The 114,208-nt window shown below is 60.8% G+C and carries 107 protein-coding genes, 1 tRNA gene and 1 pseudogene (2 of these 109 only partly in view); 39 read left to right on the forward strand and 70 right to left on the reverse strand.

What is annotated here, in order from left to right; translation table 11 throughout:
• The 6 genes from moeB to AB7933_RS25105 all read left to right on the forward strand — a co-directional run.
• A protein-coding gene (gene moeB, locus AB7933_RS25080; RefSeq protein ID WP_024076881.1) for a molybdopterin-synthase adenylyltransferase MoeB crosses the window boundary here: on the forward strand, window positions 1–1,033 show its 3' portion. 830 nt of this gene lie to the left of the window's left edge; the window shows 1,033 of its 1,863 coding nt (coding positions 831–1,863); its start codon lies beyond the left edge, outside the window; its stop codon occupies window positions 1,031–1,033.
• A gap of 24 nt (window positions 1,034–1,057) precedes the next feature.
• Window positions 1,058–1,972 carry a PLP-dependent cysteine synthase family protein gene (locus AB7933_RS25085; protein ID WP_024076882.1) on the forward strand — a complete coding sequence of 305 codons (915 nt, stop codon included), beginning with the start codon at window positions 1,058–1,060 and terminating at the stop codon, window positions 1,970–1,972.
• Window positions 1,973–2,009: 37 nt separating this feature from the next.
• Window positions 2,010–3,002: a serine O-acetyltransferase gene (locus AB7933_RS25090; RefSeq protein WP_024076883.1), complete on the forward strand. Its 993-nt coding sequence runs from the start codon at window positions 2,010–2,012 to the stop codon at window positions 3,000–3,002.
• A gap of 2 nt (window positions 3,003–3,004) precedes the next feature.
• A complete protein-coding gene (locus AB7933_RS25095; RefSeq protein WP_041160998.1) occupies window positions 3,005–3,733 on the forward strand; it encodes an alanyl-tRNA editing protein in 729 nt (242 codons plus the stop codon).
• A gap of 226 nt (window positions 3,734–3,959) precedes the next feature.
• Window positions 3,960–5,705 carry an ABC transporter permease gene (locus AB7933_RS25100; protein WP_024076885.1) on the forward strand — a complete coding sequence of 582 codons (1,746 nt, stop codon included), beginning with the start codon at window positions 3,960–3,962 and terminating at the stop codon, window positions 5,703–5,705.
• A 14-nt stretch (window positions 5,706–5,719) separates the two neighbouring features.
• A complete protein-coding gene (locus AB7933_RS25105) occupies window positions 5,720–7,042 on the forward strand; it encodes an AAA-associated domain-containing protein (protein ID WP_041161281.1) in 1,323 nt (440 codons plus the stop codon).
• A gap of 165 nt (window positions 7,043–7,207) precedes the next feature.
• On the opposite strand, the gene prpD is transcribed toward AB7933_RS25105, so the two are convergent.
• From prpD to AB7933_RS25135, 6 genes are all read right to left on the reverse strand, one after another.
• Window positions 7,208–8,692, reverse strand: coding sequence for a 2-methylcitrate dehydratase (gene prpD / locus AB7933_RS25110; protein WP_024076887.1), 1,485 nt, complete (start codon window positions 8,690–8,692; stop codon window positions 7,208–7,210).
• Between the two features lie 140 nt (window positions 8,693–8,832).
• A complete protein-coding gene (gene prpF, locus AB7933_RS25115) occupies window positions 8,833–10,023 on the reverse strand; it encodes a 2-methylaconitate cis-trans isomerase PrpF (protein WP_024076888.1) in 1,191 nt (396 codons plus the stop codon).
• Between the two features lie 11 nt (window positions 10,024–10,034).
• On the reverse strand, window positions 10,035–12,629 hold the full coding sequence (gene acnD / locus AB7933_RS25120; RefSeq protein WP_024076889.1) for a Fe/S-dependent 2-methylisocitrate dehydratase AcnD: 2,595 nt from the start codon (window positions 12,627–12,629) through the stop codon (window positions 10,035–10,037).
• 169 nt (window positions 12,630–12,798) lie between these two features.
• Window positions 12,799–13,926: a bifunctional 2-methylcitrate synthase/citrate synthase gene (prpC, locus tag AB7933_RS25125; protein WP_024076890.1), complete on the reverse strand. Its 1,128-nt coding sequence runs from the start codon at window positions 13,924–13,926 to the stop codon at window positions 12,799–12,801.
• A 52-nt stretch (window positions 13,927–13,978) separates the two neighbouring features.
• On the reverse strand, window positions 13,979–14,872 hold the full coding sequence (prpB, locus tag AB7933_RS25130) for a methylisocitrate lyase (RefSeq protein ID WP_024076891.1): 894 nt from the start codon (window positions 14,870–14,872) through the stop codon (window positions 13,979–13,981).
• Complete coding sequence (locus AB7933_RS25135) at window positions 14,869–15,591, reverse strand: GntR family transcriptional regulator (protein ID WP_024076892.1); 723 nt, start codon at window positions 15,589–15,591, stop codon at window positions 14,869–14,871. The genes prpB and AB7933_RS25135 overlap by 4 nt, the downstream gene beginning before the upstream one ends.
• A gap of 272 nt (window positions 15,592–15,863) precedes the next feature.
• Between AB7933_RS25135 and AB7933_RS25140 the strand changes: the two genes are divergently transcribed.
• The 6 genes from AB7933_RS25140 to AB7933_RS25165 all read left to right on the forward strand — a co-directional run bounded on the left by AB7933_RS25140 (window position 15,864) and on the right by AB7933_RS25165 (window position 21,265).
• On the forward strand, window positions 15,864–16,409 hold the full coding sequence (locus AB7933_RS25140) for an ATP-dependent zinc protease (protein WP_024076893.1): 546 nt from the start codon (window positions 15,864–15,866) through the stop codon (window positions 16,407–16,409).
• Between the two features lie 5 nt (window positions 16,410–16,414).
• Complete coding sequence (locus tag AB7933_RS25145) at window positions 16,415–17,947, forward strand: inactive transglutaminase family protein (protein WP_024076894.1); 1,533 nt, start codon at window positions 16,415–16,417, stop codon at window positions 17,945–17,947.
• Entirely contained in the window at window positions 17,947–18,933 is a 987-nt protein-coding gene (locus AB7933_RS25150; RefSeq protein WP_024076895.1) for an alpha-L-glutamate ligase-like protein, read from the forward strand. The genes AB7933_RS25145 and AB7933_RS25150 overlap by 1 nt, the downstream gene beginning before the upstream one ends.
• Window positions 18,934–19,033: 100 nt before the next feature.
• Complete coding sequence (gene pabB, locus AB7933_RS25155) at window positions 19,034–20,377, forward strand: aminodeoxychorismate synthase component I (RefSeq protein ID WP_024076896.1); 1,344 nt, start codon at window positions 19,034–19,036, stop codon at window positions 20,375–20,377.
• A gap of 229 nt (window positions 20,378–20,606) precedes the next feature.
• Window positions 20,607–20,909: a type II toxin-antitoxin system HigB family toxin gene (locus AB7933_RS25160; protein ID WP_024076897.1), complete on the forward strand. Its 303-nt coding sequence runs from the start codon at window positions 20,607–20,609 to the stop codon at window positions 20,907–20,909.
• A complete protein-coding gene (locus tag AB7933_RS25165) occupies window positions 20,909–21,265 on the forward strand; it encodes a helix-turn-helix domain-containing protein (protein WP_041161282.1) in 357 nt (118 codons plus the stop codon). The genes AB7933_RS25160 and AB7933_RS25165 overlap by 1 nt, the downstream gene beginning before the upstream one ends.
• A gap of 50 nt (window positions 21,266–21,315) precedes the next feature.
• Here AB7933_RS25165 and thrH read toward each other — a convergent pair whose 3' ends face one another.
• Window positions 21,316–21,933, reverse strand: a complete 618-nt coding sequence (gene thrH, locus AB7933_RS25170; protein ID WP_024076899.1) for a bifunctional phosphoserine phosphatase/homoserine phosphotransferase ThrH — start codon at window positions 21,931–21,933, stop codon at window positions 21,316–21,318.
• A 152-nt stretch (window positions 21,934–22,085) separates the two neighbouring features.
• Between thrH and AB7933_RS25175 the strand changes: the two genes are divergently transcribed.
• The 3 genes from AB7933_RS25175 (at window position 22,086) to AB7933_RS25185 (ending at window position 25,562) form a co-directional block, all read left to right on the forward strand.
• On the forward strand, window positions 22,086–22,820 hold the full coding sequence (locus tag AB7933_RS25175) for a phosphoadenylyl-sulfate reductase (RefSeq protein ID WP_024076900.1): 735 nt from the start codon (window positions 22,086–22,088) through the stop codon (window positions 22,818–22,820).
• A 470-nt stretch (window positions 22,821–23,290) separates the two neighbouring features.
• Entirely contained in the window at window positions 23,291–24,820 is a 1,530-nt protein-coding gene (locus AB7933_RS25180; RefSeq protein ID WP_024076901.1) for an NCS1 family nucleobase:cation symporter-1, read from the forward strand.
• Between the two features lie 13 nt (window positions 24,821–24,833).
• Window positions 24,834–25,562, forward strand: a complete 729-nt coding sequence (locus AB7933_RS25185) for an aspartate/glutamate racemase family protein (protein WP_024076902.1) — start codon at window positions 24,834–24,836, stop codon at window positions 25,560–25,562.
• 31 nt (window positions 25,563–25,593) lie between these two features.
• Here AB7933_RS25185 and AB7933_RS25190 read toward each other — a convergent pair whose 3' ends face one another.
• Entirely contained in the window at window positions 25,594–26,517 is a 924-nt protein-coding gene (locus AB7933_RS25190; RefSeq protein WP_024076903.1) for a LysR family transcriptional regulator, read from the reverse strand.
• A gap of 125 nt (window positions 26,518–26,642) precedes the next feature.
• On the opposite strand from AB7933_RS25190, the gene AB7933_RS25195 reads away from it, so the two are divergent.
• On the forward strand, window positions 26,643–27,389 hold the full coding sequence (locus AB7933_RS25195) for a 3-oxoacyl-ACP reductase family protein (RefSeq protein WP_024076904.1): 747 nt from the start codon (window positions 26,643–26,645) through the stop codon (window positions 27,387–27,389).
• Between the two features lie 365 nt (window positions 27,390–27,754).
• Here AB7933_RS25195 and AB7933_RS25200 read toward each other — a convergent pair whose 3' ends face one another.
• Window positions 27,755–28,441, reverse strand: coding sequence for an HAD-IA family hydrolase (locus AB7933_RS25200; protein WP_024076905.1), 687 nt, complete (start codon window positions 28,439–28,441; stop codon window positions 27,755–27,757).
• Between the two features lie 108 nt (window positions 28,442–28,549).
• Here AB7933_RS25200 and AB7933_RS25205 point away from each other — a divergent pair, with 108 nt between their 5' ends.
• Window positions 28,550–28,906 (forward strand): DUF2784 domain-containing protein, encoded by a 357-nt coding sequence (locus AB7933_RS25205; RefSeq protein WP_024076906.1) that lies wholly within the window; start codon window positions 28,550–28,552, stop codon window positions 28,904–28,906.
• Here AB7933_RS25205 and AB7933_RS25210 read toward each other — a convergent pair.
• A complete protein-coding gene (locus AB7933_RS25210; RefSeq protein ID WP_024076907.1) occupies window positions 28,866–29,861 on the reverse strand; it encodes an NAD-dependent epimerase/dehydratase family protein in 996 nt (331 codons plus the stop codon). The two genes, AB7933_RS25205 and AB7933_RS25210, sit on opposite strands and share 41 nt — an antisense overlap.
• A gap of 93 nt (window positions 29,862–29,954) precedes the next feature.
• On the opposite strand from AB7933_RS25210, the gene AB7933_RS25215 reads away from it, so the two are divergent.
• From AB7933_RS25215 to AB7933_RS25245, 7 genes and pseudogenes are all read left to right on the forward strand, one after another.
• Window positions 29,955–30,839, forward strand: coding sequence for a LysR family transcriptional regulator (locus AB7933_RS25215; RefSeq protein ID WP_024076908.1), 885 nt, complete (start codon window positions 29,955–29,957; stop codon window positions 30,837–30,839).
• Between the two features lie 54 nt (window positions 30,840–30,893).
• Window positions 30,894–31,472 carry a DUF4337 domain-containing protein gene (locus AB7933_RS25220; RefSeq protein ID WP_024076909.1) on the forward strand — a complete coding sequence of 193 codons (579 nt, stop codon included), beginning with the start codon at window positions 30,894–30,896 and terminating at the stop codon, window positions 31,470–31,472.
• A 417-nt stretch (window positions 31,473–31,889) separates the two neighbouring features.
• Window positions 31,890–32,549 (forward strand): M24 family metallopeptidase, encoded by a 660-nt coding sequence (locus tag AB7933_RS25225; RefSeq protein ID WP_024076910.1) that lies wholly within the window; start codon window positions 31,890–31,892, stop codon window positions 32,547–32,549.
• A gap of 17 nt (window positions 32,550–32,566) precedes the next feature.
• On the forward strand, window positions 32,567–32,920 hold the full coding sequence (locus AB7933_RS25230; protein WP_024076911.1) for a gamma-glutamylcyclotransferase family protein: 354 nt from the start codon (window positions 32,567–32,569) through the stop codon (window positions 32,918–32,920).
• Between the two features lie 91 nt (window positions 32,921–33,011).
• Complete coding sequence (locus tag AB7933_RS25235; RefSeq protein WP_024076912.1) at window positions 33,012–33,347, forward strand: hypothetical protein; 336 nt, start codon at window positions 33,012–33,014, stop codon at window positions 33,345–33,347.
• A 77-nt stretch (window positions 33,348–33,424) separates the two neighbouring features.
• A complete protein-coding gene (locus tag AB7933_RS25240; protein ID WP_024076913.1) occupies window positions 33,425–34,465 on the forward strand; it encodes a DMT family transporter in 1,041 nt (346 codons plus the stop codon).
• 507 nt (window positions 34,466–34,972) lie between these two features.
• Window positions 34,973–35,969 (forward strand): annotated as a pseudogene (locus AB7933_RS25245) (tyrosine-type recombinase/integrase).
• Window positions 35,970–36,095: 126 nt separating this feature from the next.
• On the opposite strand, the gene AB7933_RS25250 reads toward AB7933_RS25245, so the two are convergent.
• Window positions 36,096–37,421: a Wzz/FepE/Etk N-terminal domain-containing protein gene (locus AB7933_RS25250; RefSeq protein WP_024076914.1), complete on the reverse strand. Its 1,326-nt coding sequence runs from the start codon at window positions 37,419–37,421 to the stop codon at window positions 36,096–36,098.
• Window positions 37,422–37,707: 286 nt separating this feature from the next.
• Window positions 37,708–37,797, reverse strand: a tRNA-Ser gene (locus AB7933_RS25255).
• Between the two features lie 319 nt (window positions 37,798–38,116).
• On the opposite strand from AB7933_RS25255, the gene AB7933_RS25260 reads away from it, so the two are divergent.
• The 3 genes from AB7933_RS25260 (at window position 38,117) to AB7933_RS25270 (ending at window position 40,783) form a co-directional block, all read left to right on the forward strand.
• The gene (locus AB7933_RS25260; RefSeq protein WP_024076915.1) at window positions 38,117–38,809 is read left to right on the forward strand and encodes a crotonase/enoyl-CoA hydratase family protein; all 693 of its coding nucleotides are present in this window, start codon (window positions 38,117–38,119) and stop codon (window positions 38,807–38,809) included.
• A 213-nt stretch (window positions 38,810–39,022) separates the two neighbouring features.
• On the forward strand, window positions 39,023–39,769 hold the full coding sequence (locus tag AB7933_RS25265; RefSeq protein ID WP_024076916.1) for a lysophospholipid acyltransferase family protein: 747 nt from the start codon (window positions 39,023–39,025) through the stop codon (window positions 39,767–39,769).
• 42 nt (window positions 39,770–39,811) lie between these two features.
• Window positions 39,812–40,783 (forward strand): magnesium and cobalt transport protein CorA, encoded by a 972-nt coding sequence (locus AB7933_RS25270; protein ID WP_041161284.1) that lies wholly within the window; start codon window positions 39,812–39,814, stop codon window positions 40,781–40,783.
• Here AB7933_RS25270 and AB7933_RS25275 read toward each other — a convergent pair.
• The 3 genes from AB7933_RS25275 to AB7933_RS25285 all read right to left on the reverse strand — a co-directional run bounded on the left by AB7933_RS25275 (window position 40,761) and on the right by AB7933_RS25285 (window position 45,061).
• Window positions 40,761–41,504 carry an amidotransferase gene (locus AB7933_RS25275; protein WP_024076918.1) on the reverse strand — a complete coding sequence of 248 codons (744 nt, stop codon included), beginning with the start codon at window positions 41,502–41,504 and terminating at the stop codon, window positions 40,761–40,763. The two genes, AB7933_RS25270 and AB7933_RS25275, sit on opposite strands and share 23 nt — an antisense overlap.
• A 188-nt stretch (window positions 41,505–41,692) precedes the next feature.
• Complete coding sequence (locus AB7933_RS25280) at window positions 41,693–43,840, reverse strand: 3-hydroxyacyl-CoA dehydrogenase NAD-binding domain-containing protein (RefSeq protein WP_024076919.1); 2,148 nt, start codon at window positions 43,838–43,840, stop codon at window positions 41,693–41,695.
• A 15-nt stretch (window positions 43,841–43,855) separates the two neighbouring features.
• Complete coding sequence (locus tag AB7933_RS25285) at window positions 43,856–45,061, reverse strand: acetyl-CoA C-acetyltransferase (protein WP_024076920.1); 1,206 nt, start codon at window positions 45,059–45,061, stop codon at window positions 43,856–43,858.
• A 637-nt stretch (window positions 45,062–45,698) separates the two neighbouring features.
• On the opposite strand from AB7933_RS25285, the gene AB7933_RS25290 reads away from it, so the two are divergent.
• Window positions 45,699–46,505: a c-type cytochrome gene (locus tag AB7933_RS25290; protein ID WP_024076922.1), complete on the forward strand. Its 807-nt coding sequence runs from the start codon at window positions 45,699–45,701 to the stop codon at window positions 46,503–46,505.
• 269 nt (window positions 46,506–46,774) lie between these two features.
• Here the strand turns inward: AB7933_RS25290 and AB7933_RS25295 are convergent, their stop codons facing one another.
• The 15 genes from AB7933_RS25295 to AB7933_RS25365 all read right to left on the reverse strand — a co-directional run bounded on the left by AB7933_RS25295 (window position 46,775) and on the right by AB7933_RS25365 (window position 58,500).
• Window positions 46,775–47,578 carry a transglutaminase family protein gene (locus tag AB7933_RS25295; RefSeq protein WP_024076923.1) on the reverse strand — a complete coding sequence of 268 codons (804 nt, stop codon included), beginning with the start codon at window positions 47,576–47,578 and terminating at the stop codon, window positions 46,775–46,777.
• Entirely contained in the window at window positions 47,575–48,525 is a 951-nt protein-coding gene (locus AB7933_RS25300) for an alpha-E domain-containing protein (protein WP_010563770.1), read from the reverse strand. Before AB7933_RS25300 ends, AB7933_RS25295 begins: the two co-directional genes overlap by 4 nt.
• 4 nt (window positions 48,526–48,529) lie before the next feature.
• Window positions 48,530–49,939 (reverse strand): circularly permuted type 2 ATP-grasp protein, encoded by a 1,410-nt coding sequence (locus tag AB7933_RS25305; RefSeq protein ID WP_024076924.1) that lies wholly within the window; start codon window positions 49,937–49,939, stop codon window positions 48,530–48,532.
• A gap of 70 nt (window positions 49,940–50,009) precedes the next feature.
• Window positions 50,010–50,345, reverse strand: a complete 336-nt coding sequence (locus AB7933_RS25310; protein WP_144113513.1) for a hypothetical protein — start codon at window positions 50,343–50,345, stop codon at window positions 50,010–50,012.
• A 24-nt stretch (window positions 50,346–50,369) separates the two neighbouring features.
• Window positions 50,370–50,711: a ribonuclease E inhibitor RraB gene (locus tag AB7933_RS25315; RefSeq protein WP_015885395.1), complete on the reverse strand. Its 342-nt coding sequence runs from the start codon at window positions 50,709–50,711 to the stop codon at window positions 50,370–50,372.
• 230 nt (window positions 50,712–50,941) lie between these two features.
• A complete protein-coding gene (locus AB7933_RS25320; RefSeq protein ID WP_041161285.1) occupies window positions 50,942–51,178 on the reverse strand; it encodes a hypothetical protein in 237 nt (78 codons plus the stop codon).
• A gap of 103 nt (window positions 51,179–51,281) precedes the next feature.
• Complete coding sequence (locus tag AB7933_RS25325) at window positions 51,282–51,887, reverse strand: START domain-containing protein (protein WP_024076926.1); 606 nt, start codon at window positions 51,885–51,887, stop codon at window positions 51,282–51,284.
• A gap of 41 nt (window positions 51,888–51,928) precedes the next feature.
• Window positions 51,929–52,183 (reverse strand): YkgJ family cysteine cluster protein, encoded by a 255-nt coding sequence (locus AB7933_RS25330; RefSeq protein WP_024076927.1) that lies wholly within the window; start codon window positions 52,181–52,183, stop codon window positions 51,929–51,931.
• A 161-nt stretch (window positions 52,184–52,344) separates the two neighbouring features.
• A complete protein-coding gene (locus AB7933_RS25335; RefSeq protein WP_024076928.1) occupies window positions 52,345–52,836 on the reverse strand; it encodes a hypothetical protein in 492 nt (163 codons plus the stop codon).
• A gap of 103 nt (window positions 52,837–52,939) precedes the next feature.
• Window positions 52,940–54,379, reverse strand: a complete 1,440-nt coding sequence (locus tag AB7933_RS25340; RefSeq protein ID WP_024076929.1) for a PLP-dependent aminotransferase family protein — start codon at window positions 54,377–54,379, stop codon at window positions 52,940–52,942.
• Between the two features lie 251 nt (window positions 54,380–54,630).
• Window positions 54,631–55,446, reverse strand: coding sequence for an OmpA family protein (locus AB7933_RS25345; RefSeq protein ID WP_024076930.1), 816 nt, complete (start codon window positions 55,444–55,446; stop codon window positions 54,631–54,633).
• Complete coding sequence (locus AB7933_RS25350; RefSeq protein WP_024076931.1) at window positions 55,443–55,805, reverse strand: DUF4398 domain-containing protein; 363 nt, start codon at window positions 55,803–55,805, stop codon at window positions 55,443–55,445. Before AB7933_RS25350 ends, AB7933_RS25345 begins: the two co-directional genes overlap by 4 nt.
• A 9-nt stretch (window positions 55,806–55,814) precedes the next feature.
• On the reverse strand, window positions 55,815–56,630 hold the full coding sequence (locus AB7933_RS25355; RefSeq protein WP_024076932.1) for a substrate-binding periplasmic protein: 816 nt from the start codon (window positions 56,628–56,630) through the stop codon (window positions 55,815–55,817).
• Window positions 56,631–56,818: 188 nt separating this feature from the next.
• Window positions 56,819–57,748, reverse strand: a complete 930-nt coding sequence (locus AB7933_RS25360; protein ID WP_024076933.1) for an electron transfer flavoprotein subunit alpha/FixB family protein — start codon at window positions 57,746–57,748, stop codon at window positions 56,819–56,821.
• 2 nt (window positions 57,749–57,750) lie between these two features.
• A complete protein-coding gene (locus AB7933_RS25365) occupies window positions 57,751–58,500 on the reverse strand; it encodes an electron transfer flavoprotein subunit beta/FixA family protein (protein WP_024076934.1) in 750 nt (249 codons plus the stop codon).
• Window positions 58,501–59,033: 533 nt separating this feature from the next.
• On the opposite strand from AB7933_RS25365, the gene AB7933_RS25370 reads away from it, so the two are divergent.
• On the forward strand, window positions 59,034–60,698 hold the full coding sequence (locus AB7933_RS25370; protein WP_024076935.1) for an electron transfer flavoprotein-ubiquinone oxidoreductase: 1,665 nt from the start codon (window positions 59,034–59,036) through the stop codon (window positions 60,696–60,698).
• A gap of 108 nt (window positions 60,699–60,806) precedes the next feature.
• Here the strand turns inward: AB7933_RS25370 and AB7933_RS25375 are convergent, their stop codons facing one another.
• Window positions 60,807–61,700: an AraC family transcriptional regulator gene (locus AB7933_RS25375; RefSeq protein ID WP_024076936.1), complete on the reverse strand. Its 894-nt coding sequence runs from the start codon at window positions 61,698–61,700 to the stop codon at window positions 60,807–60,809.
• A gap of 182 nt (window positions 61,701–61,882) precedes the next feature.
• On the opposite strand from AB7933_RS25375, the gene AB7933_RS25380 reads away from it, so the two are divergent.
• Window positions 61,883–62,935 (forward strand): NAD(P)-dependent alcohol dehydrogenase, encoded by a 1,053-nt coding sequence (locus AB7933_RS25380; protein ID WP_024076937.1) that lies wholly within the window; start codon window positions 61,883–61,885, stop codon window positions 62,933–62,935.
• Here AB7933_RS25380 and AB7933_RS25385 read toward each other — a convergent pair whose 3' ends face one another.
• From AB7933_RS25385 to AB7933_RS25410, 6 genes are all read right to left on the reverse strand, one after another.
• Complete coding sequence (locus AB7933_RS25385) at window positions 62,936–63,739, reverse strand: IclR family transcriptional regulator (protein ID WP_024076938.1); 804 nt, start codon at window positions 63,737–63,739, stop codon at window positions 62,936–62,938.
• A gap of 289 nt (window positions 63,740–64,028) precedes the next feature.
• Window positions 64,029–64,994, reverse strand: coding sequence for an L-arabinose ABC transporter permease AraH (gene araH / locus AB7933_RS25390; protein WP_024076939.1), 966 nt, complete (start codon window positions 64,992–64,994; stop codon window positions 64,029–64,031).
• A gap of 19 nt (window positions 64,995–65,013) precedes the next feature.
• On the reverse strand, window positions 65,014–66,513 hold the full coding sequence (gene araG / locus AB7933_RS25395; protein WP_024076940.1) for an L-arabinose ABC transporter ATP-binding protein AraG: 1,500 nt from the start codon (window positions 66,511–66,513) through the stop codon (window positions 65,014–65,016).
• Window positions 66,510–67,496, reverse strand: a complete 987-nt coding sequence (locus tag AB7933_RS25400; protein ID WP_024076941.1) for a substrate-binding domain-containing protein — start codon at window positions 67,494–67,496, stop codon at window positions 66,510–66,512. Before AB7933_RS25400 ends, araG begins: the two co-directional genes overlap by 4 nt.
• A 36-nt stretch (window positions 67,497–67,532) precedes the next feature.
• Complete coding sequence (locus AB7933_RS25405; protein ID WP_024076942.1) at window positions 67,533–68,354, reverse strand: SDR family oxidoreductase; 822 nt, start codon at window positions 68,352–68,354, stop codon at window positions 67,533–67,535.
• A gap of 148 nt (window positions 68,355–68,502) precedes the next feature.
• A complete protein-coding gene (locus AB7933_RS25410; protein ID WP_041161286.1) occupies window positions 68,503–68,982 on the reverse strand; it encodes a GNAT family N-acetyltransferase in 480 nt (159 codons plus the stop codon).
• A gap of 112 nt (window positions 68,983–69,094) precedes the next feature.
• On the opposite strand from AB7933_RS25410, the gene AB7933_RS25415 reads away from it, so the two are divergent.
• The 4 genes from AB7933_RS25415 (at window position 69,095) to AB7933_RS25430 (ending at window position 71,795) form a co-directional block, all read left to right on the forward strand.
• Window positions 69,095–69,739: an HD domain-containing protein gene (locus tag AB7933_RS25415; protein ID WP_024076944.1), complete on the forward strand. Its 645-nt coding sequence runs from the start codon at window positions 69,095–69,097 to the stop codon at window positions 69,737–69,739.
• 111 nt (window positions 69,740–69,850) lie between these two features.
• On the forward strand, window positions 69,851–71,047 hold the full coding sequence (locus AB7933_RS25420) for an MFS transporter (protein WP_024076945.1): 1,197 nt from the start codon (window positions 69,851–69,853) through the stop codon (window positions 71,045–71,047).
• A gap of 85 nt (window positions 71,048–71,132) precedes the next feature.
• Window positions 71,133–71,477 (forward strand): hypothetical protein, encoded by a 345-nt coding sequence (locus AB7933_RS25425; RefSeq protein ID WP_024076946.1) that lies wholly within the window; start codon window positions 71,133–71,135, stop codon window positions 71,475–71,477.
• A 51-nt stretch (window positions 71,478–71,528) separates the two neighbouring features.
• Window positions 71,529–71,795, forward strand: a complete 267-nt coding sequence (locus tag AB7933_RS25430; protein WP_024076947.1) for a hypothetical protein — start codon at window positions 71,529–71,531, stop codon at window positions 71,793–71,795.
• A 426-nt stretch (window positions 71,796–72,221) separates the two neighbouring features.
• Here the strand turns inward: AB7933_RS25430 and AB7933_RS25435 are convergent, their stop codons facing one another.
• The 20 genes from AB7933_RS25435 to AB7933_RS25530 all read right to left on the reverse strand — a co-directional run bounded on the left by AB7933_RS25435 (window position 72,222) and on the right by AB7933_RS25530 (window position 89,892).
• The gene (locus tag AB7933_RS25435) at window positions 72,222–73,139 is read right to left on the reverse strand and encodes a PfkB family carbohydrate kinase (protein WP_024076948.1); all 918 of its coding nucleotides are present in this window, start codon (window positions 73,137–73,139) and stop codon (window positions 72,222–72,224) included.
• Entirely contained in the window at window positions 73,132–74,598 is a 1,467-nt protein-coding gene (locus tag AB7933_RS25440; protein ID WP_024076949.1) for a purine-cytosine permease family protein, read from the reverse strand. Before AB7933_RS25440 ends, AB7933_RS25435 begins: the two co-directional genes overlap by 8 nt.
• A gap of 175 nt (window positions 74,599–74,773) precedes the next feature.
• Window positions 74,774–75,775, reverse strand: a complete 1,002-nt coding sequence (locus tag AB7933_RS25445; protein WP_024076950.1) for an ADP-ribosylglycohydrolase family protein — start codon at window positions 75,773–75,775, stop codon at window positions 74,774–74,776.
• Window positions 75,772–76,485, reverse strand: a complete 714-nt coding sequence (locus AB7933_RS25450; RefSeq protein ID WP_024076951.1) for a GntR family transcriptional regulator — start codon at window positions 76,483–76,485, stop codon at window positions 75,772–75,774. Before AB7933_RS25450 ends, AB7933_RS25445 begins: the two co-directional genes overlap by 4 nt.
• A 70-nt stretch (window positions 76,486–76,555) precedes the next feature.
• Window positions 76,556–77,116: a DUF1285 domain-containing protein gene (locus AB7933_RS25455; protein ID WP_024076952.1), complete on the reverse strand. Its 561-nt coding sequence runs from the start codon at window positions 77,114–77,116 to the stop codon at window positions 76,556–76,558.
• A 28-nt stretch (window positions 77,117–77,144) separates the two neighbouring features.
• Entirely contained in the window at window positions 77,145–77,750 is a 606-nt protein-coding gene (locus AB7933_RS25460; protein ID WP_024076953.1) for a DUF4823 domain-containing protein, read from the reverse strand.
• Window positions 77,751–77,868: 118 nt separating this feature from the next.
• The gene (locus AB7933_RS25465) at window positions 77,869–78,837 is read right to left on the reverse strand and encodes a GTP 3',8-cyclase MoaA (protein ID WP_024076954.1); all 969 of its coding nucleotides are present in this window, start codon (window positions 78,835–78,837) and stop codon (window positions 77,869–77,871) included.
• A 115-nt stretch (window positions 78,838–78,952) separates the two neighbouring features.
• The gene (locus AB7933_RS25470; RefSeq protein WP_024076955.1) at window positions 78,953–79,612 is read right to left on the reverse strand and encodes a TetR/AcrR family transcriptional regulator; all 660 of its coding nucleotides are present in this window, start codon (window positions 79,610–79,612) and stop codon (window positions 78,953–78,955) included.
• Window positions 79,613–80,063: 451 nt separating this feature from the next.
• Window positions 80,064–80,849, reverse strand: a complete 786-nt coding sequence (locus AB7933_RS25475) for a TatD family hydrolase (RefSeq protein WP_024076956.1) — start codon at window positions 80,847–80,849, stop codon at window positions 80,064–80,066.
• A gap of 63 nt (window positions 80,850–80,912) precedes the next feature.
• The gene (locus AB7933_RS25480; protein ID WP_024076957.1) at window positions 80,913–81,902 is read right to left on the reverse strand and encodes a DNA polymerase III subunit delta'; all 990 of its coding nucleotides are present in this window, start codon (window positions 81,900–81,902) and stop codon (window positions 80,913–80,915) included.
• The gene (gene tmk / locus AB7933_RS25485; RefSeq protein WP_024076958.1) at window positions 81,895–82,527 is read right to left on the reverse strand and encodes a dTMP kinase; all 633 of its coding nucleotides are present in this window, start codon (window positions 82,525–82,527) and stop codon (window positions 81,895–81,897) included. The genes AB7933_RS25480 and tmk overlap by 8 nt, the downstream gene beginning before the upstream one ends.
• 19 nt (window positions 82,528–82,546) lie before the next feature.
• On the reverse strand, window positions 82,547–83,680 hold the full coding sequence (mltG, locus tag AB7933_RS25490) for an endolytic transglycosylase MltG (protein WP_024076959.1): 1,134 nt from the start codon (window positions 83,678–83,680) through the stop codon (window positions 82,547–82,549).
• A gap of 1 nt (window position 83,681) precedes the next feature.
• Entirely contained in the window at window positions 83,682–84,497 is an 816-nt protein-coding gene (gene pabC, locus AB7933_RS25495) for an aminodeoxychorismate lyase (protein ID WP_024076960.1), read from the reverse strand.
• A complete protein-coding gene (gene fabF / locus AB7933_RS25500) occupies window positions 84,497–85,741 on the reverse strand; it encodes a beta-ketoacyl-ACP synthase II (protein WP_024076961.1) in 1,245 nt (414 codons plus the stop codon). Before fabF ends, pabC begins: the two co-directional genes overlap by 1 nt.
• Before the next feature lie 127 nt (window positions 85,742–85,868).
• Window positions 85,869–86,105 carry an acyl carrier protein gene (gene acpP, locus AB7933_RS25505; RefSeq protein ID WP_024076962.1) on the reverse strand — a complete coding sequence of 79 codons (237 nt, stop codon included), beginning with the start codon at window positions 86,103–86,105 and terminating at the stop codon, window positions 85,869–85,871.
• A 191-nt stretch (window positions 86,106–86,296) separates the two neighbouring features.
• Window positions 86,297–87,040 carry a 3-oxoacyl-ACP reductase FabG gene (fabG, locus tag AB7933_RS25510; protein ID WP_015885432.1) on the reverse strand — a complete coding sequence of 248 codons (744 nt, stop codon included), beginning with the start codon at window positions 87,038–87,040 and terminating at the stop codon, window positions 86,297–86,299.
• A 31-nt stretch (window positions 87,041–87,071) separates the two neighbouring features.
• Complete coding sequence (gene fabD, locus AB7933_RS25515) at window positions 87,072–88,010, reverse strand: ACP S-malonyltransferase (RefSeq protein WP_024076963.1); 939 nt, start codon at window positions 88,008–88,010, stop codon at window positions 87,072–87,074.
• Window positions 88,011–88,150: 140 nt separating this feature from the next.
• Window positions 88,151–89,161, reverse strand: coding sequence for a phosphate acyltransferase PlsX (gene plsX / locus AB7933_RS25520; RefSeq protein ID WP_024076964.1), 1,011 nt, complete (start codon window positions 89,159–89,161; stop codon window positions 88,151–88,153).
• Between the two features lie 4 nt (window positions 89,162–89,165).
• Complete coding sequence (gene rpmF, locus AB7933_RS25525; RefSeq protein WP_003179396.1) at window positions 89,166–89,348, reverse strand: 50S ribosomal protein L32; 183 nt, start codon at window positions 89,346–89,348, stop codon at window positions 89,166–89,168.
• A gap of 13 nt (window positions 89,349–89,361) precedes the next feature.
• Window positions 89,362–89,892, reverse strand: a complete 531-nt coding sequence (locus AB7933_RS25530) for a YceD family protein (RefSeq protein ID WP_010566563.1) — start codon at window positions 89,890–89,892, stop codon at window positions 89,362–89,364.
• A 105-nt stretch (window positions 89,893–89,997) separates the two neighbouring features.
• Here AB7933_RS25530 and AB7933_RS25535 point away from each other — a divergent pair, with 105 nt between their 5' ends.
• A complete protein-coding gene (locus tag AB7933_RS25535) occupies window positions 89,998–90,576 on the forward strand; it encodes a Maf family protein (RefSeq protein ID WP_024076965.1) in 579 nt (192 codons plus the stop codon).
• Between the two features lie 135 nt (window positions 90,577–90,711).
• On the opposite strand, the gene AB7933_RS25540 is transcribed toward AB7933_RS25535, so the two are convergent.
• From AB7933_RS25540 to rluC, 3 genes are read right to left on the reverse strand one after another with little or no spacing between them, the layout of a single operon-like run.
• Complete coding sequence (locus AB7933_RS25540; protein ID WP_024076966.1) at window positions 90,712–91,701, reverse strand: S49 family peptidase; 990 nt, start codon at window positions 91,699–91,701, stop codon at window positions 90,712–90,714.
• Window positions 91,702–91,722: 21 nt separating this feature from the next.
• Window positions 91,723–92,385, reverse strand: a complete 663-nt coding sequence (locus AB7933_RS25545) for an HAD-IA family hydrolase (RefSeq protein ID WP_024076967.1) — start codon at window positions 92,383–92,385, stop codon at window positions 91,723–91,725.
• Entirely contained in the window at window positions 92,372–93,331 is a 960-nt protein-coding gene (rluC, locus tag AB7933_RS25550; RefSeq protein WP_024076968.1) for a 23S rRNA pseudouridine(955/2504/2580) synthase RluC, read from the reverse strand. Before rluC ends, AB7933_RS25545 begins: the two co-directional genes overlap by 14 nt.
• Before the next feature lie 768 nt (window positions 93,332–94,099).
• Between rluC and rne the strand changes: the two genes are divergently transcribed.
• Window positions 94,100–97,315, forward strand: coding sequence for a ribonuclease E (gene rne, locus AB7933_RS25555; RefSeq protein ID WP_024076969.1), 3,216 nt, complete (start codon window positions 94,100–94,102; stop codon window positions 97,313–97,315).
• A 93-nt stretch (window positions 97,316–97,408) separates the two neighbouring features.
• Here the strand turns inward: rne and AB7933_RS25560 are convergent, their stop codons facing one another.
• The 5 genes from AB7933_RS25560 to AB7933_RS25580 all read right to left on the reverse strand — a co-directional run bounded on the left by AB7933_RS25560 (window position 97,409) and on the right by AB7933_RS25580 (window position 103,392).
• Entirely contained in the window at window positions 97,409–97,990 is a 582-nt protein-coding gene (locus tag AB7933_RS25560; RefSeq protein ID WP_024076970.1) for a nucleotidyltransferase family protein, read from the reverse strand.
• A complete protein-coding gene (locus tag AB7933_RS25565; RefSeq protein WP_024076971.1) occupies window positions 97,990–98,976 on the reverse strand; it encodes an XdhC family protein in 987 nt (328 codons plus the stop codon). The genes AB7933_RS25560 and AB7933_RS25565 overlap by 1 nt, the downstream gene beginning before the upstream one ends.
• On the reverse strand, window positions 98,976–101,297 hold the full coding sequence (locus AB7933_RS25570) for a xanthine dehydrogenase family protein molybdopterin-binding subunit (RefSeq protein WP_024076972.1): 2,322 nt from the start codon (window positions 101,295–101,297) through the stop codon (window positions 98,976–98,978). Before AB7933_RS25570 ends, AB7933_RS25565 begins: the two co-directional genes overlap by 1 nt.
• Entirely contained in the window at window positions 101,294–101,764 is a 471-nt protein-coding gene (locus AB7933_RS25575; protein ID WP_024076973.1) for a (2Fe-2S)-binding protein, read from the reverse strand. The genes AB7933_RS25570 and AB7933_RS25575 overlap by 4 nt, the downstream gene beginning before the upstream one ends.
• Before the next feature lie 296 nt (window positions 101,765–102,060).
• A complete protein-coding gene (locus tag AB7933_RS25580; RefSeq protein WP_024076974.1) occupies window positions 102,061–103,392 on the reverse strand; it encodes a dicarboxylate/amino acid:cation symporter in 1,332 nt (443 codons plus the stop codon).
• A 339-nt stretch (window positions 103,393–103,731) separates the two neighbouring features.
• Between AB7933_RS25580 and AB7933_RS25585 the strand changes: the two genes are divergently transcribed.
• On the forward strand, window positions 103,732–104,730 hold the full coding sequence (locus AB7933_RS25585) for an AraC family transcriptional regulator (protein WP_024076975.1): 999 nt from the start codon (window positions 103,732–103,734) through the stop codon (window positions 104,728–104,730).
• A 295-nt stretch (window positions 104,731–105,025) separates the two neighbouring features.
• Here the strand turns inward: AB7933_RS25585 and AB7933_RS25590 are convergent, their stop codons facing one another.
• The 3 genes from AB7933_RS25590 to AB7933_RS25600 are packed head-to-tail and all read right to left on the reverse strand — an operon-like array spanning window position 105,026 to window position 107,373.
• Entirely contained in the window at window positions 105,026–106,372 is a 1,347-nt protein-coding gene (locus AB7933_RS25590) for an ATP-binding protein (RefSeq protein ID WP_024076976.1), read from the reverse strand.
• On the reverse strand, window positions 106,369–107,046 hold the full coding sequence (locus AB7933_RS25595; RefSeq protein ID WP_024076977.1) for a response regulator: 678 nt from the start codon (window positions 107,044–107,046) through the stop codon (window positions 106,369–106,371). The genes AB7933_RS25590 and AB7933_RS25595 overlap by 4 nt, the downstream gene beginning before the upstream one ends.
• A gap of 18 nt (window positions 107,047–107,064) precedes the next feature.
• The gene (locus AB7933_RS25600) at window positions 107,065–107,373 is read right to left on the reverse strand and encodes a hypothetical protein (protein WP_024076978.1); all 309 of its coding nucleotides are present in this window, start codon (window positions 107,371–107,373) and stop codon (window positions 107,065–107,067) included.
• A 137-nt stretch (window positions 107,374–107,510) separates the two neighbouring features.
• Between AB7933_RS25600 and AB7933_RS25605 the strand changes: the two genes are divergently transcribed.
• Window positions 107,511–108,227: a 4'-phosphopantetheinyl transferase family protein gene (locus tag AB7933_RS25605; protein WP_024076979.1), complete on the forward strand. Its 717-nt coding sequence runs from the start codon at window positions 107,511–107,513 to the stop codon at window positions 108,225–108,227.
• Between the two features lie 96 nt (window positions 108,228–108,323).
• Here AB7933_RS25605 and AB7933_RS25610 read toward each other — a convergent pair whose 3' ends face one another.
• Window positions 108,324–109,934, reverse strand: coding sequence for an ATP-binding protein (locus AB7933_RS25610; protein WP_024076980.1), 1,611 nt, complete (start codon window positions 109,932–109,934; stop codon window positions 108,324–108,326).
• The gene (locus AB7933_RS25615) at window positions 109,931–110,656 is read right to left on the reverse strand and encodes a response regulator (protein WP_024076981.1); all 726 of its coding nucleotides are present in this window, start codon (window positions 110,654–110,656) and stop codon (window positions 109,931–109,933) included. Before AB7933_RS25615 ends, AB7933_RS25610 begins: the two co-directional genes overlap by 4 nt.
• 782 nt (window positions 110,657–111,438) lie before the next feature.
• Here AB7933_RS25615 and AB7933_RS25620 point away from each other — a divergent pair.
• A protein-coding gene (locus AB7933_RS25620) for a ribonucleoside-diphosphate reductase subunit alpha (RefSeq protein WP_024076982.1) crosses the window boundary here: on the forward strand, window positions 111,439–114,208 show its 5' portion. 128 nt of this gene lie beyond the right edge of the window; the window shows 2,770 of its 2,898 coding nt (coding positions 1–2,770); its start codon is at window positions 111,439–111,441; its stop codon lies beyond the right edge, outside the window.

Below are 114,208 nucleotides of genomic sequence, written 5' to 3' on the forward strand. Positions count from 1 at the left end.
CGGCACCGGTGGCCTGGGCTCGCCCATCAGCCTGTACCTGGCGGCGGCCGGCGTCGGCACCCTGGGCCTGGTGGATTTCGATGTGGTGGAAAGCAGCAACCTGCAACGCCAGATCGTGCATGGCAACAGTACCCTCGGCATGCCCAAGGTCGAATCTGCCAAGCAGCGCTTGCAGGACCTCAACCGCCATATCCAGATCAACGCCCACGACACCGCGCTGAATGCCGATAACGCCCTGGAACTGGTGGGTGCCTACGACCTGGTCATTGATGGCACCGACAACTTCGACACCCGCTACCTGGTCAACGATGCCTGCGTGCAACTGGGCAAACCCTTGGTATACGGGGCGATCTACCGTTTCGACGGGCAGATCAGCGTGCTCAACTATAAAGGAGGCCCGTGCTACCGCTGCCTGTTCCCCAAGGCTCCGCCGGCGGAACTGGCGCCCAACTGCAGCGCCGGCGGGGTTATCGGCGTACTGCCGGGCGTGGTTGGGATGATCCAGGCCACCGAAGCCATCAAGCTCTTGATCGGCCTGGGCGAGCCCTTGTCTGGCCGCTTGATGCGCTTCGACGCGCTGGCGATGAAATTCAGCGAAATCCGTTTCAAGCGCCGCGCCGACTGCCCGTGCTGCTCTGACCTGCGCCACAGCGAAACCCAGGCACCGACCGTGTGCGCAGATGCCGTGCCCAGCCAACCGTCCCTGGCCGAAGAGCGCTACATCAAGCCGCGCGTACTCAAGCAGGTACTCGAACACCACAGCAGCGCCGACGTGCTGCTGGATGTGCGCGATGCCAGCGAACTCGAGGTGTGCAAATTACCGGGGGTGGTGCATATCCCCCTGGCCGAGCTGGATGGCCAACTCGGTCGCCTCAGCCGGAACAACACCCATTACCTGATCTGCTACGCCGGCACCCGCGCCGAACAAGCGGCCAGCACACTGCTGGCGGCCGGTTTTGCCAACACCAAAGTCCTGCAAGGTGGCATGAAGCACTGGGTTCGCGATGTCGAACCCGACATGCCTTTGTACTGACCGTCGATTTGGGATGATGAGCTGATGTTGCATAACTCCATACTCGACGCCATCGGCCATACGCCGATCGTGCGCCTGGCGCAGTTTTCCGAAGACCTCGGCATCGAGGTCTACGCCAAGCTGGAATCGCTCAACCCCGGCGGCAGCCACAAGGCGCGCATCGCCCTGGGCATGATCCTCGACGCCGAACGCCGGGGCGTGCTGATCCGCGACTCCGGGCAAACCATCATCGAACCCAGCGGTGGCAACACCGGCATCGGCCTGGTGATGGCGGGCAACGTGCTGGGCTACAAAGTAGTGCTGGTGATCCCGGATAACTACAGCCCCGAAAAACAGAAACTGCTACGCCTCTACGGCGCCAAGGTGGTGCTGTCGGACAGTCGCCTGGGCAACAATTCCCACGGTGAAAAGTGCATGGAACTGCAGCTGGAAAACCCCAGCTACGTGATGCTCAACCAGCAACGCAACGGCGCCAACCCGCAGACCCACCGCGACACCACCGCCCCGGAAATCCTGCGTGCCTTCGCTGACCGGCGTGTCGATTATTTTGTCAGCGGCATCGGTACCGGCGGCCATATCACCGGCATCGGTGAAACCCTCAAGGCCGCCTGGCCGGCCCTGCGCGTGATGGGCGTGGAGCCGGAGGAATGCGACCTGCTGAAAAACCAGCACGCGCCGCACCATATCCAGGGCCTGTCGATCGGGTTGATCCCGAGCATCCTCAACCTGGACGTGATCGACGGCATGCTCAAGGTCTCGCGCCAGGCATGCATCGACATGATGAAACGCATCATGCGCACCGACGCCATCAGCCTGGGCCTGTCCTCAGCCGCCAATATGGTGGCCATCGCCCAACTCGCCCCCGAACTACCGCCCGAAACGGTGGTGTTGACCATGGTCTACGACAATGCCGACAGCTACCTGCCCAGTTTCGAATAACCGGTTTTCCAACCATCCAGAATGCGGGGGTGCCTCCATGAGCGGCTTTATCGACATGCAACAGCTGCACGATGAGTTACTCACCCACCTCATCAAAACCCTCACGCCCACGCAGATGAAGCAGCTGGAACCGCACCTGGCACCGCTGATCCAGAACGCCGCACAGGCGGTAGCCGAGGACCTGATCGCCTATGCCTACCGCGACCCGGCGTCGCGCGGGCGGGGCGAACTGATCCTGGAGTCCTATGCCTCGTTCAAGGCCGTGCTGTTTTATCGGCTTGCCCACCTGGTATGGAATTTCCCCGACCGGACCAACGGCGTGTTTTCGCGCATTGCCCTCAAGCTCAGCAACCAGGGCAAGATCCTTTCCGGCGCGGAGATTCACCCGGCTGCGCGCATCGGCCGGCGCTTTGTGCTGGACCACGGCTACGGCACGGTGATCGGCGAAACCTGCGAAATCGGCAACGACTGCTACATCCTCTGCGGCGTGACCTTGGGCGCCCGCGGCATCGCCAACAACCCGGACGGCAAGCGCCACCCGCGCCTGGGCAACAACGTCGAAGTCGGCTCCGGCGCCCGCGTACTGGGTTATGTGACGATCGGCGACAACGTGTTTATCAGCCCCTCGTGCGTGATTACCCAGGACGTGCCCGCCGGTACCAAGGTCAAAGTGGTGAACCAGATCCAGTTGCAAAAAAACGATGAATCGGACCACAGCAACTACCTCGGTGCCTTCGCCCTCGATGAGCGCCTGCACGTGGTCGGTGAGATCAGTACCAGCCACAAGGTCACCGTACTCGACGCCGACTTCCACCCCCTGCAAGGGCTGATGCTCGAACCCACGGTGAAGGAACGCCATCACCTGCAATTTCGCCTGCATCGCGTCGAAACGGCCGACCACCTGCCGCGCCTGCCATTGAACCTCAAAGTCTGCGGCCCGGAATTCGAAATCACTTTGCTCTCCCCCCCTGGCTTGAGCGCAATGGTGCGCCACTTGCTGCAAGCCAGCCCACTGATCGTCGGAGGATGAACATGTCCGTGCACACCATGGAAACCCTGGCGCTGTTTGACAGCGCGCCCTACCAGAACGCATTCAACGCCCGGGTGATTGCCGTCAGCGAGCACGGCATCGCCCTGGAGCACACGCTGTTCTACCCAACCGGCGGCGGGCAACCGGGTGACACTGGCCACTTCACCCTGGCGGATGGCACGCGCGTCGACATCACCGGTACCGTGCGCGACGCCGAAGCGCGCTCGATCATCTGGCATCAGGTGGAAAATTGCCCCGAGCCATTGGTTGCCGGGGTGCAGGTGGAGGCCAACCTCGATTGGGAACGGCGCTACCAGCACATGAAGATGCACACCTGCCTGCACCTGCTGTGCTCGCTCATCGATGCCCCTGTGACCGGATGCAGCATCAGTGCCGACAAGGGCCGCCTGGATTTCGACCTGCCGGAAATGACGCTGGACAAGGACAGCATCACCCGCGACCTCAACGCGCTGATCGCCCAGGCCCATGAGGTCAAGACCCTCTCGATGCCCGCCACGGAGTACGCCACCCTGCTGCAGATCACCCGCACCCAGGCGGTCGCGCCGCCGGTGATCCAGGGCTCGGTACGCGTGATTGAAATTGGCGGGATCGATATCCAACCGTGCGGCGGCACCCATGTGGCCAACACCGAGGAAATCGGCCGGGTGTTCTGCGAAAAAATCGAGAAGAAGAGCAAACACAACCGCCGCGTGATCCTGCGGTTTGAATAACAGCTGAGCGGCTGGGGTGCTCGCGCCCCAGTCTCAGTTCGTACAGGAAACTGACAGCAAAATTGACGCGCTTGTAACATTCAGAAACGTACAATTCCTCCAGCATCTTCTTGATGCCCCTGACTCATGAACAGCACCCGTGCTGTTCGGTAGGTCATTCGTGCAGCGGCTACGCTCACTCCCATTACGCCCACTCTGAACCTGAACGCTGCAGGACTGACTGCCTATGAACAAAGTGTTCCGTCACTACATCCCGGCGTCCACGCTACGTCTGCTCCCCAATCGCTGGGACCTGGTCGCCCTGCCGTTGGTCATCGGCTTTTTACTGTTTTTTTCCATCACCGCCCGGGAAACCTGGGCCCCCATCGCCACCCTACAAAGCGAAGTCATTTCCCTCGACCCGGCCAACCTGCCGGAATACGCCATGCGCACCACGCTGCGCATGCTCGCGGCAATGGCGGCGGCGCTGGTGTTCACCCTGCTGTACGGCACCCTCGCGGCCAAAAGCCGACGTGCCGAAAAGCTGCTGGTGCCGGTGCTGGACATCCTGCAATCGGTGCCGGTGCTCGGCTATATCTCGTTTACGGTGACGTTCTTCCTGCTGCTGTTTCCCGGGCGCGTGCTCGGCGCGGAGTTCGCCGCGATCTTTGCGATCTTCACCAGCCAGGCCTGGAACATGACGTTCAGTTTCTATCAGTCCCTGCGCATGCTTCCTCATGACCTGGTCGAAGTGTCCACCAACCTGCGGCTGTCCGGCTGGCAGAAGTTCTGGAAACTCGACGTGCCTTTCGCCATGCCGGGGATGGTCTGGAACATGATGATGAGCATGTCAGGCGGCTGGTTCTTCGTGGTTGCCTCCGAGGCCATCACGATCGGCGACAAGACCATTACCCTGCCAGGCGTGGGGTCGTACCTGGCCCTGGCCATCGCCCAGAAAGACCTGCACGCCGTAGGCTATGTGATCCTGGCGATGATCGCGGTGATCCTGATCTACGACCAGTTCCTGTTTCGCCCGCTGGTGGCCTGGGCCGACAAGTTCCGGATGGAAACCACCGCCTCACAAGGCGTCGCCCCGCAATCCTGGGTGTTGAACCTGATCCAGCGCACACGCGTGGTCCAACGTATCCTGCGCCCGATAACCCGTACGATCAGCCGCCTGGGCAACAAACGCTTCGCCTTGCCGCGCGGCACGCTCAAGGCCATGCCCGCGGCCAGTGCCACGAGGTCCAAGGTGATCGACTGGGTATGGGGCTCATTGATCGCCCTGCTGACGGCCTACGCGCTGTACCACATCGTGCGCTATGTCGGCACCGAGGTGACCCTCGCCGAAGTCGGGCATGTGGTGGTACTGGGGCTGATTACCCTGCTGCGTGTCGTGGGGCTGATCCTGATCGCCTCGCTCATCTGGGTACCGCTGGGGGTGATGATCGGCCTACGACCAAAGCTGGCGGAAAAAATCCAGCCACTGGCGCAGTTCCTCGCGGCGTTCCCGGCCAACCTGCTGTTTCCGGTCTTTGTCATTGTGATCCTGCACTTCCACCTCAACCCGGACATCTGGCTGAGCCCACTGATCGTGCTCGGCACCCAGTGGTACATCCTGTTCAACGTGATCGCCGGCGCCAGTGCCTTTCCCAATGACTATAAGGAAGCCGCCGCCAACTTCCGCATTCGCGGCTGGCTGTGGTGGCGCAAGGTAATGTTGCCGGGCATCTTCCCGTACTACGTCACCGGCGCCATTACCGCCTCGGGCGGGGCATGGAACGCCAGCATCGTTTCCGAGTACGTATCCTGGGGCCAGGACAACGTGGTCGCCCATGGCCTGGGCGCCTATATCGCACAGACCACCGCGGCCGGCGACTTCCCGAAGATCGCCCTGGGCGTGGTGGTGATGTCGATCTTTGTGGTGGCTTTCAACCGCGCGGTCTGGCGACCGATGTACGCCATGGCTGAAAACAAACTCCGCTTGAACTGATGGGATTCGCTGTGATGACTACCCGCCCCGAACATGCTGCCGACACCCCGGAAATCTACTCGCTGAAAAACGTGAACCGGGTGTTCGGCAAAGGTAAGGATGAACTGCAAGTCCTCAGCGGTGTGGACCTGAGCCTGCACGAAGGCGAAATCGTCGGCATGCTCGGCCGCTCCGGCTCCGGTAAATCCACGCTGCTGCGCATCATCGCCGGGCTGATCCAGCCGTCATCGGGTGAAGTGCGCTACCACGGCGTACCGCTGACCGGCCCGGCCGAAGGCGTGGCCATGGTGTTCCAGACGTTTGCGCTGTTCCCCTGGCTGACCGTGCTGGAAAACGTGGAGGCCGGCCTGCAAGCCTTGCAAGTCGAACGCAAGGAAAGCCGCAGGCGCGCGCTGGCGGCGATTGACCTGATTGGCCTGGACGGTTTTGAAAACGCCTACCCACGCGAGTTGTCTGGCGGTATGCGCCAACGCGTGGGCTTCGCCCGTGGCCTGGTGGTCAACCCGACCTTGTTGCTGATGGACGAACCGTTCTCGGCGCTGGATGTGCTCACCGCCGAAACCCTGCGCAACGACCTGCTGGATTTGTGGAGCGGCAAACAACTGCCGATCAAGTCAATCCTGATCGTGACGCACAACATCGAAGAGGCGGTGCTGATGTGCGACCGCATCCTGGTGCTGTCGTCCAACCCCGGCCGCGTGGTCGCCGAGATCAAAGTGCCGTTCGCGCACCCGCGCAATCGGCTGGACCCCACCTTCCGCCAAATGGTCGACGACATCTACGCCCTGATGACCGACAGGCGCAGCGCCGATGCGAGCCGGGGCATACCCGAGCTGAAAATGGGTAGCCTGCTGCCGGAAGTGTCCACCAACCTGATGGCCGGCCTGATCGAAACCCTGGCCGCCGAACCCTACAACGGTCATGCCGGTTTGCCGACCGTCGCCGAACGGCGCTTGCTGGAAGTGGACGACCTGTTCCCGGTGGCGGAGATGCTTGAACATTTGGGTTTCGCCGAACTCAAGGGCGCCGACATCACGCTTACCGATGCTGGCAAGCTGTTCGCCAACTACGGCACCCAGGAACGCAAAACCCTGTTCGCCGAGCATTTGATTCAACACGTGCCGTTGGCCGCGCGCATTCACCAGGTGCTGCTGGAGCGCAGCGGGCATCGGGCGCCACGGGTGCGCTTCGAACAGGAGTTGGAAGACTCGATGACGGAAGCGTTCGTGGAGAAAACCCTGGAAAGCGTGGTGGCCTGGGGGCGGTATGCGGAGATTTTCTCCTATGACGACCATACCGAGACGTTCAGCCTGGATGATGTCGAAGGCAGTATGTAACTTTCAACTCCAGCACAATTCCAAATGTGGGAGGGGCGGTGCGACGATTCGACTTGCCCCCGATAGCAGTGTGTCAGCCAATACATCGGGGGCTGACATACCGCCATCGGGGGCAAGCCCCCTCCCACATTTGATCTCCTGTGTTAGTGGGATCTCCTGTGTTTTTTAGATCACGAACAGGTCCACGAACCGATTGACCGGTGTCGCTTCAAGCAACGCCTGGTCTTTGCACAATGCAAAAATCTCCGCGCTGCGCTGCGCGGTAAACCGCGTGGCCAGGTTGGCCTTGAACTTGTCTTCCAGCAACGGAATGCCGTCTGCGCGGCGACGGCGATGGCCAATCGGGTACTCCACCGCCACCTGCTCGGTGTGGGTGCCATCAGTGAAGAACACCTGCACCGCATTGGCAATGGAGCGCTTGTCGGCCTCCAGGTATTCGCGGCTGTAGCGCGGGTCTTCGACGATGACCATTTTGTCGCGCAGTTCGTCGATGATCGGGTGGGCTGCGTGGAACTCATCTTCGTACTGCTCGGCCACCAGGTTGCCGAACGCCAGGGGCACCGCGGTCATGTATTGCAGGCAATGGTCGCGGTCGGCGGCGTTGGCCAGTGGGCCGACCTTGGAGATGATGCGAATCGCCGACTCATGGGTGGTGATCACGATGCGCTCGATCTGATGCAGGCGATCCTTGACCTGCGGGTGCAAGGTCACCGCCGCTTCGCAGGCGGTTTGCGCATGGAACTCGGCAGGGAAGCTGATCTTGAACAGCACGTTTTCCATCACATAAGTGCCGTAGGGCTGCGACAGGCTGAAGACGCGCTTGTCTTCGGGCTTGAGCGCCAAGTCCTTGTTGGTGTGGCTGAACAACACGTCGTAGAACCCCCACTGCGGCGCGCTCAGCACCCCGGGAATGCCCATCTCACCGCGCATGGCGATGTCCGCCAGGCGTACACCACGACTCGACGCATCTCCCGCCGCCCAGGATTTACGCGAACCGGCGTTGGGCGCATGGCGGTAAGTGCGCAAGGCCTGGCCGTCGACGAAGGCGTGGGACAGCGCTGCCAGCAGTTGTTCACGGTTGGCCCCCATCAGCTTGGCGGTGACCGCCGTGGAGGCGACTTTCACCAGCAGCACATGGTCGAGGCCGACGCGGTTGAAGGAGTTTTCCAAGGCAATCACGCCCTGGATTTCGTGGGCCATGATCATTGCGTCCAGCACCGCGCGCAGGGTCAGCGGTGCCTCACCATTGGCCACGCGCTTTTGCGAAAGATGATCGGCCACGGCGAGGATGCCGCCGAGGTTATCCGAGGGGTGCCCCCATTCGGCGGCGAGCCAGGTGTCGTTGTAGTCGAGCCAGCGCACGAGGCAACCGATGTCCCAGGCGGCCTTGACCGGATCCAGGCGGAACGACGTGCCCGGTACCCGCGCGCCGAACGGCACCACCGTGCCTTCGACGATGGGCCCCAGGTGCTTGGTGCACTCCGGGAAACGCAAGGCCAGCAGACCGCAGCCGAGGGTGTCCATCAGGCAATTGCGCGCGGTGTCCAGGGCGGCCGGGGAGTCGATGCGGTAGTTGAGGACGTAGTCGGCAATGTCCTGCAAAACCTGGTCGTAATCGGGGCGGTTGTTCTGGTCGACGTTGGTGCTCATGGCAGTACTCCGAAAATGGGTTGGGGTCAGTCCTCGGGCTTACGGTTAGCGAAAGCAGGTCTTGGGTGCCTGCCTTTTGGAATAGAGATCCCCCTGTGGGAGGGGGCAAGCCCCCTCCCACATTGGAAGTGTGCAGGGTTTTAGAACGCGTCGCCTGGGATGCGCACGAAACCTTCCATCAGCACCCGGGCACTGCGGCTCATGATGGCTTTCTTCACCACCCATTCGCCGTTCACCTGGGTGGCTTCAGCGCCGACGCGCAACGTGCCGGACGGATGCCCGAAGCGCACGGCATTACGCTCGATGCCGCCCGCGGCGAGGTTGACCAAGGTCCCGGAAATCGCCGCTGCCGTGCCAATCGCCACCGCTGCGGTGCCCATCATGGCGTGGTGCAGCTTGCCCATGGACAGGGCGCGCACCAACAGGTCCACATCGCCGGCCTTGATCGCCTTGCCGCTGGACGCCACGTAATCGGCAGGCTTAGCCACAAACGCCACCTTCGGCGTGTGCTGGCGCTGGGCGGCTTCGTCCAGGTGCTTGATCAGGCCCATGCGCAACGCGCCGTAGGCGCGCACCGTCTCGAACATCGCCAGGGCCTTGGGGTCGCTGTTGATCGCGCCCTGCAGCTCGGTGCCGGTGTAGCCAAGGTCTTCGGCGTTGATGAAAATCGTCGGGATGCCCGCGTTGATCAGCGTCGCCTTGAAGGTGCCGACACCCGGCACCTCCAGCTCGTCGACCAGGTTGCCGGTGGGAAACATCGAACCGCCGCCGCCCTCTTCTTCCGCCGCCGGGTCCATGAACTCCAGCTGCACTTCGGCGGCCGGGAAGGTCACGCCATCGAGCTCGAAATCACCGGTCTCCTGCACCGCGCCGTCGGTGATCGGCACATGGGCAATGATGGTCTTGCCGATATTGGCCTGCCACACCCGCACCACGGCAATGCCGTTGTGCGGTATGCGCGCCGGGTCGACCAGCCCGGCGCTGATAGCGAACGAGCCCACCGCCGCCGACAGGTTGCCGCAGTTGCCGCTCCAGTCGACAAAGGGCTTGTCGATGGAGACCTGGCCAAACAGGTAGTCCACGTCGTGATCGGCACGGGTGCTCTTGGCGAGAATCACGGTCTTGCTGGTGCTCGACGTGGCACCGCCCATGCCATCGATCTGCTTGTCATAGGGGTCGGGGCTGCCGATCACCCGCAACAGCAAAGCATCGCGGGCGGCACCCGGCACCTGCGCCGATTCGGGCAGGTCCTGGAGCCTGAAAAACACGCCCTTGCTGGTACCGCCACGCATATAGGTGGCGGGGATCTTGATTTGCGCTACGTGTGCCATGGTTATCCTCTTCAGACGGTCGCCGCCGATTCCAGGAAGTCTTGGGCAAAACGTTGCAACACGCCGCCCGCCTCGTAGATCGACACTTCTTCGGCGGTGTCCAGGCGGCAGGTCACCGGCACTTCGACACGTTCGCCATTCTTGCGATTGATCACCAGGGTCAACTGCGCGCGCGGGGTGCGCTCGCCGACCACGTCATAGGTTTCGCTGCCGTCGATGTGCAGGGTGTGGCGGTCGGTGCCCGGCAGGAACTCCAGCGGCAACACGCCCATGCCCACCAGGTTGGTGCGGTGGATGCGCTCGAAGCCTTCGGCGGCAATCGCTTCCACGCCAGCCAGGCGTACGCCCTTGGCCGCCCAGTCGCGGGACGAGCCCTGGCCGTAGTCGGCGCCGGCAATGATGATCAGCGGCTGCTTGCGCTCCATGTAGGTTTCGATGGCTTCCCACATGCGCGTGACCTTGCCTTCCGGCTCGATGCGCGCCAGGGAACCCTGTTTGACCTTGCCGTTCTCGACGACCATCTCGTTGAACAGTTTCGGGTTGGCAAACGTGGCGCGCTGCGCGGTCAGGTGGTCGCCACGGTGGGTCGCGTAGGAGTTGAAGTCGACCTCCGGCAGGCCCATTTTCGCCAGGTATTCGCCTGCGGCGCTGTCGAGCATGATCGCGTTGGACGGCGACAGGTGGTCCGTGGTGATGTTGTCCGGCAGCACGGCCAGCGGGCGCATGCCCTTGAGTGGCCGCGCCCCGGCCAGTGCGCCTTCCCAGTACGGCGGACGGCGGATATAGGTGCTTTGCGGGCGCCAGTCATACAGCGGCGCGACTTTCGGGCCGGTGTCTTCGTGGATCGCGAACATCGGGATGTACACCGCGCGGAACTGCTCCGGCTTGACCGAGGCCTTGACCACTGCGTCGATCTCTTCGTCAGTCGGCCAGATGTCCTGCAGGCGGATTTCCTTACCATTGGCATCGAGGCCCAGCACGTCCTTCTCGATATCGAAACGGATGGTGCCGGCAATCGCATAGGCCACCACCAGCGGCGGCGAAGCCAGGAACGCTTGCTTGGCGTACGGGTGGATACGCCCGTCGAAGTTGCGGTTGCCCGAAAGCACGGCGGTGGCGTACAGGTCGCGGTCGATGATTTCCTGCTGGATCACCGGGTCCAGTGCGCCAGACATGCCGTTGCAGGTGGTGCAGGCAAAGGCCACCACGCCGAAACCGAGTTTTTCCAGCTCATGGCCCAGGCCCGCGTCTTCGAGGTACATGGCCACGGTTTTCGAACCCGGTGCCAGGGACGACTTGACCCACGGCTTGCGTTTCAGCCCCAGCTTGTTGGCGTTGCGCGCCAGGAGGCCGGCGGCGATCACGTTGCGCGGGTTGCTGGTGTTGGTGCAGCTGGTAATGGCAGCGATGATCACCGCGCCGTCAGGCATTTGCCCCGGAACTTCATCCCACTGGCCGGAAATGCCCTTGGCGGCCAGGTCACGCGTGGCGACACGGGCGTGGGGGTTGCTCGGGCCGGCCATGTTGCGCACGACGCTGGACAGGTCGAAGGTCAGGCCGCGCTCGTATTTCGCGCTCTTGAGGTCGTCCGCCCACAGGCCGGTATGACGCGCGTACTGCTCGACCAGGGTGACCTGTTCGTCTTCGCGGCCGGTGAGTTTCAGGTAGGCGATGGTCTGCTGGTCGATGTAGAACATCGCCGCTGTCGCACCGTATTCCGGGGCCATGTTGGAGATGGTCGCGCGGTCGCCCAACGTCAGTTTCGATGCGCCTTCGCCGAAGAACTCCAACCAGGCACCGACCACTTTCTGTTGGCGCAGGAACTCGGTCAGCGCCAGCACCATGTCGGTGGCGGTGATGCCGGGTTGCAGCTTGCCCGTCAGCTCCACGCCGACGCTTTCCGGCAGGCGCATCCACGAGGCGCGGCCAAGCATGACGCTTTCGGCTTCGAGGCCGCCGACGCCGATGGCGATCACGCCCAGCGCATCCACATGCGGGGTGTGACTGTCGGTACCGACACAGGTATCGGGGAAGGCCACACCGTCACGCACCTGGATCACCGGGGACATTTTCTCCAGGTTGATCTGGTGCATGATGCCGTTGCCCGGCGGGATCACGTCGACGTTCTTGAAGGCTTTTTTGGTCCACTCGATAAAGTGGAAACGGTCTTCGTTGCGACGGTCTTCGATGGCGCGGTTTTTCTCGAACGCGTCCGGGTCGAAACCACCGGCTTCAACGGCCAGGGAGTGGTCGACGATCAGTTGCGTCGGCACCACCGGGTTGACCTGGGCCGGGTCGCCGCCTTGCAGGGCGATGGCATCGCGCAGGCCGGCGAGGTCGACCAGGGCGGTCTGGCCAAGGATGTCGTGGCATACCACGCGTGCCGGGAACCATGGGAAGTCGAGGTCGCGCTTGCGCTCGATCAGTTGGCTCAGGGACGCGTTGAGGGTGGCAGGGTCGCAGCGGCGCACCAGGTTTTCCGCGAGCACGCGTGAGGTGTAGGGCAAGGTGGCGTAGGCGCCTGGGCGGATGGCATCGACCGCCGCGCGGGCGTCGAAATAATCCAGGCGGCTGCCGGGGAGCGGTTTGCGGAATTCAGTGTTCATCGTCAGGACTCGGTCACGGTATAGGTTGCTGCGGGAACCTGCCTCCTGTAGGAGCGAGCTTGCTCGCGAAGGTCGTCAACGATAATGCGGGCATACTGAATGATCGCGATGCCTTGACGTTTTTCGCGAGCAAGCTCGCTCCTACAGAGAGCAGGATTACACCTGCAATTCAGCGACGTTCGATTGGCACGAACTTGCGCTGTTCAACGCCGATGTACTCGGCGCTTGGACGGATGATGCGGTTGTTGGCGCGCTGTTCGAACACGTGGGCGGCCCAGCCGGTCAGGCGCGAGCACACGAAGATCGGCGTGAACAGCTTGGTCGGGATGCCCATGAAGTGGTACGCCGAGGCATGGTAGAAGTCGGCGTTGGGGAACAGTTTCTTTTGTTCCCACATGGTCTTGTCGATAGCTTCGGACACTGGGAACAACACCGTGTCGCCCACTTCGTCTGCGAGCTTTTTCGACCAGCCCTTGATCACTTCATTGCGCGGGTCGCTGTCTTTGTAGATCGCGTGGCCGAAGCCCATGATCTTGTCCTTGCGCGCCAGCATGCCGAGGGTGCCTTCGACTGCTTCCTCTGCCGAGCCGAAACGCTCGATCATTTCCATCGCCGCTTCGTTGGCGCCGCCGTGAAGCGGGCCGCGCAGCGAGCCAATCGCAGCGGTGACGCAGGAATACAGGTCGGACAGGGTCGACGCACACACCCGCGCGGTAAAGGTCGAGGCATTGAATTCGTGTTCGGCGTAGAGGATCAGCGACACGTTCATCACCTTGACGTGCAGCTCGCTCGGTTTTTTGCCATGCAGCAGGTGCAGGAAGTGGCCGCCGATGCTGGGCTCGTCGGTCACGCAGTCGATGCGCTTGCCGTCGTGGCTGAAGCGGTACCAGTAGCACATGATCGCCGGGAAGGCGGCGAGCAGGCGGTCGGTGACGTCGCGTTGCACGCTGAAGTCTTGCTCGGGCTCGATATTGCCGAGGAACGAGCAACCGGTGCGCATCACGTCCATCGGGTGGGCGTCGGCGGGGATGCGCTCCAGGACTTCCTTGAGCGCTTGCGGCAGGTCGCGCAGCTTGCTCAGCCTGGCGCTGTAGGCGGCCAGTTCGGTCTTGGTCGGCAGTTCGCCGTAGAGCAGCAGGTAGGCCACTTCTTCAAACTGCGCATCGGCCGCCAGTTCGCGCACGTCGTAGCCGCGATAGGTCAGGCCGGCACCGGCCTGCCCCACGGTGGACAACGCCGTCTGCCCGGCAACCTGGCCACGCAGGCCGGCGCCACTCAGTACTTTTGCTTCAGCCATGTCTGTTCTCCAATCTTGTATTTAATCTTGTATTTATAGAGAGGCGCGTTCGTTACTTCTTCGCGGCGAACAGCGCGTCGAGCTTCTGCTCGAAGGTGTGGTAGTCGATGCGATCGTAAAGCTCCATGCGGGTTTGCATGGTGTCGATCACGTTCTGTTGGGTGCCGTCGCGACGGATCGCGGTGTAGACGTTCTCGGCGGCCTTGTTCATGGCGCGGAAGGCCGAGAGCGGGTACAGCACGATGGAAACATCGGCAGATTTCAACTGTTCGACGGTGTACAGCGGCGTTGCGCCGAACTCGGTAATGTTAGCCAGGATCGGCGCTTTCACCCGGGATGCGAACAGCTTGTACATCTCCAGTTCAGTGATGGCTTCCGGGAACACCATGTCGGCGCCCGCCTCGATGCAGGCGGCGGCACGCTCCAGCGCCGACTCCAGGCCCTCGACCGCCAGGGCATCGGTACGCGCCATGATCACGAAGCTGTCATCGGTGCGCGCATCCACGGCGGCCTTGATGCGGTCGACCATTTCCTGCTGGGACACGATTTCTTTGTTCGGACGATGCCCGCAACGCTTGGCGCCGACCTGGTCCTCGATGTGGATGGCGGCAGCGCCGAACTTGATCATCGACTTGACGGTACGCGCCACGTTGAACGCCGAGGAGCCGAAGCCAGTGTCCACGTCCACCAGCAAGGGCAGGTCGCACACGTCGGTGATGCGGCGCACGTCGGTCAGCACGTCATCCAGGCCGGTAATGCCCAGGTCCGGTACGCCCAGGGAGCCGGCAGCCACCCCGCCACCCGACAGGTAGATCGCCTTGAAGCCCGCGCGCTTGGCCAGCAGCGCATGGTTGGCGTTGATTGCGCCGACCACTTGCAAGGGCTGTTCGCTGGCAACCGCGTCACGGAAACGCTGGCCTGGAGTGGTGTTGTTATTGGAACTCATGACTCACCTCGCTGAGTGGCTGTCTGGGGAGCGCCGTCGGGAAAATGACGGGCGATATTGCGTTTGGATGCACCGATATGGCGGCGCATCAACAGTTCGGCCAGTTCACCGTCGCGATCGGCAATCGCGTCAAGAATGCGGTGATGCTCGGCAAAAGCCTGGCGTGGACGATTGGGGGTGGCGGAGAACTGGATGCGGTACATGCGCACCAACTGGTACAGCTCGCCGCAGAGCATTTGGGTCAGGGTGCGGTTACCGGCACCTTGAATGATCCGGTAGTGAAAATCGAAGTCGCCTTCCTGCTGGTAGTAGCCCAGGCCGGCCTGGAACGCCTCGTCGCGTTCATGGGTGTGCAGCACCTGGCGCAGCTCTTCGATTTCCGCATCGGTCATGCGCTCGGCAGCCAGGCGGCAGGCCATGCCTTCGAGGGACTCGCGGATCTCATAGAGTTCGATCAGCTCGGCGTGGCTCAACGACACCACTCGCGCGCCCACATGGGGTACGCGCACCAGCAGGCGCTGGCCTTCCAGGCGGTGGATCGCCTCACGCAGCGGGCCGCGACTGATGCCGTAGGTGCGCGCCAGCTCTGGCTCGGAGATCTTGCTGCCGGGGGCGATCTCGCCCTTGACGATGGCGGCCTGGATACGGCGGAAGACGTTTTCCGACATCGTCTGGGATTCGTCCGAGGGCACCACCGGGGCTTCCGCTTGCTCGAGCATATTGTCGACACCTTTAAAAGCAATGTGGCAAAAACTAGCCAATCAGCCCCAGATAGTCAAAGAATAAATGCACATTGTCGACAATCGTCTAATAACCAGCCCCGCACGCGCTTGGGGCATGGCCGCCTGCCAGCGCTGGCGTCAGAAAAGCATCATGTTAGAATGCCCGCCGCTTTTGCCTGACATCACTGGATGAAACGGCGCACGAGGGAGCTTGCGCAGCAATGCCAGTCGCCTTGAATTGAACATCGCACTGCACCGCCTCAGGATCTATGAGACTCAAGCCCTTCCTTCTGATATGCCTATTGTTCGTACCGGGACTTATGCCGGGGCTAAGCGTTGCCGCCGAAAAGACCGTGTATGGCCTCAACGAATACGCCAAGCTCGCCGGTATCGACCTGGAAGTCGCGGCCAAGCTCGACACCGGCGCCAAGACCGCCTCGCTCAGCGCCCGCGATATCAAGCGTTTCAAGCGCAACGGTGAATCCTGGGTACGCTTCTACCTGGCGATCGACGCCGCCCATTCCCACCCCATCGAACGCCCCCTGGCCCGCGTCAGCAAGATCAAGCGTCGCGCCGGTGACTACGATCCCGATGAGGACAAGAACTACACCGCCCGTCCGGTGATTGCCCTGGATATCTGCATGGGCAGCGCTTTACGCAGCATCGAAGTGAACTTGACTGACCGCAGCGCCTTCCAATACCCACTGCTGATCGGCTCCGAAGCCTTGAAACGCTTTGATGCGCTGGTCGACCCCAGTCTTAAATACGCAGCAGGCAAACCCGCCTGCGCCGCCGACGCTCATACCGCCGAGTAAACCGAATGCGCTCTCTCACCCTGCACCTGAAAATCCTCATCACCCTCTTGGTGGTGCTCGGTATTTCGGTCACCGCCTACCAGATCTTCGTGCTGGGCATTCCTGTTACCGAGGACGCCACCGACGACTTGTGGAACATCGACGCCAAGGTCGAGTTCGTCGCCAACCCGAAAGACCCGGTGAAGATCCAGATGTTCGTGCCGCCCCTGAGCCGCGACTTCGTCAGCCTCAATGAGAGTTTCATCTCGAACAACTACGGGGTGAGCGTCAACCGCATCGATGGCAACCGCAAGGTCACCTGGTCGGCACGCCGCGCCAAGGGCAACCAGACCCTGTATTACCGCCTGGTGCTGACCAAGCGCTACAGCGGCGAGAAGGTCAAGATCAAGGGCCCGACCTTCCGCGACAGCATTGCCGTGGAAGGCCCGGAGAAAATCGCCGCCGAAGCCCTGCTGGCGCCGATCCGCCAGCACTCGGCCGACGTCGAGACCTTTATTACCGAAGCGATCAAGCGCACCAACAACCTCAACGACGACAACGTCAAGCTGCTGCTGGGCGGCGACCCGTCGACGCCGCACAAGGCCAAGATCGTCGAGCTGCTGCTGTCCATCGCCCACGTACCGGTGGAAAAGGTCCACACCATCCGCCTGGTCGCCGACCAGCCGCAAACCCCGGAACTGTGGCTGCGCAGCTTCAATGGCAATGACTGGCTGTACTTCAACCCGGAGACCGGCGAACAGGGCCTGCCCGCCGACCGCCTGCTGTGGTGGACCGGCGATGAAAACCTGATCACCGTCGATGGCGGCAAGAAAGCCGTGGTCACCTTCAGCCTGAACAACAGCGAAATGAACGCGATTCGCCTGGCCAAGCTGACCGACGAAAATACCGACGCCAACTTCCTCGAATACTCGCTGTATGGCCTGCCGCTGCAAACCCAGCAAACCTTCATGATCATGGTGATGATCCCGATCGGCGTGCTGGTGATCCTGATCCTGCGCAACCTGATCGGCCTGCAGACCCTGGGCACGTTCACCCCGGTGCTGATCGCGCTGGCGTTCCGCGAGACGCAGCTGGGCTTCGGGATTGTGCTGTTCACGATTATCACGGCATTGGGCTTGTCCCTGAGGTCGTACCTGGAACACTTGAAGCTGCAAATGCTGCCCAGGTTGTCGGTGGTGCTGACCTTCGTGGTGGTGCTGATCGCCGCCATCAGCCTGTTCAGCCATAAACTGGGCCTGGAGCGCGGTTTGTCGGTGGCGCTGTTCCCGATGGTGATCCTGACCATGACCATCGAACGCCTGTCGATCACCTGGGAAGAACGCGGCGCCAGCCATGCGATGAAAGTCGCGATCGGCACGCTGTTCGCCGCCTCCCTGGCACACATCATCATGAGCGTGCCGGAGCTGATTTACTTCGTATTCACCTTCCCGGCGATCCTGTTGATCCTGGTGGGCTTCATGCTGGCCATGGGTCGCTATCGCGGCTACCGCCTGACCGAACTGGTGCGGTTCAAGGCCTTCCTCAAGGCTGATTCGTAATGTTCGGCTTCTGGAAGACCTGGAAGGCCCTGGAAGCGCGAGGGATCATGGGCATCAACCGGCGTAACGCCGACTACGTGCTCAAGTACAACAAGCGCAGCCTGTACCCGATCGTGGATGACAAGATCATCACCAAGGAACGGGCCATGGCGGCCGGCATCCATGTGCCGGAAATGTACGGGGTGATTTCCACCGAGAAGGAAATCGACAAGCTCGACGCGATCATCGGTGGGCGCAGCGACTTCGTGATCAAGCCGGCCCAGGGCGCCGGCGGCGACGGCATCCTGGTCGTCGCCGACCGTTTTGAAGGGCGCTACCGCACAGTGTCCGGCAAGATCATCAGCCATGAGGAAATCGAGCACCAGATTTCCAGCATCCTCACCGGCCTGTACTCCTTGGGTGGCCATCGTGACCGCGCGCTGATCGAGTACCGCGTGGTCCCCGACCAGATTTTCAAGAGCATCAGCTACGAAGGCGTGCCGGATATCCGCATCATCGTCTTGATGGGCTACCCGGTGATGGCCATGTTGCGCTTGCCGACGCGTCAGTCCGGCGGCAAGGCCAACCTGCACCAGGGCGCGATTGGCGTGGGTGTCGACCTCGCCACCGGCCTGACCCTGCGCGGTACCTGGCTGAACAACATCATCACCAAACACCCCGACACCACCAACGCGGTGGACGGCGTGCAACTGCCCAACTGGGACGGCTTCATGAAGCTCGCGGCCGGCTGCTACGAGCTGTGCGGGCTGGGTTATATCGGCGTGGACATGGTGCTGGACCAGGAGAAAGGCCCGCTGATCCTCGAACTGAACGCACGGCCGGGGCTGAATATCCAGATCGCCAACGACTGCGGCCTGACCCTGCGCACCCATGCCGTGGAGGCGCGCCTGGAAGCGCTGAAAGCGGCCGGTGTGACGGAAACCCCGGAAGAGCGGGTGGCGTTCGTACAGGAAATGTTCGGGCATATTCCGCCCGTCGAAGGCTGACGCGGCCTTACATCTGTCTATCCCCGACATCCCCCCTAGGAGCAAATCCTACGGGGGACTACAATCCCCTCCCCCACGCCAACAGCTGATCCACCCCCGCATGTCGACCTGCTCCGTACACCCGCTGCCCTACCGGGCCAACCCCGCCGAGTATTTTGCGGCGATTCGCCATGCGCCAGGCGCAGTCCTGCTGGACAGCGGCAGGCCCGTGGCCGAGCGCGGGCGTTATGACCTGCTCAGCGCCTGGCCGCAAGTGACACTAACGGTATCGCCTGGTGAAAGCGGCGCAGACTTCCTGCAGCGCCTGCGGGAAAGCCTGACCCAGCTGGGTGAAGCGAGCATACCCGCTGGCTTGGAACTCCCGTTTGCTGGCGGCCTGATCGGCTACCTGAGCTACGACTTCGGCCGCCACCTGGAACAGATGCCGCACCTGGCCGCAGACGATTTGCACCTGCCGGATGCGCGTTTTGGCCTGTATGCCTGGGCGCTGATCAGTGATCACCAGGCGCGGACCAGCCAGTTGGTGTTTCACCCGGCGCTGGCAGTCAGCGAGCGGCAACGGTTGATCGCGGTGTTCAGTCATGGCGTTGTCGACGGAGCAGCCACGTTCAAGCTCCTGGGCCCCATGGCCCCTGACCTGACCGCCGAGGCATATCGCCAGGCGATCGTACGCATTCAGGATTACATCCAGGCCGGTGACTGCTACCAGGTCAACTTTGCCCAACGCTTTCGCGCACCGTGCCTCGGCGATCCGTGGGCGGCCTATTGCGCCCTGCGCGAAGCCTGCCCGACGCCGTTTTCCGGGTTCCAGAGCCTGCCGGATGATGGCGCGGTGCTGAGCCTGTCGCCGGAACGGTTCGTGCGTATCAGCCAGCGCCAGGTCGAAACCCGCCCGATCAAAGGCACTCGCCCTCGTGGCTTGACCCCCGAAGCAGACGCGGCGAATGCCGCCGAACTGCTGGCCAGCCCCAAGGACCGCGCCGAAAACCTGATGATCGTCGACCTGCTGCGCAACGACCTCGGCCGCACCTGCCGCACCGGATCGGTAAGCGTGCCGGAGCTGTTCAGCCTGGAAAGCTACCCCAACGTGCACCATCTGGTCAGTAGCGTCATCGGTGAATTGGCCGACGACAAAGATGCCTTGGACCTGATCGCCGGCAGCTTCCCCGGTGGCTCCATCACCGGCGCACCGAAGATCCGCGCGATGCAGATCATCGACGAACTGGAGCCGACGCGGCGCGGCTTGTATTGCGGTTCGCTGGTGTACCTGGATGTGCGCGGCGAAATGGACAGCTCCATCGCCATTCGCAGCTTGCTGGTCAAGGATGGTCAGGTGTGCTGCTGGGGCGGCGGCGGGATCGTCGCGGATTCGCAGTGGCAGGCGGAGTATCAGGAGTCGCTGACCAAGGTGCGGGTGTTGTTACAAACACTGGAAAGCCTGTAGCGCGCAGTTCCTTCCTGGCTCTCAGACGCAGAGCCGGGCAGTAGAAAAAACCTGAATCAGACCCGCAGTAGACGCAGTTGAACGTCGGAGGATAGCGTCCGGCGTCAACCGTCCACCCGCCGTCTGTGAAGGATCACATGAAGCGACTGCCTACCCTTCAGGAAATATTTCCGAGATTGCATCTCCTCTCAATCGCACCTACCATCTCCCAAATTGGGAGGTTGCAGCGATGCGGATAATCGCTCTATCGACCTTACGAATATTCTGGGAAAACCAACCCGCCTATATCGATGCAAAAGCGCCGCTTATTGAATTGTATCGGCATATGGAAAAGGCAATTTACCCGACGCCACAAGCACTCAAGGCAGAGCTCAGGACCGCGAGCATTCTCAAAGGTGGCAGGGTTGTATTCAACGTGGGCGGCAACAAATATCGAGTGATCATGGCGATCGATTACCAGCGACAGCTTGGGTTCATACGGTTCGTAGGAACTCATGCGCAATACGATCAGATCAATGCGGAGACCGTATGATGAACATCAAACCGATACATTCCCGAGAGGACCTGACCACTGCGCTTGCGCGCGTGGAGCAGATATGGGGAGCGCAACCAGGCTCGCCAGAGGGTGATGAGCTGGAAGTCCTCGCAATACTCATCGAAAAATACGAGACGCAGCACTATCCCATCCCCCCGTCGGACCCGGTGGAAGCGATTAAATTTCGCATGGAACAGCTAGGCATGACGGCCCGGGATCTTGAGCCTTTCATCGGGACGAGCGGACGTGTATCCGAAGTGCTGAATCACAAGCGCAAGCTGAGCTTGTCGATGATCAAGCGACTGCATGAAGGCTTGAGTATTCCTTATGAGCGATTGCTTGCAGAGGGCTGACAGGAACATAGGCAGTGGCTTTACCCGTCCCATCAGCCCGGCCGAAAAAATTAAAGGCTCAACAGCCGATTCGAAGCCTTGATGAACTCTTTCTTCAAATCTTCAAACGTATGCACCGCGGGGAATTGCGGGAATTCGCGGATCACATTCTCTGGCGCATGGAACAGAATCCCACGGTCGGCCTCACCCAGCATGCTGGTGTCGTTGTAGGAATCGCCGGCCGCGATCACGCGGTAGTACAGGCTCTTGAACGACAGTACCGACTGGCGCTTGGGGTCTTTCTGGCGCAGCTGGTAGCTGATCACACGGTCGCTGTCGTCGGTGATCAGGCGGTGGCACAGCAAGGTCGGAAAGCCCAACTGGCGCATCAACGGCTGGGAAAATTCGTAGAAGGTGTCGGACAGGATCACTACCTGGAAGCGCTCGCGCAGCCAGTTGACGAACTCGATGGCGCCTTCCAGCGGCTTGAGCGTGGCGATCACTTCCTGGATATCGGCCAGCTTGAGCCCGTGTTCATCGAGGATGCGCAGGCGTTGCTTCATCAGCACGTCGTAGTCGGGAATGTCCCGGGTGGTCGCCCGCAGGGATTCAATACCGGTTTTTTCAGCGAAGGCGATCCAGATTTCCGGAACCAGCACCCCTTCCAGGTCAAGACAGGCAATTTCCACAAGACACTCCTAGTTATATTGTTCAAGTCGAGCGAGCAAAAGGACTGCCGAACTCTAGCGATTCAAGCCCGCCGCCGCAACGCGGGACGGATTTTGATACCATCGCTCCCCTATAGAGCGCTCAGCGCCATTGACCTGTAGGAACCGTCCTGATGAACCAAGCCTTCGATGTCGTTGAACTCGCCGCGACTTATGCCAACAAGTCTGCCCAGGACATTCTCAAGCTGGCGTTCAGCCAGTTCGGTGATGACCTGTGGATTTCCTTCAGCGGTGCCGAGGATGTGGTGCTGGTGGACATGGCCTGGAAGCTGAACAAGAACGTCAAGGTGTTCAGCCTCGACACCGGCCGCCTGCACCCGGAGACCTACCGGTTTATCGAGCAGGTGCGCGAGTTCTACAAGATCGATATCGAACTGATCTCGCCGGACCAGAGCAAGCTGGAACCCTTCGTCAAAGAAAAAGGCCTGTTCAGCTTCTACAAGGACGGCCATGGCGAATGCTGCGGTGTCCGCAAGATCGAACCGCTACGCCGCAAACTCTCCGACGTGCGCGCCTGGGCCACCGGCCAGCGCCGCGACCAGAGCCCCGGCACCCGCAGCCAGGTGGCGGCGCTGGAAATCGACAGCGCCTTCTCCACCCCGGAACGCACCCTGTACAAGTTCAACCCGCTGGCGCAGATGACCAGCGAAGAGATCTGGGGGTACATCCGCATGCTGGAGCTGCCGTACAACAGCCTGCATGAGCGCGGGTTTATCAGCATCGGGTGTGAACCGTGCACCCGCCCTGTACTGCCGAACCAGCATGAGCGTGAAGGCCGCTGGTGGTGGGAGGAAGCCACGCAGAAGGAGTGCGGGCTGCACGCTGGGAATATCATCAGCAAGGCTTGAAGTTGATGCTGTAAAAAAATGCCCCCGATTGCGATGGATCAGTCAGCTCAATGGTTACTGACACTCCGCTATCGGGGGCAAGTCGAATCGTCGCACCGCCCCTCCCACATTTGGTTTGTGTTGAGCGTTAGAAATGTACACATACATGTAACCATTGGTGCCATTTATGTGTGCAATTTCTCTTCATGCGCACCATAACGTAACACCTCCCCCCTCCCCTCGGTTGGTCTGGCGAATCGCACGCTGACAACGCAAAAATAAATAGCTGTTCAATCGGTCAATTTATATTTCTTCAAATTCAGCCAGTTATTTAACTCACCTATAAAAACGAAATTAGCCAGGGCTTTCATAGATCCAAAACTGGCACGCATGTGGCTTAAGTGTAAATACGCTTTGTATACAATAAATACAAAACCTACATACACTTTGCAGTCTGCAGCTTCCCTGCAGATGTGCTGGAGCCTGCCGGAATGCGTACAAGTCTCTCGAACAACATCGCACTGGATCTGCCCTCCTCCGCCCTGAACCCCGAGGCTGCCGGCCCCGGCCCGCTGGTGCTCAGCCCGCGCCTGCACAACAAAGACCTGGCACCCACCAAGGTCGAAGGCCGACGCTGGGGGCGCTACAGCATCTTTGCGCTGTGGACCAACGACGTGCACAACATTGCCAACTATTCATTCGCCATCGGCTTATATGCGTTGGGCCTGGGTGGCTGGCAGATTTTGTTATCCCTGGGGATAGGCGCGGCGCTGGTGTACTTCTTCATGAACTTGTCGGGGTATATGGGCCAAAAGACCGGCGTGCCGTTTCCCGTGATCAGCCGCATCAGTTTCGGCATTCACGGGGCGCAGATTCCGGCGTTGATCCGGGCGGTGATCGCGATTGCCTGGTTTGGTATCCAGACCTACCTCGCATCGGTGGTTTTCCGCGTATTGCTGACGGCGATTCATCCGGGGTTCGGCGACTATGACCACAATTCGATCCTGGGTTTGTCGAGCCTGGGCTGGGTGTGCTTTGTGACCATCTGGTTCGTGCAACTGGTGATACTGGCCTACGGCATGGAAACGGTGCGTCGCTACGAAGGCTTCGCCGGGCCGGTCATTTTGCTGACCGTCGCGTCGCTGGCCGGGTGGATGTACTTCCAGGCCGACGGCCACATTGCATGGTCGATCCGCGAACCGCTGAGCGGCGGTGAGATGTGGCGCAATATCTTTGCCGGTGGTGCGCTGTGGCTGGCGATCTACGGCACGTTGATCCTCAACTTCTGCGACTTCGCGCGCTCGTCGCCGTGCCGCAAGACCATCCAGGTCGGCAACTTCTGGGGCCTGCCCGTGAATATCCTGGTGTTCGCCGCGATTACCGTGCTGCTCTGCGGCGGGCAGTTCCAGCTCAACGGCCAGGTGATCGAGAGCCCCACCGAAATCATCGCAGCCATCCCCAATACCTTCTTCCTGGTGCTGGGCTGCCTGGCGTTCCTGATCGTCACCGTGGCGGTGAACATCATGGCCAACTTCGTCGCGCCGGCTTTTGTGCTGAGCAACCTGGCGCCCAAGTACCTGAACTTCCGCCGCGCCGGTTTGATCAGCGCCGCCGTGGCGGTACTGATCCTGCCGTGGAATCTCTACAACAGCCCGTTGGTGATCGTGTATTTCCTTTCCGGCCTGGGCGCGCTGCTGGGGCCGTTGTACGGGGTGATCATGGTCGATTACTGGCTGATTCGGAAAAGCCAGGTGGACGTGCCGCAGCTGTATAGCGAAGACCCGAATGGCGTTTATTACTACAGCCGTGGCGTGAATATGCGCGCGGTAGCAGCGTTCATTCCTGCGGCGGTGATCGCCATCCTGCTGGCGCTGCTGCCGGGCTTTGCCAGCGTCTCGCCGTTTTCCTGGCTGTTTGGCGCCGGTATTGCAGGGTTGCTCTACCGGGTGATCGCCAAGCGCCAGCCGTTCTATGCCGATGTCAGCGGTGAAAGCATTGCAGTCGATAACGTCAGTCATTAAACAAGGACCTTCCATGCGCATCCTCGTGGTCAACGTCAACACCACCGAATCCATTACCGAAACCATCGCCCAACAAGCGCGGGCCGTGGCGTCGCCAGGCACCGAGATTGTCGGGCTCACCCCCTACTTCGGGGCTGAATCGGTGGAGGGCAATTTTGAAAGCTACCTGGCGGCCATCGCCGTCATGGACCGGGTGATGGCCTATGACCAGCCCTTCGATGCGGTGATCCAGGCCGGTTATGGCGAGCATGGCCGCGAAGGCTTGCAGGAGTTGCTCGACGTGCCGGTGGTGGACATCACCGAAGCGGCGGCCAGCACGGCGATGTTCCTCGGCCATGCCTACTCCGTGGTGACCACCCTGGACCGTACGGTGCCGCTGATCGAGGACCGCCTGAAGCTGGCCGGGCTGTACCAACGCTGCGCCTCGGTGCGCGCCAGTGGCATGGCGGTGCTGGAGCTGGAAGAAGACCCATTGGCCGCCATGGAAGCCATCGTGCGCCAGGCAGAGCTGGCGATCCGCGAGGACAAGGCCGAAGTGATCTGCCTGGGCTGCGGCGGCATGGCCGGGCTGGATGAGCAGATTCGCCAACGCACCGGGGTGCCGGTGGTGGACGGGGTAACGGCAGCGGTGACCATTGCCGAATCCCTGGTGCGGTTGGGGTTGTCGACATCGAAGATCAGGACTTACGCGACGCCACGGCCGAAGAAAGTCATTGGCTGGCCGACCCGGTTCGGCCACTGAAGATTAAAAGTGGGAGGGGCGCTGCTCCGTTTCAGATTGCGCTGAACTGCAGGCCCAGGCCCTGCCCCACAAACTGCTCGAGGATGAAATCCACAAACGCCCGGGTCTTGCCCGGCAGCAGTTTGTGTTCGGCGTAGTAGATGGAGATGTTGCCGTCATCGACGTACCAGTCGGGCAACACCCGCACCACCTCGCCACTGTGCAGAAACGGCACCGCCATCGGCATGCTTACCAGCGCGATACCCAGGCCTTGGGCGCTGGCACAGCAGGCGGCTTCGGAGTCACTCATGGTCATGCCGGGCTTGAGCTGCAGCGGGCGCTGTTCGCGGGCCAGGCTGGTCAGTTGCCAGGAGCGCACGCGGCCGGTTTGCGGTGAGCGGATGAGAATGCCGCTGCACCGCGACAAGTCTTCGGGCAGCAAAACCGCTGGGCGTTGCGCCAGGTAATCCGGCGATGCCACCAGCACCCGATGGGCGGGGGCCAACTTGCGCGCCACCACGCCCTGGGGCAGTTCAAAACCACCGCCGATGGCGGCATCGAAGCCCTGGCCGATCAGGTCGACCTGGCGGTTATCGAAATGCCAGTCCGGGCGGATATCCGGAAAGCGCTGCATAAACGCCCCCAGCAGCGGCACCACATAGCGGTTGCCAAATACGGTGCCCATGCTGACCTTGAGCGTGCCCACCGGCCGCCCTTCGGCGCTGGCCAGGTTGGCCACGGCGTTCTGGATGGTGGTGAGGCTGCCGCTGACCTCTTCGAGGAACAGCTTGCCGGCTTCGGTCAAGGCCAGGCGGCGGGTGCTGCGCTGGAACAGACGCACACCGAGGCGCACTTCCAGTTTGGCGACGCTTTTTCCTACCGCTGCCGGGGTCAGGCTCAAGTGCCGGGCCGCTTCGGCAAAGCTGCCGCCTTCGGCGCTGCGCACAAAGCATTCGATACTTCCAAAGCTCTCCATATCGCCCACTCTAAACTTTTGGTTTACACAGACTATAGCAATCACCGTCTACCGGCATGGACAGGCGAGGTCGATACTCGGTCCCATCAACAAGGCATACCGCCTTGGACCCTTTGGAGATCGACATGACCACCCACAACCTCAGCGGCAAAGTTGCCTTGATTCAAGGCGGTTCCCGTGGCATCGGCGCTGCCATCGTCAAGCGCCTGGCGGCGCAGGGCGCAGCCGTCGCGTTTACCTACGTCAGCTCGGCCGCCAAGGCTGAGGAACTGCAAAACGATGTGCTCAGCACAGGCGGCAAGGCCCTGGCGATCCACGCCGACAGTGCCGATGCGGCAGCGATTCGCAATGCCGTGAATGCCACCGTCAAAGCGTTTGGCCGCCTGGATATCCTGGTGAACAACGCTGGCGTACTGGCCATTGCACCGCTGGAAGACTTCAAGCTGGAAGACTTCGACCAGACGTTGGCGATCAACGTGCGCAGTGTGTTTATCGCGACCCAGGAAGCCGCCAAGCATATGGGCGAAGGTGGCCGGGTGATCAACATCGGCAGCACCAACGCCGAGCGCATGCCGTTTGGCGGGGGTGGGCCATACGCGATGAGCAAGGCCGCGCTGGTCGGTTTGACCAAAGGGTTGGCGCGAGACCTGGGGCCACGTGGGATCACCATCAATAATGTGCAACCGGGGCCGGTGGACACCGATATGAACCCGGCGAACAGCGAATTTGCCGAGAGCCTGATCGGGTTGATGGCAGTCGGGCGTTATGGGCATGTGGAAGAGATTGCCAGCTTTGTGGCGTATCTGGCCGGGCCTGAAGCCGGGTATATCACCGGTGCCAGCCTGACTATCGACGGTGGGTTCAGCGCCTGATTTTCTGAAGCCCTGCAAAACCAAATGAGGGAGAGGGAGCGACGATTCGACGTGTTCCCTCTTCTCAATAAAGTAACTTATTGATTTTTAAGTATTAAATCTTTCACTAAGCGACCGTTTTTTTGTGGTGAGCGGGCTTGTTGTGGCGAGCGGGCTTGCCCCGCGTTGGGCTGCGAAGCAGCCCCAAAACCTGGCGATTCAATATGCCTGGATAAACGCGGTAGCCTTATTGGGGCCGCTTCGCAGCCCAACGCGGGGCAAGCCCGCTCGCCACAACAAGCCCGTTCACCACAACAAGCCCGCTCGCCACAATAGCCCGCTCGCCACAGAGGCAGTGGGCCCTCCCACCGTTTGATCGTGGTGAATCAGGACATTGGCGGCAAGCCATAGGCCGCCAGGTCAAAGTCCGCGAGTTTGCGGATGATCTGGTCGGCGTGGTGGTACTTGCTGTCGGCCATGGCTTCATCAGGCACGGCGATGGCGGTCATGCGCGCGGCTTTTGCAGCGGTGACGCCGAACGGTGAGTCTTCGAACACCAGGCAGTCCTGTGGCGCGATACCCAGGCGGCGGGCGGCGGTGAGGAAGATGTCCGGCGCAGGTTTGGCGGCACCGACTTCCGGGTCGTCAGCGGTGACGATGGTGCCGAACAGGCTGAACCACTCGCGGTGCAGGGTGGTTTTATGGCCAAACGAATTGCGCGACGAACTGGTGCCCACGGCAATCGGAATATTGTGCGCCTTCAAGTGCCGCACCAACGCCTCGGCACCGGGCATGCCCAGGGCCCTGGGGAACCGCTCGCTCATCAGCGGTTCACGGATTTCGAGGAATTGCGCCGATGTGATCGGCAAGTCCAGCGCCTTGACCACGTAGTCGGCCAGGTCCTGGGCGCCTCGCCCGATGATGTGCTGCTTGATCCCCCAGTCATAGGTACGGCCGTAGCGTTCGGCGATGATCTGCGTCACTTCGGTGTAGATGCCTTCTGTATCCAGCAGCAAACCGTCCATATCGAAAATGACGGCCTTGATCGGAGCGGCGGTACGCGGTGCATTCATCACTACAGATCCTTGGGGGAAGGACTAAAAGGATTCAGCACAATAACGGCCCCCCTTGCCAGCAGGCAACCCTTTAGACTGTGGGGCCCTCCTTTTGAAGTGCCCGTGATGCTCTACCGTCTGGCCGCCGACAGCCTGGTGCTGTTCCATCTGTCCTTCATTGTGTTCGTGCTGTTCGGCGGGTTGCTCGCCCTCAAGTGGCGCGGGGTGCTGTGGCTGCATGGACCTGCGGTCGCCTGGGGCATTGCGGTGGAGGTGTTCCACCTGCCGTGTCCGCTGACCCGCTGGGAAAACCTGTTTCGCCACCTGGCCGGGCAAGACGGCTATGGCGGTGGCTTTATCGAGCATTACATCCTGACGCTGATCTACCCCGCCGGCCTGACGCCGAACATTCAACTGGTGTTGGGCGCCGTGGTGGTGCTGGTCAACCTTGCGGTGTATGTGCGCCTGACCAGGCGGGCGTAGGCAAGCAACCCAAGCCCTCCAATGTGGCCTCTACTGCCTGCTCCAGCGGGGTGTGGGGCTCGTGGCCGAGGGTCGCCAGCAAGCGCTGGTTATCCAGGCGCAACGGGGTGTGCCACAGGTAGCGCATCTCCTGCATCTCGCGCACGGTCACGACAAAGGGCATCGCCAACGTCAACAGCCACCAGGGGAACGCGCCGACCTGGGGTTGCTGGCCTGTCCGGCGCAACACCACGCGCTGGATCGCCTGGGTCATCTGCGTGCCATCCGTATCCACATGCCCGGCCATATGAAAACAGGCGAAGGCGTCGAGGGTCGCGCGGCGCTCGATCAACTCCAACACGGTACGCGCCACATCCGGCAGGTAGGCCCATTGATGAGCCACCCCAGGGGCACCGGGATAGCTGACGCGGCGTACGGGTTTGCCGGGTTTGACCAACCCTTGGGCAAACCAGTTATTGGCCAGCCGGGTACCGAAAAAGTCACCGGCGCGCACGATCAACACCCGGGCGCCCTGCTGGGACGCCTCCCGTAAACGTTGCTCAAGCTGGACCCGGATCGTGCCCTTGCGAGTCTGCGGGTGCTGGGGCGAGTCTTCGTGCAACACGGGAAACGCATCCGGCCCGAAGTTGTAGACCGTACCGGGCAGTACGATGGTGGCACCTTCGGCGATGGCGGCGGCGATGCTGTTGTCGATCATCGGCAGCACCTGCTCGGCCCAATGGCGGTAGCCCGGCGGGTTGACCCCGTGGACGATCACCGCGCAACCACGGGCGGCCGCGATCACCGCCGCGCGATCAAGGGCATCGCCCTTGAGCCAGGTAAGGGCGGGATTCTGGCGACGGGCCTTGTCGACATCCCGGGTCAACGCACACACCTCCCAGCCCGCCGCGCTCAACTGCCGCGCCACTTCGCCGCCAATGCCACCGGTGGCACCCAATACCAGAACCTTGCTCATCATCCTCTCCCACAGTGGTTGGTGAGGCCATTGTGTGCGCGGCCCTGCTATAGATAAATTGCCGAAGACCATCCAGTCGCTATACATTTATGCATGGCATCAAGCATTGGATGGGAGCTTTACCGGTCGTTCCTCGGGGTACTCAAGGAGGGGTCGCTGTCAGGGGCCGCGCGGCTGCTTGGCATTACACAGCCCACGGTCGGTCGGCACATCGCTGCGCTGGAAAGTGCCCTGGGCGTGGTGCTGTTCACCCGCTCCCCCACGGGCTTACTGCCCACCGCGGTAGCCCACACCTTGCGCGCCCATGCCGAAACCATGGAGCGCACCGCCGCCGCCCTTGAGCGCGCCGCGTCATCCCAGGGCGACGAAGTGCGCGGCGTGGTGCGCGTGTCGGCCAGCGAAGTGGTCGGCGTGGAAGTGCTGCCGTCGATCATCACGCACTTGCGCCGGCAGCACCCGCATCTCAAGGTCGAACTGGTACTGACCAACCGCCTCAGCGACCTGCTGCAACTGGAAGCCGACATCGCCGTGCGCATGGTGCGCCCAAGCCAGGAACAACTGCTGGCACAGCGCATCGGCCTGATCGAAGTCGGCCTGCACGCCCGCGACGATTACCTGCAACAACACGGCATACCACAGGTATTGAAAGACCTCACCGACCATTCGGTGATCGGCTACGACCAGGCCAACGCGTTTATCCGCAGCGTGGCCATCACCGGCTTCGAACGCAGCGACTTTGCCTTCAGCAGCGACAGCGACCTGGCCCAACTGGCCCTGATCCGCGCCGGCGCCGGTATCGGTGGATGCCAGGTGCAACTGGCCAAACGAGACCCGCGCTTGCGGCGCGTATTGCCGCAGGCCTTCGCGCTGAAACTCGACACCTGGGTGACCATGCATGAAGACCTGCGCAACAGCCCGCGCTGCCGGGTCACATTCGATGCCCTCGTGCAGGGTTTGCAGCGTTACGTACAGGATTGAGACAGCTTCACTGGTAAAGAATCAGACTCCCTCACTCCCTTCATAGACGCCCCCATGTCCGAAGCCTTCGAAGTCCCCAGCCCCCACGAAAAACACATCGAACACACCACTGAACATGCCCACGGACGCGGCGACAGTTTCGCCAGCCGCATCGCCGTGATGACCGCCCTGATGGCCACCTTGGGTGCCATGCTCAGCTACCAGGCCGGCTCCACCGAAAGCGAAGCGGCGATGGACAAGAACAACGCCGCCATCATCAAGACCGAAGCCGCCAACCAATGGAACTACTACCAGGCCAAATCCAGCCGGCAAAACCTGGCGGAACTGGCCACCCATATTCCTGGTGTGGACGCCGCGCACTACAAGGATGAGATCGAGCGCTACAGGAACCAGAAGGAAGAAGTGCGCAAGCAGGCCGAGAAACTCGAAGCGACCTCGAAAGCCTGGGATGAAAAATCCGAACAGGCACTGCACCAGCATCACCGCTGGGCCCAAGCGATGACCGCGATCCAGATCGCGATCTCGTTGGCGGCGATCACGTTGTTGACGAGGAAAGAGTGGTTGAAGCGGCTGTCATATACGGCAGCGGGTGTGGCGATGCTGCTGGGGAGCCTGGCCTGGTTGCATGTCTGAGGGGCATAAAAACCTTGCGAGTGCTGTCGCCCCCTGTGGCGAGCGGGCCTGTTGTGGCGAGCGGGCTTGCCCCGCGTTGGGCTGCGAAGCAGCCCCAATAAGGCCACCGCGTTTATCCAGGCATATTAAATCGCCAGGTTTTGGGGCCGCTTCGCAGCCCAACGCGGGCAAGCCCGCTCGCAACAACAGGCCCGCTCGCCACAGTAAGCCCGCTCACTACAACAGGCCCGCCACACAAATTCGGTCGTTTTATGCTTGAGAAGATTACGGCCTCGTTGACGCGTGGCTCATCAACCCCAGCAGGTGTTTTCGACAGAAAACGTCGTCGCACAGCCCCTTTGCGCTTTGGCTCTGCCTGCGAGTCGCTATATAGTTAAACGCATAACGCCTGATGCTATTCAACTCGAGGGAACACCGGTGTCCGCACACCCCAAAGAAGCCGTGGGCGCCGCCTACAGCATCGAATCCATGCGCTACGCCCAGGCCATGACCTGGCAAGCCATCGAACACCTCTCACAGCGCATCCGCCCTGGCATGCTCGAGTCCCAAGCGCGCGAACTGGGCAAGCAAGTGCTCGCCGACCTGAACATGCAACGCATCTGGCACCCGCTGCTGGTGCGCTTCGGCGCCAACACCCTCAAGACCTTCAAGCAACGCTCCGAAGGCGACCCGGTGCTGGGCGACAACGATATCTTCTTCATCGACATGGGCGCCGTGTGGCAAGGCCACGAAGGTGACGCCGGCGCGACATTCGCCACCGGCACCGACCCGGACATGATCGCCTGCGCCAGCGCCGCCAAGGAGCTGTTCGACCGCGTACAATCGCGCTGGAAAAACGACCAGGTGGTCGGCCTCGAACTCTACCGCTACGCCGAAGAACAAGCGCGCGCCATGGGCTGGCGGTTGAACCTGGACATCAAGGGCCACCGTGTCAGCGACTTTCCCCACGCCATTCATCGTGGCGGCGACCTGGGTGATTTCGAGCACTGTCCGAATGCCGGGTTGTGGATTCTCGAGATCCAGATCGCCCACCCGACCCAACCCTACGGCGCCTTCTACGAAGACCTGCTCGCCTGACCCTTCAAGGAACAGAAATGGAACGCTCAACCGAATTTCCCGTGCTGTTGTTTTCCTACGGCACCTTGCAGGACAAAGCCGTACAACTGGCTAACTTCGGCCGCGAACTGAGCGGCCATCACGACGCCATGCTGGGCTACTCGCAACGCTGGGTAGAAATCACCGACCCGCACGTCCTGGCCACCAGTGGCAAGACCCATCATCCGATCGTGGCGCCGACCCTCGAGCAAGGCGCCAGCGTCGACGGGATGGTGTTCCAGATCACCGAGCAGGAGCTGGCGGCGGCGGATGCTTACGAAGTGTCGGACTACAAGCGGGTATCGGTGGCGCTGGCCTCGGGCCTCACCGCGTGGGTGTATGTGCAAGCCTGACGCAGGCGCTTTTATTTCAATCTGTTACAGGAGCGATTAAAGTGTCGCCCCCGAGAATTGAATCTCGGGATTCAGCCCATGGAGTTACTCAGTGAAGTACGTCAGTAAAGTGGTTGCAGCAGCTGTTCTCGGTTTCGCCCTCGCAGGTTGCACCGGCACCGCCATCAAATCCCCGCAGTACGACAGCAATCAATACACCGTGCTGGGCCACAGCGAAGCCAGCGCCACCGGCATCATGCTGTTCGGCGTCATCCCGATCGGCCAGAACAGCCGTTTCGTGCGTGCACAGGATGCTGCCATCAAGGCAAAAGGCGGCGACGCGCTGATCAACACACAAGTACAGGAAAAATGGTTCTGGGCTTGGGTGCTGAGCGGTTACACCACCAACATTTCCGGTGATGTGATCAAGCTGAAAAAAGCGCAATAAACCTCACGTTGCTGTATTCGCCCGGGATTTAACCCGAGTGAGCGACGTATCATGGGCCAACCTTCCGAGGATGGCCCATGAACCTCAGTATCGTCTACGCACTCGCCGCCGCCGCGCTGTTCGGCGCCAGCACCCCGCTCGCCAAAAGCCTCGGCCTGGGCCTCTCGCCCATCTTGCTCGCCGGCCTGCTCTACCTCGGCAGCGGTATTGGCCTGAGTGCCGTACGCCTCATCCGTGATCGCGGCTGGAAACCCACCGGCCTGACCGCACCTGAATGGCCCTGGCTGCTCGGTGCCATCGCATTCGGCGGCATCCTCGGCCCCGTGGCCCTGATGTTCGGCCTTACCCGCACCACCGGCTCGACGGCCTCCCTGATGCTCAACCTAGAATCGGTACTGACCGCCGTCATCGCCTGGCTGGTATTCCGGGAAAACGCGGATCGACGCATCGTCCTCGGCATGCTCGCCATCGTGCTGGGCGGCGTCGTGCTGTCATGGCCCGAAGGCGGCGGCCCAAGCCACGACTGGACCGGCCCGCTGGCAGTAGCCGTGGCCTGCCTGTGCTGGGGGATCGATAACAACCTGACGCGCAAGGTGTCGGCGTCGGACGCACTGTTTATCGCCGGCGCCAAGGGGTTGATGGCGGGCCTGGTCAATTGCAGCCTGGCGCTTTATCTCGGCGCGCAGCTACCCAGTGCCGCGCAACTGGGGCCGATCCTGTTGGTCGGCTTCCTGGGCTACGGCATCAGCCTGGTCCTGTTTGTACTGGCACTGCGCGGGCTGGGCAGCGCGCGCACGGGGGCCTATTTCTCGACCGCGCCATTCCTGGGCGCCGCGATTGCGCTGCTGGCGTTGGGGGAGTCGGTGTCAGCGGCCTTCTGGATAGCGTCCGCGCTGATGGCCGTAGGGGTGTGGCTGCACCTGACGGAGCGGCACGCCCATGAGCATCAACATGAAGCGACTGAGCACGGGCATTGGCATGTGCACGATGAACATCACCAGCATGAGCATGGGTTTGAGTGGGATGCGAAGGTGCCACATAGTCATGTGCATATGCATGGTGCGATGAAGCATAGCCATGCACATTTTCCGGATGTGCATCATCGGCATAGGCATTGAAGAGGGGTTGGGGGGCGTGTGATCGGCGGTCTTTTAAATATGAGTCACGTACCTGTCCCAGCGCTGTCCCAGATGACTTTTTTCAGACGCAAAAAACCACAAAACCCCGACTTTCTATAGGAAAATCATGGGTTTGCGTTTACAGAATATGGCGATGAAGGAGAGATTCGAAAGTACCCGCTTGCAGTTTTCGAAACCAAGGCCCCGGTTTACAAGGGCTGCAGCCGGTGGGGCGCGCAGGATCAGTCTCATATCAGTCCCATGGGTTAAATGCACCAGGTTGCAGAAAATGGTCGGAACAGGCGTTTTGAGTGATTTATGTTGAGGCAGGGGAAAAAGGTAATTTTGGTAATGAGCCGTAAAAAATCGAATAAAGCTTAATAAAATCAGATAGTTGATGTAGTTTTATAGAGGTAATGATAAGGTAAGTAAGTGGTTAGAAAGTTACTTTCAGAGCTAGTAATGCCAGTGAGCCGCCAAACCCAGTAAAATCGGGGCTCGAACAAAATATTACCTCTGGTCGAAAACACCTTCGGTCATTATCTGGACCTTTGGTTGCGAATCAAGGCCAACAGCGTGGCGGCATCGAGCTACCGAGGCTATGCCAACAAGGCCGAAGTGCATGTGCGGCCGCGATGAGGCAAGGGCAAATCAACGCGATTGATTACATAGACCTGCAGGAATGGATTCAGGGCACCCTTTCCAAAACCCTCAAAAACAAGACCATCTACGACATTATCAGCAACGTGCGCCAGCTGTTGCGGCTCTACCGTACCCGCATGAAAGTCGCCCACGCCCCCACCGAAGGCTTGATGGTGCGACTGCCTGATCCCCAGGCGCCGGACCGGTTTACCCGGGCGGAAATCAAACAGATCCTGGAAACACCGATCACGCGCACCGATGAACTGCTGATGGTGCAATTCATGCTCTGGGCCGGCCCCCATGTGTCTGAAACTATTGCCTTGGCTTGGGAGGATGTCGACCTGGAACAAGGTACGGTGACCTTTCGCCGATCGAAGGTAAGCAGCGCCTATCGAGTCACCAAAACCCGGCGTTCGATGCGCAAAGTTCGTTTGTTGGCGCCCGCTTGGGATGCCTTACGGAAGCTCGATGCACTGACTCGAAAACGAAAAGCGGAAACCGTGGAGGTTGTTGAGAGGGACAACAAGACCGTACGCCGACACACATTGCATTTCGTGTTCTTGAATACCAAAAGCGGACTGCCGCACGCCAACGATTTTGTCGTGCGTGACCGGTTCTTCAAAGCTCACTTGCTCGCGGCAGGGGTGCTTTACCGCGGACCTGGCCAGGTCGGCACACATACGCCAGTCAGTTGCTGACCAACGGCGTGGCGTCGATCGACTGGATAGCCGAACAGATGGGACATACCAACGGAAACATGATTCGCCAACATTATGGGACGTGGATCAATGAAGATGAGCCGGATGTGGTGGGGATGCTGCAATTGGCTTTAAAACTCTCGCCGACCGCAGCTCTCCAGTGATCCAATAAAGCCTCTGCGCGAGCAACTCTGTTTTTCACGAAGAATTAACTAGCCCCTCAAATATCTTAAATGCAGAGGGGCCTTACTTAATTGATCAGAAATATGCGCACATTAAAATTAAAGCATTTACGAGCCTTGAATATTTCTTGGCAAATTTGATAGAGGCATCGGCAAGTCAGCCAAGGCAATTCTGCGATCCAGAATAAACTGACGAATTAAAGCTACAACCGAACCTAAAAACAGCCCGACCAATAAAGCAAACGCAAAAATTGTTAATTTGGAAACTCCCATAGGCCCAATCGGCTCTTGAGCTCGACGATCAATAGATACCAACTTCAGAGCACTCATATCAGTATTTATATTACGCAGTCGAGCTCTCTCAGCTCTCAAAGGCTCAATATTTTGTAAAAAAATGTCTTCATTTTTACGCTGATTGAGAACTTCAGCCTCACGATTAACCTCCAGCATCTTTAACTCTTTTCCAATTTCCGCAATACGCTCGCTTACGAAGTCGTTATCAGAACGTTGCCTTAACATAGCCCGCTCTGCTTCAAGCGCATCGGTACCCAAAAAATAAAGTGGCATGGTCTGATTATTTATTTCAGTACTTATAATTTGACGCCCCCCCCCTGTCGATGCGTTGGATATGGAGGATGGGGTCGACGGATACTTTATACCCATCGTTTTAGCAATTGAAATAGCTTCGGACAACTCAGCTATACGATTGGTCCGTATTACATCCAATTGCAGACGAAGTCCTGCTATCTCATCTTTTAGTTTGGCCCGCCTAACATTGTCATTTTCAAGTAACTGGGCAATTTTAGATTCTTTATCAGTCTCATAATTTGAGCGAGCCGCACTTAGTTTACCTTGTACCTCTGCGAGCCGATTTTTTACGATAACCTTTAAGTCAGCACCAATCTCCTGACGCTCCATTGCTAGAGCATAATCAACAAAACCGTTAAGTATAGCAACTCCATCTACGCCATCTAGATAACGCATATCCAGACCAATGTAACTGCTAATCTCTGTTTTTTTAGGATCGGGAAAAACCATACTTATAGAGTTAAGATTAAAAAACTCAAAGCCTTGTTCGAGAGTCTGACCTGGCTTATTAAAAGCTTCAAATAGCTCTGGATGAGACTTAAAGAAACCAAACCGAGCTTCGTAAGAGTCCAACCGAGCAGCAACCTTATTCAGAGCTTCAGTGGGAGGCAGTGTATATACTTGAGATCGATTGAGTGCATCTAAATCATTGATAGCCGTGGGTCGTAACAAGGAGCTAACCGTGTACTCTTTGGGCATTGATAAAGCAAAGACCAACCCTGTGATTCCAGCAAACACTGTGAATCCTAAGACCAAAAATCGTTGTTTCCATATGTTATGAAAAAGCGCGACTAAGTCTACTTCATCTGATGCCATTATTTGGCGGGTATCTGAGAGATTACTCAAACTCGATTCATCCTGAATATCGATACTACTGAGAGAGGGCTTGCGCTTCTTGTGTGAGACGAGATCAATACTAGCAACCTAGGAATGATGATCAGCCTCAGGTTAGCGTTAGCATCCTAATCTTAGGGGGCTACCCTTGCAACTGAGTCCCAAGGCCCGCCGCCAGCTTAGGACAAAAAAACAGCCATCTGTCCCAAATCTGTCCCATAAGGCCTTTTTTGAAAGGTCAAAAAGCACAAACCCCCAACTTTCTCTTGGAAAATCAGGGGTTTGTGTTTGTAGAATGTGGCGGTGAAGGAGAGATTCGAACTCTCGATACAATTTCTTGTATACACACTTTCCAGGCGTGCTCCTTAAGCCACTCGGACACTTCACCGTATCTCGTCAAACCAGTTCAGTCTGTCGAGGCGCGCTAATGTAGTCGAAAGCCTTTCTGATGGCAAAGGTTTTTTTCAGAATTTTCATGCGGTTAGGGGGTATGTCGGCGTGGGGGCGGCGCAGGAGGGTGATTGTGCCAATCTCAGGCACTGATCGCGAGGGTCTACCCTGGCTGCTGTGCCCTGCCCTAGGCCGTCTGCCGTCGGGTATACGGGAAAAGTCTGACTGGGTAGTCAGTCATGGTGCTTTACCAGGGCGGGCGTGGTGGGTAACGTCTGCTGCATACGTCTATAACAAATCCTACAAGGAACCGCGTCATGAGTGAGTTGATCTCCTACCACCTCGAAGACGGTATCGCCACACTGACCTTGAGCAACGGCAAGGTGAACGCCATTTCTCCAGCGGTGGTCAGCGCATTTAACGAAGCGCTGGATCAGGCAGAGAAAGACCGGGCGGTGGTGATCATCACCGGTACACCGGGGATTTTGTCGGGTGGCTACGATTTGAAGGTGATGACGGCCGGCCCTAAAGAGGCTATCAGCCTGGTGACGTCGGGCTCGACGCTGGCACGTCGCCTGTTGTCGCACCCGTTCCCGGTGATCGTCGCTTGCCCAGGCCATGCGGTGGCCAAGGGCGCGTTCCTGCTGTTGTCGGTGGATTATCGGATTGGTGTCGAGGGCCCGTTCAGTATCGGCCTGAATGAGGTGGCGATCGGCATGACCATGCACCATGCGGGTATCGAACTGGCGCGGGATCGTCTGCGTAAGTCGGCGTTTCATCGCTCGGTGATCAATGCCGAGATGTTTGACCCGCAGGGCGCGTTGCAGGCCGGCTTCCTCGATAAGGTGGTGGCGCCGGAGGAGTTGCACGCAGCGGCGCTGGAAGCCGCACGGCAGTTGAAGAAGCTCAATATGAACGCGCACAAGCACACCAAGTTGAAAGTGCGCAGTGGGCTGCTGGAAGCCTTGGACGATGCCATCATCCAGGATCAGGGTCATATCCTCAGCTAATCGCCTACACCTGCTGCACCAAAGCCCGACCTTGAGTCGGGCTTTTTCTTACAGGCATATCCGAATCATCCCTCACCGCTCTAGACAGGCTCTGTCAGCACTTGTTGAAACATGTACTTAAACATCGCCTATCTCCTTCCTATTTAGGCGCAATTGCCGAATTCAGTGCACATCCGTACACTGCGCCCACTTTTGTCTCGATGAGCCGTATCGATGCTTTTTCTGTTGCGTATGTTGTTGATGGGTCTGCACTTTATCGCCGCCGGTGGGCTGGGCGTGCTGGTGGGAATCTGCCGACCGTTCAACCCGGACAACAGCCGCCTGTGTGCCCGCCTGTATGCACTGCCGGCCATGTGGATCTTGCGCCTGAACGTGAAGGCCGACGTGGACTCGTTGCGCAACAAGCCCGGTACGTGCGTGATCATCGCCAACCACCAGTCCAACTATGACTTGTTTGTGCTCGGCACCGTGGTGCCGCACCGCACGGTGTGCATCGCCAAGAAAAGCCTGAAATGGGTGCCGTTGTTCGGCCAGTTGTTCTGGCTGGCGGGCAATGTGCTGATCGACCGGGGCAATGCATACAAGGCACGCCGGGCGATGCTGACCACCACCCATACCTTGCAGCACAAGGACACGTCGATCTGGGTATTCCCGGAAGGCACGCGTAACCTGGGCAGTGGCCTGATGCCGTTCAAGAAGGGCGCGTTTCATATGGCGGTGGCCGCGGGTGTGCCAATCGTGCAGGTGTGCGTGAGCAATTACGTCACCCATATGCGACTGAACCGCTGGAACAGCGGTGATGTACTCATACGCTCATTGCCGCCGATTCCTACCATCGGCCTGACTTCGGATGACATCCCGGCGTTGATGCAGGCGTGTCATGCGCAGATGGATGAGTGCATCAAGGCAATGGACCTGGAACTGCAAAGTGCCGCAACAATAGAACTCGCTTCAAGCTAAGCTGCCCAACACCTGTCCTCCTAATAAGAAGTGATCAGCATCATGGGTAGAGTTGTTGCGGCCGCTGTGTACAGCGCCGGAAAGAAAGTTACTGATATCACCCTTGACGAAGGCGCGGCCTGGGCCGCCAAACCCGGTCACTTTGTGTGGATCGGCCTGGAAGAACCCAACGCCCAGGAGCTGGCCAACCTGCAACGCCAGTTCAACCTGCATGAGCTGGCCATCGAAGACGCCCTGGAAAAACACAGCCGCCCGAAGCTGGAAACGTTTGGCGACGCGCTGTTTATCGTCACTTACTCACCGGTGCGCGAGAACGGCAAGCTGGTGTTTATCGAGACCCATATCTTCGCCGGCAACGGCTACATCATCACGGCGCGCAACGGCCATTCAGCGTCCTACGGTTTTGTGCGCCAACGCTGTGAGGCGCGGCCGTTATTGCTGGAGCATGGGGAGGATTTTGTCCTCTATGCCCTGCTGGATTTCGTCACCGAAAACTACCAGCCAGTGAGCGAGGCGATCCACGCCGAGATCGATGAGCTGGAGCGCAACGTGCTGTGCAGCTCGCTGAGTGAGCGCGATATCCAGAACCTTCACGGCCTGCGTCGTGATGTGTTGCGGCTCAAGCGCTATGTGGCGCCGATGGTGGAGATCAGCCAGGAATTGCAGAAGTTGAGCTTCCCGTTTATCGACAAGAACATGCGCCCGTATTTCCGTGACGTGCAGATCCACGTGACGCGGCAGATGGAAGACCTCACCACCCTGCGCGACATTGCCAGCCAGACCATCGAGATCGGGGTGTTGCTGGAAGCGTCGCGCCAGAGTGTGGTGCAACGCAAGTTCGCCGCGTGGGCAGCGATCCTGGCGTTCCCCACGGCGGTCGCGGGGATCTATGGGATGAACTTCCAGAACATGCCCGAGCTGCAGTGGCACTACGGCTATTTCGGGGTGTTGGGGTTCATCGCTTTAGGCTGTACCGGACTGTGGGCCAGCTTCAAGCGCTCGGGCTGGCTTTGACCTTGGCCTCGGGCTTGTGTGCCACAAAGCGCATCATCCATTCCGCCACGGTGACGCCGTGGTGGTCGCGTTCGAGGCTGGCCACGCCGTTGGTGTAGACCTTTTCGCCCAAGGTTGTCTGAAGTATCTCCAGCAGTTCGCGGGAATAGTCGTGGACAAATTCCGGGTGTCCCTGGAAGCACAGCACCTGGTCGCCGATGTGATACGCGGCGAACGGGCAAAAATCGCTGGAGGCAATGACCGTGGCATTTTCCGGCAAGGTGGTGACCTGATCCTGATGGCTGATCAATAGCGTTAGTTCAGGCACCTCCGGGCTCATCCAAGGGGCCTTGGCGTCGAGCTTGTAGTCGTGGATGCCCATGCCCCAGCCCTGGCCGGCGCGCTCGGTCTTGCCGCCCAACAGCAGCGCCAGCAATTGGTGACCGAAGCAGATGCCCAGCAACTTGTCGCCGCGCTGGTAGCGTTCGAGCAGGTAGGTCTTGAGGGTCTGGATCCAAGGGTCGGTACCGAAGGAGTCGGCTTTGCTACCGGTCACCAGGTAGGCGTCGAACACTTCGTCGTCCGAGGGGTATTCACCCTGCACCACGTTGTACACGACAAATTCGGCGGGAATCGGCTGCTTGGAGAACAGGCGCTTGAACATCTGCCCGTAACCTTGGTACTGATCGATCAAGCCTGGACGCAGGATATCGGTTTCCAGGATGCAGACGCGTAGCGACATAAAAAATACCTGACACGGCGATGGGAATATTGAACACCCCAAGAGCCTGCCTTGAAATACCCCTCCAAGGCAAGCCCCGCAGGATGCTCTTTGTGGGAGAGGGGCTGGCTCCCGGCAGCGGTGATCCAGCCACTGTATTCTGTGACTGATGCTCCGCTATCGGGGTGTAGCCCCCTCCCACAGGTTGATCACCGAAATACTTCACCCCGCGCCGCTTTCTCCAGCAGCAACGCCGGCGGCGTAAAGCGTTCACCATATTGCTCGGCCAGGTAGCGCGACCGCGCGATGAAGTCGTTCAAGCCGTACTGATTGATAAACTGCAACGCGCCCCCGCTCCACGCCGCAAAGCCAATCCCGAAGATTGACCCCACGTTGGCGTCCGCGGTGGACATCAACACGCCCTCCTCCACGCATCGCACGGTCTCGATGGCCTGGATAAACAGCAAACGGTCGCGCACATCCTGCGCTGGAATCTGCTGGTCGGCTCGCTCAAAGCGCGCCTTCAACTCAGGCCACAAATGCTTCTGCCCGCCCGCCGGGTACTCGTAGAAACCGCCCCCCGCCGCCTTGCCCCCGCGTTTGTACTCGTTGACCAGCAGATCAATCACCACCGTCGCCGGATGGGTCGGCACGGTTTTACCTTCGGCTTGCAGGTCTTTGGCGGTTTGCTGTCGGATATGGCTCATCAGGCTGAGGGATACCTCGTCGGACACCGCCAGTGGCCCCACCGGCATGCCCGCCTTGCGCGCTTCGGTCTCGATCATCGGCGCGGCCACGCCTTCGCCGAGCATGGCGATGCCTTCGTTGGTAAAGGTGCCGAACACCCGCGAGGTGAAGAAGCCGCGGCTGTCGTTGACCACAATCGGGGTTTTCTTGATTTGCAGGACGAAGTCGAAACCACGGGCCAGGGTTTCTTCCGAGGTATGGGCGCCCTTGATGATCTCCACCAACGGCATCTTGTCCACCGGGCTGAAGAAGTGCAGGCCGATAAACTTGCCTGGGTCGGGCACGGCCGTGGCCAGGCCGCTGATGGGCAAGGTCGAGGTGTTGGAAGCGATCACCGCGTCGCTGCCGACCACGCGGTGCGCAGCGGCGCTGACCTTGGCCTTGAGGTCGCGGTCTTCGAACACCGCTTCAATGATCAGGTCGCAACCGCCCAGGTCGGCGTCATCCTGGGTTGGATGAATGCGCGCCAAGATGCTTTCCCGCTGCCCGGCGGTCAATTGCCCACGGCTGACCTTCTTGTCCAACAACGCAGCCGTGTGCGCCTTGCCCTTTTCGGCGGCGGCCAGGCTGATGTCCTTGAGCACCACGTCAATGCCTGCGCTGGCGCTGACGTAGGCGATCCCCGCCCCCATCATGCCGGCGCCAAGCACGCCGACCTTGCGTGTCACATAGGTGGCAAACCCTTGGGGCCGCGAACGGCCGGCGTTGATTTCATTGAGCTGGAACCAGAAGGTGCCGATCATGTTCTTCGCCACTTGCCCGGTGACCAGCTCGGTGAAGTAGCGGGTTTCGATCAGGTGCGCGGTGTCGAAATCCACCTGGGCACCCTCCACGGCGGCACTGAGAATGTTCTCCGGAGCCGGGAAGCAGCCGTTGGTTTTGCTGCGCAGGATCGACGGTGCGATGGCGAGCATTTGCGCGACTTTCGGGTTCGACGGCGTACCACCAGGGATCTGGAAAGTCTTGGTGTCCCAAGGCTGTTTCGCCTCAGGGTTGGCGAGAATCCAGGCGCGGGACTTGGCCAGCAGCTCATCGAGATCCGCCGCCAGTTCATCGATCAAGCCGGCTTGCAGCGCCTGTTGCGGCCGCACTTTCTTGCCTTCGAGCAAATACGGCAGGGCCTTTTCCAACCCCAGCATGCGCACCATGCGCACCACCCCGCCGCCGCCCGGCAACAGGCCCAGGGTGACTTCCGGCAGCCCCAGTTGCACCGACGGGTTATCCAGCGCGACCCGATGATGGCAGGCCAGGCAGATCTCCCAGCCACCGCCAAGGGCCGCGCCGTTGATCGCGGCCACCACGGGTTTGCCGAGGGTTTCCAGACGGCGCAGTTGCGCCTTCAACACCAGCACGCTGTCGTAGAAATCCTTGGCGTGGGCCTTGTCGACCTTGATCAGTTCATTGAGGTCGCCACCGGCGAAGAATGTCTTCTTCGCCGACGTGACGATCACGCCGGCAAGCGTGTGCTTTTCCGCTTCCAGGCGCGCAACGGTGGCTGCCATGGCCTCACGGTACACGGCGTTCATGGTGTTGGCGCTCTGGCCGGGCATATCGAGGGTGAGCACCGCGATCTGGTCCTGGCCTTTTTCGTATCGGATAGCTTGGGTCATGACAATTCCTTGGGCTCAGAGGCGTTCGATAATGGTGGCGATGCCCATGCCACCGCCGACACACAGAGTGGCCAGGCCGTAACGCTGCTGGCGCACCTCCAGCTCGTCGAGCAGGGTGCCGAGGATCGCGCAGCCGGTGGCGCCCAGCGGGTGGCCCATGGCGATAGACCCGCCGTTGACATTGACCCGGGCGGCGTCGATGCGCATGTCCTTGATGAACTTGAGCACCACCGAAGCGAAGGCTTCATTGACCTCAAACAGGTCGATGTCCTCGACCCGCAAACCTGCCTTGGCCAAGGCCTTGCGCGTGGCCGGTGCAGGGCCGGTCAGCATGATCGTCGGGTCGGTGCTGGTGACCGCCGTCGCCACGATGCGCGCCCGCGGCCGCAGGCCCAGTTCACGGCCCTTGGCCTCGGAACCGATCAACATCAAGGCGGCGCCGTCGACAATGCCGGAGCTGTTGCCCGGGGTGTGCACATGGTGGATGCGCTCCACGTGGCTGTAGACCCGCAGTGCGGTGGCATCAAACCCCATCTGCCCGATCATTTCGAAACTGGGCTTGAGTTTGCCCAGCCCCTCGAGGGTGGAGTCGCCACGGATAAACTCGTCATGGTCCAGCAACACAATGCCGTTCTGGTCCTGCACCGCGATCAGCGATTTGTTGAAGGAACCGTCTGCGCGCGCCCTGGCCGCTTTCTGCTGGGAGTGCAGGGCGAAGGCGTCGACATCCTCACGGCTGAAACCTTCCAGGGTGGCGATCAAATCCGCGCCAATGCCTTGGGGCGTGAAGTGACAGTGCATATTGGTGTGCGGGTCGAGCACCCAGGCGCCGCCGTCACTGCCCATGGGCACGCGGGACATGGACTCGACGCCGCCGACCACCACCAGGTCTTCAAAGCCGGAACGCACTTTCATCGCGCCGAGGTTCACCGCCTCCAGGCCCGAGGCGCAGAAGCGGTTGATTTGCACGCCGGCGACGCTGATGTCCCAGTCGGCCACGAGCGCGGCGGTCTTGGCGATGTCGGCGCCCTGGTCGCCCACCGGGGTGACGCAACCGAGGACGATGTCATCGACCTGATGCGTGTCGAGGTCACTGCGCCGGGCCAGCGCCTTGAGTAACCCCGCCACCAGATTCACCGGCTTGACACTGTACAGGGCACCCTCGGCCTTGCCTTTGCCACGGGGCGTGCGTATCGCATCAAAGATCAAAGCTTGGGTCATGACGTCCTCGAACCATTGCGCTGTAGTGCCCTTACCTTAGGCCCGATTGACACGGTTTCAATGACGGATGCGCTCATAGGTTTTGACCCCCACGCTCGGACGAACGGTAGGGAGCTACAGGATTCGCCTGATTAATCGTTTTAGCGGTCTAGCCAAGGCATTGGCGCCAAGATGGCGATAGGCCTCATAGCGTTTTAATCAGTAACTGCGATTAGCTGATATGAAATGGATCTAAGCCATGCAGAACGAGGGCTCTAAGGTTCAATCAGTAAGACGTTGCTGCCGGGTTTTGCTGGAGCAACTGTAAGAAAAGCGACACGTCACGTTGCGATACTGACCTACACCGGCACGCATTTGACGCTCAGGAATAACAACAAAAGGCAGTCAGCCATGTTCAAGCACACGAAAGTACGTCAGGCGGGACTTATTCTGTTCGCCACCACACTGATTCTGATCCTGCCCAACCTCACCAAGGTTATTGGCTGACGAATCACATGCCCCATTCTGTACATCAGGATTGCAGTTTTTGGCAGCACCTGTCGGGACATTGCTTATAGCGGTCCTGCCAGGAGCTGCCGTTTTGCGTGCGCATTTGCGCTATCGTAGGTTCCATCCCCCTTTCGTCCGGACCTCTCTCTTGAAACCGTCGCTAGCCTTCCTCGCGCTGCTCCTGGCCCTGCCCGCCTCGGCCGCGCAACTGACCATTGAACTGGACCACGCCAGCAGGACCTGGCAGACCGCCGAGCTGCTCAAGCTTCCCGAGGCGCAGACGGTGCAGATCGTTGATGACGTGTCCTACAAACGCAACATGACCTATCGCGCAGTGCCGCTGGCGGCGCTCCTACCGGGCCTCAAGCCGGAAAACCATCTGCAAGCCGTGGCCCTTGATGGATTCGCCGCTGAACTGACGGCCGCGCCGTTGTTGCAAAAAAGCGGCGCCCGCGCCTGGCTCGCGGTGGAAGACCCCGCTCACCCATGGCCCGCGCTGGCCGACGGCAAACCCAGCGCCGGGCCGTTTTACCTGGTGTGGACCGACCCGCAGGCCGGGCCTATCAGCCCGGAACAGTGGCCGTTCCAGGTTTCCGCGATCAAGCAATTGAAGACCGTGGCCGAACGTTTTCCCGCGCTGTTACCCGACCCGAAACTGGCGGCCGATGACCCGGTGAACCAGGGCTTTGCGCTGTTCCAGAAAAACTGCCTGGCCTGTCACCGCCTCAATGGTGGCGGCGATGCGCAGGTAGGGCCGGACCTGAATATTCCCTACAACCCCACCGAGTATTTCAGCGGCGATTTCCTCAAGCGCTATATCCGCGACCCGCAGAGCCTGAGGCGCTGGCCGCAGGCAAAGATGCCAGCGTTCGCCGTCAGTGTGTTGCCGGATAACGAGCTGGCGTTGTTGGTGGGGTATTTGAAGCATATGGCCGGGCGCAAGCAACAACCCTGAATCTACCCAATCTCTGTAGCAGCGGATGTGCTGTGGCGAGCGGGCTTGTTGTGGCGAGCGGGTACTTTGTGGCGAGCGGGCTTGCCCCGCGTTGGGCTGCGCAGCAGCCCTAAAACCAGCCATCCCGGCCATATCTGATACACCGCATTCTGCTTTATTGGGGCTGCTTCGCAGCCCAACGCGGGGCAAGCCCGCTCGCCACAACAAGCCTGCTCGCCACAACAAGCCCGAAGCCCGCTCGCCAGAGGAGGTAGACCGGTGGAAGCGGACTACTGCTGCTGGACTGAGATCACCGGCGTCGGCGCCACGCTCACCTTGGCATGCATCTGCTCATGCCCACCGCCACGACGCATGCCGCGCACTGGGCAGGCGTCGAGGTAGTCCAGGCCCACGGCCAGTTTCAAATGCCGTTCGGGGCGGGCCAATTGGTTGGTCACGTCAAAGCTGTACCAGGCGTCATCCAGCCAGGCTTCGGCCCAGGCGTGGCTGGCCAGGTGGGTGCTGTCTTCGGTGTACAGATACCCCGACACATACCGCGCCGGAATCCCCAGGCTGCGTGCGCAGGCCAGGAACGCGTGGGTGTGGTCCTGGCACACGCCCGCCCGGCCCGCGAAGGCCTGGGCGGCGCTGGTGTCGACTTCGGTGGCGCCCGGCGTATAGACCATCGACTGGTTGAGCGCATGCATCAGGTCGATCAGCGCCGTACGGTCGCGACGCTGGTGGCAGTGCTGTTCGGCAAAGCGGCGCAGGGCGTCGTCGGGTTCGGTCAGGCGGGTACTGCGCAGGAACGGAAAGGCCGATTGGCTTTCGTGCTCGGCCTCGCGCAGTTCGTCGATATCCACCTGGCCACGGGCGCCAATGATGATGGCATCGTGGGGTTCGTCCAGGGTCAGCACATGCAGGATATTGCCGAACGGGTCGACCTGGGCACGCACCGGGCGTGGCAATTCCAATTGCCAGCTGAGTACGTGCTGGCGCTCGCTATCGTGGGGCGTAAGGCGCAGGTACTGGATGCTCGCGCGAACCTGGTCGTCATAGTGGTAAGTGGTTTCGTGACTGATGGAGAGTCTCATGCCGCCTCCAGGTAAGAACTGTAGATGGCGTCGCCCAACTGGCGAACCAAGGGGATAAAGTCGGTCAGCCAGGCGTGCAGGCCTTCCTCGAGGATTTCATCGATGGCGGTAAAGCGCAGGCGCGCGTCCATCTCCGCGGCCAACCGCTGGGCCGGGCGACCATTGAGGCCGGGCAGGCTGGCAAGGATCTGGTCGATCTCTTCGCTGCAGGCCCGCAGTGAACGCGGCACATCGGCGCGCAGCAGCAACAACTCCGCCACTTGGCGCGCGCCGGGGGCGTCCCGGTAGATCTCGGTATAGGCCTCGAACGACGACAATGCGCGCAGCAAGGCACTCCACTGGTAGTACGCGTGGGCCGTGCCATCGGTGACTGCTTCGGCCTGGTCGCCGGCCATTTCATAGCGCGCATCCAGCAGGCGCAGGGTGTTGTCGGCGCGTTCGATAAAGGTGCCCAACCGGATAAAGCGAAAAGCGTCGTTGCGCATGATGGTGCCGTAGGTCGCGCCCCGGAACAGATGGGAACGCTCCTTGACCCATTCACAAAACCGGCTCATGCCGTAGCGGCTCAAGCCCTGCTGGGCGATATCGCGAATATCCAGCCAGGTGGCGTTGATGTTTTCCCACATGTCGGCGGTAATACGCCCACGCACCGCATGGGCACTGGCCCGCGCGGCGCCCAGGCAGCTGTAGATGCTCGCCGGGTTGGCGGCGTCCAGGGCAAAGAAGTGCAACAGGCGCTCGGCGTGTAATTCGCCGTGGCGTTCGTGGTAATCGTCCAAGGTGCCGGTGATCAACAACGGCATGGCCAACTCATGCAAGCCGTCGCCGCGCCCGTCCTGGGGCATCAGCGACAACGAATAGCTGACATCGAGCATGCGCGCGAGGTTTTCCGCGCGTTCCAGGTAGCGCGACATCCAGTACAAATCCGAGGCAGTTCTACTCAACATGGCATCAGTCCTCAACCACCCAGGTGTCTTTGGTGCCGCCGCCCTGGGACGAATTGACCACCAGCGACCCTTCGCGCAGGGCCACGCGGGTCAGGCCACCGGGCACTACGCGGGTCTCCTTGCCGGAGAGCACGAAGGGGCGCAGGTCAATATGGCGCGGCGCAATGCCGTTTTCGACAAACGTCGGGCAGGTGGATAAACACAAGGTCGGTTGCGCGATATAGGCGTGGGGCTTGGCCTTGATGCGCGCGCGGAAGGCTTCGATTTCCGCCGCCGTGGACGCCGGACCGACAAGCATGCCGTAACCGCCGGAGCCTTGGGTTTCCTTGACCACCAGGTCCGGCAGGTTGGCCAGCACGTGGGACAGTTCGTCGGGCTTGCGGCATTGAAAGGTCGGAACGTTCTTCAGGATCGGTTCTTCATCCAGGTAAAAACGGATCATCTCGGTGACGAAGGGGTACACCGACTTGTCATCCGCTACCCCGGTGCCGATAGCATTCGCCAGCACCACATTGCCGGAACGATAGGCCGCCAGCAGGCCGGGCACACCGAGCATGGAGTCCGGGTTGAAAGCCAGCGGGTCGAGAAATGCATCATCGAGCCGTCGATAGATCACGTCTACCGCCTTGGGCCCGTCGGTGGTGCGCATGAACACGCGGTCATCGCGCACGAACAGGTCGGCGCCCTCCACCAGCTCCACCCCCATTTCCCGGGCTAAGAAAGCATGTTCGAAGAATGCGCTGTTGAAGCGCCCCGGCGTCAGTACCACCACACTGGGGTTATCCAGGGGGCTGGAGCTTTTCAGGGTGTCGAGCAGCAAGTTGGGGTAGTGATCGATTGGCGCAATGCGCTGGGCGGCGAACAGTTCAGGGAACAGGCGCATCATCATCTTGCGGTCTTCGAGCATGTAGCTGACACCGCTCGGTGTACGCAGGTTGTCTTCAAGCACGTAGTAGGTGCCGTCACCATCGCGTACGAGGTCGACCCCAGAGATGTGGGAATACAGATCGCGATGCAGGTCCAGGCCCTGCATGGCCAATTGGTATTGCTCGTTGGCCAGCACTTGTTCGGCGGGAATAATCCCGGCCTTGATGATGCGTTGATCGTGATACAGGTCGGCGAGAAACATGTTCAGCGCCTTGACCCGTTGAATACAGCCACGTTCGACAATCCGCCATTCACTGGCGGGAATACTGCGGGGAATGGTGTCGAAGGGGATCAGGCGCTCGGTCCCCTGCTCGTCCCCATAGAGGGTGAACGTGATCCCGGCGCGGTGAAACAGCAAATCGGCTTCGCGCCGGCGCTGCGCCAGCAGTTCAGCAGGGGTTTCAGCCAACCAACGGGCGAACTCGCGGTAGTGAGGGCGGACCTGCCCTGCCCCATCGTACATTTCGTCGTAATAAGTGCGGATCATGCCGAACTCCTTGTCACCCGGACGCAAGAACCATCGCAAGGCCCGTGCCAGCGGCATAAACACTTATAAATCAAGCCGTTGAATTAATAGAAGCGCCATGTCGCACCTTCCTGGTGCGCAGAACGCCCGGCGTCATGCCCATTGCTTCATCACAAGGCGGGCTTTGACTATCAACAGCATAGCCAGAGTTGATTTCACTGCCCGGCCAAGCCTGCGGATAATCGTCCCCATCGGCTGAACAGGATGCGTCCTGCCACGTCAGCGAACCGCTCTTCCCTTTAGGCCACCTTGCTCGGGTGGCTTTTTTTTGGTGCCCAAAAAACACGCGCAAGTTCCGAATAGTTTTATTGGCGCCCAAACAAAATCGGCCGACCCAAAAGGTCAGCCGATACACTTCGCTGCTCATAAAACCTGACTACATGATGGAAATTTACATGGGTAAGCCACGCACCTCCTGCTTGACCCCCCATCCCTCGATGATCCCGCCCAAGGGCTCGACCACCGCCTCAAAGTCCTGCTCGAAGTCTCCTATGCCGTCGTAGGTTGCAAACATGATCTTGCTCAGTTCCAAGTACCAGGCACCATCGTCGCGCGCGCTGACCTGGGCATTCAGCGATTCGCCACGAAATTCACCCGCAGCCCTGCGCGCCCTCTCCTCATCCGGGAAAATGGCGTAGAACTCGATGGGGTGGAACCGTGAAAAATCGAACCCGCCTTCTTTCATACGGCGCAGAACGTTGGTGCTGATGTCTTCTTGATAGGCTGTGCTCATGAAACGTCCTCCTCAGACCGATGGATAGACTTTCCGTGCTTCCCCAAGCCCGCGCCCTACTGGCGCGGGGCTACGGCAATCACATCACCTGGGGCAATGACATCACCGCTGGAAAACAAGCATGTAGCTGACAAGACCAGACCTTAGCGATTCATTCGCTGATCTCGCTTGCAGAGTAGCGCGAAGCTATCACCTCCACCAGAGGCGCTTGAAAGGCATACAGGAAATGTTCAGACAGCAGGAGAGATGTCGAGGATCTGGATACTGTTCTGGTCTTTGAGGATCTTGACCGTGGGCTCGGGTTTACGACCTTCCAGGTCATTGAGGTTCAATTCGGCAGCCACTGGCACCAGCTTGTTACGAATCATGTGCGCAGCGTCTTCGAGGCTGGGCTTCTGTTCGCAGGTGAACTGCTCCACGGACTGCACGCCGTGATCATCAACGAAAGTAATCTGCCACTTTTGCATCGGTGCCTCCTCGATAAAACCCATGTGTGGGCTTACCTCTATCTGGACCTTGAGGGCCTGGCAAACGTTCCACTCAAGGTCGGAGGCACCGGATCAACTGCGCTTACTGCTCAGCGCGTTCCTTGAGGGCTTTCAAGGTGTTGAACGGGGCGTCGACCACGAACTTGTTGGCCAGCCACGAAGGCACGCTGCCGCCTGGCTCGGTGTGCACCTGGTAGGTGACTTCGGTTTCATTGGCGTTTTTGGGCACCAGCTTCCAGTAACCCTCCACCTGGGCGACGCGTACGTAGCCCTTCACTTCCGGCTGGTAGGTCGGCACTTCCAGCAGCTTGCGAGTCACGCTACCGTCGGCGGCCGTGGAGGTGGTGATTTCCAGAATGGAATCGCGGTCGGTCACCGGGAACGGTGCCTTGAACTGGGTATAGGTCCAGCTCTTGTCGCCTTCCTTCTTGAGCAGTTTTTGCGATTTGCACTCATGAATCCATTTGCAGGCGCCAGCCACGTCTTCCTGCAATGCCACGATCTTGGCCACCGGCGCCTTGACTACGGTCACACCGCGATATGCCTTGTACTTGGAGCCGGCAATTTCGCTCAGCGACACCTTGATGCCGTCTTCGTCCTTGGCGACCTGCCAATCCTCAGCTTGAGCAGTAGCAGCAAACAACACCGTAAAACCGCACAACACAGCCATTCGTTTCAGCGAACCCATTGTTGTATTCCTTATTGTTGAAGTTCCGATAGTAAAGCCCATCAAGCCGCCGTCATCTGCTCCCACCAGCCGATCAACCGGATCGCATCGGCCTGGTCGGTGCCGCAGACCTCGATATCCGCCTTGAAATCACTGCACACCGCCGGCCGCTCCGGTCGGCCGAACAGCAGGCATAGCTGTTCGACCGACAGGTGCAGGCAGCGTTCGCCCGCGGGTTTGCCGTGGGGCATTCCTGGCAGCGGTGAACTGATGGAGGGGGCGATGCAACAGGCGCCACAGCCTTCACGGCATTTCATGACCAGCAGGTCCTCGACGACTCAATAGGGATGGCCGGGCTAGATTACGCCCTTAAACAGCCGTTTTAAAATGGTCTAACAGGGGTTTTTCGCAGAAAACAAAAGTGACCGACCAGTCTGCGACAGATGGTCGAGTGACGAAGTCACCTTTGACGGAAAGTCTACTGCTTGAACTCGAAATCCAGCGCGGCGCCTTCGACTTCGCGGCGCTCTTCGTTGCGCAGTTGCAGCCTCATCTCATTGCTGAGCAAGCGGCCGTTGATCTGGAACGCACTGTTATCGGATGGCTTTTCGCCAAACATCGGCGGCAGCAGAGGCACGTTCCTCGGCTGGGCCATGGTGCCAATGGGTTGCAAGTGCCTGACCATGTCCGAGGGTAAGGACAAGTCCAACTGTGCCGGTGGCAATTGGGTCTGAGCCACTTCGCGAGCCGACTTGGACTTGCTCGAGACCGGCGCACGTTTTTTCGTCGTGGCCGCTTTCTTCTTGGCCTGCGCGGTTTTTTTCGCAGGTGCCGGCTTTTTCGCAGGGGTCTTCTGCTCGGTGCTGACTGCGGGTGCGGCTCCCGGCACAGGGGTCGCCGCCAGTACAGTGCCGACGTTGCCAAGGCTTAAGAGGCTAATCACCAAAAAGGCACGAAAAATAGAGGTCATATCGCCAACAGCATTAACGGCAGAGGGCCATATGCTCGCTTGTTGTGCGCGGCATGACAAGCGCGGTGATCAGCCGGCGATCGGTACCGCCCCATTTGGGCGCCTAAAAACCGGCTGCGGTTTCCTGGCACAACTGGCTGGCCAACATCCCCAGGGTCATCAGTGCGCGCTCTGCCTCGCGGTTCCACGGCGTGCCGCAGTTCAAGCGAATACAGTGGTTGAACTGTTCGGTGTTACTGAAGATCAGCCCCGGGGCGATGCTGATGCCCTGTTGCAGGGCACGTACATGCAGTTCCTGGGTATTGACCCGCCCGGGCAAACTGACCCACAGGATAAAACCGCCGTTAGGCCGGGTCATCTGCGTGCCTTCGGGGAAATACTGCTGGACCGCCAGCTGGAAAGCGCTGAGGTTCTTGCGGTATTCCTGACGGATGTAGCGAAGGTGCCGGTCGTAGCCACCGTTCTCCAGGTACGCGGCGACGCCCATCTGGGTGACACTGCATGCCGAATGGGTGCTGAACATCTGCAGGCGCTGGATTTCCTGCTGGTATTTGCCGGCGATCATCCAACCGATGCGCACACCGGGGGACAAGGTCTTGGAAAAACTCGAGCAGTAGATCACCCGATCCAGACGGTCATAGGCTTTCAGGGCCTTGGTGCGACCCAGTTCGAACATCAGCTCGCCGTAGATATCGTCCTCGACGATCTGGATATCGAAATCCGAGGCCAGGCGCAGCAACTGTTTCTGTCGCTCCTCAGGCATGGTGCCGCCAAGGGGGTTGCTCAGGCGCGTGGTCAGCACCAGGGCCTTGATCGACCATTGGTTGGCTGCCAGTTGCAGGGCTTCCAGGCTCATGCCTGTGGCCGGGTCGCTGGGGATCTCGATAACCTTGAGGCCGAGCAGGTCGGCCAGTTGCAACAAACCGTAATAGGTCGGCGATTCGGCGGCGATCAGGTCGCCTGGACGGGTCAACACGCGCAACGACATCTGCAACGCGTCGACGCAACCGTGGGTGATCACCACTTCGGACGGGTCGACCACCACGCCGGCATCGCGCATGCGGATCGCCACCTGGCGACGCAACGGTTCGAAACCAGGGCTGAACATATAGCTGAACGCGCGTGGGCTCTGGAAGCGTGTGACCTTGGCCAACTGCTGGTGCAGCGCGCGCACTGGCAGGTAATCGACACTCGGCACGGCGGCGCCCAGCGGGAAGACGCCTTCGCGACGTGACTCCACCAACACCTGCTGGATGATGCTGCTACGGGTGACCAGCCCCGGGCGCTCGACCCGCGCGATATCCGGCGTAGGCGCCGTGAGCGCGGGCGTCTGGTGCACGTAATACCCGGACTGCGGGCGCGCGCGGATCAACCCCTGGTCTTCCAGGTTGGCGTAAGCCTGCAACACCGTGGCGTGGCTGACATTCAACTGGGAGCTCATCTTGCGCACCGAAGGCACGCGCTCGCCCGGCTGATAGACACCGCGCCGGATATCCTCAGCCAGTTGCTGGGCGATACGTTGGTAAAGCAACAGATTGGTCATGACGCAGCACTCGATTTCACGGGTATTTTATTTTTGTGTGAAACATACCGGCACAGTTTAGAAGTGTACGGGGACAGTTGCCACAATAGTCGAGCGCGGACCGCAGTGACAGCAAAAACTGTGAGGGTGTACCCCAAACAAATATGGGAGGGGGCTTACTCCCGATGACGGGGGTTCAGTCAACAGTTTCGCTGACTGACACGCCGTCATCGGGGCAAGCCCCCTCCCACATTTTTGAACGGCGCAACGCTTCAGCGAGCGGCGCCCAACTGGCCTTTGGCGTCGGAGAACACGATTTCCACCCGACGGTTCTGCGCGCGGCCTCGCTCGGAAGCGTTGGCTTCCACCGGGTACTGATCGCCGTAGCCTTCGACCTGGATGCGTTTTTCGTCGATGCCCAGGTCGACCAGCACGTCCGCCACCGATTGCGCGCGGTCGCGGGACAGTTTGAGGTTTTCCTGCTCGCCGCCCGTGCTGTCGGTGTAACCCTCGATGCGCACCACGCGCTTGGGGTTCAGTTGCAGGAACTGCACGATCTTCAACACCGTGCGGTTGGCCGAGTTTTTCAGCTCTGCTTCACCGGTGTCGAACAACACATCCCCCAGGGTCATCACCAGGCCCCGATCGGTCTGGGTGGTGGCCAGGCTGGCGATCTGTTCTTCGAGCCATTTGCCCTGTTGCTGCACGCTGATCAACTTGCTTTCACGCAGGGCCAGCTGCAAGCGCTGGCGTTCCAGTTCAAGCTTGGCGCCGCGCTCCTGGTTGAGCGCCTGCTCGGTGTGTTCGCGGGCGATCGCGCTATAGCGTTGGCTAAGATAAGCGTAATGCACCACGTCGGCACCGCTGCCCCAATAGCTGGACAGGCGATCGGCACGGGCGAGGGATTCACCGGCGCGGATCACGTCTTTGGGCGCAAAGCGCAGCACATTCGCGTCTTCCTTGACCTTCTGGAAATCGCTGCCCGCCTGTTGCAGGGCCAGTTCGCCATTCGGGTGGCTGGCACAGCCGCCCAGCGCCGCGCTGCCCAGCAGCAATACACAGCTCAAACCACGGATCATCGGGCTCATTGGGCTTCTCCCAACTGCAATTGCTTGCGCAAGCGGGTGATGCGGGTATTGAGCACGTTGAGTTGTTCCTGGCTCTTGCGGGTCAGCACGTGTGCTTCGGCGAGGCGCGCATCCAGCTCGGCCTGTTCGGCCTGCATGCGCGCGTCCTTGTAGGATTGGTCGGCCATATCGGCCTTGGCCTGGGCGAATTTGTCTTCGGCCAGTTTCAGTTCGGGCGATTCATCGGTGTTGGCACCCACGGCGTTGGCTTGTTCCAACGCTTGCTGGGTGAGGCGTATTTGTTCATTCGGCGCAGGATCGGCTGCACATCCCGCCAGAGCAACGACGGCGAGGGCCGCTAAAAGAGGTCGAAAAATCACTGGAAATCCCTACTGTGTTGGGGTGCCGACGGGTTGTTGCAATTGCGCTTTCCAGCGCTCGAGGTTGCGCTGTAGCGCAGCTTGCGTCACACCAGACCCGGACAATTCTGTCATCTTTTTAGCCAGCTGTCCGCGCAGCCACGGATCATTGCAGGCCGAGTTGTGGGAAATCGCCAGGTACAGACCGGGCTGGTCGACGGGAACGTCGCGAGCGACCAGGTCATTGCTCATGCCCAAGGTCTGGGCCATGGCCATGCCCGAGTAGCGTCCGGCCAACACATAGTCCACCTCCCCTAACAGCAGTTTCTGGAACGCCGGGGTCAACGTGGGCATGCGTTGCAGGCTCAGTTGCTGGCTGGCGAAGGTTTCAAAGTCGCGGCTCAATCGTGCCCGTTCCGACACTGCACCCTGGTGACCGTGCAGGTCGGCCGCGGTGGTATAGGCCAGCTTTGAGTCTTTGCGGGTCCAGACCAGGTAATCGGTCTGCACCAGCGCCGGGTGGATGTAATCGAGGTTGTTCAGCTCACCCAGGTTCAACGGGGCATCGGCAAGGAGGTCCATGCGCCCGCTGCGCACTTCATCCAGGGCCATGGAGCGCTTGCCGCCGTAGAGCAGGTCGATTTTCAGCCCGAGGTCCTTGGCCACCTGTTGCAGCACATCGGCGGTGGCACCTATCAGGTGCGTGGGGTCCTGGGGATCGCGCCAGAGCAAAGGCGGCGCATCCGGGCTGCCGGTGATCACCAGGCGCTCGCATTTACCGGCGGCAAGCGCCAGGCCTGGCAGCAGCGTGAAGCCCAGCAGTACGGCCCAGGGGCGCAGTTCCATGGCGAGGTTCTCCGTAGGATTATTGTAGGAGCGAGCTTGCTCGCGAAAAACGTTAGCGATGGCGCGCATCCTGGATGAACGCGGTGCTTGTGAGTTTTTCGCGAGCAAGCTCGCTCCTACCGTGTTTTGGGGTATTCAAAAAAAAGCCCGGTCCAAAGACCGGGCTCTTTATAAGTGAAGCGGCTGGATTAGACCAGCTTCTCCAACTCAGGTACGGCTTCGAACAAGTCCGCCACCAGGCCGTAATCGGCCACTTGGAAGATCGGTGCTTCTTCGTCCTTGTTGATCGCAACGATCACTTTGGAGTCTTTCATACCGGCCAAGTGCTGGATCGCGCCGGAGATACCGACGGCGATGTACAGCTGTGGCGCAACGATCTTGCCGGTCTGGCCGACCTGCATGTCGTTGGGTACGAAACCTGCGTCGACGGCTGCACGGGAAGCGCCGACCGCCGCGCCCAGCTTGTCGGCCAGGGCGTACAGGTGCTTGAAGTTGTCACCGTTCTGCATGCCACGCCCGCCCGATACGACGATCTTGGCAGCGGTCAGCTCAGGGCGATCCGACTTGGCCAGCTCTTCGCCAACAAAGCTGGAAGTGCCAGCGTCGTGGGCAGCGGCGACGGCTTCAACGGCAGCCGAACCACCTTCGGCAGCCACTGGGTCGAAGCCGGTGGCGCGCACGGTGATGACCTTGACCGAAGCGTTGGACTGTACGGTTGCGATGGCGTTACCGGCGTAGATCGGGCGCTTGAAGGTGTCGGCGCTTTCAACCGAGATGATCTCGGAGATCTGGTCAACGTCCAACTGCGCAGCAACGCGCGGCAGGATGTTTTTGCCGTTGGAGGTGGCGGCGGCCAGGATGTGGCTGTAGCCGGCACCCAGCTCTGCGACCAGAGGGGCAACGTTTTCAGGCAACTGGTGCGCGTAGGCGGCGTTGTCAGCCAGCAAGACTTTGCTCACGCCAGCGATTTTCGCAGCGGCTTCAGCCACGGCGCCAGCGCCAAGGCCTGCAACCAGCACGTGAATGTCGCCACCGATTTTTGCGGCAGCAGCCACGGTGTTCAGGGTGGCCGGAGCCAGCACCTTGTTGTCGTGTTCAGCGATTACCAAGATAGTCATTGTTAGATTACCTTCGCTTCGTTTTTCAGTTTCTCGACCAGTTCAGCCACCGACTTGACCTTGATACCCGCGCTGCGTGCAGCCGGCGCTTCGACTTTGACGGTCTTGTTGGTGGAGGCAGTGGAAACGCCCAAAGCATCCGGAGTCAGCACTTCGAGAGGCTTCTTCTTGGCTTTCATGATGTTCGGCAGGGACGCGTAGCGCGGCTCGTTCAAACGCAGGTCGGTGGTGACGATGGCCGGCAGTTTCAACGAAACTGTCTGCGCGCCGCCGTCGATTTCGCGGGTGACAGCCACGCTGTCGCCGCTCACTTCGACTTTGGAGGCGAAGGTGCCCTGGCCGTAACCGGTCAGCGCAGCCAGCATCTGGCCAGTCTGGTTGTTGTCGCTGTCGATGGCCTGTTTGCCAAGGATCACCAGTTGAGGCTGTTCCTTATCGACAACGGCCTTGAGCAACTTGGCCACGGCCAGGGAGGTCAGCTCTTCAGCGGACTCAACCAGGATGGCGCGGTCGGCACCCAGTGCCAGGGCGGTACGCAGCTGCTCTTGAGCAGTGGTCGGGCCGATGGAAACCACGACGATTTCAGTCGCAACGCCTTTCTCTTTCAGGCGTACAGCTTCTTCCACAGCGATTTCGCAGAAAGGGTTCATCGACATCTTGACGTTAGCGAGGTCGACGCCGGAATTGTCCGCCTTGACGCGAACTTTCACGTTGTAATCGACAACGCGTTTGACAGCTACAAGAACCTTCATGGATTCCTCGTTACTCTCCGGTGAAAAGAAAGTCGCCTAGGCGAACCTGGCGGTTGATGCTCATCGGCACACAAGGGCACCTCCAAAAACGTCGGCGAATGACACCGCGACAGGCCAGTGATGACCGTTCGTCAGTGGTGACTGGGAGGTCATTCTTTCTCGCGGCGTGTAAACTGCGCGCCATCTTTTGCACGCGCGTCACCCGTTTTGCCTTCGCCCTGCTTTTGGACGTGCTCTTGAAACCTACAGTCTGCCTACGCTAAGCGCAAAACCGACCGTATATTGACCGGAACACCTATTCTGGTCAATACGGCAAAATGGTCAGTCATAAGCCGCGTTGCTTTGATTTACCTAGCCTCCAAGCAATTCAAACAAACGTTTGTATTGGACGCTGGGAGTGGTGTAGATATAATGCGCCACCTAGAGAGAAAGGTGGGTCATACCCTGCTGTTTAAAGCAGCGATGACGGTTATGACACCTAACCTCCACCCATTAGAAAAAAAGCCTGTTGAGCCTTGAGTAGGAGATAGCCTGTGGAACGCGAATACATGGAATTCGACGTGGTCATCGTCGGCGCTGGCCCGGCGGGCCTGTCCGCCGCCTGCCGACTGAAGCAGAAGGCCGCCGAAGCCGGTAAGGAAATCAGCGTCTGCGTGGTCGAAAAAGGCTCCGAAGTCGGCGCTCATATCCTCTCCGGCGCCGTGTTCGAACCCCGCGCCCTGAACGAACTGTTCCCGGACTGGAAAGCACTCGGCGCCCCGCTCAACACCCCGGTGGTGCGCGATGACATCTATGTACTGCGCAGCGCCGACACCTCGACCAAGGTGCCTGACTTCTTTGTGCCCAAGACCATGCACAACGAAGGCAACTATATTATCTCCCTGGGCAACCTGTGCCGTTGGCTGGCCCAGCAGGCCGAGAACCTTGGCGTGGAAGTCTACCCAGGCTTCGCCGCCCAGGAAGCGCTGTTCGACGAAAACGGTGTGGTGCGCGGCATCATCACCGGCGACCTCGGCGTCGACCGCGAAGGCCATCCCAAAGAAGGCGTCTACACCCCAGGCATGGAACTGCGCGGCAAATACACGCTGTTCGCCGAAGGCTGCCGCGGCCATATCGGCAAGCAACTGATCCAGCGCTTCAAGCTGGACAGCGACGCCGACGCCCAGCACTACGGCATCGGCCTCAAGGAAATCTGGGAAATCGACCCGGCCAAACATCAGCCTGGCCTGGTGGTGCACACCGCCGGTTGGCCGCTGGACATCATGAGCAACGAGAACACCGGTGGCTCGTTCCTCTATCACCTGGAAAACAACCAGGTCGTTGTGGGCCTGATCGTCGATCTGTCCTACAGCAACACCTTCCTGTCGCCGTTCGATGAGTTCCAGCGCCTCAAGCACCACCCGGTGCTGGCCCAGTACCTCGAAGGCGGCAAGCGCATCAGCTACGGCGCCCGCGCCCTGGCCAAAGGCGGCATCAACTCGTTGCCAAAAATGGTGTTCAAGGGCGGCGCTCTCATCGGTTGCGACCTGGGTACCATGAACGTGGCCAAGATCAAGGGCAGCCACACCGCGATGAAGTCCGGCATGCTCGCTGCCGACGCCGTGGCCGAACGCCTGTTTGCCGAATCCGAAGGCGGCGACGAACTGACCAACTACGTCGACAGCTTCAAGGCCAGCTGGCTCTACGAAGAACTGTTCGCCAGCCGCAACTTCGGCCCGGCGATGCACAAGTTCGGCCCGATCATCGGCGCCGGCTTCAACTGGTTCGACCAGAACATCCTGGGTGGCAAGATGCCGTTCACCCTGCACGACACCAAGCCCGACTATGCGTGCCTCAAGCTGGCCAAGGACTGCCAGAAGATCGACTACCCCAAGCCCGACGGCAAGTTGAGCTTCGACAAGCTGAGCTCGGTGTTCATCTCCGGTACCAACCACGAAGAAGAACAGCCGTGCCACTTGAAGCTCAAAGACCCCAGCATCCCGCTCGGCACCAACCTGCCGCTCTACGATGAACCGGCGCAACGCTACTGCCCGGCTGGCGTGTATGAAGTCGTGACCAAGGAAGATGGCGAGAAGCGCTTCCAGATCAACGCCCAGAACTGCGTGCACTGCAAGACCTGTGACATCAAGGATCCTTCGCAGAACATCACCTGGGTCACGCCGGAAGGCTCGGGCGGGCCGACTTACCCGAATATGTAAGCCAAACGAGGCTCCCAAACGGGAGCCTTTTTTATGGAATCAAACTCGATCAACTGTAGGAGGGGTTGCCCCCTTCCCACAGTTGGATTGTGCTGTTGCCTGACATGACTATGCAGCCCGCTCTTCGCCGGGGTTGCGCTCGAAGTAGCGTTTGTACTCGCGGCTGAACTGCGACGTACTTTGATACCCCACGCTATGCGCCGCCTGCGCCACCCCCATGCCTTCCACCAGCAATAATTGCTGGGCCTTGAGCAAGCGCAAGCGCTTGAGGTACTGCACCGGCGACAACAGCGTGCAACGTTTGAAATGCTCATGAAACGTCGACGCGCTCATGTGCGCATACCCCGCCAGCGTCTCGATATTCAGTGGCTCGGCGAAATGGGCATGCAGGTGATTCAACGAGGTGGCGATTCGCGAAAATTGCCCCTGCTGTTCCACCAACGCGCGCAGCACATCGGCCTGTGGCCCGCGCAGTGCGGTGAACAATAATTCCCGCACCCGCGCGGGCCCCATGATCCGGCTCTCCAGCGGATCATGCAGGCACTGCAACAGCCGTTCGACGCAGCCGCGCATCGCATCGTCGAGCACCACCGAACTCATCGACTCCAAGGTCTGCGCCGTCGGCGGCGGACCGGCCTGCATGCCCATGGCCATCACCAACTCCCCCAGCACCACCCGGTCAATCCCCACCGTCACACCCAGCAACGGCGCACCGGGCGCCAGGGCGAAGGTCTCGCACTCGAACGGCACCGGCATCGCCTGGATCAGGTAATGCCCGGCGCCGTACTCCAGGGTGCGCGGGCCCAGGTAGGCGACCTTGCTGCCTTGGGCCACGAACATCAGGCTCGGCTCATAGATCTGCGGGCCACGTGCCACATCGCAACTGGCGCGCAGCACTTGCACACCAGGCAGGTGGGTCGGGGAAAAACCGTCGCAGGACGTCAGCCCCTCAATCAAGGAAACCAGCGTGGCATTGGCGTCGAGATGGCGGGTCAACAACATGGCAAAAAACTTCGCGAAAAAGGGATGGGAACATCATCGCAGGTCTGGCGACACATAGATCCAAACCCGGGGCACTCCCGGAGGAATAGGCATGAGACTCGGAGCAATCGCCATGGCCGCACCTGGGGGTGGCGCGGAGAATGGCCCGCCTCATCTGTCACTGCTTCTGCGAGGTTTTCTCCATGTATACCGCCATCGGTTATGCCGCCCAATCGGCCACCACTCCCCTCGCCCCCATGTCATTTGAACGCCGCAGCCCGCGCGCCGATGACGTGGCAATCGAGATTCTCTACTGTGGCGTATGCCATTCCGACATCCACCAGGCCCGCAACGAATGGGGCATTGCCGTCTACCCGCTGATGCCGGGCCATGAGATTGTCGGCAAAGTCACCGCCGTCGGCACCAGCGTCACCGCGCATAAAGTCGGCGACCTGGTCGGCGTCGGTTGCATGGTCGATTCGTGCCGCCACTGCGACGCGTGCCAGGCGGACCTGGAGCAATACTGCCTCGAAGGCCCGACCATGACCTATGCCACCCCGGATCGGGTCGATGGCAGCAACACCATGGGCGGCTACTCCGACAGCATCGTGGTCAGCGAACATTTCGTGGTGAAGATCCCGGCCAAGCTCGACCTGGCCAGCGCCGCACCGATTCTCTGTGCCGGTATCACCACCTATTCACCACTCAAGCACTACGGCGTGAAGGCCGGCGATAAAGTCGGCATCCTCGGCATGGGGGGGTTGGGCCACATGGGCATCAAGTTCGCCAAGGCCATGGGCGCTGAGGTGACCCTGTTCACCCGCTCCGCGAGCAAGGCCGAAGAAGGCCGTCGCCAGGGCGCCGACCATGTGATCGTGTCCACCGACGCCGCACAGATGAAAGCCGCCGCCGGGCACTTCGACTTCCTGCTGGACACCATTCCGGTGCAACACGACCTCAACCCCTACCTGGATGTACTGCGCTTTGACGGCGTGCACATCCTGGTCGGCTTGATCGAGCCGGTAGATCCGCCCGTCAACGCCGCCAAGCTGGTGCTGGGTCGTAAAGTCCTGGCCGGCTCGCTGATCGGTGGCATTGCCGAAACCCAGGAAGTCCTGGATTTCTGCGCTGAGCATGGCATTACCTGCGACATCGAAATGCTCGATATCCGTCAGATCAACGAGGCCTACACCCGCATGATCGCCGGTGACGTGAAGTACCGCTTTGTCATCGACATGGCGACCCTGAAAGCCTGATCAGGCTTTCGCGCCCAACTCCGCAGACAGCCGGGCTGCGACCTGTTTGATCACAGGGATCAGCTCGGCCATTTTCTCCAGTGGCATGTAGGGCACGGTACTGGCGATGCTGATGCCGGCGACGATACGCCGGCTGGCATCGCGCACCGGTGCCGCCACGCAACGGATCGACGGTTCGTTGTCTTCCAGATCGAACGCATACCCTCCCGCCACGTATTCACACATGCGCTGCTCGAACTGCGCCCAGGATTGCTCCGGGTGCTGCGGCCACTGCTGGCTCTTGCCGCCCTGCGGAAAACTGGCCTGGTACAGGCGCTGCCACTCCTCGGCGGTGTCATCCAGCAACATCGCCTTGCCGACCCCGGTCCGCGCCAACGGCATGCGATGACCCACCCGCGAGCGCATTTCCGGGCCGTAGCGGCCAGGGTTCTTGTGCAGGTAGAGCACGTCGTCGTCTTCACGGATGGCCAAGTGAATGGTGTCACCGGTGAGGGCCGACAGTTCGTCCAGGTAAGGCACGGCCAGGCTGACCAACGGCAACTCTTCGCGCGCCTGGAACCCCAGCTCGATCAGCTTCGGCCCCAGCAGGTAACCCACTTGCGGCACCACGCGCAGGTAACGCTCGTCCACCAGGCAACTGGCCAGGCGGTGCGTGGTGCTGCGGGTGGTGCCGATGCGCTTGGCGATCTCCTTGAGATCCCGCGCACCCGCGGCCACCGCTTGCACGACGCCCAGGCCACGCAGCAGGGTCTGGGTGCCGGTGGGGGCGGCGTCTTTGACGGGGGTGTGGGCGGTTTCCTGCATATCGGGCCTATTGGGAAGTACGAAAACGGCGCCATTATGGCAAATGCTGAACGCGAACACAGCGTCGATCCAAGTGTGGGAGGGGACTTGCCCGAATGCCGTTCAGCTAAGGCTTTTTTGTAGGAGCGAGCTTGCTCGCGAAGAACTCACAGGCGCCGCGTTGATTCAGGAAACACGCGTGATCGTTGACGTTTTTCGCGAGCAAGCTCGCTCCTACAGAAGGCGATGTACGCTTAACTGAACGGCATTCGGGCAAGCCCCCTCCCACAGGGGGCCTGAGGTATTCGGTCTAGCGCTGCTTCATGCGGTCGATGATGACCGCCAGCAACAGGATCGAACCGCGGATCACATACTGGTAGAAGGTATCGATATTCTTCAGGTTCATCGCATTCTCGATGATCGCCAGGATCAACACCCCGGCAATCACGTGGCGAATCATGCCGATGCCACCACTCAACGACACCCCACCCAGCACACACGCCGAAATCACCGTCAGCTCGAAGCCCTGGCCGATCATCGGCTGGCCCGAGGTCATGCGCGAGGCGAGGATCACCCCAGCCAACGCGCCGATCAAGCCGTGAACGGCAAAGATGATGATCTTGGTGCGGTCGACGTTGACCCCGGCGAGCAACGCCGCTTCCTGGTTACCGCCAATGGCCATGGTGTTGCGCCCATAGGTGGTGTAGTTGAGCAGCCAGCCGAAGAACACAAAGCACAGCACGGTGATAATGATCGGCACCGGCACGCCCAGCAATTGGCCGTTGCCGAACACGAAGAAGCGCTCGTCCATCACCCCCACGGCCTTGCCGTTCGAGAAGATATAGGCCAGGCCGCGCACGATCTGCATGGTCGCCAAGGTCGCGATCAATGCATTGATGCGCAACTTGGCGATCACGATGCCGTTGATCAGCCCCACCACCAGGCCCATGGCCAACGCCGCGGACACGCCGAGCACCACGCTGTCGGTGTCGCGGATCACGATCCCCGCCACCACGCCGGCGCAAGCGATCACCGAGCCCACCGATAAGTCGAAGTGCCCCGAGGCCAGGCAGAACAGCATGGTGCACGCCGCAATACCCACGGTGGAAATCGCCAGGCCCAGACCGCGCATATTCAGCGGCGAAAGGAAATTGTCGATGAACAGTGCGCTGAGCACAAAGATGCTCAGGGCTGCCAACAGCATGACCCAATCATCGAGAAACTTGCGCTGGTTGAAACCCGGCCAGAAGCCCTTTGCAGTTTTTACCTGAGACATACCCAAACCCTCTTATTCTTCAAGCCCGCGAACGCGGGAGAGCCAGTTGCAGCAGCCGTGCTTCATCCGCTTGATCGCGGGTCAATTCGCCAGTGAGGGCGCCTTCGCTCATCACCAGGATGCGGTCGGAGATGCCCATCACTTCCATCAGGTCGCTGGACACCACGATCACCGCAATACCGCTGGCCGCCAGGTTATGGATGATCTGGTAGATCTCCGACTTGGCGCCGATATCGATGCCTCGCGTCGGTTCGTCCAGCAGCAGGACCTTCATCGGCATCGACAGCCAGCGACCCAGAATGGCCTTTTGCTGATTGCCGCCCGAGAGGAACATGATTTTCTGCTCCGCGTTCGGCGTCTTGACCTTCATCGCCTTGATCTGGTGGTCGGCGTTGCCGGTTTCCCACTCGTCACGCAACAACCAGCCGAACGATGCGTGGGCACCACGGGCGCTGATGTTGATGTTCTCCGCGACGCTGGACAGCGGAATAATGCCTTCCTTCTTACGGTCTTCAGGGCACAGCAACACGCCGCCGGCGATGGCATCGCGCGGTGAACGCAGTTGCAGCGGTTCACCGCACAATTGCAACTGCCCGGCGCTGCTGCGTTCCAGCCCGCTGAGCAGGCGCAACAGCTCGGTCCGCCCGGCGCCGACCAGCCCGAACAGGCCGAGGATCTCGCCCTTGTGCGCCGCGAAACTCACCGGTTCGCGCAGGCCAGGGCCGAGCAGGCCGTCGACCTTCAGCGCCACATCACCGCGCTCACGCGGGCGATAGTCGTAGATGTCCTGGATATCGCGACCGACCATGCACGTCACCAGTTGGTCGTGGGTCAGCGCACTCATGTCGTCGAAGGTGCGCACGTAGCGGCCGTCCTTGAACACCGTCACCGCGTTGCAGATGCGGAATACCTCTTCCATGCGGTGGGACACATAGAGCACCACTTTGCCCTCGTCCCGTAGGCGTCCGATGATGGTCATCAAGCGGTCGATTTCCCGGGCGGACAAGCTGCTGGTGGGCTCGTCGAACGCAATCACATGGGCGCCGCGGGACAGGGCCTTGGCGATCTCCACCAGTTGGCGCTGGCCCAGGGACAGGCGCCCGAGCTTCTCCTCGGGGTCGATTTCATCGGCCAGGCCCTTGAGGCAGGCCAGGGCCTGCTTGCGCAGCAGGCTACGATTGACCACGCCGAAGCGCGACGGCAAATGCCCGAGGAACAGGTTTTCCGCGACAGTCATTTCCGGTACCAGGTGCAGTTCCTGGTGAATCACCGCGACGCCGCTGGCGATGCTGTCGGCGGCGCATTTGAAATCCATGGCCTGCTCGCCGATATGCACCGTGCCGCTGCTGGGAATATAGGCCCCCCCGAGGATTTTCAGCAGGGTCGACTTACCCGCACCGTTCTCCCCCATCAGCGCATGCACCTGGTGCGGACGCGCTTCAAAGCTAATCTGCGCCAGCGCCTTGACCCCGGGAAATTCCTTGCCGATGCCGTCGAACCGCAGAGCCGCCCCGTTCATTTCCACAACCCTATTTTGCTCAGTTCAGCCTTGAAGTTGGCGCGGGTGATCAGCGTCACGTTATCCAGGGCGGTAAACTTGGCCGGCTCAGTCCCTTTGGTTACCCACTCGAACATCGCCGTGGCCGTTTTATAGCCGGAGGCATCCGGGCTCAACAGCATCGAGCCGTAGAAACCGGTGTCGGATTTTTTCAGTTCTTCGATGGCGTCGGTGCCGTTGATGCCCACGCCGATCACGTTCGCCGCCTTGAAGCCGGCGCTTTCGGTGGCGCGCACGCCACCGAGCACGGTGCTGTCGTTCATACCGCCGATGATCAGGTTTTTCGCGCCACGGGGCAGTTTGACCAAGGCGGAGTTGGTGGAATCCATGCTACCGGGGACGTCGAGGGTTTTCTGTGCGCTGAACAGGATATGGTCGGCCGGCAACCCGGCGGCCTTGAGGCCCTCCACCGAACCGTCGGTGCGTTTCTTGCCGGTTTCCAACTCGTCAAAGGTGTTGATGACCGCGTAAGTGTCCTTCCAGTCCCAGTTGCGCTGCTTGGCTTGCGCAGCCATGGCTTCGCCCTGTTTCTGGCCGATCTTGTAGGCGTCCAGGCCGACGTAGGGCACGTCTTCCATGGGCTTGCCCTTGGCGTCGACAAAGCGGTCGTCCACCGCCAGCACTTTCAGGTTATTGAGCTTGGCCTTGGCCATGATTGCCGGGCCCAGGGACACATCCGGCGGGCAGATGACAAAGCCCTTGGCGCCATTGGCGGCCAGGGTGTCGATGGCCGAGAGGGTTTTCTCACCGTCCGGCACGGCGATCTTGATCACGGTAAAGCCCTGGTCCTTGCCGGCCTTTTCGGCAAAGGCCCATTCGGTCTGGAACCAGGGTTCCTCCGCCTGCTTGACCAGGAAGCCGATCTTCACTTCTTCGGCACAGGCCAATGCGCTGAAGCCGCTTAACGCAATAGCGGCGGCGAGAACGCGTATTCCTTTTTTCATGAATGGCACCTCTTGTTGTTATTGGGGCGGCGACGTCTAGTCGTGGTACATCACGGAGCGCCCGCCATCGATCATCAGGCAGGTGGCGTTGATAAAAGGCGCCTCGTCAGTGGCCAGGAACAGCGCGCTCATGGCCACCTCGATGGGCTGGCCGATACGCTTGGGCGGGTGCAGGTCGAACGCGCGCTGGCGCTCGGCATGCGGGTCGGGGAAGCCGTTCCAGTAGTCGACGTTGAGCTGGGTCTCGATATAGCCCGGCGCGATGGCATTCACGCGGATGCCCTTGGGCGCGTACTCGATACCGAGGGCGCGGGTCAGGCCGAGCAGGCCGTGCTTGGCGACGGGATAGGGAAAGCAGCCGGGAATGATGTGGCTGGAATGGGTGGAAGCGATGTTGATGATGTTGCCGAGGCCCTGCTCGATCATGTGCGGCAACACTGCGCGGCAGCCGTACCACGCGCCGTCGAGGTCGATGGCAAAGCAGCGGCGCCAGTCTTCGTCGGTCATTTCCAGAGGGTCGCGGAACACATTGACCCCGGCACAATTGACCAGCACATCCACGCGGCCAAAGCGCTCGATGGCCACATTGACCAACGCCTGCCACTGCTCCTTGGACGTGATGTCGACGGGCTGTGCATGGATTTCGGCGCCGCGTTCACGCCAATGGGCAGCGACAGCCTCGACCTTTGCGCCCTGGATATCCGCGATCACCAGGCGCGCCTGCTGGGCCTGGAAACAGGCAACGATCGCCTCGCCAATGCCTTGGGCGGCGCCAGTGACGATCACCACCTTGTTTTTCAGCCGATCGCCGTAAGTCGGCTCGGGTACGGCGGGGAGTGACAACGGTTGTGCCTGCATCGCTTCACCTGTTTTATTTTTGGTAGTGAGTGCTGATGCCGCCGACTATAAACCCGAAAGCCGAAATATCTCAATATATAAATTTACATCCCACATAGTGAGCATAGATATAAAAAAACCGGCCTTGCTGGCCGGTTTACGAGGGGTATCAGCCCTGGGCGAAATCCCTCAGGGCATCACCTTCCATCCGATAGCGCACCCACTCCTCCTGCGGCTGGGCCCCGATGGACTTATAGAAGGCAATCGCCGGCTCGTTCCAATCCAGCACGCTCCACTCAAAGCGCCCGCACCCGTTGTCGCAGGCGATCTTCGCCAGGTGGCGCAGCAACTTCTTGCCCGCCCCGCCGCCGCGCTGCTCCGGGTTGATGTAGAGGTCTTCGAGGTACAGGCAATTGCTGCCCAACCAGGTGGAATAGCTGAAAAAGAACACCGCGAATCCGATTGGCAAGCCGTCCCGCGAGCAGATCAGGCCATGGGCAGTAGCGCCCTCGCTGAACAGGCTGCGCTCGATATCCACCACACTGGCAATCACTTCATGCCGGGCCTTTTCATACTCGGCAAGCTCGGTGATAAACGTCAGGATCTGTGCAGCATCGCTGGGCACGGCGGGGCGAATCTCAATGGTCATGGGCGAACCTTGGGCAAATTCAAAGGCCACATACTAAGACGGTTTCATCACCGATTGCAGTGCAATTTCAATCGCGACTACCCTGTTGGCCCACCGCCTGATGAGAAGCCCCATGCCCTTCGCGCCCCTGCCCGACCTCGCCGCCACCTTACTGCCCCATGCCCTCGGGCCTTCGGAAGATGGCGCCCACGATCTGTCGCACCTGCAGCGCGTATGGCACAACGCACGCTTGATTCAGGCGCAGGAAGGCGGTGATCTGGAGGTGTTGCTGGCGGCGGTATTGCTGCACGACTGCGTGGCCGTCGAGAAAAACTCACCGTTGCGCTCGAAAGCCTCGCAGTTGGCCGCCGACAAGGCGGCGCAGACGTTGCAGTTGCTCGGCTGGCCCGCCTCCAGGGTCGACGCCGTGACCCACGCCATCGCCACCCATAGTTTTTCCGCTGGCTTGGAGCCTCGGACCCTGGAGGCCGAGATCACGCAGGACGCCGATCGCCTCGACTCCCTGGGCATGATCGGCGTAGCCCGCACGTTCTACACCGCCGGGCGCATGGGCAGCGGTTTGTATGACCCGGCCGACCCCACGGCACGCCACCGCGAGTACGACGACAAACGTTTTTGCCTGGATCATTTCCAGACCAAATTATTGTCGTTGGCCGACGGATTTCAAACGCCGACCGGCCAGCGCCTGGCACAGGCCCGCCACCATCGGCTCAAGGGATTCATGGAGACGTTTATCGAGGAGATCGGCGCACTGTAAACCGGCCTTACTCCGTTGCCGGCTAACGCAAGCACCACCAACCACAGAACAATCCGCCTGGGCGTGCGTGGTAAAAATCGGCCATAACTCCAACGACCCCAAGGCTTGCCCATGCACTCCACCTCACCGGTGGGCGGAAAATTGTTCGCCCTGTTTTGCCTTGCCAGCTTCCTATTGTCGCTGTCCTACGGTTCAACCTTTTTGCTGTCGTTGCTGATTCATTCGCGCGGTGGGAACGAGCACGACGCGGGCAGTGTGATTTCCACGGCGATGCTCAGCACGTTCGTGGCGGTGGTGCTCTCCGGGCACTTGGCCGATGCGTGGGGAGCGGCACGGGCCATCGCGGGGATGGGCGTGTTGCTGGTACTTGCCTGCCTGGGTTTTGCCCTGACGCCAGGGTTTGGCCAGGGCTTGATGCTGTTCGGGCTGGCCCTCGGATTGGGCTGGGGCGTCTTCTATACGCTGGGCCCGATCATCGTGACCTTGCTGGTAGAACCCAGCCAACGCGCCAAGTACTTTGCGCTGCTGTCGGGCAGCATGTTGAGTGGCATCGGCTCCGGCCCCTTGCTCGGACGCGCCACCGCGGCACTGGACCTGCCCCTGACGACCGCGTTCTATATTGCCGGGTTGGCCAGCCTCGCCGGGGTTCTTGTTTTCTGGCGATTGGGCGCCGCGCTCAAGCATCGGGAAAATGCCCCGGCTTCGCGGATTTCCCTGGCCGCCAGCCGCCGGGTGCTGTCTTCCAAGGCGGCGTTCGCGATCCTCATGGTCGGCCTGGGTGGCTGCGTATTTGGCGGGCTCTCATCGTTCCAGACCAGCTATGCCGCCGCGCATGGGTTGGACTACTCGCTGTTCTTCGCGGGGTTCCTGAGTGCAGCGATCACCAGCCGCCTGTTGATCGCCGGCTTCGTGGTCAAGCTGGATGCCTATCGGGCTGCCTGTGTGTTATCCGGGATCATGCTCGGTTCGATCGCGCTGTTCGCCTTTGGCGTGAGCGGCAACCTCAGCTATCTGCTGGCGGCGGCCACGCTGGGAGTGGGGTACGGCCTGACGTATTCCGTCATCAACGGGCTGGTCGCCCACGAAGCGCCGCCCGGTACAACGTCCCAGGCATTGCTGCTGTTCAGCCTGGCCTACTTTGTCGGCGTGTTTGGCTTTCCCTGGCTGGCGGGCAAGATCATCGTCGAATTCGGGCTGTCGACACTGATGCTGGGCGTACTGATCATCGCCGCGCTGAACTGGCTGATCACCGTTGCACGCTTGATCGAGCGCCGTCTCTCGGCACATAAAATCTTACAGGTGAGCTGATACCGTTCGTCGCCACCGAGGCACGAACCCACAAACTGGGCGGACCAATCAAGGGTAAGGACATCAATCATATGGAGACACCCTCATGAAGAATTCCACGTTTGCCGCCCTCGCCCTCACCGGCCTGCTGTCCGCCGCTTCGCTGAGTGCATTGGCCGCCACCTCGTCCACCGGCAAGACCGATCCTGTGGGCAGCCCGCCCAGCCCTGCCACCCAGGAATCCCAGGATTCGATGGGCACCGGCCTCGACACCAACGGGGGTGCAATCATCGACAACGGCGCCGACCCGCGCACCAAAGGCAACGACACCCAGCGCCAGGCCCCGGCCGCCGTCGGTAACGGCAAAATGGGCCCATCGGTCAATCAGCCGACGATCAACAAAGGCGACGACTCCAACATCCCAGGCGCCCCGAAACAGCCTGCGCCTTGATGCATCGGTAGCAAGACCAACACCCGATCATTTCCCAGTGAAGAGGTATGCATGAACGTCGATAAAAACCTTGAACAAGAAGTCCTCACCCGCCTGCTGCACGCCCACCCGAACGGGTTGGGCAAGGAGGTGCTGGATAATTACCGCGGTGAAAAAGTGGTCGCCAGTGTCTTGGCGCTCCTGCAAGACCGCGGCTTTATCAAGGATGGGCATGTGACCACCGATGCTGCCGGTGACTATGCGTTGAACCTGCCGATCAAGCTGACCGCGTCGGGCGTGGAAGAAGCGCGAAAGCTGGAAAGCCAAACCCGGCAGTAATGGCTTTTATCTGACCTGGCCCTGATCCAAGGGCCAGAAGGAATATCGCGATGCGTCGTGGAAGCAATGTTCACCGCTGAACAGAAGCGCTAAGCGGCGCATATCGAAGAATATCGGCCCGTCTGTGGCGAGCGGGCTTGCCCCGCGTTGGGCTGCGCAGCAGCCCCAGCAAATCCACCGCGATCCTACCCGCGGGATCTCGGTCGATGGGTTTAGGGGCCGCTTCGCGCCCCAACGCGGGGCAAGCCCGCTCGCCACAACAAGCCCGCTCGCCACAACAAGCTCGTTCGCCACAACAAGCCCGCTCACTACAACAAGCTCGTTCGCCACAAAAATCCGGGCGTTCAAGGGAAAGACTAATTCTTAAAAATCAATAAGTTACTTGATCATTGATCAGAGGGTGCTTGCCCATCTTTGAGTGCATGGTCATTCAGCGAGTAGCGCGTCAACCTCGGCAGTGCCTGGAGACGTCGCAGGTCCCCAGCGGGTAACCGCCAGTGCCGCCGCCGCGTTCGCGCGGCGTGCCGCCACTGCGGGCGCCAGGCCCATGGCCAGACCGGCCATGAACACGCCCGCGTGCGCATCCCCAGCGCCATTGCTGTCCACCGCCCGCACCTTGAAGCCCGGCACGTGCTCAACCTCACCCGCGCGCCCGACCCAGCAGCCATTCGGCCCGTCACGCACGACCAGCAACGTTTCGGCGGGCAGGTGCTGACTGAGCGCGGGCAACGCGGCGGTGATATCCGCCGCACCGGTAAACGCGAGCGCTTCGGGGCCATTGCTGGTCCAGATATCGATACGCGGCAACAATGCGCTCATCAAGGCCGAGCCCGGCGCCTTGACCAGAGGGCCCGGGTCGAACACCACCACGATTGCGCGTGGCAGTGCCAGCAGCCAGTCGATCAGCGGCTGTGCCTTGCCCTCAAGGAGCAGGCTGTAGCCACTGACATACACATAGTCGTCCGCCTGCGGCGTTACGGCGGCCAAGTCCTCGGCACTCAACTCGCCCTCAGCGCCGATATGGGAGATGAAGGTGCGTTCGGTGGTGGCTTCCGTGAGAGACACGCACAACCCGGTGTCTTTGCCACCGCTGGCCGCCAAGGCCATTTCAATACCTTCGGCCTGCATGGCGGCACGGGCCTGGTCGCCGAAGCGGCCGTTGCCATGACGCCCCAGGTACACCACCGGCAAGCCATTGCGTCGCGCCGCCGCCATCACATTGAACCCGCCGCCAGCCTCGAAGCTGGCCGAGTGCGCGAGCACGTCGCCACCGGTGGCCGGCAGTTTTTCCAGGGACATGACCAGGTCGACGATGACCTGGCCAGTGTGCAGCAATCTAGACATTGGGGCTCTCAACTAAAGCCGGACGACGGTCAGCCGCGCCGCCGAGTACCGCGTAAATGCCGCCGGCAACCAGGAAGGTGACGATCCAGCCCAGGCCGTTGTGGCCCAGCCAGGAGTCGGACAATGGCCCGGCGAACCAGATGTTTTGCGCAGTGGTACCGATCGTGGTGAAGCTGAAACCCAGCACGATCGCCACGGCCCAGGCGCCGAACGCCCGCCATTCCACGCCACCGCGATACCAGTAGGCGCTGCTTGGGCTCACGTCCAGCAAATCCTTGGGGCTGTAGTAGTGGCGATGGATCAGGTCGACCACAAAGATCCCGACCCAGGCGGTGATCGGCACCGCCAGCAACGAGATAAAGGTGATGAACGGACCGTAGAAGCTGTCGGCGATCAGCATGAAGTAAATGGAGCCGGCGAAGATCGCCACGATGTCGACGATCACCGCATGCACGCGCTTGACCTTCAGACCGAGGGTCAAGGTGGTGAGGCCGGCCGAATACACCGACAAGTTATTCGACAGCAGCAACCCGCCAAACGCGGTGATCAGGTACGGCACGGCCATCCAGGTCGGCAGCATGTCGCGGATCGCGATGATCGGGTCGGTGGCCGAGGCCAGGTCATGGTTGCCCACCGACAGCAGGCCGCCGAGGGTGATCAGCAGCACCAGCGGAATGCCGGCACCAAACGCTGCGGACGCCACCAGGCGCACGGCCTTGACGCTGCGGTGCTGGTAGCGCGACATATCGGCACCGGCGTTGGCCCAGCCGATACCGGTACCGGCAGCCATGGTGCCGATGCCGATCATCATCGCGCTCATCGGTGCCGGGGTAGCGTTGAACACCGCGCTCCAGTCGATGGTGGCGCAGAGGAAACCGCCGACCAGGATGTTCAAGGCACCGAATACATAGGTGGCCCACTTCTGGATCACCAGCAAGGTAGCGTGGCCCAGGCCGGAAACCGACAGGGTCAGCAACACGAAAATGGCGATGAAGATCAGGGTCAGCAGCGGCGCACTTTTCGCCTCCACCGGCGAGCCGAACAGGATCGAACACAACGAGAGCAGCACGAAGGCGGCGGTGGTGGTGTTGACCGTTTCCCAGCCCAGGCGTGACATCAGCGAGACCAGGGTCGGGCCGATATTGCCGCGTACGCCGAAGATCGCGCGGGACAGGGTCAGGCTGGGCGCACGCCCACGGCGGCCAGCGATGGAAATAATGCCCACCACCGCGAAGGAACCGGCTGCGCCAAGGATCGCAACGATGATCGCCTGCCAGATAGCCAGCCCACGAAACGCCACCAGGGTCGCGCCCAGCGGCAAGCCGAGAATGCTGATATTGGCGGCGAACCACACCCAGAACAGTTGCAGCGGATGACCGTTGCACTCGCCTTCAGGGACCGGTTCGATGCCGCGTGTTTCCAATTGCCCAGCGCTTTGGCTGGAAGAGATGCTGCTCATGAGGGGTGCTCCTGGTGCCTGTATTGTTGTGGTTGTGGCAGATGCTTAAGGTCGATCGACTCTCGGTCTTCCTGACTCGATGAGCTCACAGTGGGAGCGCGCTTTCTGTCAAAGCATCGGGGCGGATACACCGCTGACGCGAGCAGGCCCGCTCCCACCTGTTTGTTTGCGGCGCTTACCGAATGGTCAGCAGCCCCTGCACCAGCGCCTGTAGATCCAGGCCATTGACCCGCTTGACCTGTTCGATCATCGCTTCAGGCCAGCACTGCATGCCCAGGCACGCCCCCAACATGGCCCCGAGCATCGCGGCGATGGTGTCGGTATCGCCCCCCAGGCTGGCGGCCAGGCACAGGGCTTCAAATGCGTTCATTTCGCCCGACGCCACTTGCTGCGCGAGGGCGAACGACACCACCACCGACTCCTGGGACGCGACGGAGGTGCCGATCAATTCATAGAGCAGGTCGGCGAACAGCGCCTTGTCGCCACTGCCGACGCTCAAGGTCCGCGCCCAACTGATGCGCGTGGAAATACGCCCGCCCGCAATCCAGTGGCCATGGCTTTCGGCTTGCTGGGCGAGCTGGGTGCCGATGTTCAACGCTTCGCCCAGGTCCACACCGTTGATGCCCGCCGATACCACGGCGGCCACCGCCGCCGCACTGGAGATGCCCAGGGTGGTGTTGTGGGTAACCTGGCACGCCTGGATCACCGCCTGGAGAAACTGCGCCGGGTCGCGCACATCGGCGGCGATGCCCACCGGCGTGATGCGCATCGCCGCGCCATTGGTGGTGCCGTAGCGTCCGGCTTCTTCCGGGGTGTGCCCGGCGAGGATCATGTCGATGGCGCGCTTGGTCGAAGGCCCGAGCAAATCCTGGGAGCCCTTGGCACGCATCACCGCTTCCCAGTCGATCAGGCGCTGGGCGAGCACAGTGGAGTCGATCTTGCCGTGGCCTTCCACCAGCAACTCGCCGACCAGAATCGCCTGTTCGGTGTCATCGGTGATGGAGCCAGCGGGCATGTTCGGCGCGATGGGCTGGTTGGCGTCAGCATCTTCCAGGGCAGTGATCGCACCGAAGCGCGCCTTGACCTGTTCACGGCTCAAGGATTGGGTGGGCATGCCCAAGGCATCGCCCAGGGCCAGGCCATAGAAAGCGCCAAGAGCGCGAAGCATCGGGGTCATTTCGACGTTCCAAACTGCAGGTGCAGGCGAAAGTGCAGAGGGTCGAGCAAGCTTTCGACGTGCTCCATGAAGCGCTCGCGACGGTCGTAGGTGGTACGCGAAGCCTTGAGAAATACCGTGCCTGCCGGACGACCGAGCAATTCGGCGTCTTCCTCGCTCAGGGGCTCGGCGCCGATCCACTGGTCGCCCTCGGCGCCGACATAACCGTAGGCGGCCAGGGTGATGGTCAGGGAGTTGTCGATCAGGCCCACACGGGGCAGGCTTTCCAGGCCACCGGTCGCCGGCATCAACGAGCGTTCCAGGGACACGGCGGTGCCGTCGGTGGTGCGCCGACGGCGGTCGAGGGCAATAAATTGATCGTTGCCGAAACGGCTGAGCAGGTCCGCGCGGGTCACGGCTTCGAAGCGCAGGATATCGGTGGTCACCAGCGCGCCCGTGTCGGCCAGGGCCTGGGCCCAACCGCTGCGCTGGTCAAGCACCATGCCGTCAAAGGTGACGATGGAACCCACGCCACTCTGGGTGGCGATGTAATTACGGCGCTTGAGCTCGGCCAGGGCCTCACGCAAGGTGCCACGACTGACCGCAAACTCTTCGGCCAACTGGTGCTCGCCCGGTAGCAGGAAACCGTCGGCCATCACCCCACCCTCGATACGGCGGATGAGCTCGTCGACGACGCGTTTTTTCTTATCAAATCGAACATGTCTAATCATGTACAAATTGATAACCGAAAGCGCCCGATCACAGCAAGCGAATTATTTCAAAGGAATGAAAAAACCGCCCTCAGGGCTCCCGCCCGATACGGAAAAACTCCCCGCCGCTCCACACACCGAGCCAGTTCTGACCGTTGATCGGACGGCTCACGGCCAGCTCCACCAATTGGTAGAACACATTGCGGTGAATCAGCGCTTCGAGGTTGGTGCGCACACGCAGATAGGGGGACGGTTCTTGAGTGTCGGGGTCGATCACTACCCGCAGCGGGTGTTCGAGGCCAGCCTCGATTTGATCATCGACGTTGGTGGTAAAGCGCAACACCTGGCTTTCGCCCTGCCCTTCGACATCCAGGGTGACCGCGACAAAGGGCGCATCATCGACGCTGATGCCCACCTTTTCCACAGGGGTGACCAAGAAGTAATCGTCGCCATCACGGCGAAGGATGTTGGAGAACAACTTGACCATCGGCTTACGCCCGATGGGCGTGCCCTGGTAGAACCAGGTGCCATCACGGGCGATACGCATGTCGATATGGCCGCAGAAGTCCGGGTTCCACAGATGCACCGGCGCCGGCCCCTTGCCCTTGGGCAGTTGGGCCAACAGGTCATTGGCCTTGGCGGAATCGGTCATGGTGTTATCCCTCTTTTACGTGCTGGCCTTACTGGTCCCCCATGCCCAGCAGGCCTCGGGCGTACTGCGCCAGGGGCCGGGCAATCAGATCTTCGGGCTTGTTGTCGTGGAACGTCAGTAAACCGCCACGATTGCGAATACGTGCAGTATCAATCAAATACTGGGTGCTGGTCTCGATCAACATGATCTGGATCACACCGCTGTCCAGGCCGAGGCGGTCGAGGGCCTGCTGGTCGGTCCACTCATCGGCGTTGCCGATACGGTCATCCGCCGCGGCAAAACGGCAGTACAACAAGTAATGGGCACCGGCCGCACGGGCTTCGGCCATGGCCTGCTCAAGCCCTTCGGGCTGACGGGCGCGGCGCACCATGGGGAAGTATTCGACGAAGCCGTTGAAGGCTTCCTCGGCTACCACGTTCGGACGCGGATAGGCACTGCCCGGTGGCACGAAAGCGCCTTGGGCGATAAACACAAAGGAGTCCGGCTGGATGCGAACCGAGGCGGTACGGCGAGTATCGCTATGGTCGAGCAACCCGGCATCGCTCATCTGATAGCGGGTGCCTTCGGCCATATCGCTGACGGTCATGCAACCACTCAACGTCAACGACGCCAGCAACAAAACCAGACTACGCATCCTAATCCTCCAGAAGCCGGTGACGGAAAACCGGCGAATGGGCTCAAGATGCAGGTTCTGCGCCAGCTTGAGGGCAGCTCAAATCAAATGTGGGTGATGTGTCATCTTCGGGATAGCGTTAGCCGCCGATGATCTTCATGACCGTCGCGCCGCCGGAGAACGCGACTTCCTGTTTATCGCCCAGCGCCTTGACCAACAGGCCCTGCAAGGCCGGCAGCGCCTGGTGACGCGGCTTGTCCAGCAGGTCGCCGACGTAGTGCCGGTTGCTCGACGACAGGCAGCCATGCAGCCAACCGGTCGACGACAGCCGCAGCCGCGAGCAGGTGCGGCAGAACGGCACGCTTTCGTTGGCGATCACGCCAAAAAAGCCTTTGCCCGGCACTTCGTAGCGAACGGCCGTGGCGTCTACCGGTGCGTTGGCTTGCAGGTATTCATGGTGTTCGCCGATCAGGCCAAGCAGTTGCTGCAAGCTGACGAATTGCTGCAGAAACGCATTGGAGTCCTTGGCCAGGTGGCCCATGCGCATCAACTCGATAAAGCGCAATTCATAGCCACGCTCCAGGCAATAGTCGAGCAGGGGCATCACCTGGTCGAGGTTCTGCCCGCGCAACGGCACCATATTGACCTTGATCTTGATCCCGGCCGCGCGGGCCTGGTCCATGCCATCGAGCACGGTGGCCAGGTCACCGCCACGGGCGATGCTGCGGAAGGCGTCGGCGTCCAGGGTGTCGAGGGAAACGTTGATACGCCGGATACCGGCGTCCACCAGCAGCGGCAGTTTGCGCGCAAGTAACTGGCCATTGGTGGTCAGGCTGATATCACTGAGGCCCATCCCGCCCACGGCGCCCATGAAGGCTTCGAGTTTGGGGCTGACCAGCGGCTCGCCGCCGGTGATACGCAGGCGCTCGATACCCGCCGCTTCAATCAGATAGGCCACGCCACGGGCCATGGCCTCGGCCGAGAGTTCGTCCTGGGCAGCCACCAGCCGCTTGCCGTTTGGCACGCAGTAGGTACACGCGTAATTGCAGGCTGAGGTCAGGCTGATCCGCAAATTGCGAAAACGCCTGCCTTGACGATCAACGATCATGGATCACTCCGGCAGAGGATGATTCGGGGCGCGCTAAAAACTGACTGATAAATCAGCTTTTAGCAAGATCCTTGCCTGAGTATATTCCTGGGTTACTGCACCTGGCAGCAAATCATTACGTGGCAGGCGTTTCAGCGGGGGCGTGTGGCTGCTCGGTGCTGTGCTTGCGCTTGTTGCCCATGCGCACACCGATGTCCATCAGGAACTGGAAGAAACCTTCCTGATCTTCCAGCACATTGCTCCAGAACGGCGAGTGGTACAGCGCCACGGCGCCATGCACCAAGGCCCAGGCGGCACAGTAGTGGAAGTACGGCGGCACATCTTCAAGCTTGCCTTCACTGATGCGCCCCTTGATCAGCAGGGTCAGGCGTTCGAAGTTCGAGGCGCGGATCTTGTGCAGTTCCTCGACCATTTCCGGCACCTGGTGGCCCTTGACCACTTTTTCTTCCAGGCGGTCGAACAGGCGATAGCGCTGCGGGTCACGCATGCGGAATTCGAAATAGGCCCGGGACAGGGCCTCCTTGTCCTTGTCGACATCGGCCGAGTGCAGCAACTCGTTCAAGTCGCGCTCGTAGTCGAGCATCAGGCGCAGGTAGATTTCAGCCTTGGATTTGAAATGCTTGTAGATCGTGCCTTTGCCGATACCCACGGCATCCGCAATCATCTCGACGGTGACGCTGTCTTCACCTTGTTCGAGGAACAACTTGAGTGCAGTGTCGAGAATTTCCTGCTCACGGCGGCGAAACTCACGGACCTTACGGGGTTCTTTGTGCATGAGGAAGAGGTCTGCAGAGGTCGGTATTAGGGAGGGTTGCGCAGGGCCACGGATACGTGGCGATACGATTTACCCGATGCGAGGGATTATCCCGACTGAACGGTCGTTGGGCAACGTCTATGTGAACCCGTTGCGCACTTTACTTTCAGTCCGCCAACGATTTCATGCTTATCAGTCAGAAATAATACGCAACAACTACAGCTGGGCACCGGCTCAATGAGAACTCAAGCGAAGCGCACGTATTCCAAATCTGTTTAAGAAACGACCAGCCGCGACTGGACTGAATCGGATACTGATCAATACTTCAACTGTCGGCGCGACATCTCCCCCAAGTGAAGCGTCGACCTGGGTACCAACGGACCGCGTGCCCTTGTTTTACTCCTAATGGTCTTAGCCCGGATTCGCCCCCCCAGAACCCGGGTTTTTTTTGCCTGCGATTTGTCCGGCCCCGTTACCCGGCCACATGGGCCTGCGGGAACAGGCGCTTGAAGTTCGCAGTGGTCTGTTCGGCAAAGCGCTCATATGACTCACCGCGCAGCATCGCCAGGTAATCCGCCACATCCCGCACATACTCCGGCAGATTTGGCTTGCCGCGATGGGGGATGGGCGCCAGGTACGGCGAGTCGGTTTCCACCAGCAGACGGTCGACCGGTACTTGGCGCGCCACATCCCGCAAGGCATCGGCATTGCGGAAAGTCACGATGCCCGACAGGGAGATATAGAACCCCAGGTCCAGGGCGGCCTTGGCCATGTCCCAGTCTTCGGTGAAACAATGCAGCACGCCTGCCTGGGGGAGCGCGGCTTCGCGCAGCAGGGCCAGGGTATCGGCGCGAGCACCGCGGGTGTGGACAATCACTGGTTTGCCGGTCTGCCGGGCGGCTTGCAGGTGCAGGCGAAACGATGCCTGCTGCAACTCGGCGGCTTCGGGTTCGTAGTGGTAATCCAGGCCGGTCTCGCCAATGGCGATCACGCGCGGGTGGTTCAGCTCCCCCAACAGCCAGTCGAGGGCCGGGGCCTCACCGGGCTTGAGGTCCAACGGGTGGACACCCACCGAGCAATCCACATCGGCATAGCGATCGGCGAGGGCTTTGACGTCAGCGGCGTTGTCGGCACTGACGCCGATGCACAGGAAGTGCCCTACCCCGCGCTGGCGGGCGGCTTCGAGGGCGGCATCAAGGGAACCGCCATGCTGGGCAAGGTCAAGGCGATCAAGGTGGCAATGGGAATCTACGAGCATAGGAAATTACGACTTAAGTCACGGAAAGGGCCTGGCCAACGATACACCCGTCGGCCACGGAAATTAACGGCGGCCGAGCAAGCCGACCCACTGCACCAGCAGCGCTTCGAGCAACAGCACGCGGTTGAGGTTGGCCTTGCCGAGCACCTTCTGGCGCTGGGCGAGGATCCAGTCCTGGATATTGAGCACCTTGTCCTGGGCACTTTTCTGCGCCAGGTACTGCACCACCTTGCGCATGTCCGGCAGGCCCAGGCCCTGTTCATCCTGGGTCAACTGGTAGCGCAGGATCAGGCTCGACCAGTCGCAGAACCAGTCGAACAGCAGCAGCAAGGGGATGTCTTTCCAGGCGGCTTCGGCCAACTGAGTAGCGGACAGCTCCTGCTTGAGCAGTTTTTTCACGCCATCCACCACCAGCGCCCGTTGCTCGCGCACGCCCTGGGCGTGCAGCTTCACCGCTGCCAGGGGTGAACCGGCGGCCAGGGTCAGTAACTCGACCCGTTCGTCTTCGGCGCACTCCGGCAGCGCCTGTGCCAGCCACTGCAAGCTCATGGCCTCGCTCGGCAACGGGCACGCCTGCTGCACGCACCGGCTGCGAATGGTCGGCAACAAGCGGCTGGACTGGTGACTGACCAACAACAGCACCGTATCGCCGGAAGGTTCTTCCAGGCTTTTGAGCAAAGCGTTGGCGGCATTGATGTTCATTGCTTCCACCGGCTCGATCAACACCACCTTGCGCCCGCCCATCTGTGCGGTTTGCACCACGAAACCGACAAGGTCGCGGACCTGGTCGACCTTGATCGCCTTGTCGGCTTCCTCGGGCTCCAGCAGATAGTTGTCCGGGTGGCTACCGGCCTTGAGCAACAGGCAGGATTTGCACTCGCCGCAGGCTTCCAGGTTGACCGGACGCTGGCACAACAGGCTGGCCATCAGGCGTTCGGCGAGGGCGCGCTTGCCGATCCCCGCCGGCCCGTGCAGCAAATAGGCGTGGGCGTGCTGGGCACGGCCGGCCAACTGCTGCCAGAGGCTATCCTGCCAGGGGTAGGCTTCAGCCACGGGCGCGCTCCAGCAGTGTCGGCAACAAAGCGTCAATGGCCTGTTGCACCCGGGCCAGCGGCTGCGCGGCGTCCAGCAGGTAATAACGCGCCGGTTCAGCCTTGGCGCGCGCAAGGAATGCGCTACGCACCGCCTCGAAAAACGCCTGGCCTTCCAGCTCGAAGCGATCGAGGCGACCACGGGCACTGGCACGCGCCAGGCCGACTTCTACCGGGAGGTCGAACACCAGGGTCAGGTCAGGGCGCAAATCGCCCTGCACAAAGGTTTCCAGGGTGGCAATGCGCTCCAGCGACAAACCCCGGCCACCGCCCTGGTAGGCATAGGTGGAATCGGTGAAGCGATCACAAATCACCACCGCACCACGGGCCAGGGCCGGGCGAATCACCTCGGCCAGGTGCTGGGCACGTGCGGCAAACACCAGCAACAGCTCGGTGTCCGGGTTCATCTGTTCGTCACCTGGGGTCAGCAGCACCTCGCGGATACGCTCGGCCAGCGGCGTGCCGCCCGGTTCACGGGTCAACACCACTTCGATACCCTCGGCGCGCAAGCACTCGGCCAGGTAATCGCGGTTGGTGCTTTTGCCGGCGCCTTCCGGGCCTTCCAGGGTAATAAACAAGCCAGTCACAGGCAGTCCTTAGTCAGAGTCATTGCGGGCTTTGCGGCGCGACGGTGTCCGGTGCAGGCTCCGCCGGCGCTTGAGCTGGAGTATCGGCGGGGGGCGTCGGGTCTTCCGGCGGTTTTACCACCGGCGCCGGGCTGGAGCGATAATCGGCGCGACGCTTGAGCTGGAACTCACGCACGGCGGCATTATGCGCATCCAGGTTATCGGAGAAAATATGGCTGCCATCGCCACGGGCGACGAAATACAGGCTGCTGCCCGGCACCGGGTTCAGCGCAGCATGAATCGCCTCGCGGCCGACCATGGCGATCGGCGTCGGCGGCAGACCGGCCACCATGTAGGTGTTGTAGGGGTTGGCTTCCTTGAGGTGGGCGCGGGTCAACTTGCCGTTGTAGCGCTCCCCCAGGCCGTAGATCACCGTCGGGTCGGTCTGCAGGAGCATGCCGATCTTCATGCGGCGCACGAATACCCCGGCGATCTGCCCACGCTCTTCCGGTACACCGGTCTCTTTCTCCACCAGGGAGGCCATGATCAGCGCTTGGTAAGGGTCGGTGTACGGCACATCAGCGGCGCGCTTGCTCCATTCCTGAGCGAGTACATCGTCCAGGCGGTTGTAGGCTTTTTTCAGGAATTCGACATCGGTCATGCCGCGCACGAAACGGTAGGTATCAGGAAAGAACCGACCTTCAGGGAACACGCCGGGATGGCCAAGCTTGTCCATCACCTCGCTGTCACTCAGGCCCGAGAGGGTCTGTACGATCTTTTCATGCTTGGCCAGGGCCGAACGAACCTGGCGAAAATTCCAGCCTTCCACCAGGGTCAGGCTGTATTGCACCACTTCGCCACGTTGCCACAGGCCAATCAGGCCCTGGGCGGTCATCCCAGGCGTCATGCGATATTCGCCGCTGTGCAGCGGCTGTCCATCGAGGTTGAAACGCCAGTACAGGCGCAGCCAGAAGGCACCTTCGAGCACACCCTCGGCCTCCAGGCGATTGAAGGTACCCGTGGGGGTGGCCCCTGCCGGCACATCAAGCAACTGCTCCTGCGTCAGGTTCAGCGGCTGCTTCAGGGAGGAATCGAGTTTCCAGGCGGAAAACCCCAACAGCAACGCCGCCGAGAACACACCGATCAGCAGCAGTACAACCAGTTTTCGTATCAACTCAAATATCCAATAGTGCGCGAACAATGCCCTGCAGTTTACGGGTGAGCGGGCCAACCGACCAGCTCATCGCAGCACAGTCGCGCACCGGCCAAATGCCATAAACGCTGTTGCACACAAAGACTTCATCAGCCTGTTGCAACTGCTCAAGGCTGATATCAGCCACGGCCACCGGGATGCCCAGCGCTTGTGCCTGGGCCAGGACCTCGGCGCGCATGACACCGGCAACCCCGCAACGCGCCAGATCGGCGGTTAGTAACAAGCCGTTGCAAACCAGGAACAAGTTGCTGAACACGCCCTCGATGACGCGTCCGGACCTATCCAGCATCAAGCCCTCGGCATGCTCGGCGTCTTGCCATTCGGCGCGGGCAAGCACTTGCTCCAGGCGGTTGAGGTGCTTGAGACCCGCCAATAGCGGTTGTTCGGACAAGCGGGTGGCACACGGAAACAGGCGGATACCGTCGGTTCCATAGGCCGGGGGATAAGTGGCGGGCGGACTGCCCAGCAAGATCCGACGCACGGGAGCGCCGGGGTTGATGCCATAACCGCGCAGGCTGTCGCCGCGGGTGAGCATCAACTTGAGAACACCGTCGCCGAGGGCGGCGGCATAAGCCAGCACTTCGCTGCGGATCAGCGCCGGATCCGCAACCAGTTCCAACCGCCTGCAGCCCTCGTCGAGGCGGTGCAGGTGGCGGTCGAGCAGCACGGGCTGCCCGGCCTTGACGGCAATCGTCTCAAACAAGCCGTCGCCATAAGCCAGGCCACGATCCTTCAGGGGCACGCTGTCCGCTGGCTGACCGTCGACCCAGCTGTGCATCACTCGGCGAACCGGCGGAACACCAGGGAACCGTTGGTGCCACCGAAACCGAACGAGTTGGAGATCACCACGTCGATCGGCATCGGCTGTGCTTCGTGAGGCACGAAGTTCAGGTCGCAACCTTCGTCCGGCTCATCGAGGTTGATGGTCGGCGGAGCGACCTGATCCTTGATGGCCATCACACTGAAGATCGCCTCGACCGCGCCCGCCGCACCCAACAGATGGCCGGTCATGGACTTGGTAGAGCTGACCGCCAGCTTGTAGGCATGGTCGCCGAACACCGACCTGATGGCTTCGGCTTCCGCCAGGTCGCCAGTCGGGGTCGAGGTGCCGTGGGCGTTGATGTACTGCACCTGGTCCGGGTTGACCTTCGCATCGCGCAGGGCGTTGGTAATGCAACGCGCAGCGCCAGCACCATCGGCCGGTGGCGAGGTCATGTGGTAGGCGTCGCCGCTCATGCCGAAACCGATCAGCTCGGCGTAGATGGTGGCACCCCGCGCCTTGGCGTGTTCCAGTTCTTCGAGCACCAGGGCACCGGCACCGTCGGACAGCACGAAACCGTCACGGCCCTTGTCCCATGGACGGCTGGCACGGGTCGGTTCGTCATTGCGCGTCGACAGCGCACGGGATGCGCCGAAGCCGCCCATGCCCAGGCCACAGGCGGCCATTTCGGCGCCACCGGCGATCATCACATCCGCCTCGTCATAGGCGATATTGCGCGCCGCCATGCCGATGCAGTGAGTGCCCGTGGTGCACGCCGTGGCAATGGCGTAGTTAGGTCCCTGGGCACCCAAGTGGATGGACAGGAAACCGGAAATCATATTGATGATCGAGCCCGGAACGAAGAACGGTGAAATTCGACGGGGGCCGGAATCATGCAGCGTGCGACTGGTTTCTTCGATATTGGTCAGACCGCCAATACCCGATCCCATGGCGACGCCGATACGCTCACGGTTGGCGTCGGTCACTTCCAGGCCAGCGTTACGCACTGCCTGAAAACCGGCTGCCAGGCCGTATTGAATGAACAGGTCGAGTTTGCGGGACTCTTTGACCGAGAGATATTCCTCGACATTGAAACCCTTTACCGAGCCGCCAAAACGGGTGGAATAGGCAGAAAGGTCCGTGTGTTCGATCAGACCAATACCACTGCGGCCAGCCAGAATGCCCTGCCAACTGCTCGGCACATCCGTACCCAGTGGCGACAACATACCCATACCGGTGACTACGACGCGTCTACGCGACACAGCACTCTCCTTTTTCTTGATGACGACACTTTGCTTCAGAGCCACTTTTCATCAGAGCTAAAGAAAAAACCGCACGCCGTTACAGCAGTGCGGTTTTTCCCTGACAGCAAGCGACGACTACAAACTATTACGCCTGGTGGCTAGTAACGTAGTCGATAGCAGCTTGAACAGTAGTGATTTTTTCAGCTTCTTCGTCCGGGATTTCGGTCTCGAATTCCTCTTCCAGAGCCATCACCAGCTCAACGGTGTCAAGGGAATCGGCACCCAGGTCTTCTACGAAGGAAGCAGTGTTGATCACTTCTTCTTCTTTGACGCCCAGTTGCTCGGCAACGATTTTCTTGACGCGCTCTTCGATGGTGCTCATACCTTGTTTAACTCCTAATGGACAAATTCAGGCAGCTGGCCAGTGGGTAAGTGTATAGAAAGCCATTTCAGCTTTTCAACTGAAAGCTTCACCCTGTACCCCGTAGGCCACCTGCCTATAAATTAAGTTGCAGCTTTATAACGGATTTTAGACAGCTCGTATGACATTTTTTTGAAGCGATCCGTCACAATTTAACTCATGTACATCCCGCCGTTCACCGGGATTGTAGCCCCAGTCACGTATGCCGCACCGTCGGATGCCAGGAAAGTGACCACATTCGCGATCTCTTGAGCCTGGCCCAGACGGCCCAGCGGAATCTGCGTCAGCAAGGCTTCACGCTGTGCTTCCGGCAGTTCGCGGGTCATATCGGTATCGATGAACCCTGGGGCCACCGAGTTGACCGTAATCGACCGCGAGCCGACTTCACGCGCCAATGCACGGCTGAAACCTTCCAGACCGGCCTTGGCGGCTGCGTAGTTTACTTGGCCTGCGTTGCCCATGGCACCCACTACAGAGCCAATATTGATAATTCGGCCCCAGCGCGCCTTGGTCATGCCGCGCAAAACGCCCTTGGACAGGCGAAACAGACTGTTCAAGTTGGTGTCGACCACGTCGTACCACTCGTCGTCTTTCATGCGCATCATCAGGTTATCGCGGGTGATACCGGCGTTATTCACCAGAATTGCCGGCGCACCGAACTGTGCGGTGATCTCGGCCAGTACCGCAGCCACGGACTCATCGCTGGTCACATTCAGCTCAAGGCCAGTGCCTTGGACACCGTTTTCCTTCAAGGTCGCGGCGATACGCTCGGCGCCCGAAGCGGAAGTGGCGGTGCCAATGACAACGGCGCCCTGACGGCCCAGTTCCAGGGCGATGGCCTGGCCAATGCCACGGCTGGCGCCGGTAACCAGTGCAACTTTACCTTGCAGACTCATGCAGGCTTCTCCTAAGTTCGGGGATCAGGGGTCAGGCCAGTGCCGCGAGAGCGGCAGCGAAGGCATCCGGGGTATTGAGATTGGCGGTCGACACACCGTCGGCGCAACGCTTGTTCAGGCCAGCCAGGACCTTGCCCGGGCCGCATTCAACCAGCTCGGTGGCGCCATTGGCGGCCAGGGTCTGTACCGACTCAACCCAGCGTACCGGCTTGTAGAGCTGCTCCAACAGGTCGCGCTTGAGGGTCTCGAGATCAGGTGCAACCGCCGCGCTGACGTTCTGCACCAGCGGAATCTGCGGCGCCTGCCAGTTGATGGCGGCGATGGACTCGGCAAACCGCTCGGCTGCCGGACGCATCAACTCGCAATGGGACGGCACGCTCACCGGCAACGGCAGCGCACGCTTGGCGCCACGGGCCTTGCAGCCTTCGATGGCACGCTCGACCGCCGCCTTGGCACCGGCGATCACCACCTGGCCAGGGGAGTTGAAGTTCACTGCGCTGACCACTTCGCCCTGAGCGGCTTCGGCGCAGGCCTCGATCACGACCGCATCGTCCAGGCCGAGGATAGCGGCCATGCCGCCCTGCCCGGCCGGAACGGCTTCCTGCATCAGTTGGCCACGACGCTCGACCAGCTTGACCGCCTCGCCCAGGGTCAGGCTGCCCGCCGCCACCAGGGCGCTGTATTCGCCCAGGCTGTGACCGGCCACGAATGCCGGGCGTGCGCCGCCTTCAGCCAGCCACAGGCGCCACAGGGCAATCGAAGCGGTCAGGATCGCCGGTTGGGTTTTATCGGTTTGATTGAGTTGCTCTTCCGGCCCCTGCTGGGTCAACGCCCACAGGTCGTAACCCAGGGCATCGGAAGCTTCCTTGAAGGTTTCCAGGATCAGCGGATATTGCGCGCCCAGCTCGGCCAACATGCCGAGGGACTGCGAACCCTGCCCTGGAAAGACGAATGCGAGGGATGTAGACATGTAACAAGCCCCTAAATGATCAGGTCGTCGGAAATGGTCGCTCCCGATCTTAAAATGAATGGTGGGAGCGCACGAAACTGACAGATTGGATGGTCAATTGAACTGGTCGGTCACATTTAAGCATTCCCGAGCCGATTCGCCTAAGGCAACAGATCCTCTAGACGGCCGTGCAAACGTTGAGGCAGGTTTTCCTGGATCTCGATAAGCGCACGCGCAATAGCGCTTTGGAAGCCCTGCACCCCCGCCGAGCCGTGGCTTTTGACCACAATGCCCTGCAAGCCAAGAAAACTTGCGCCGTTATGCCGCGCTGGCGCCAGGTCAGCCTGCAGGCGGCGCATCAACGGCAGCGCCAGGGCGCCCACCATGCGTGACGCCAGGCTCTGCTTGAACAACGCTTCGATGCGCATCGCGATCATGGTGGCCAGGCCTTCGCTGGACTTGAGCAGGATATTGCCGACAAAACCGTCGCACACCACCACATCCGCTTCGCCACGGTACAAACCGTCGCCTTCGACAAAGCCGATGTAGTTCAAGCCCCGCGCGCCCTGCAACAGGGTAGCGGCGAGCTTCACCTGCTGGTTGCCCTTGATGTCCTCGGTACCGATGTTCAGCAAGGCCACTCGCGGCCGGACCACACCCAGCGCTTCGGCGGCCACCGAGCCCATCACGGCGAACTGAAACAGGTGCTCGGCACTGCAATCGACATTCGCGCCCAGGTCCAGCAGTTGGCAATAGCCTTTCTGCGTCGGAATCGCCGCCACCATCGCCGGCCGGTCAATCCCCGGCAGGGTCTTGAGCACATGCCGCGACAATGCCATCAATGCACCGGTATTGCCGGCGCTGACGCAGGCTTGCACCTTGCCGTCGTGCAACAACTCAAGGGCTACCCGCATCGAAGAATCGGGCTTGCCACGCAGGGCCGCCGCCGGCTTGTCATCCATGCTGATGGTTTCGCTGGCTGGCGTAATCGTCAGGCGCGCGCGATCCACCGCCGGATGGCTGGCAATCAGTTCTTCAAGGAGGGAGGGTTGACCGACAAGGGTCAGGTGCAGCGAGGGTGTGGCAGCCAGGCTGGCAATGCAGGCCTGAACAATGCTGCGGGGACCGAAGTCCCCGCCCATTGCGTCAATCGCGATGACTTGAGCAGACAAGTGATTACTCGTCAGCGCCCTTGTCGATCACTTTACGGCCACGGTATACGCCTTCTGGCGATACGTGGTGACGCAGGTGAACTTCACCGGTGGTCTTTTCTACGGACAGGGTGCTAGCCTCGAGAGCGTCGTGCGAACGACGCATGTCACGGGCAGAGCGGGATTTTTTGTTCTGCTGAACAGCCATAATTGATTAACTCCTAAACGTTTGGGTCACGCTTTAACTGCGCCAATACACTGAACGGGTTGGACCGCGTTACCTCGTCCTCGCTCGGTTCGGGCTCGTCATCGAGGCCCGCCGGCTGCTGGCATTCTTCCGGATGATGAGCAGGCACAATGGGCAAGGCGAGCAGAAGCTCCTCCTCGATCAGTGCATGCAGATCCAAAGGATCTTCGCCCAGTTCCAGCACGTCATAACCTTTCGGCAACGACTGGGTATTCGCACCCTCCTTCACCACAGCATAACTGCACTCGCTGTGGATCGGCAGGGTGACCAGCTCAAGACAACGCTGGCAAACCATTTTGACCTCGGTGTCGATAAAGCTGTGGATTACCACAGATTTACGTTCATCTCGTTCAAAAACGAATTTGGCCTGCACCGTACCGACAGTGTCGGAAAGCGGGTCGCAGAGTCTCTCCAAATCGGCCAGCAGCAACTCACCTTGAAGGGAAGTGCCACGATCAGCCAATTTGCGCGGGTCAACGTGAGGTGGAATCGGGTCATTCAACATAGGCGCAGCATTATAGGGATGCCCCCAGCCATGTCAAAGGAAATTCAGCCCTGTGCGTCGGCCGGTCGCCCCGCTAGAATCGGCGGCTGCCTTGAGGAGACGTCCATGCTGCCTTTATTACTCGCTTCCAGCTCGGTTTATCGCCGGGAATTGCTGAGCCGCCTGCACCTGCCGTTCACCTGCAGCTCGCCGGATATCGACGAAAGCCACGCTGCAAATGAGTCGGCCACGGATCTGGTCAAACGCCTGGCCGAACAGAAAGCCCGTGCCCTCGCCGCCAGCCATCCTGGACATTTGATCATCGGCTCCGACCAGGTCGCCGCGCTGGAAGGCCGCATCATCGGCAAGCCTCACACGTTCGAAAACGCGCGCGAGCAATTATTGGCTGCCAGTGGCAAACGTGTCAGTTTCCTCACCGGCCTGGCCCTGCTTAACAGCGAGACGGGGCACTGCCAGGTGGACTGCATACCCTTTACCGTGCACATGCGCGAGCTGGATGCAGCGCGCATCGAGCGCTACCTGCGGATCGAGCAGCCGTATGACTGCGCGGGCAGCTTCAAGGCTGAAGGGCTGGGCGTGAGCCTGTTCCAGAGCACCGAAGGGCCGGACGCGACCAGTCTTGTCGGCTTACCCCTGATTCGGCTGGTGGATATGCTACTCAGCGAAGGCGTGCAAATCCCTTAAGAACGCTGCAAAACCCAATGCGGGACGGGCGACGCGACGATTCGACTTGCTCCCGACAGCGGTAATTCAGTCAGCTTATCTGTAGCTGACCCACCGCTATCGGGGGGCAAGCCCCCTCCCACCTCTATCGAAATCTCAGCGCAGCGCCGGGCCCTGGAAGCCCATGTAAAGCGCCAGCTTCTCAGCCACGCTGGCACCGAGCTTCTTGGAGAAACGATCAAACGGCGATTCTTCAACGGTGAAATCCACCAGGTCCTTCTCGCCAATCACATCCCGCGCCACCGAACTGGCACTGCCCAAGCCATCGATCAGACCCAGTGGCAATGCTTGCTCGCCCGACCACACCAGACCGGAGAACAACTCCGGATGCTCTTTATCCTTCAGACGATCCCCACGCCCCTGCTTGACGCTGGCGATGAACTGGCGATGAGTGGTGTCGAGCACGCCTTGCCAGAACTGGGTTTCATCCGCCTTTTGCGGCTGGAACGGGTCAAGGAACGCCTTATGCTCGCCCGAGGTGTAGGTCCGACGCTCCACCCCCAGCTTCTCCATGGTGCCGACAAAGCCATAACCGGCCGCCGTCACACCAATGGAGCCGACCAGGCTGGCCTTGTCGGCATAAATCTGGTCAGCGGCGCTTGCAATGTAATAGGCACCCGAAGCGCCGAGATCGGAAATGACCGCATACAGCTTGATCTCCGGATGCAGCCCGCGCAGGCGACGAATCTCGTCATACACATAGCCCGACTGCACCGGACTGCCACCGGGGCTGTTGATGCGCAGGATCACGCCCTTGACCTTGGGGTCTTCAAAGGCCGCGCGCAGGCTGCTGACAATATTGTCGGCGCTGGCGGACTCCTTGTCGGCGATCACCCCACGCACCTCGATCAGGGCCGTGTAGTGGCTGCCACGGGTGGCGCTTTTTTCCATGTCCATCAGCGGGCTGAACAGCGCCAGCATGCCCAGCAGGTAAACAAAGGTCAGCAGCTTGAAGAAAATCCCCCAACGCCGCGAACGACGCTGTTCCTGCACGCTGGCCAGGAGAGTCTTCTCCAACAGCTTCCAGCTTTTGTCATCGGCCTTGTCGTCACTGGCCTTTTCCGGTGCTTTCCACTCATCACTCATGCCAACTACCCCAGCAAAGACTTATTGGGCCCGGCCGAGCCAGGCCTGCAATTCAGAAAAATGATCGATCGTCAGCCTGGGCTCATATGGCTGCAACGCCTCGGCAGCCTGGGCGCCATAACTGACCGCCACACTGTCCATGCCAGCGTTGCGCGCCATCATCAGGTCGAAGGAAGCGTCGCCCACCATCAGCGCCTGGCGCGGCGACACGCCGCAATGGGCCAGGATCTGCTCAAGCATCAGGGGATGGGGCTTGCTGGCGGTTTCGTCAGCGGCGCGGGTGATGTCGAAATAATCTTCCCAACCATACGCCTCGAGCACCCGGTCCAACCCGCGACGGGACTTACCGGTGGCGACGGCCAGGTGATAGCCCTCGGCGCGAAAAGCGTCCAGGGACTGCACCACCCCATCAAACAGCGGCGACGGCTCGGCCTCCAGGGCCATGTAGTGATCGACGTAGTGCCCACGGAAAGCGACCAACTCAGCGTCAGCGATGTGCGGGTACAAGGTACGAATCGCCTCCGGCAGGCCGAGGCCGATAATGCCCTTGACCGCGAGATCAGTGCACGGCTCGAAGCCCGAGCGGTTGGAGGCAATGTGAATGGATTCGACGATCCGGCCAATGGAGTTGGCCAGGGTGCCGTCCCAATCGAAAATCAGCAGCTTGTAATCAAGGTGCGACACTCAAACGCTCCACGGTCTTGGCCCACATGTCATCGACCGGCGCCTGCAGTTTCAATTCACCGCCATCGGGCAGCGGCACGGTGAGCATATAGGCGTGCAGGAACAGGCGCTTGCCGCCCAGCTCCCGGATTTCCTTGGAGAAATCCTCGTCGCCATATTTGGTATCGCCCGCAATGCAGTGGCCCGCATGCAGGGTGTGCACGCGAATCTGGTGGGTACGACCGGTGACGGGCTTGGCTTCGACCAGAGTGGCGAAGTCACCGAAGCGGCGCAGCACCTTGAACAGGGTCAGGGCCTCTTTGCCCTCCTCGTCCACTTCGACCATGCGCTCGCCGGAGCGCAGGTTGCTCTTCTGCAACGGCGCGCGGACGCTCTTGATCGAACTGGCCCAGTTGCCACGCACCAGCGCCATGTAGCGCTTGTCCACGCCATCGCCACGCAGGGCTGTGTGCAGATGGCGCAACATGCTGCGCTTCTTGGCGATCATGAGCAGGCCGGAGGTGTCACGGTCCAGGCGGTGGACCAGCTCCAGCTCCTTGGCATCCGGACGCAGCTGACGAAAGGCTTCGATCACGCCGAAGTTCAGGCCGCTGCCCCCGTGAACCGCAATGCCGCACGGCTTGTTGATCACGATCAGCTTGCTGTCTTCGAAGACAATCGAGGCCTCGAGGCGCTGCAACAGGCCCTGGGCCAATGGCACGGGCTCGTCACGCTCAGGCACGCGCACCGGCGGCACACGAACGATATCGCCCGCCTGCAGCTTGTACTCGGGCTTGATACGGCCCTTGTTCACACGCACTTCGCCTTTACGCAAGATGCGGTAAATCAAGGTCTTGGGCACGCCTTTGAGCCTGGCCAGGAGAAAATTGTCGATGCGTTGGCCGGCATATTCCGGCGAGACCTCAAGCAGCTGGACGCTGGGGGTCTGGGGGGCGGTAGTCGTCATGGCGGCGATGATAACAATTTTTTATGGAATTGAAGCACTTAATCATTGCTGCTATAGTCGCGAACGCCGCCAAAAGCGGCCTGGACAGAGGACTAGCGGCAAACTGCCGGCCCTGACCATCGCAATTCATCAGGACGCGAGGCCGTCCTACGGGGCTTTCACCACCTTGGAAGGCCCGAGATTGTAACAAGCGCAGGTGACATGAGGCCTGAAGCGAGTGCAGAAAGCAGAGTGAATACTCGTCTTCTGCGCCGATATTTACGGCCAGTTCACAAAGTGCAGTCAGTCTTGGGACACACCATGGCGAATGCTTCGGAAACAACGCCTGTTAAGAGCTGAGTGAGAGCGCAGTCGCCCACACCTAGTCTTGTTTAGCCATGAGCGTGGACTCCCCATTGGAGAACACGGTAAATGCCAACCCGCTGCGGATTCTGCGCGCGGCAGCACCCGAATTATCAGGGATACGTGTAGGGTGGAGATGCACAACCGTCGGACCGTGTAGCACTAGGCTTATATATAGACGCTTCATCTCGTCCACAGTCGCCGGTTGATTCCTCCTCCTGACCTTAGCTTTTGTTGAAGTGGTGCCTTTGTCACCACCGCTAACAAGCAGGACGCGTCCGTCGCGATACCAGCCCAATTGGCCGGTTATTGCTGGACACTGGAGTGGCCAACCACTCTTGACGCACCTGACACCGACCGTGAGAAGTCGTGTGTGCCGAACGCCGTTTCCGGCAGCCCGGAAACCGACGGTACAACATGAAAAGAATGCTGATTAACGCAACTCAACCCGAAGAGTTGCGTGTTGCACTGGTAGATGGCCAACGCCTCTACGACCTGGACATCGAATCCGGTGCACGCGAGCAAAAGAAGGCCAACATCTATAAAGGCCGTATTACTCGCATCGAACCGAGCCTTGAGGCTGCCTTTGTCGATTTCGGCTCCGAGCGCCACGGCTTCCTGCCCCTCAAAGAAATTTCCCGCGAATACTTCAAGAAATCCCCTGAAGGCCGCGTGAACATCAAGGACGTCCTGAGCGAAGGCCAGGAAGTCATCGTCCAGGTCGAAAAAGAAGAACGTGGCAACAAGGGCGCCGCCCTGACCACCTTCATCAGCCTGGCCGGCCGCTATCTGGTACTGATGCCGAACAACCCACGTGCCGGCGGCATTTCCCGTCGCATCGAAGGCGAAGAGCGCAACGAACTGCGCGAAGCGCTGAACGGCCTGGTTGCACCGGCCGACATGGGCCTGATCGTTCGCACTGCCGGCCTGGGCCGCAGCAGCGAGGAAATGCAGTGGGACCTCGACTACCTGCTGCAACTGTGGACCGCTATCAAAGAAGCGTCCCTGGATCGTTCCGCGCCGTTCCTGATCTACCAGGAAAGCAACGTCATCATCCGCGCTATCCGCGACTACCTGCGCCAGGACATCGGCGAAGTGCTGATCGACAGCGTTGAAGCCCAGGATGAAGCCCTGACCTTCATCCGCCAGGTGATGCCGCAGTACGCCAGCAAGATCAAGCTGTACGAAGACAGCGTTCCGCTGTTCAACCGTTTCCAGATCGAAAGCCAGATCGAGACCGCCTTCCAGCGCGTGGTCGAACTGCCTTCCGGTGGCTCCATCGTGATCGACCCGACCGAAGCCCTGGTGTCCATCGACATCAACTCGGCGCGTGCCACGAAAGGTAGCGACATCGAAGAAACCGCCCTGCAGACCAACCTGGAAGCGGCTGAAGAAATCGCCCGCCAACTGCGCCTGCGTGATATCGGCGGCCTGATCGTGATCGACTTCATCGACATGACCCCAGCCAAGAACCAGCGCGCCGTGGAAGAGAAAGTCCGCGAATGCCTGGAAGCTGACCGTGCCCGCGTGCAAGTCGGCCGCATCTCGCGCTTCGGCCTGCTGGAAATGTCCCGTCAGCGCCTGCGTCCATCCCTGGGCGAGAGCAGCGGCATCGTCTGCCCGCGTTGCAACGGCACCGGCATCATCCGTGACGTTGAATCGCTGTCCCTGGCGATCCTGCGCCTGATCGAAGAAGAAGCGCTGAAAGACCGCACCGCCGAAGTCCGCGCGCAAGTGCCGATCCCGGTGGCCGCGTTCCTGCTCAACGAAAAACGCAACTCGATCACCAAGATCGAACTGCGCACCCGTGCCCGTATCGTGATCCTGCCGAACGATCACCTCGAGACGCCGCACTTCGAAGTGCAGCGCCTGCGTGATGACAGCCCGGAAGCCCACAGCGGCCAGTCCAGCTACGAAATCGCGGCTGCCGCTGCCGAAGTGGAAGAAGTGCAGCCTGCCGCCGCGACCCGCACCCTGGTTCGCCAGGAAGCCGCCGTGAAGACCGCGCCAGCCCGTGCCAATGCACCGGTTCCGGTTGAAGCCGCCGCCCCGGTTGCCGCGCCGGCCGCCCTGCCTGAACCAAGCCTGTTCAAGGGCCTGGTGAAGTCGCTGGTCAGCCTGTTCGCCACCAAGGAAGAGCCTGCTGCACCGGTAGTGGTTGAAAAACCAGCCACCGAACGCCCGGCTCGCAACGAAGAGCGTCGCAACGGTCGCCAGCAAAGCCGCAACCGCAATGGTCGTCGTGACGAAGAGCGCAAGCCGCGCGAAGAACGTGCCCCGCGTGAAGAGCGCGCACCACGTGAAGAGCGTGCGCCTCGCGAAGCCCGTGAAGACACTCCGGCCGTAGCCCGTGAAGAACGTGCACCGCGCGAAGAGCGCGCACCGCGTACCCCACGTGCTCCGCGTGAAGATCGCAAGCCACGTGGCGAACGTGAAGAACGTGTGCGCGAACTGCGCGAGCCACTGGACGCTGCGCCAGCCGTTGCCGGTGCTGCTGTTGCAGTTGCTGCCTCGACTGAAGAACGCCCGGCTCGCCAACCGCGTGAAGAACGTGCGCCACGTGAAGAACGTCAACCACGTGCTCCGCGTGAAGAACGTCAACCTCGTGCCGAGCAAGCCCCTGCCGCCAGCGAAGAAGAAGTGCTGACCGGCGAAGAGCAACTGCAGGAAGACGGCCAGGACAACGCCGAAGGCGATCGTCCACGCCGCCGCTCCCGTGGCCAGCGTCGTCGCAGCAACCGTCGCGAGCGTCAACGTGATGCCAACGGCAATGTGATCGAAGGCTCGGAAGAGACCGGCGAGAACGCAGAAGCCGCCACCAGCGAACCCACTGGCACCGAACTGGCTGCCGGCCTGGCCGTAACCGCTGCTGTTGCCAGCTCGGTCATCAGCGCACCTGCTGAAGCCCAGGCTCACGAACAGGCTGAACGCGCCACTGCCGCCGTCGAAGAAACGCATGCGGTAGAAGCGCCTGTCGCTGAAACCCCAGTCGTTGAAGCACCGGTTGTCGAAGCCACCACCCCGATCGAAGCCCCCGTGGTTCCGGAAGTGGAGGTTGCACCGGTTCGTGAAGCCCAGCCGGAAGCCGAAGTTACCACTACCGAGCCTGAAGCGGTTGCTGAGCCTCAGCCAGTGGTTGAAGCCCCGGTTGTCGAAGCAACGGCCCCGGCTGTGCGTGAAGTTCGCGAAGAACAGACCGCGTTCCAGTGGACTGCCGAGCCTGCCGCTCCAGTTGAAGTGCCAGCCCCTGCCCCTGTGGTAGAAGAAGCGCCGGCCCCGGTCGCCGAAGTGGTTGAAGCCGCCCCGGTTGTGGTTGCCGAGCCTGCGCCAGTGGTTGCCGAAGTCGCCGCGCCGGTGGTTGAAGCTGCCCCAGTGGTCAGCGCACTGACCGAAAACGGCCGTGCGCCGAACGACCCACGTGAAGTGCGTCGTCGCCGCAAGGAAGCTGAAGCCGCCGCTGCTGCCGCAGCCGCTGCCGCACCGGCTGTAGCCGAAGTGGTCGAGGCGCCAGCCCCGGTCGCTGAAACTGTGGTGGAGCACACTGCCCCTATCGTCGACGAGAACCCAGGTTCTGCTGACGAAGTGGTAGAGCATCATCCAAAGGCCTTGGAAGAAGAACACGAGCCTAAACCCTTCGTCTGATTCCATAAGCCAATAAAAAGCCCCGCCTGATCACTCAGGCGGGGCTTTTTTTTATGCGATCGGGTTGTGTCCAGCGAGCCGGCTGCCAGAAGGTCAGGCAGGCACGAAACGTAATGACGGTGGCACATCTACATCCCATAGCACGCCGGGGTCGTCCACGGGCACTTCCCGTACGCTGGCATGCGCAAACAGCGGTCGAGCCCCCCGGTCCCCCGTCAGCGCCATCAACGCTGGCCCGAGCGAACGCCCGAACATGACCGGATGCCCATACTGTCCAGCATGCACCGGCACACTGATGCCCTCCGCGTGCGCCACCACCTGCTCAATACTGCTCGGCAGGATAAACGGCATATCCCCCAGCACCACCAACCAACCGTCGCTTGAACGGCTGGCCGCCACCGCCGCCGCAAGGCTGTCGCCCATGCCCGCCGAGCGCAGCAGCACCACTTCGCAGCCGTAGCGCTGTGCCAAACGGATGACTTCAAGCCGATCCGGCGAGGTCACCACACAGCGTTTTGCAACGCTATCAGGCACATTCACCAACACCTGTTCGAATACCGGCCGCATCACGCCGTCCCGGCCAACGCACTGCGCCAGCAACTTGTCCTGATCAGCGCCGGCCGCAGCGCGAAAACGACTGCCCTGCCCCGCCGCCAGCACAATGGCAGTCACCATCACTCAACCACCGTCGACAGCGGCTTTTTTTGCACGGCCTCCACGCCGTTCTTGATCGCGACAATCTCTGCCATCAATGACAACGCGATCTCCGCCGGCGTGTGGCTGCCGATATGCAAACCGATCGGCCCGTGCAGACGCGCAATCGCATCGGCCGACAAACCAAGTGCCGCCAGGTTCTCACGGCGTTTCTGGCTATTGACCCGCGACCCCAGCGCGCCGATATAAAATGCACTGGAGTTCAGCGCCGTCAGCAGCGCCATGTCATCCAGGCGCGGGTCATGGGTCAGGCAGACGATGGCCGTGCGTTCGTCGGTCTGGATGTTCAGCACCGCTTCATCGGGCATACCCGGCACAAAGCGGCCGTGCTGCTCTTCCCAGCCATACACAAATTCATCCCGCGGGTCACAGATCAGCACTTCGAAATCCAGCAACCGCGCCATTTCCGCCACATAACGCGACAGTTGCCCGGCACCGATCAACAGCAGGCGCCAGCGCGGGCCGTAGATGGCGCGCAAACGCTGGCCATCAAAGCTCACCACGTCGGTCTTGTTCGCAGCACTCAGGCTCACAGCCCCCGTGGCCAGCTCCAGTTCGCGGGCGACAATTTCATGGGCCTCGCAGCGCGCCAGCAATTGGGCAACCCACTCCCACTCAATGACCCGCTCCTCGGTCAGGCGCAGGGTGCCGCCACATGGCAAGCCAAAGCGCGCTGCCTCATCCCGGGTCACACCGTAAGTCACCAGTTGCACCGGCGGCCCGTCTTCGGCCAACCGCCCATCCTGCAAGCGCGCAATCAGGTCATCTTCGATGCACCCGCCAGATACCGAGCCAATCACCACGCCATCGCCGCGCAAAGCCAGCATGGCCCCCGGCGGGCGCGGCGCGCTGCCCCAGGTCTGGACCACGCTATACAACACCACCCGTTGCCCGGCGCGACGCCATTCGAGCACGCTACGCAGGACGTTCAGATCCACACTGTCCATCAGGCCTTCACCTCCTGCCAGCCTTGCAGCTGGTAACGCACCGGCAGTTCGCGGATACGCTTACCCGTCGCGGCAAAGATCGCATTGCACAGCGCCGGCGCAATCGGCGGCACGCCGGGCTCACCGACCCCGCCTAATGGCACCTCGCCCTTTGGCGTGACCAGGTGCACGGCAACTTGCCTGGGCGCCAGGGACATGCGCGCCACTTCATACATATGGAAATTGTCCTGCTGGACCTTGCCATCCTTGAAGCTGATTTCACCCAGCACGGCATTCCCCAGGCCCATCACACAGGCGCCTTCGAACTGCGAGCGGATGCGCTCCGGGTTGATCTGCGGGCCACAGTCCACGGCAATATCGGCCTTGTGCACGATCAGGGTGCCATCACCCTGGACCTCTACCTCGATCACCGCGGCCACATAGGTGACGAAGCTGTAGTGCACCGCCAGCCCCAGACCTCGGCCCTTGGGCAAGGTGCGCCCCCAGCCCGCCGCCTTGGCTGCGGTTTCCAGCACACCACGCAGGCGGGCAGTGTCGATCGGGTAGCGCTCCGGGGATTCGCCGTAGTTCCACTCGTCACTCAGGGTTTTCGGATCGATCTGACGGTCAGGGCCAAGCAACTTGAGTTGGTATTGCAACGGGTCCTGGCCGGCCTTGTGCGCGAGTTCATCGACAAAGCATTGAATCGCAAAACCATGGGGGATGTTCGACACCGAACGGTACCAGCCAACCCGGGTATGGGCCGCCGCCTCTGGGTTTTCCAGGCGTACGTTAGGGATCGCGTAGGCCATGTTGGTAAAGCCCATGCCCAGCTCGAACGCTGCCTCATGGTTCATGCCCGGCGCAAACAGCGCAGTGATACTCGGGGCCACGGTGCGATGCAGCCAAGCGGACGGCAGGCCATCCTTGTTCAGGCCAGCCTTGAGGTACTCGGCGGACACGGTGTGGAAATAGGCGTTATGGATGTCATCTTCACGGGTCCATTGCACACGCACGGCCTTGCCGGGGAATGCCTTGGCCAGGATGGCCGCCTCGACGACGAAGTCCGGCTTGGACTTGCGGCCAAAGCCACCGCCAAGCAATGTGACATTGACGGTGACGTTATCGAATGGCAGCCCCAGGCGCTCGGCGATTCGTTCACGGGTCACCTGGGGCGCCTGGCTGGGCGCCCAGGCTTCGCACTGGCCGTTGTCGAAACGAGCGATGGCGACCATCGGCTCCATCGGCGATTGGGCCAGATGGGGCAGGTAATAAGCGGCCTCCAGGGTACTGTCCGACTCGCCAAGGGCCTGGTCGAGATTGCCAGTATTGCGCACCACTTTGCCCGGCTTCTGCGCGGCGGCTTCCAGCGTCTTACGGTAGTCGACGGAGTTGTAGCCGGCGTTGACGCCATCGTCCCAGACAATGGTCAACGCTTCACGGCCCTTGATCGCCGCCCAGGTGTTGCTGGCGATAACGGCGATCCCACCAAGGGGCTGGAACTCCGAGGGCAGGGGCCGGCTTTCGATTTCCAGGACCTTGACCACGCCCGGCACCTTCAACGCCGCACTGGCATCGAAGGACTTGACCTTGCCGCCGTACACCTTCGGCCGTGCAACGGTGGCGTAGAGCATGCCGTCGAAATGCACGTCAGCGCCGTAGACCGCACGACCATTGACGATATCGGCACCATCGATGGCCTTGACGCCCTCCTTGCCGATGTAGCGAAATTCCGACGGTTGCTTGAGGCGCAGGCTGTCTCGCGCCGGCACCGCCAATGCACCGGCAGCGGTGGCCAGCTCGCCATAACCCAATTCGCGAGCGCTCGGCTGGTGAATGACTTTGTGCAGTTGCGCCCGGCACTCGCCCACCGGAACGTTCCACTGTTCGGCAGCGGCCTGCTCCAGCATGGCCCGGACGCTGGCGCCACAACGGCGCATCGGCTCATACCAATGGCGCATGCTGCGCGAGCCATCGGTGTCTTGGTTGCCGTAACGCACCTCATCACCGGGCGCCTGCTGGACCTTCACATGGGCCCAATCGGCGTCCAGCTCATCGGCAACCACCAGGCTCAGGCTGGTGCGCACGCCCTGGCCCATTTCCGAACGGTTGCAGATCACGGTCACCGTGCCGTCGGTGGCAATACTGACGTAGACCTTGGGATCGTCGATCAGCCCATGGGGCATGGCGTCGCCGCCGTACTTCTTCACCGCGTCGGCGGCGAAGGCATCGGGCAGGCCCCAACTGGCCGCCACCACCAACGCACCGGTAGCGCCGACCCCTTTGAGGAAGCCGCGACGACTGAGGTTATTGAGGACGAAATCAGCCGGCAATGCGCTCATGCCTTGGCCTCCTGCAGGTGGGTGGCCGCCTGGCGGATCGCGGTCTTGATGCGGTTGTAGGTGCCGCAACGGCAGATATTGCCGACCATCGCTTCTTCAATTTGCGCATCGCTGGGGTTGGGATTGGTTTTCAGCAATGCCGTGGCCGACATGATCTGGCCGCCCTGGCAGTAACCGCACTGGGCCACGGCCGTGTCGAGCCAGGCTTGCTGGACCACCTGGCCGATGGGGTCGGTGTGCAGGTTGTCGATGGTGCTGATGGCCTGGCCCTTGACCGCGCCGATCGGGGTAATACAACTGCGGGCCGGCGCGCCGTCGATATGAATGGTGCACGCGCCACACAGGCCCATGCCGCAGCCGAACTTGGTGCCGTTATAGCCGGCAACGTCGCGGATAGCCCACAACAGCGGCATATCCTCGGTGACGTCCAATGAATGGTCTTGACCGTTGAGTTTGAGGGTAATCATGGGCACGCCCGCATAGTGACTGGGTTATGGGGTCGAGCAATCTGCCCACTTGAAGAAAGCGGAGTCGGTTGACGCAGATGGCTCAGGCTAATCGGGCTCTCTTGTGAAGATAAATCCTCACCGGGCCTTTGATAAACGAGGTTTATGAACGGATAAAAAAACATCCTTAGGGTGCTAAGTTAACTCACCATTAACAAAAAAGCCCGGCTGAGCATTGATGAGCACCACGCCTTGGGCCTGATCGCCAGGCACAAAAAAACCCATCCGAAGATGGGTTTTTCATACCGCGTGTCCGCTTACTTGATAACGGGAGCAGGGCCTTCAGCCACGCCCAGGTCGTCTTCTTCACGGGTGTCGGAGATACCGCGACCACCGGAAGCCAGTTCGACTTGCAGCTTGTCTTCGTCCAACTCCTTGACCCACTTGGCCACGACCAGGGTGGCAACGGCGTTACCGACCAGGTTGGTCAGGGCACGGGCTTCGGACATGAAGCGGTCGATACCCAGGATCAGCGCCAGGCCGGCAACCGGCAGGTGGCCCACGGCAGACAGGGTCGCTGCCAGTACGATGAAGCCGCTACCGGTGACGCCCGCAGCGCCTTTGGAGGACAGCAGCAGCACCAGCAACAGGGTGATCTGGTGGGTGATGTCCATGTGGGTGTCAGTCGCCTGGGCGATGAACACGGCAGCCATGGTCAGGTAGATCGAAGTACCGTCGAGGTTGAACGAGTAACCGGTCGGGATCACCAGGCCAACCACGGATTTCTTCGCGCCCAGGCGTTCCATCTTGATCAGCATGCGTGGCAGTGCGGACTCGGAGGACGAAGTACCCAGGACAATCAGCAGCTCTTCACGGATGTAGCGGATCAGTTTCAGCACGCTGAAACCGTGGGCGCGGCAGATGGCGCCAAGCACCACGACCACGAACAGGACGCAGGTGATGTAGAAGCAGATCATCAGCTGGCCCAGTTGCACCAGCGAACCGACACCGTAAGCACCGATGGTGAACGCCATGGCGCCCAGGGCACCGATTGGTGCGAGCTTCATGATCATGTTGATGATGTTGAACATCACGTGGGCGAAGCGATCGATGAAGTCCAGCACCGGCTTGCCATAGGCACCCAGGCGATGCAGGGCGAAACCGAAGATCACCGAGAACATCAGCACTTGCAGGATGTCACCGGTCGCGAACGCGCCGACGATGGTGTTCGGGATCACGTTAAGCAGGAAGCCAACGATGCTCTGGTCTGCACCGGCAGTCACGTAGGCAGCGACTTTCGAAGCGTCCAGGGTGGCCACGTCGATGTGCATGCCGGCGCCCGGTTGCACAACGTTCACGACGACCAGGCCGATCAGCAGGGCGATGGTGGAAACGATTTCGAAGTACAGCAGCGCATAGCCGCCGGTCTTGCCCACCGATTTCATGTTTTGCATGCCAGCGATACCGCTGACAACGGTGCAGAAGATGATCGGGGCGATGACCATTTTGATCAGCTTGATAAAGCCGTCACCCAGTGGCTTGAGGGCCACACCGGTCTGCGGGTAGAAGTGACCGAGCAAAATACCGATAACGATTGCAACGATCACCTGGAAATACAGGGATTTGTACAGTGGCTGACGAGTCGTCATTGCAAAGTTCCTCAATCGTCCCGTGTGGCAAATATCCGCCATTGCCCACGGCACTTGAATTGCGAACCCTCCTGCACTGGAGGGATTTGTTGTTTGCGAGGCCTGTAGGACCAAGCCTGCGCTGTCATCCTTATCGCAAACGCCGTGCCACTTTGCTGAAAATCCCCACAGGCCTTTAGACATCAGGGCCCGAGGGATTCCAGCGTAATCGGGGGCTGGGCCGGAGGTGGCGGATTTCCGCCCACCCGTCCAATCCCGTCCTACAATTTGGCGGATATCCGCCTTGTTGCTCCGTCAGGGGGTGGCTACCATCCGCCACTCCATGGACGAGGCCCCTTCATGCGTGAACGTACCATCGCCAGTCACTACGCCCGAGCCGCCCTCCGCGGTGCGCGTCGGGCCGGTTACGACTACACGGGCCTGTTGCTGCAGGTGGGCATTACCCCGGAACTGCTGAATGAACCTCGCGCCCGCATCGCGCCTGAGCAATTTACCCGGCTGTTGCAAATGCTCTGGCGCGAGCTGGATGACGAATACCTGGGGTTCGCCGAAGGCCCAAGCAAGCGCGGCACCTTCGCCATGATGTGCCATGCCCTGATCCACTGCCGCACCCTGGAGAAGGCTCTGGAACGCGGCTTATTATTTTATAGCCTATTCCCACAAGGTCCGCGTTGGCGGCTGACGCGTGATGGCGAAATGGCGCATTTGAGCCTGGATGATTCCCAGCTCTGGGACCCGGACCACTTCCTCAGCGAATGCCTGTTGGTCATCTGGCATCGCCTGGGCAGTTGGTTGATCGGCCAGCGTATCCGCCTGCACCAGGCCACGTTCAGCTACCCAATGCCGGACCATGCCAGCGAGTACGACCTGCTGTTTCCCTGCCCCCAGGTATTTGGCGCGCCAACCAGCAGCCTGGTATTCCCCGCACGCTATTTGAGCCTGCCGCTGTTGCAGGACGAACGCACGCTCAAGCTTTTCCTCGAGCGCTCCCCGGCTGATTTGCTGTCGCGACCCGATGAAGGCGACAGTTTGAGCAGCCAGATCCGACGCCTGCTCAGCCGCGACCGCACACCCTGGCCGGATCTGGAAGCCGTCGCCCAGCACCTGCATATCAGCCCGCAGACCTTGCGTCGGCACCTGCGCGAAGAAGGCTGCAGCTTCCAGGCGCTCAAGGATGAGTTACGTCGGGATATCGCCATCTACCACCTGGGACGCGCGGACTTGTCATTGCAGGAGATCGCCGAGCAGCTGGGATTTTCCGAGCCGTCGGCGTTTCATCGGGCGTTCAAGAAGTGGACGGGATTGACACCTGGAGCCTATCGGGCCCAGGAAAGTTAGAAGATTGTTTGTTGTGACAAGCCCCAATGTCAGTCAGTTAAGGAGGAACACTGCAACGGTGGCGAGCGGGCTTGCCCTAATGCCGTTCAGTTAAGGCTTTTTTGTAGGAGCGAGGGGGACGCCTAGTTCTTGCTCGCGAAAAACTCACAGGCGCCGCGTTCATTCAGGAAACACGCGTTATCGTTGACGTTTTTCGCGAGCAAGCTCGCTCCTACAGAAGGCGATGTACGCTTAACTGAACGGCATTAGGGCAAGCCCGCCTGCCACAAAGGATGCCTTAACCACGGCTAGCCGATCACACGGCCGGAAAGTGAATCCTGAAGGCCGCCCCACCCAGTGTTGAATCCCCCAGGGTCAGGCGCGCGCCGTAGCTTTCGATGATGTCCTTGACCACCGCCAAGCCGATGCCCTGCCCCGGATGCTGACGGTCCAGGCGCTCGCCCCGTTGCAGAATCCGCGCACGCTGGTCCGGCGGTACGCCGGGGCCGTCATCTTCGATACACAACTCGGTGCCCTCCAGACTTTCCACCAAACTGATGCGCACCTCGCTCAGGCACAGGCGGTAGGCGTTTTCCAGCAGGTTGCCGAGTAATTCGAGCAACGCGCCCTTTTCAATCGGCACATCGCACTCTGGGGGTAAGTCGAAGGCCACCGTGACCCGCTTGTCGCGGTACACCTTGCCCAGGGTGTCGCACAAGCTTTGCACCACCGGTTCCAGACGCACCTGATGGCGCACCAGGCCGCTTTTGCGCAGGCTGGCGCGCTGCAATTGGTAGCTGATCTGCTGGCTCATGCGCTCGATCTGCGATTGCAGGACCCTGGCCTGGTCGCGGTCCTCAGGGCGCTGGGCCATGTCTTCGCTCACGCCCTGCAACACTGCCAACGGGGTTTTCAGGCTGTGGGCCAGGTCGTCAAGGGAGTCGCGGTAACGGGTGCGTTGTTCTCGTTCGCTGTGCAGCAGGCGGTTGAGGGAGCCCGTCAGGCGCAGCAGTTCGCGGGGGTGTTGTTCACTGAGGCTTTCGCGGGTACCGCCCTCGATCTGGTCCAGCTCCTGGCTCAGGCGCCGCAGGGCTTGCAGGCCCCAGGTCAAGCCCAGCCACAACAAGGTCAACAGCACCAGCAAGGCCGCGCCGAAGCCCAGGTAGAGGTTTTCGCGCAGGCCTTCGAGGGTCAGTTGGTATTCGCGCACCGGTTGCAGGGCGACGATACTGAACGCCGCGCTCTTGCCCCCCAGCAGCTTGACCTCCACGTCATAGACGAAGAACTCCTGGCCATTGGCTTCGCGAATCCGCGCAAATTCATTGCCGCGCCCGTCGTAGCGCGGCTTGTAGTTGATGTTTTCTTCACGGGTCGCGCGCGAGCGCCACACCAGGTGGCCTTCGCGGTCGTAGATATAGCCGAGCAGCCGGCTATCGGTCAGGTTGAAGCGTTCGTCCGGCAACTGCGCGGGCATCAGCAGGCGGTTGTTTTCGACCCGCGCCGCCGAAATCAAGGTGGTCACGTCCGAGGCCAGGCGCTGCTCGATGGAATCCTGCAGCGCCAGGCTGAAGGCGCCCTGCATGGCCGGCAACAACCCCAGCATAAACAGCACGGCCAAGGTCGCGGCCGCCAGCATCAAGCGCACACGTAGCGAGCGAATCAACGGCAACGCTCATTGAACAGGTAACCCAAGCCGCGCACGGTGTCGATCGGCTTGAACCCTGCCGTGCCTTCCAGCTTGCGGCGCAGGCGGCCAACCAGCACTTCGATGACGTTCGGGTCGCGCTCGTCGTCATCGGGGTAGAGCTGCTCCATCAAGCGGTCCTTGGCGACCACTTGTTGATGGTGACGCATCAGGTATTCAAGGATCCGATATTCATAGGCGGTCAGCGCCAACGGCTGCTCATCCAGGGACGCCTGCTTGCGATTGAGGTCCAGCAGCAACGGCCCGGCGACAATGGTCGACTGGGTAAAACCGCTGGAGCGGCGCAACAAGGCGTTCATGCGCGCCTCCAGCTCTTCGAACTGGAAAGGCTTGACCACATAGTCGTCGGCACCAGCCGCCAACCCCTCGACCTTGTCCTGCCAGTTGCCACGGGCGGTCAGGATCAGGATCGGGAAGGTCTTGGCCTGGCTGCGCAGTTGGCGGATCAAATCCAGGCCACCCATGCCAGGCAAGCCGAGGTCGATAATGGCCAGGTCATGGTTGAATTGCCCGGTCTGGTACAAGGCTTCTTCGGCATTGGCCACGGCCTCGACCACATGGCCGCTGTCGGTCAGGCGGGTAAACAGGTGATGACGCAGCAGCGCCTCATCTTCCACCACCAGCAATTTCATAAGGCTCTCCAAGGCAATTCAACTGTCCGACAGGGGGATATCATAGCGGCCCTGCAGGTCTTGCGGGCGCAGTTTAGTGCCATTGTACTCACCAGTCAGGCGACCATAGCCGACGCGATAAGCCGCCTGCGGGGTGGCAAGCCCCAGCGACTGGCCCCAAGGGGCGGACTGAGTGCCTGCATCTTCGAAGCTGACACGATGAATCAGGTTGCTGGATTTCTTGGTTCGCTCGCTACCGAATGCTGCAAAGGCGCTATCGGAGGCCTGGACCCCGGCAGTGGCACTGAGCATGGTCAACGCCAACATCAGCTTCTTGATCGCAGTCATGGTGCTACCTCATACGCGTTTGGGCTGTGGGATCCAGACTACGCAGGCGCCCCTGAACTCCCCCTGAACAGGCTCTGAACCTCACCTGAACCACTGTGGGCTATCCACTGGCGCACCAACTCGGCAAAATACCGCACATGACGCCCCTACCCGCTTGCTGCACCCCACTCGACGCCCATTGGCCGCTGCCCGATCCTTTGCCGGGCACGGTGTTTCTCAGCACGCGCTTCGACCCTGCCTTGTTGGCGCCGGGTGATTTCCAGCGCAGCGCGGTCCCCCCGCCGGCAAGCATCCAGCGCTCAGTGGCCAAGCGCCAGGCGGAGTTTCTCGCCGGCCGACTGTGCGCTCGCGCCGCGCTGCAACACCTTGACCAGCTGGATTGCGTCCCGGCCATCGGCGAAGACCGTGCGCCGGTCTGGCCAGGGCATATCAGTGGCTCCATCACCCACAGCACCGGGCATGCGGCGGCGATTGTCGGCCACAAGGCGCAATGGCGCGGGCTGGGCATGGACCTGGAAAATGTGCTGAGCCTGGAACGGGCAGAGCGCCTGGCCGGGGAAATCCTCACCGTTGATGAGTTGCAGCGCATGGCCGTGCTGCCCCGCGAGCAACATGCGCAGCTGGTCACCTTGACGTTTTCGGCCAAGGAGAGCCTGTTCAAGGCGCTTTACCCGATCGTGCAGAAGCGCTTCTACTTTGAGCATGCCGAGGTGCTGGAGTGGTCGGAGGCCGGGGCTGTACGGTTGCGCCTGTTGACGGACCTGTCCAGTGAATGGTGCCGCGGCAAGGACCTTACCGCGCAGTTCGTTGTGAATGAGGGGCAGTTGTTGAGCCTGGTTGCCATCGGCGCTTGATAGACCGCCATCGGGAGCAAGCTCCCTCCCACAGGGGAGCGCATTCCAAATGTGGGAGGGTCGATGCGACGATTCCACGGGCTCCCGATGGCGGGGTCAGGGTTTATCCTGATCCCTGGGCCAACTCAAGCTGAAACACGCCCCACCCAGGTTGTTGCTCTTGCTGATCAACGCCCGGCCGCCGTGCCAGTAGATAATCCGCCGGACAATCGACAACCCCAGGCCATGCCCGCCCGATGCACGGGTGCGGCTGTCGTCCAAGCGCAGGAAGGGCGTGAAGATGCGCTCCCAGGCGCTTTCCGGCACGCCGGGGCCATCGTCTTCCACATCGATGCGGCAGCGCACCTGGCCGACCTGATAACTGATCAACACCCGCCCCTGAGCATGCCGCATGGCGTTGCTCACCAGGTTTTGCAACGCACGGTGCAAGTAGCGCGGTTCGGCATCGACCCAGGCGTCATCCCAATGTGCCGATGACAGGCAAATACCCCGAGCCACATTGACCTGCGGACGCAGTGGCGACAATTCGCCGATCACCTGATCGAGCAGCGCATCGAGGTCGACCCGCTGGAAATTCAGCTCCGGCGCGCCCTGCTCCAGACGGGCGTAGGTGAGCATTTCGTCCACCAGGCCATCGAGGTCCTGGATATCGCTGTCCATGCCTTCCATATATTTGCGCCGGGCTTCGGGGCTGGCGGCGTCGCCAATCATCTCCAGGCCGAAGCGCAGGCGCGCCACTGGCGTGCGCAATTCGTGGGACACGGCGCGCACCAGTTCGCGCTGGATCGCCAGCAACTGCTGCAGGTGCTCGGCCATGCCATTGAACGCCGCAGCCAGGCGCCCGACCGAATCGGCACCGCGGGCGGGCACACGCACTTCCAGGTTGCCCTTGGCGATGCGCGTGGCCGCGGCTTCCAGGCCCTTGAGTCGTCGTTCGAGCTGGCGCACCAATAAATAGACGATCAGGCCGATCAGGGTCAGGCCGATCAGCGCGATCAAGATCAACCACTGTGCCGGGTACGGGTTCATTTGATACAACGGGCCGATTTCGAGCACCCAGGGCGTACCGACCATGCCGGCAAACACCCGGATCGAATCGCCCCCTTTGCCCAGCGCCATTACCGTATCGCCTTCCGCAACCCGGCGACGCTGGTCATCGTCCATATCGGCCTGGTCGAGGTTCATCAGGTGCATCTCAAAGCCAAAGCCCTTGGCTTCCTTTATAGCGGCCAAGCGTTGCGGCTGTTCGGCCACCGGGAAACGCACCAGTTCGTCGGCCAGCAGGTAAATCGTCGCGCGCGCCAATTGCTCGCTGATCTGTTGCACTTCGCCGGTCAGTACGAGTGACTCTTGCTCACTGACCAGGCGCAGCACCCGCGCTGCATGCGGGCCGGTCTGCTCCACCAGTACCTGGCCGCGTTGCAGGCGGTTGCGTTGGCTCAAGTCCAGTTGCGCCTCGCTGAGGGTGCGCAGTTCCAGGGGGATGCCTAACAACCGCTCCCACACCGCCAGGGCGCGCTGGCGCTCGATCGGGCTCATGGGTTGCAGGTTGTCGCCCATCAAGGCAAAGGTGCCGTGGGCCAGGCGTTCGCGGTACTGGCCGCTGCGCACTTCATTGAGCAGGTGCAAGGCCAGCACGCCCAGCAGCGCCACCAGGATCAGCGCCGCGCACATGCCGCCATAGATACGCAGGAAGATCGAATTCACAGCGGCATATCGGCGGCGGCTTCAGGAACGAACAGGTAGCCCTTGCTGCGGATGGTCTTGATCAGGCGCGGGTGGATCGGGTCGTCGCCGATTTTCGGGCGAATGCGTGAAATGCGTACATCGATGGAACGGTCCTGGCCGTCATAGCCGATGCCGCGCAGGGCGATGAAGATCTCTTCGCGAGACAGGATACGCCCGGCGTTCGCCACCAGCAGCCAGAGCAAGTCGAACTCGGCGCTGGTCAGCTCGATGCCGCCGTCGTGCAACCAGGCTTCGCGCAGGGCGTTGTCCACCACCAGCGGGCCGAATTGCAGGCGACGCTGGTTTTCCACCACAGCCGGTTCGGCCGGTTCGCTGCGCCGCAGCAGGGCCTGGATGCGCGCGAGCAACAGGCGCGGACGCACGGGTTTACAGACATAGTCGTCGGCGCCCATGTCCAGGCCCATGACCTGGTCCATGTCGTCGGTGCGCGCGGTCAGCATGAGGATCACCCCGTCGTAGCGCTCGCGCACCTTGCGACAAATGCTCAGGCCGTCTTCGCCGGGCAACATCAGGTCGAGGATCACCAGGTCGGGTTGCTCGGCGATGATCCGTGCCGCAGCCTGGGCGCCGTCGCTTTCCACCGACACCCGCAAGCCGTTGCTCTCCAGATAATCGCGGGTCAACTCGGCGAGTCGCTCGTCATCCTCGACGATCAGTATTTGCCAGGCTTCGTGCTCCACGGGTAATCCTCGTTGTTATTAAGGGATTGATTGGCCTGTTCGATCAAAGGTGGGAGCAAGCCCCCCTCCCACATGTTGATCTTCGCCAGCCACACCTTATTTGTAATGTTGTGAGGGCATAACAATGATCGATTGTAGCCATGCCCCAACCCTCAAACACAAGCCGGGAAATGCGTTCGGTGATCGAGTTTTTTTGTGATAGGGTTCGCGCCCTCAAAAATCCAATCGCACGTTTTTACCTTGGAATATTCAGTGACAAACGGCGTAATCCAGCAGTACTGCGGCCTACACGGGTGTTCCAAGTTTCATACACATTTTACTCACAGCGTTATCCACAGGTCTTGCGTTGCTAAGCCTCCAAAAACGCATTATCTTGTACCTCGGCGCCAAAAAAACCCTACATGTAGGGTTTTTAGCGAAAAGACCCAACACAAATCAGACGAGAAACTCAAGCCCTTTCTTGCTCCTGTTTGGTCTGACCCCTGGATTATTTGAAAGCCCAAACCGCTCAAGCGGATGGCAACCGTTTTCAAGCTCCAACAGCGCAAAACGGTACGGGTGTTGCAGTGCTTGAACCTGGCAACTGTCACCCACCAGGAATACGGCGAAGGGCCTTTGAGCCCCGAACCGAAGACTTCGGCATGGAAGCGGCGCAAACAGCTCCCTTCCTCCTGTCCCGAAGTTGTTATGCCAGGCCCAGGCCTGCTGTAAGTGCTTCAGGACGGAACGGTGGGCACCGTGATGGTGCCCAAATAAATATAGAAATGTGGAGACAACCCCCCATGCAAACCGACACAACTCGCGAGAACCCGCAGGGCTCCGTGCCGCAGGCCGCTGATTCGAATATGGATCTGTCCGCCACTGCACCTGGCCAACTGCGCGTGATCAAGCGTAACGGCACTGTCGTTCCTTACACCGATGACAAAATCACCGTCGCCATCACCAAAGCGTTTCTTGCAGTTGAAGGCGGCACCGCTGCTGCCTCGTCGCGCATCCATGACACCGTTGCCCGCCTGACCGAACAAGTCACCGCGACCTTCAAGCGTCGCATGCCGTCGGGCGGCACCATCCACATCGAAGAAATCCAGGACCAGGTCGAACTGGCCCTGATGCGTGCCGGCGAGCAGAAAGTAGCCCGCGACTATGTGATCTACCGTGACTCGCGCGCCAAGGAACGTGCCGTGCGCGCCCCTGCCGCCGATGCCGCCGTACAGGCGCACCCGTCGATCCGCATCACCCTGGCCGACGGTACCTTTGCACCGCTGGACCTGGGCCGCCTGAACACCATCGTCACCGAAGCCTGCGAAGGCCTGGAAGAAGTCGACGGTGACCTGATCCAGCGCGAAACCCTGAAGAACCTGTACGACGGCGTGGCCCTGACCGACGTCAACACCGCCCTGGTGATGACCGCCCGTACCCTGGTTGAACGCGAGCCAAACTACTCGTTCGTGACCGCGCGCCTGCTGATGGACACCCTGCGTGCCGAAGGCCTGGGCTTCCTCGGCGTGGCCGAGAGCGCCACCCACCACGAGATGGCCGACCTGTACGCCAAGGCCCTGCCGGCCTACATCGCCAAGGGTATCGAATACGAATTGCTGAACCCGGTCCTGGCCACCTTCGACCTGGAAAAACTCGGCAAGGCGATCAACCACGAACGCGACCAGCAGTTTACCTACCTGGGCCTGCAGACCCTGTACGACCGTTACTTTATCCACAAGGACGGTATCCGCTTCGAATTGCCGCAAGTGTTCTTCATGCGCGTGGCCATGGGCCTGGCGATCGAAGAAAAGCATAAAGAAGACCGTGCGATCGAGTTCTACAACCTGCTGTCGTCCTTCGACTACATGTCGTCGACCCCGACCCTGTTCAACGCCGGCACCCTGCGTCCACAGCTGTCGAGCTGCTACCTGACCACCGTGCCGGATGACCTGTCGGGCATCTACCATGCGATCCACGACAACGCCATGCTGTCCAAATTCGCTGGCGGCCTGGGCAACGACTGGACGCCAGTGCGTGCACTGGGTTCGTACATCAAGGGCACCAACGGCAAGTCCCAGGGCGTAGTACCGTTCCTGAAAGTGGTGAACGACACCGCCGTCGCCGTGAACCAGGGTGGCAAGCGCAAAGGCGCTGTGTGTGCCTACCTGGAAACCTGGCACATGGACATTGAAGAGTTCATCGAGCTGCGCAAGAACACGGGCGATGACCGTCGTCGTACCCACGACATGAACACCGCCAACTGGATCCCTGACCTGTTCATGAAGCGTGTCTTCGATGACGGCAAATGGACCCTGTTCTCGCCATCCGAAGTGCCGGACCTGCACGACCTGACCGGCAAGGCCTTCGAAGAACGCTACGAGTACTACGAAGCCCTCACCGAGTACCCAGGCAAGGTCAAGCTGTTCAAGACCATCCAGGCCAAGGACCTGTGGCGCAAAATGCTGTCCATGCTGTTCGAAACCGGCCACCCATGGCTGACCTTCAAGGACCCATGCAACCTGCGCAGCCCGCAGCAGCACGTGGGCGTGGTCCACAGCTCGAACCTGTGCACCGAGATCACCTTGAACACCAACAAGGACGAGATCGCCGTTTGCAACCTGGGCTCGATCAACCTGCCGAACCACATCGTCAACGGCAAGCTGGACACCGCCAAGCTGGAGCGCACCGTCAACACCGCCGTACGCATGCTCGATAACGTTATCGACATCAACTACTACTCGGTGCCACAGGCGCAGAACTCCAACTTCAAGCACCGTCCAGTCGGCCTGGGCATCATGGGCTTCCAGGACGCGCTGTACCTGCAGCACATTCCTTACGGTTCGGATGCAGCGGTCGAGTTCGCCGACAAGTCCATGGAAGCGGTCAGCTACTACGCGATCCAGGCTTCCTGCGACCTGGCCGACGAGCGCGGCGCCTACGAGACGTTCCAGGGTTCGCTGTGGTCCAAGGGCATCCTGCCGCTGGATTCGCAACAGATCCTGATCGAGCAACGCGGCCAGAAGTACATCGACGTTGACCTGAACGAATCCCTGGACTGGGCGCCGGTACGTGCCCGTGTGCAGAAAGGTATTCGTAACTCCAACATCATGGCCATCGCACCGACCGCGACCATCGCCAACATTACTGGCGTATCGCAGTCGATCGAACCGACCTACCAGAACCTGTATGTGAAATCGAACCTGTCGGGCGAATTCACCGTGATCAACCCGTACCTGGTTCGCGACCTGAAAGCCCGTGGCCTGTGGGACTCGGTGATGATCAACGACCTGAAGTACTACGACGGTTCCGTGCAGCAGATCGAACGCATCCCGCAAGAACTCAAAGAGCTCTACGCGACCGCTTTCGAAGTGGACACCAAGTGGATCGTTGACGCCGCCAGCCGTCGTCAGAAGTGGATCGACCAGGCTCAGTCGCTGAACCTGTACATCGCCGGCGCATCGGGCAAGAAGCTGGACGTGACCTACCGCATGGCGTGGTACCGTGGCCTGAAAACCACTTACTACCTCCGTGCCCTGGCCGCGACCAGCACCGAGAAGTCGACCATCAACACCG

The organism is Pseudomonas gorinensis, assembly GCF_042015035.1.
In the GTDB taxonomy this organism is placed as follows: Bacteria; Pseudomonadota; Gammaproteobacteria; order Pseudomonadales; family Pseudomonadaceae; genus Aquipseudomonas; species Aquipseudomonas gorinensis.

Coding starts and splice junctions, on each gene's coding strand:
- AB7933_RS25470 (WP_024076955.1), bottom strand. CDS start 79,612: ATGCACAAAGAACCCCGTAAGGTCCGTGAGTTTCGCCGCCGTGAGCAG.
- AB7933_RS25090 (WP_024076883.1), top strand. CDS start 2,010: ATGAGCGGCTTTATCGACATGCAACAGCTGCACGATGAGTTACTCACC.
- AB7933_RS25300 (WP_010563770.1), bottom strand. CDS start 48,525: ATGTTGAGTAGAACTGCCTCGGATTTGTACTGGATGTCGCGCTACCTG.
- AB7933_RS25430 (WP_024076947.1), top strand. CDS start 71,529: ATGAACGTCGATAAAAACCTTGAACAAGAAGTCCTCACCCGCCTGCTG.
- AB7933_RS25535 (WP_024076965.1), top strand. CDS start 89,998: ATGCTGCCTTTATTACTCGCTTCCAGCTCGGTTTATCGCCGGGAATTG.
- AB7933_RS25140 (WP_024076893.1), top strand. CDS start 15,864: ATGAGACTCAAGCCCTTCCTTCTGATATGCCTATTGTTCGTACCGGGA.
- AB7933_RS25420 (WP_024076945.1), top strand. CDS start 69,851: ATGCACTCCACCTCACCGGTGGGCGGAAAATTGTTCGCCCTGTTTTGC.
- fabG (WP_015885432.1), bottom strand. CDS start 87,040: ATGAGTCTGCAAGGTAAAGTTGCACTGGTTACCGGCGCCAGCCGTGGC.
- AB7933_RS25605 (WP_024076979.1), top strand. CDS start 107,511: ATGACGCCCCTACCCGCTTGCTGCACCCCACTCGACGCCCATTGGCCG.
- AB7933_RS25380 (WP_024076937.1), top strand. CDS start 61,883: ATGTATACCGCCATCGGTTATGCCGCCCAATCGGCCACCACTCCCCTC.
- AB7933_RS25540 (WP_024076966.1), bottom strand. CDS start 91,701: ATGAGTGATGAGTGGAAAGCACCGGAAAAGGCCAGTGACGACAAGGCC.
- AB7933_RS25570 (WP_024076972.1), bottom strand. CDS start 101,297: ATGAGCGCATTGCCGGCTGATTTCGTCCTCAATAACCTCAGTCGTCGC.
- AB7933_RS25465 (WP_024076954.1), bottom strand. CDS start 78,837: ATGATCGTTGATCGTCAAGGCAGGCGTTTTCGCAATTTGCGGATCAGC.
- acpP (WP_024076962.1), bottom strand. CDS start 86,105: ATGAGCACCATCGAAGAGCGCGTCAAGAAAATCGTTGCCGAGCAACTG.
- AB7933_RS25105 (WP_041161281.1), top strand. CDS start 5,720: ATGACTACCCGCCCCGAACATGCTGCCGACACCCCGGAAATCTACTCG.
- AB7933_RS25305 (WP_024076924.1), bottom strand. CDS start 49,939: ATGATCCGCACTTATTACGACGAAATGTACGATGGGGCAGGGCAGGTC.
- araH (WP_024076939.1), bottom strand. CDS start 64,994: ATGTCTCAGGTAAAAACTGCAAAGGGCTTCTGGCCGGGTTTCAACCAG.
- AB7933_RS25435 (WP_024076948.1), bottom strand. CDS start 73,139: ATGTCTAGATTGCTGCACACTGGCCAGGTCATCGTCGACCTGGTCATG.
- AB7933_RS25330 (WP_024076927.1), bottom strand. CDS start 52,183: ATGAAATGCCGTGAAGGCTGTGGCGCCTGTTGCATCGCCCCCTCCATC.
- AB7933_RS25135 (WP_024076892.1), bottom strand. CDS start 15,591: ATGCTCGAGCAAGCGGAAGCCCCGGTGGTGCCCTCGGACGAATCCCAG.
- AB7933_RS25185 (WP_024076902.1), top strand. CDS start 24,834: ATGCGCATCCTCGTGGTCAACGTCAACACCACCGAATCCATTACCGAA.
- AB7933_RS25270 (WP_041161284.1), top strand. CDS start 39,812: ATGGGTAGAGTTGTTGCGGCCGCTGTGTACAGCGCCGGAAAGAAAGTT.
- AB7933_RS25415 (WP_024076944.1), top strand. CDS start 69,095: ATGCCCTTCGCGCCCCTGCCCGACCTCGCCGCCACCTTACTGCCCCAT.
- AB7933_RS25400 (WP_024076941.1), bottom strand. CDS start 67,496: ATGAAAAAAGGAATACGCGTTCTCGCCGCCGCTATTGCGTTAAGCGGC.
- AB7933_RS25240 (WP_024076913.1), top strand. CDS start 33,425: ATGAACCTCAGTATCGTCTACGCACTCGCCGCCGCCGCGCTGTTCGGC.
- AB7933_RS25165 (WP_041161282.1), top strand. CDS start 20,909: ATGAACATCAAACCGATACATTCCCGAGAGGACCTGACCACTGCGCTT.
- AB7933_RS25095 (WP_041160998.1), top strand. CDS start 3,005: ATGTCCGTGCACACCATGGAAACCCTGGCGCTGTTTGACAGCGCGCCC.
- AB7933_RS25530 (WP_010566563.1), bottom strand. CDS start 89,892: ATGTTGAATGACCCGATTCCACCTCACGTTGACCCGCGCAAATTGGCT.
- fabD (WP_024076963.1), bottom strand. CDS start 88,010: ATGTCTACATCCCTCGCATTCGTCTTTCCAGGGCAGGGTTCGCAGTCC.
- rluC (WP_024076968.1), bottom strand. CDS start 93,331: ATGACGACTACCGCCCCCCAGACCCCCAGCGTCCAGCTGCTTGAGGTC.
- AB7933_RS25265 (WP_024076916.1), top strand. CDS start 39,023: ATGCTTTTTCTGTTGCGTATGTTGTTGATGGGTCTGCACTTTATCGCC.
- pabB (WP_024076896.1), top strand. CDS start 19,034: ATGTCGACCTGCTCCGTACACCCGCTGCCCTACCGGGCCAACCCCGCC.
- AB7933_RS25445 (WP_024076950.1), bottom strand. CDS start 75,775: ATGACCCCGATGCTTCGCGCTCTTGGCGCTTTCTATGGCCTGGCCCTG.
- prpC (WP_024076890.1), bottom strand. CDS start 13,926: ATGGCTGAAGCAAAAGTACTGAGTGGCGCCGGCCTGCGTGGCCAGGTT.
- AB7933_RS25360 (WP_024076933.1), bottom strand. CDS start 57,748: ATGACTATCTTGGTAATCGCTGAACACGACAACAAGGTGCTGGCTCCG.
- AB7933_RS25585 (WP_024076975.1), top strand. CDS start 103,732: ATGCGTGAACGTACCATCGCCAGTCACTACGCCCGAGCCGCCCTCCGC.
- AB7933_RS25315 (WP_015885395.1), bottom strand. CDS start 50,711: ATGAGCACAGCCTATCAAGAAGACATCAGCACCAACGTTCTGCGCCGT.
- AB7933_RS25295 (WP_024076923.1), bottom strand. CDS start 47,578: ATGAGACTCTCCATCAGTCACGAAACCACTTACCACTATGACGACCAG.
- AB7933_RS25455 (WP_024076952.1), bottom strand. CDS start 77,116: ATGACCGATTCCGCCAAGGCCAATGACCTGTTGGCCCAACTGCCCAAG.
- AB7933_RS25440 (WP_024076949.1), bottom strand. CDS start 74,598: ATGAGCAGCATCTCTTCCAGCCAAAGCGCTGGGCAATTGGAAACACGC.
- AB7933_RS25085 (WP_024076882.1), top strand. CDS start 1,058: ATGTTGCATAACTCCATACTCGACGCCATCGGCCATACGCCGATCGTG.
- AB7933_RS25340 (WP_024076929.1), bottom strand. CDS start 54,379: ATGACCAATCTGTTGCTTTACCAACGTATCGCCCAGCAACTGGCTGAG.
- AB7933_RS25280 (WP_024076919.1), bottom strand. CDS start 43,840: ATGACCCAAGCTATCCGATACGAAAAAGGCCAGGACCAGATCGCGGTG.
- AB7933_RS25190 (WP_024076903.1), bottom strand. CDS start 26,517: ATGGAGAGCTTTGGAAGTATCGAATGCTTTGTGCGCAGCGCCGAAGGC.
- AB7933_RS25325 (WP_024076926.1), bottom strand. CDS start 51,887: ATGGGTTCGCTGAAACGAATGGCTGTGTTGTGCGGTTTTACGGTGTTG.
- AB7933_RS25595 (WP_024076977.1), bottom strand. CDS start 107,046: ATGAAATTGCTGGTGGTGGAAGATGAGGCGCTGCTGCGTCATCACCTG.
- AB7933_RS25145 (WP_024076894.1), top strand. CDS start 16,415: ATGCGCTCTCTCACCCTGCACCTGAAAATCCTCATCACCCTCTTGGTG.
- AB7933_RS25365 (WP_024076934.1), bottom strand. CDS start 58,500: ATGAAGGTTCTTGTAGCTGTCAAACGCGTTGTCGATTACAACGTGAAA.
- AB7933_RS25580 (WP_024076974.1), bottom strand. CDS start 103,392: ATGACGACTCGTCAGCCACTGTACAAATCCCTGTATTTCCAGGTGATC.
- AB7933_RS25335 (WP_024076928.1), bottom strand. CDS start 52,836: ATGACCTCTATTTTTCGTGCCTTTTTGGTGATTAGCCTCTTAAGCCTT.
- araG (WP_024076940.1), bottom strand. CDS start 66,513: ATGAACGGGGCGGCTCTGCGGTTCGACGGCATCGGCAAGGAATTTCCC.
- prpB (WP_024076891.1), bottom strand. CDS start 14,872: ATGAGTTCCAATAACAACACCACTCCAGGCCAGCGTTTCCGTGACGCG.
- AB7933_RS25150 (WP_024076895.1), top strand. CDS start 17,947: ATGTTCGGCTTCTGGAAGACCTGGAAGGCCCTGGAAGCGCGAGGGATC.
- AB7933_RS25275 (WP_024076918.1), bottom strand. CDS start 41,504: ATGTCGCTACGCGTCTGCATCCTGGAAACCGATATCCTGCGTCCAGGC.
- AB7933_RS25425 (WP_024076946.1), top strand. CDS start 71,133: ATGAAGAATTCCACGTTTGCCGCCCTCGCCCTCACCGGCCTGCTGTCC.
- pabC (WP_024076960.1), bottom strand. CDS start 84,497: ATGCACAGCTGGGTCGACGGTCAGCCAGCGGACAGCGTGCCCCTGAAG.
- AB7933_RS25160 (WP_024076897.1), top strand. CDS start 20,607: ATGCGGATAATCGCTCTATCGACCTTACGAATATTCTGGGAAAACCAA.
- AB7933_RS25100 (WP_024076885.1), top strand. CDS start 3,960: ATGAACAAAGTGTTCCGTCACTACATCCCGGCGTCCACGCTACGTCTG.
- AB7933_RS25450 (WP_024076951.1), bottom strand. CDS start 76,485: ATGATTAGACATGTTCGATTTGATAAGAAAAAACGCGTCGTCGACGAG.
- AB7933_RS25575 (WP_024076973.1), bottom strand. CDS start 101,764: ATGATTACCCTCAAACTCAACGGTCAAGACCATTCATTGGACGTCACC.
- AB7933_RS25180 (WP_024076901.1), top strand. CDS start 23,291: ATGCGTACAAGTCTCTCGAACAACATCGCACTGGATCTGCCCTCCTCC.
- AB7933_RS25205 (WP_024076906.1), top strand. CDS start 28,550: ATGCTCTACCGTCTGGCCGCCGACAGCCTGGTGCTGTTCCATCTGTCC.
- acnD (WP_024076889.1), bottom strand. CDS start 12,629: ATGAACACTGAATTCCGCAAACCGCTCCCCGGCAGCCGCCTGGATTAT.
- AB7933_RS25385 (WP_024076938.1), bottom strand. CDS start 63,739: ATGCAGGAAACCGCCCACACCCCCGTCAAAGACGCCGCCCCCACCGGC.
- AB7933_RS25475 (WP_024076956.1), bottom strand. CDS start 80,849: ATGCTCGTAGATTCCCATTGCCACCTTGATCGCCTTGACCTTGCCCAG.
- AB7933_RS25355 (WP_024076932.1), bottom strand. CDS start 56,630: ATGGAACTGCGCCCCTGGGCCGTACTGCTGGGCTTCACGCTGCTGCCA.
- AB7933_RS25375 (WP_024076936.1), bottom strand. CDS start 61,700: ATGTTGTTGACCCGCCATCTCGACGCCAATGCCACGCTGGTTTCCTTG.
- AB7933_RS25175 (WP_024076900.1), top strand. CDS start 22,086: ATGAACCAAGCCTTCGATGTCGTTGAACTCGCCGCGACTTATGCCAAC.
- AB7933_RS25210 (WP_024076907.1), bottom strand. CDS start 29,861: ATGAGCAAGGTTCTGGTATTGGGTGCCACCGGTGGCATTGGCGGCGAA.
- AB7933_RS25460 (WP_024076953.1), bottom strand. CDS start 77,750: ATGCGTAGTCTGGTTTTGTTGCTGGCGTCGTTGACGTTGAGTGGTTGC.
- AB7933_RS25220 (WP_024076909.1), top strand. CDS start 30,894: ATGTCCGAAGCCTTCGAAGTCCCCAGCCCCCACGAAAAACACATCGAA.
- prpD (WP_024076887.1), bottom strand. CDS start 8,692: ATGAGCACCAACGTCGACCAGAACAACCGCCCCGATTACGACCAGGTT.
- AB7933_RS25565 (WP_024076971.1), bottom strand. CDS start 98,976: ATGGACAGTGTGGATCTGAACGTCCTGCGTAGCGTGCTCGAATGGCGT.
- AB7933_RS25600 (WP_024076978.1), bottom strand. CDS start 107,373: ATGACTGCGATCAAGAAGCTGATGTTGGCGTTGACCATGCTCAGTGCC.
- AB7933_RS25310 (WP_144113513.1), bottom strand. CDS start 50,345: ATGAGCAGCGAAGTGTATCGGCTGACCTTTTGGGTCGGCCGATTTTGT.
- AB7933_RS25230 (WP_024076911.1), top strand. CDS start 32,567: ATGGAACGCTCAACCGAATTTCCCGTGCTGTTGTTTTCCTACGGCACC.
- rne (WP_024076969.1), top strand. CDS start 94,100: ATGCTGATTAACGCAACTCAACCCGAAGAGTTGCGTGTTGCACTGGTA.
- AB7933_RS25405 (WP_024076942.1), bottom strand. CDS start 68,354: ATGCAGGCACAACCGTTGTCACTCCCCGCCGTACCCGAGCCGACTTAC.
- AB7933_RS25345 (WP_024076930.1), bottom strand. CDS start 55,446: ATGAGCCCGATGATCCGTGGTTTGAGCTGTGTATTGCTGCTGGGCAGC.
- AB7933_RS25285 (WP_024076920.1), bottom strand. CDS start 45,061: ATGACCCAAGCTTTGATCTTTGATGCGATACGCACGCCCCGTGGCAAA.
- rpmF (WP_003179396.1), bottom strand. CDS start 89,348: ATGGCTGTTCAGCAGAACAAAAAATCCCGCTCTGCCCGTGACATGCGT.
- AB7933_RS25215 (WP_024076908.1), top strand. CDS start 29,955: ATGGCATCAAGCATTGGATGGGAGCTTTACCGGTCGTTCCTCGGGGTA.
- AB7933_RS25200 (WP_024076905.1), bottom strand. CDS start 28,441: ATGAATGCACCGCGTACCGCCGCTCCGATCAAGGCCGTCATTTTCGAT.
- AB7933_RS25560 (WP_024076970.1), bottom strand. CDS start 97,990: ATGGTGACTGCCATTGTGCTGGCGGCGGGGCAGGGCAGTCGTTTTCGC.
- prpF (WP_024076888.1), bottom strand. CDS start 10,023: ATGGCACACGTAGCGCAAATCAAGATCCCCGCCACCTATATGCGTGGC.
- AB7933_RS25195 (WP_024076904.1), top strand. CDS start 26,643: ATGACCACCCACAACCTCAGCGGCAAAGTTGCCTTGATTCAAGGCGGT.
- AB7933_RS25320 (WP_041161285.1), bottom strand. CDS start 51,178: ATGCAAAAGTGGCAGATTACTTTCGTTGATGATCACGGCGTGCAGTCC.
- AB7933_RS25410 (WP_041161286.1), bottom strand. CDS start 68,982: ATGACCATTGAGATTCGCCCCGCCGTGCCCAGCGATGCTGCACAGATC.
- AB7933_RS25260 (WP_024076915.1), top strand. CDS start 38,117: ATGAGTGAGTTGATCTCCTACCACCTCGAAGACGGTATCGCCACACTG.